General features: G+C 54.5%; 124 protein-coding genes and 1 riboswitch (1 of these 125 cut by a window edge). Of the genes, 111 read left to right on the top strand and 13 right to left on the bottom strand.

Going from position 1 to position 113,344, the window contains the following annotated elements; genetic code table 11:
- The first annotated feature begins 31 nt into the window (after positions 1-31).
- The 20 genes from RB620_RS02445 (at position 32) to RB620_RS02350 (ending at position 19,450) form a co-directional block, all read left to right on the top strand.
- Positions 32-1,711: a spore germination protein gene (locus RB620_RS02445; protein WP_308091916.1), complete on the top strand. Its 1,680-nt coding sequence runs from the start codon at positions 32-34 to the stop codon at positions 1,709-1,711.
- A 135-nt stretch (positions 1,712-1,846) separates the two neighbouring features.
- Positions 1,847-3,178, top strand: a complete 1,332-nt coding sequence (gene lysA / locus RB620_RS02440; RefSeq protein ID WP_308091914.1) for a diaminopimelate decarboxylase — start codon at positions 1,847-1,849, stop codon at positions 3,176-3,178.
- A gap of 53 nt (positions 3,179-3,231) precedes the next feature.
- Complete coding sequence (locus RB620_RS02435; RefSeq protein WP_308091913.1) at positions 3,232-3,663, top strand: peptidylprolyl isomerase; 432 nt, start codon at positions 3,232-3,234, stop codon at positions 3,661-3,663.
- A 31-nt stretch (positions 3,664-3,694) separates the two neighbouring features.
- A riboswitch (FMN riboswitch) is annotated at positions 3,695-3,888 on the top strand.
- Positions 3,889-4,114: 226 nt separating this feature from the next.
- Positions 4,115-5,221, top strand: coding sequence for a bifunctional diaminohydroxyphosphoribosylaminopyrimidine deaminase/5-amino-6-(5-phosphoribosylamino)uracil reductase RibD (gene ribD / locus RB620_RS02430; protein WP_308091912.1), 1,107 nt, complete (start codon positions 4,115-4,117; stop codon positions 5,219-5,221).
- Between the two features lie 17 nt (positions 5,222-5,238).
- Positions 5,239-5,904, top strand: coding sequence for a riboflavin synthase (locus tag RB620_RS02425; protein ID WP_308091911.1), 666 nt, complete (start codon positions 5,239-5,241; stop codon positions 5,902-5,904).
- A gap of 29 nt (positions 5,905-5,933) precedes the next feature.
- Positions 5,934-7,196, top strand: coding sequence for a bifunctional 3,4-dihydroxy-2-butanone-4-phosphate synthase/GTP cyclohydrolase II (locus RB620_RS02420; protein ID WP_308091910.1), 1,263 nt, complete (start codon positions 5,934-5,936; stop codon positions 7,194-7,196).
- A gap of 48 nt (positions 7,197-7,244) precedes the next feature.
- The gene (gene ribH, locus RB620_RS02415) at positions 7,245-7,715 is read left to right on the top strand and encodes a 6,7-dimethyl-8-ribityllumazine synthase (RefSeq protein WP_308091909.1); all 471 of its coding nucleotides are present in this window, start codon (positions 7,245-7,247) and stop codon (positions 7,713-7,715) included.
- A gap of 30 nt (positions 7,716-7,745) precedes the next feature.
- Positions 7,746-8,528, top strand: a complete 783-nt coding sequence (locus RB620_RS02410) for a segregation and condensation protein A (protein WP_308091908.1) — start codon at positions 7,746-7,748, stop codon at positions 8,526-8,528.
- Positions 8,497-9,099 (top strand): SMC-Scp complex subunit ScpB, encoded by a 603-nt coding sequence (gene scpB / locus RB620_RS02405; protein ID WP_308091907.1) that lies wholly within the window; start codon positions 8,497-8,499, stop codon positions 9,097-9,099. Before RB620_RS02410 ends, scpB begins: the two co-directional genes overlap by 32 nt.
- Positions 9,100-9,163: 64 nt before the next feature.
- Positions 9,164-9,853 (top strand): DUF2953 domain-containing protein, encoded by a 690-nt coding sequence (locus RB620_RS02400; RefSeq protein WP_308091906.1) that lies wholly within the window; start codon positions 9,164-9,166, stop codon positions 9,851-9,853.
- Complete coding sequence (gene ytfJ / locus RB620_RS02395; RefSeq protein ID WP_308091905.1) at positions 9,826-10,329, top strand: GerW family sporulation protein; 504 nt, start codon at positions 9,826-9,828, stop codon at positions 10,327-10,329. Before RB620_RS02400 ends, ytfJ begins: the two co-directional genes overlap by 28 nt.
- Before the next feature lie 155 nt (positions 10,330-10,484).
- Positions 10,485-11,567 carry a D-alanyl-D-alanine carboxypeptidase family protein gene (locus tag RB620_RS02390; RefSeq protein ID WP_308091904.1) on the top strand — a complete coding sequence of 361 codons (1,083 nt, stop codon included), beginning with the start codon at positions 10,485-10,487 and terminating at the stop codon, positions 11,565-11,567.
- Between the two features lie 86 nt (positions 11,568-11,653).
- The gene (locus RB620_RS02385; protein WP_308091903.1) at positions 11,654-12,325 is read left to right on the top strand and encodes a nucleoside recognition domain-containing protein; all 672 of its coding nucleotides are present in this window, start codon (positions 11,654-11,656) and stop codon (positions 12,323-12,325) included.
- 25 nt (positions 12,326-12,350) lie between these two features.
- Complete coding sequence (locus RB620_RS02380) at positions 12,351-12,854, top strand: spore maturation protein (protein WP_374121351.1); 504 nt, start codon at positions 12,351-12,353, stop codon at positions 12,852-12,854.
- 55 nt (positions 12,855-12,909) lie between these two features.
- Positions 12,910-13,653: a pseudouridine synthase gene (locus tag RB620_RS02375; RefSeq protein ID WP_308091902.1), complete on the top strand. Its 744-nt coding sequence runs from the start codon at positions 12,910-12,912 to the stop codon at positions 13,651-13,653.
- Between the two features lie 88 nt (positions 13,654-13,741).
- Positions 13,742-14,281 (top strand): redoxin domain-containing protein, encoded by a 540-nt coding sequence (locus tag RB620_RS02370; RefSeq protein WP_308091901.1) that lies wholly within the window; start codon positions 13,742-13,744, stop codon positions 14,279-14,281.
- 12 nt (positions 14,282-14,293) lie between these two features.
- Positions 14,294-15,967 carry a cytochrome c biogenesis protein ResB gene (resB, locus tag RB620_RS02365; RefSeq protein WP_308091900.1) on the top strand — a complete coding sequence of 558 codons (1,674 nt, stop codon included), beginning with the start codon at positions 14,294-14,296 and terminating at the stop codon, positions 15,965-15,967.
- Positions 15,964-17,223 (top strand): cytochrome c biogenesis protein CcsA, encoded by a 1,260-nt coding sequence (ccsA, locus tag RB620_RS02360; RefSeq protein ID WP_308091899.1) that lies wholly within the window; start codon positions 15,964-15,966, stop codon positions 17,221-17,223. The genes resB and ccsA overlap by 4 nt, the downstream gene beginning before the upstream one ends.
- A gap of 17 nt (positions 17,224-17,240) precedes the next feature.
- Positions 17,241-17,957, top strand: coding sequence for a response regulator transcription factor (locus RB620_RS02355; RefSeq protein ID WP_308091898.1), 717 nt, complete (start codon positions 17,241-17,243; stop codon positions 17,955-17,957).
- On the top strand, positions 17,957-19,450 hold the full coding sequence (locus RB620_RS02350; RefSeq protein ID WP_308091897.1) for a HAMP domain-containing sensor histidine kinase: 1,494 nt from the start codon (positions 17,957-17,959) through the stop codon (positions 19,448-19,450). Before RB620_RS02355 ends, RB620_RS02350 begins: the two co-directional genes overlap by 1 nt.
- Positions 19,451-19,532: 82 nt before the next feature.
- Here RB620_RS02350 and serA read toward each other — a convergent pair whose 3' ends face one another.
- The gene (gene serA / locus RB620_RS02345; protein WP_308091896.1) at positions 19,533-21,125 is read right to left on the bottom strand and encodes a phosphoglycerate dehydrogenase; all 1,593 of its coding nucleotides are present in this window, start codon (positions 21,123-21,125) and stop codon (positions 19,533-19,535) included.
- 220 nt (positions 21,126-21,345) lie between these two features.
- Positions 21,346-22,269, bottom strand: a complete 924-nt coding sequence (locus tag RB620_RS02340) for a hypothetical protein (RefSeq protein WP_308091895.1) — start codon at positions 22,267-22,269, stop codon at positions 21,346-21,348.
- A 64-nt stretch (positions 22,270-22,333) separates the two neighbouring features.
- On the opposite strand from RB620_RS02340, the gene RB620_RS02335 reads away from it, so the two are divergent.
- Together RB620_RS02335 and RB620_RS02330 are read left to right on the top strand one after the other, a co-directional pair.
- Complete coding sequence (locus RB620_RS02335) at positions 22,334-22,927, top strand: CPBP family intramembrane glutamic endopeptidase (RefSeq protein ID WP_308091894.1); 594 nt, start codon at positions 22,334-22,336, stop codon at positions 22,925-22,927.
- Entirely contained in the window at positions 22,924-23,160 is a 237-nt protein-coding gene (locus RB620_RS02330; protein WP_308091893.1) for a hypothetical protein, read from the top strand. Before RB620_RS02335 ends, RB620_RS02330 begins: the two co-directional genes overlap by 4 nt.
- Here RB620_RS02330 and RB620_RS02325 read toward each other — a convergent pair.
- Positions 23,150-24,040 carry a polysaccharide deacetylase family protein gene (locus tag RB620_RS02325; RefSeq protein WP_308091892.1) on the bottom strand — a complete coding sequence of 297 codons (891 nt, stop codon included), beginning with the start codon at positions 24,038-24,040 and terminating at the stop codon, positions 23,150-23,152. The genes RB620_RS02330 and RB620_RS02325 overlap by 11 nt on opposite strands.
- 162 nt (positions 24,041-24,202) lie before the next feature.
- Between RB620_RS02325 and RB620_RS02320 the strand changes: the two genes are divergently transcribed.
- The 59 genes from RB620_RS02320 (at position 24,203) to RB620_RS02030 (ending at position 72,429) form a co-directional block, all read left to right on the top strand.
- Positions 24,203-24,529, top strand: coding sequence for a hypothetical protein (locus tag RB620_RS02320; protein ID WP_308091891.1), 327 nt, complete (start codon positions 24,203-24,205; stop codon positions 24,527-24,529).
- A 385-nt stretch (positions 24,530-24,914) separates the two neighbouring features.
- Positions 24,915-25,529 carry a genetic competence negative regulator gene (locus tag RB620_RS02315; RefSeq protein WP_308091890.1) on the top strand — a complete coding sequence of 205 codons (615 nt, stop codon included), beginning with the start codon at positions 24,915-24,917 and terminating at the stop codon, positions 25,527-25,529.
- Between the two features lie 152 nt (positions 25,530-25,681).
- On the top strand, positions 25,682-26,923 hold the full coding sequence (locus tag RB620_RS02310) for a Glu/Leu/Phe/Val family dehydrogenase (RefSeq protein ID WP_308091889.1): 1,242 nt from the start codon (positions 25,682-25,684) through the stop codon (positions 26,921-26,923).
- A 16-nt stretch (positions 26,924-26,939) separates the two neighbouring features.
- Complete coding sequence (gene prsW / locus RB620_RS02305; protein ID WP_308091888.1) at positions 26,940-27,638, top strand: glutamic-type intramembrane protease PrsW; 699 nt, start codon at positions 26,940-26,942, stop codon at positions 27,636-27,638.
- A gap of 48 nt (positions 27,639-27,686) precedes the next feature.
- Entirely contained in the window at positions 27,687-27,848 is a 162-nt protein-coding gene (locus RB620_RS02300) for a hypothetical protein (RefSeq protein ID WP_308091887.1), read from the top strand.
- Positions 27,849-27,947: 99 nt separating this feature from the next.
- Entirely contained in the window at positions 27,948-29,303 is a 1,356-nt protein-coding gene (gene ypeB / locus RB620_RS02295; protein WP_308091886.1) for a germination protein YpeB, read from the top strand.
- Positions 29,304-29,417: 114 nt separating this feature from the next.
- A complete protein-coding gene (locus tag RB620_RS02290; protein WP_308091885.1) occupies positions 29,418-30,074 on the top strand; it encodes a flagellar brake protein in 657 nt (218 codons plus the stop codon).
- Between the two features lie 67 nt (positions 30,075-30,141).
- Positions 30,142-30,339 (top strand): hypothetical protein, encoded by a 198-nt coding sequence (locus tag RB620_RS02285; RefSeq protein WP_308091884.1) that lies wholly within the window; start codon positions 30,142-30,144, stop codon positions 30,337-30,339.
- 140 nt (positions 30,340-30,479) lie between these two features.
- Positions 30,480-31,178 carry a (d)CMP kinase gene (cmk, locus tag RB620_RS02280; RefSeq protein WP_308091883.1) on the top strand — a complete coding sequence of 233 codons (699 nt, stop codon included), beginning with the start codon at positions 30,480-30,482 and terminating at the stop codon, positions 31,176-31,178.
- Positions 31,179-31,181: 3 nt separating this feature from the next.
- The gene (locus RB620_RS02275; protein ID WP_308091882.1) at positions 31,182-31,757 is read left to right on the top strand and encodes a lysophospholipid acyltransferase family protein; all 576 of its coding nucleotides are present in this window, start codon (positions 31,182-31,184) and stop codon (positions 31,755-31,757) included.
- Positions 31,758-31,832: 75 nt separating this feature from the next.
- Complete coding sequence (rpsA, locus tag RB620_RS02270; RefSeq protein ID WP_308091881.1) at positions 31,833-33,089, top strand: 30S ribosomal protein S1; 1,257 nt, start codon at positions 31,833-31,835, stop codon at positions 33,087-33,089.
- Positions 33,090-33,203: 114 nt separating this feature from the next.
- Positions 33,204-33,845, top strand: a complete 642-nt coding sequence (locus RB620_RS02265) for a YphA family membrane protein (RefSeq protein ID WP_308091880.1) — start codon at positions 33,204-33,206, stop codon at positions 33,843-33,845.
- Between the two features lies 1 nt (position 33,846).
- Positions 33,847-34,764, top strand: coding sequence for a YIEGIA family protein (locus tag RB620_RS02260; protein ID WP_308091879.1), 918 nt, complete (start codon positions 33,847-33,849; stop codon positions 34,762-34,764).
- A complete protein-coding gene (locus RB620_RS02255; RefSeq protein WP_308091878.1) occupies positions 34,757-34,936 on the top strand; it encodes a capping complex subunit for YIEGIA in 180 nt (59 codons plus the stop codon). Before RB620_RS02260 ends, RB620_RS02255 begins: the two co-directional genes overlap by 8 nt.
- A 112-nt stretch (positions 34,937-35,048) precedes the next feature.
- Positions 35,049-36,371, top strand: coding sequence for a ribosome biogenesis GTPase Der (gene der, locus RB620_RS02250; RefSeq protein ID WP_308091877.1), 1,323 nt, complete (start codon positions 35,049-35,051; stop codon positions 36,369-36,371).
- 14 nt (positions 36,372-36,385) lie between these two features.
- Positions 36,386-36,982 carry a glycerol-3-phosphate 1-O-acyltransferase PlsY gene (plsY, locus tag RB620_RS02245; RefSeq protein WP_308091876.1) on the top strand — a complete coding sequence of 199 codons (597 nt, stop codon included), beginning with the start codon at positions 36,386-36,388 and terminating at the stop codon, positions 36,980-36,982.
- Positions 36,982-38,025 carry an NAD(P)H-dependent glycerol-3-phosphate dehydrogenase gene (locus RB620_RS02240; protein WP_308091875.1) on the top strand — a complete coding sequence of 348 codons (1,044 nt, stop codon included), beginning with the start codon at positions 36,982-36,984 and terminating at the stop codon, positions 38,023-38,025. The genes plsY and RB620_RS02240 overlap by 1 nt, the downstream gene beginning before the upstream one ends.
- Positions 38,026-38,107: 82 nt before the next feature.
- Positions 38,108-38,383, top strand: coding sequence for a stage VI sporulation protein F (locus RB620_RS02235; RefSeq protein WP_187100628.1), 276 nt, complete (start codon positions 38,108-38,110; stop codon positions 38,381-38,383).
- Between the two features lie 235 nt (positions 38,384-38,618).
- Positions 38,619-38,798: a DUF2768 family protein gene (locus tag RB620_RS02230; protein ID WP_308091874.1), complete on the top strand. Its 180-nt coding sequence runs from the start codon at positions 38,619-38,621 to the stop codon at positions 38,796-38,798.
- Positions 38,799-38,848: 50 nt separating this feature from the next.
- The gene (locus RB620_RS02225) at positions 38,849-39,145 is read left to right on the top strand and encodes a 2Fe-2S iron-sulfur cluster-binding protein (protein ID WP_308091873.1); all 297 of its coding nucleotides are present in this window, start codon (positions 38,849-38,851) and stop codon (positions 39,143-39,145) included.
- Between the two features lie 48 nt (positions 39,146-39,193).
- Positions 39,194-39,838, top strand: a complete 645-nt coding sequence (locus RB620_RS02220; protein ID WP_308091872.1) for a nucleotidyltransferase family protein — start codon at positions 39,194-39,196, stop codon at positions 39,836-39,838.
- A complete protein-coding gene (locus RB620_RS02215) occupies positions 39,790-40,137 on the top strand; it encodes a 2Fe-2S iron-sulfur cluster-binding protein (protein ID WP_308091871.1) in 348 nt (115 codons plus the stop codon). Before RB620_RS02220 ends, RB620_RS02215 begins: the two co-directional genes overlap by 49 nt.
- A 20-nt stretch (positions 40,138-40,157) precedes the next feature.
- A complete protein-coding gene (locus RB620_RS02210; RefSeq protein ID WP_308091870.1) occupies positions 40,158-40,919 on the top strand; it encodes a hypothetical protein in 762 nt (253 codons plus the stop codon).
- A 370-nt stretch (positions 40,920-41,289) separates the two neighbouring features.
- Complete coding sequence (spoIVA, locus tag RB620_RS02205; protein WP_308091869.1) at positions 41,290-42,768, top strand: stage IV sporulation protein A; 1,479 nt, start codon at positions 41,290-41,292, stop codon at positions 42,766-42,768.
- 266 nt (positions 42,769-43,034) lie between these two features.
- Positions 43,035-43,310 carry an HU family DNA-binding protein gene (locus RB620_RS02200; RefSeq protein ID WP_087567006.1) on the top strand — a complete coding sequence of 92 codons (276 nt, stop codon included), beginning with the start codon at positions 43,035-43,037 and terminating at the stop codon, positions 43,308-43,310.
- Positions 43,311-43,423: 113 nt separating this feature from the next.
- Positions 43,424-43,672: a trp RNA-binding attenuation protein MtrB gene (mtrB, locus tag RB620_RS02195; protein WP_308091868.1), complete on the top strand. Its 249-nt coding sequence runs from the start codon at positions 43,424-43,426 to the stop codon at positions 43,670-43,672.
- A gap of 243 nt (positions 43,673-43,915) precedes the next feature.
- Positions 43,916-44,518, top strand: coding sequence for a hypothetical protein (locus RB620_RS02190; protein WP_308091867.1), 603 nt, complete (start codon positions 43,916-43,918; stop codon positions 44,516-44,518).
- A gap of 326 nt (positions 44,519-44,844) precedes the next feature.
- Positions 44,845-45,714, top strand: a complete 870-nt coding sequence (locus RB620_RS02185; RefSeq protein ID WP_308091866.1) for a heptaprenyl diphosphate synthase component 1 — start codon at positions 44,845-44,847, stop codon at positions 45,712-45,714.
- Positions 45,715-45,718: 4 nt separating this feature from the next.
- Positions 45,719-46,441 carry a demethylmenaquinone methyltransferase gene (locus RB620_RS02180; protein WP_308091865.1) on the top strand — a complete coding sequence of 241 codons (723 nt, stop codon included), beginning with the start codon at positions 45,719-45,721 and terminating at the stop codon, positions 46,439-46,441.
- Positions 46,438-47,307: a UbiA-like polyprenyltransferase gene (locus RB620_RS02175; protein WP_308091864.1), complete on the top strand. Its 870-nt coding sequence runs from the start codon at positions 46,438-46,440 to the stop codon at positions 47,305-47,307. The genes RB620_RS02180 and RB620_RS02175 overlap by 4 nt, the downstream gene beginning before the upstream one ends.
- Positions 47,307-47,981 (top strand): UbiX family flavin prenyltransferase, encoded by a 675-nt coding sequence (locus RB620_RS02170; RefSeq protein WP_308091863.1) that lies wholly within the window; start codon positions 47,307-47,309, stop codon positions 47,979-47,981. The genes RB620_RS02175 and RB620_RS02170 overlap by 1 nt, the downstream gene beginning before the upstream one ends.
- A complete protein-coding gene (locus RB620_RS02165) occupies positions 47,944-48,804 on the top strand; it encodes a menaquinone biosynthetic enzyme MqnA/MqnD family protein (RefSeq protein WP_308091862.1) in 861 nt (286 codons plus the stop codon). Before RB620_RS02170 ends, RB620_RS02165 begins: the two co-directional genes overlap by 38 nt.
- On the top strand, positions 48,801-49,775 hold the full coding sequence (locus RB620_RS02160) for a polyprenyl synthetase family protein (protein ID WP_308091861.1): 975 nt from the start codon (positions 48,801-48,803) through the stop codon (positions 49,773-49,775). The genes RB620_RS02165 and RB620_RS02160 overlap by 4 nt, the downstream gene beginning before the upstream one ends.
- Positions 49,776-49,825: 50 nt before the next feature.
- The gene (gene ndk / locus RB620_RS02155) at positions 49,826-50,269 is read left to right on the top strand and encodes a nucleoside-diphosphate kinase (protein ID WP_308091860.1); all 444 of its coding nucleotides are present in this window, start codon (positions 49,826-49,828) and stop codon (positions 50,267-50,269) included.
- 30 nt (positions 50,270-50,299) lie between these two features.
- Positions 50,300-51,079, top strand: coding sequence for a CheR family methyltransferase (locus RB620_RS02150; protein ID WP_308091859.1), 780 nt, complete (start codon positions 50,300-50,302; stop codon positions 51,077-51,079).
- 378 nt (positions 51,080-51,457) lie between these two features.
- Positions 51,458-51,619, top strand: a complete 162-nt coding sequence (locus RB620_RS02145; protein WP_308091858.1) for a hypothetical protein — start codon at positions 51,458-51,460, stop codon at positions 51,617-51,619.
- Between the two features lie 275 nt (positions 51,620-51,894).
- Complete coding sequence (gene aroC, locus RB620_RS02140) at positions 51,895-53,064, top strand: chorismate synthase (RefSeq protein ID WP_308091857.1); 1,170 nt, start codon at positions 51,895-51,897, stop codon at positions 53,062-53,064.
- A gap of 1 nt (position 53,065) precedes the next feature.
- Positions 53,066-54,166, top strand: coding sequence for a 3-dehydroquinate synthase (gene aroB / locus RB620_RS02135; protein ID WP_308091856.1), 1,101 nt, complete (start codon positions 53,066-53,068; stop codon positions 54,164-54,166).
- Positions 54,163-54,537: a chorismate mutase gene (gene aroH, locus RB620_RS02130; RefSeq protein ID WP_308091855.1), complete on the top strand. Its 375-nt coding sequence runs from the start codon at positions 54,163-54,165 to the stop codon at positions 54,535-54,537. Before aroB ends, aroH begins: the two co-directional genes overlap by 4 nt.
- Before the next feature lie 354 nt (positions 54,538-54,891).
- Complete coding sequence (gene trpE / locus RB620_RS02125; RefSeq protein WP_374121346.1) at positions 54,892-56,472, top strand: anthranilate synthase component I; 1,581 nt, start codon at positions 54,892-54,894, stop codon at positions 56,470-56,472.
- A gap of 1 nt (position 56,473) precedes the next feature.
- Positions 56,474-57,520, top strand: a complete 1,047-nt coding sequence (gene trpD / locus RB620_RS02120; protein WP_308091854.1) for an anthranilate phosphoribosyltransferase — start codon at positions 56,474-56,476, stop codon at positions 57,518-57,520.
- Positions 57,510-58,307, top strand: coding sequence for an indole-3-glycerol phosphate synthase TrpC (gene trpC, locus RB620_RS02115; protein WP_308091853.1), 798 nt, complete (start codon positions 57,510-57,512; stop codon positions 58,305-58,307). Before trpD ends, trpC begins: the two co-directional genes overlap by 11 nt.
- The gene (locus tag RB620_RS02110) at positions 58,304-58,999 is read left to right on the top strand and encodes a phosphoribosylanthranilate isomerase (RefSeq protein ID WP_308091852.1); all 696 of its coding nucleotides are present in this window, start codon (positions 58,304-58,306) and stop codon (positions 58,997-58,999) included. The genes trpC and RB620_RS02110 overlap by 4 nt, the downstream gene beginning before the upstream one ends.
- Positions 58,996-60,201: a tryptophan synthase subunit beta gene (gene trpB, locus RB620_RS02105; RefSeq protein ID WP_308091851.1), complete on the top strand. Its 1,206-nt coding sequence runs from the start codon at positions 58,996-58,998 to the stop codon at positions 60,199-60,201. Before RB620_RS02110 ends, trpB begins: the two co-directional genes overlap by 4 nt.
- Complete coding sequence (gene trpA, locus RB620_RS02100; RefSeq protein WP_308091850.1) at positions 60,188-60,994, top strand: tryptophan synthase subunit alpha; 807 nt, start codon at positions 60,188-60,190, stop codon at positions 60,992-60,994. Before trpB ends, trpA begins: the two co-directional genes overlap by 14 nt.
- A 177-nt stretch (positions 60,995-61,171) precedes the next feature.
- On the top strand, positions 61,172-62,263 hold the full coding sequence (gene hisC, locus RB620_RS02095; protein ID WP_308091849.1) for a histidinol-phosphate transaminase: 1,092 nt from the start codon (positions 61,172-61,174) through the stop codon (positions 62,261-62,263).
- A gap of 10 nt (positions 62,264-62,273) precedes the next feature.
- Entirely contained in the window at positions 62,274-63,365 is a 1,092-nt protein-coding gene (locus tag RB620_RS02090) for a prephenate dehydrogenase (RefSeq protein ID WP_308091848.1), read from the top strand.
- 529 nt (positions 63,366-63,894) lie between these two features.
- Complete coding sequence (locus RB620_RS02085; RefSeq protein ID WP_308091847.1) at positions 63,895-64,491, top strand: RNA polymerase sigma factor; 597 nt, start codon at positions 63,895-63,897, stop codon at positions 64,489-64,491.
- On the top strand, positions 64,488-65,093 hold the full coding sequence (locus RB620_RS02080; RefSeq protein WP_308091846.1) for an anti-sigma factor family protein: 606 nt from the start codon (positions 64,488-64,490) through the stop codon (positions 65,091-65,093). Before RB620_RS02085 ends, RB620_RS02080 begins: the two co-directional genes overlap by 4 nt.
- Before the next feature lie 91 nt (positions 65,094-65,184).
- A complete protein-coding gene (locus tag RB620_RS02075; RefSeq protein ID WP_308091845.1) occupies positions 65,185-65,772 on the top strand; it encodes a histidine phosphatase family protein in 588 nt (195 codons plus the stop codon).
- 193 nt (positions 65,773-65,965) lie between these two features.
- Positions 65,966-67,126 carry a hypothetical protein gene (locus RB620_RS02070; RefSeq protein ID WP_308091844.1) on the top strand — a complete coding sequence of 387 codons (1,161 nt, stop codon included), beginning with the start codon at positions 65,966-65,968 and terminating at the stop codon, positions 67,124-67,126.
- Positions 67,127-67,184: 58 nt separating this feature from the next.
- A complete protein-coding gene (locus RB620_RS02065; protein WP_308091843.1) occupies positions 67,185-67,691 on the top strand; it encodes a gamma carbonic anhydrase family protein in 507 nt (168 codons plus the stop codon).
- A gap of 22 nt (positions 67,692-67,713) precedes the next feature.
- Positions 67,714-67,896, top strand: a complete 183-nt coding sequence (locus RB620_RS02060) for an IDEAL domain-containing protein (protein WP_308091842.1) — start codon at positions 67,714-67,716, stop codon at positions 67,894-67,896.
- Between the two features lie 146 nt (positions 67,897-68,042).
- A complete protein-coding gene (locus RB620_RS02055; protein WP_308091841.1) occupies positions 68,043-68,468 on the top strand; it encodes a DUF2487 family protein in 426 nt (141 codons plus the stop codon).
- 240 nt (positions 68,469-68,708) lie between these two features.
- A complete protein-coding gene (locus tag RB620_RS02050) occupies positions 68,709-69,239 on the top strand; it encodes a QcrA and Rieske domain-containing protein (protein WP_308091840.1) in 531 nt (176 codons plus the stop codon).
- A 16-nt stretch (positions 69,240-69,255) separates the two neighbouring features.
- Entirely contained in the window at positions 69,256-69,927 is a 672-nt protein-coding gene (gene qcrB / locus RB620_RS02045; protein ID WP_087566978.1) for a menaquinol-cytochrome c reductase cytochrome b subunit, read from the top strand.
- An 18-nt stretch (positions 69,928-69,945) separates the two neighbouring features.
- Complete coding sequence (locus RB620_RS02040; protein WP_308091839.1) at positions 69,946-70,797, top strand: menaquinol-cytochrome c reductase cytochrome b/c subunit; 852 nt, start codon at positions 69,946-69,948, stop codon at positions 70,795-70,797.
- 63 nt (positions 70,798-70,860) lie between these two features.
- On the top strand, positions 70,861-71,493 hold the full coding sequence (locus RB620_RS02035) for a DUF1405 domain-containing protein (protein ID WP_308091838.1): 633 nt from the start codon (positions 70,861-70,863) through the stop codon (positions 71,491-71,493).
- 42 nt (positions 71,494-71,535) lie between these two features.
- Positions 71,536-72,429, top strand: coding sequence for a sporulation protein YpjB (locus tag RB620_RS02030; protein ID WP_308091837.1), 894 nt, complete (start codon positions 71,536-71,538; stop codon positions 72,427-72,429).
- A 26-nt stretch (positions 72,430-72,455) separates the two neighbouring features.
- On the opposite strand, the gene RB620_RS02025 is transcribed toward RB620_RS02030, so the two are convergent.
- Entirely contained in the window at positions 72,456-73,316 is an 861-nt protein-coding gene (locus tag RB620_RS02025) for a YitT family protein (protein WP_308091836.1), read from the bottom strand.
- Positions 73,317-73,455: 139 nt separating this feature from the next.
- On the opposite strand from RB620_RS02025, the gene RB620_RS02020 reads away from it, so the two are divergent.
- From RB620_RS02020 to RB620_RS01920, 21 genes are all read left to right on the top strand, one after another.
- On the top strand, positions 73,456-73,791 hold the full coding sequence (locus RB620_RS02020) for a nucleotide pyrophosphohydrolase (RefSeq protein ID WP_308091835.1): 336 nt from the start codon (positions 73,456-73,458) through the stop codon (positions 73,789-73,791).
- 54 nt (positions 73,792-73,845) lie between these two features.
- The gene (locus tag RB620_RS02015; RefSeq protein WP_308091834.1) at positions 73,846-74,385 is read left to right on the top strand and encodes a tetratricopeptide repeat protein; all 540 of its coding nucleotides are present in this window, start codon (positions 73,846-73,848) and stop codon (positions 74,383-74,385) included.
- A gap of 10 nt (positions 74,386-74,395) precedes the next feature.
- A complete protein-coding gene (gene dapB / locus RB620_RS02010) occupies positions 74,396-75,202 on the top strand; it encodes a 4-hydroxy-tetrahydrodipicolinate reductase (protein ID WP_308091833.1) in 807 nt (268 codons plus the stop codon).
- Positions 75,203-75,247: 45 nt separating this feature from the next.
- Positions 75,248-75,670 carry a methylglyoxal synthase gene (locus tag RB620_RS02005; protein WP_308091832.1) on the top strand — a complete coding sequence of 141 codons (423 nt, stop codon included), beginning with the start codon at positions 75,248-75,250 and terminating at the stop codon, positions 75,668-75,670.
- Positions 75,670-76,362, top strand: coding sequence for a bacillithiol biosynthesis deacetylase BshB1 (gene bshB1 / locus RB620_RS02000; protein ID WP_308091831.1), 693 nt, complete (start codon positions 75,670-75,672; stop codon positions 76,360-76,362). The genes RB620_RS02005 and bshB1 overlap by 1 nt, the downstream gene beginning before the upstream one ends.
- Before the next feature lie 75 nt (positions 76,363-76,437).
- The gene (gene bshA, locus RB620_RS01995; RefSeq protein WP_308091830.1) at positions 76,438-77,598 is read left to right on the top strand and encodes an N-acetyl-alpha-D-glucosaminyl L-malate synthase BshA; all 1,161 of its coding nucleotides are present in this window, start codon (positions 76,438-76,440) and stop codon (positions 77,596-77,598) included.
- Between the two features lie 2 nt (positions 77,599-77,600).
- Positions 77,601-78,878 (top strand): CCA tRNA nucleotidyltransferase, encoded by a 1,278-nt coding sequence (locus RB620_RS01990; protein WP_308091829.1) that lies wholly within the window; start codon positions 77,601-77,603, stop codon positions 78,876-78,878.
- On the top strand, positions 78,871-79,866 hold the full coding sequence (locus RB620_RS01985) for a biotin--[acetyl-CoA-carboxylase] ligase (RefSeq protein ID WP_308091828.1): 996 nt from the start codon (positions 78,871-78,873) through the stop codon (positions 79,864-79,866). The genes RB620_RS01990 and RB620_RS01985 overlap by 8 nt, the downstream gene beginning before the upstream one ends.
- Before the next feature lie 285 nt (positions 79,867-80,151).
- Positions 80,152-81,090, top strand: coding sequence for a 3-methyl-2-oxobutanoate hydroxymethyltransferase (gene panB / locus RB620_RS01980; RefSeq protein ID WP_308091827.1), 939 nt, complete (start codon positions 80,152-80,154; stop codon positions 81,088-81,090).
- Entirely contained in the window at positions 81,087-81,950 is an 864-nt protein-coding gene (gene panC / locus RB620_RS01975; protein ID WP_308091826.1) for a pantoate--beta-alanine ligase, read from the top strand. Before panB ends, panC begins: the two co-directional genes overlap by 4 nt.
- Positions 81,951-81,980: 30 nt before the next feature.
- Positions 81,981-82,364 carry an aspartate 1-decarboxylase gene (gene panD / locus RB620_RS01970; protein ID WP_308091825.1) on the top strand — a complete coding sequence of 128 codons (384 nt, stop codon included), beginning with the start codon at positions 81,981-81,983 and terminating at the stop codon, positions 82,362-82,364.
- 138 nt (positions 82,365-82,502) lie between these two features.
- The gene (locus RB620_RS01965; RefSeq protein ID WP_308091824.1) at positions 82,503-83,273 is read left to right on the top strand and encodes a tetratricopeptide repeat protein; all 771 of its coding nucleotides are present in this window, start codon (positions 82,503-82,505) and stop codon (positions 83,271-83,273) included.
- A gap of 16 nt (positions 83,274-83,289) precedes the next feature.
- The gene (gene dinG / locus RB620_RS01960; protein WP_308091823.1) at positions 83,290-86,187 is read left to right on the top strand and encodes an ATP-dependent DNA helicase DinG; all 2,898 of its coding nucleotides are present in this window, start codon (positions 83,290-83,292) and stop codon (positions 86,185-86,187) included.
- Positions 86,184-86,840 carry a redox-sensing transcriptional repressor Rex gene (locus RB620_RS01955; protein WP_308091822.1) on the top strand — a complete coding sequence of 219 codons (657 nt, stop codon included), beginning with the start codon at positions 86,184-86,186 and terminating at the stop codon, positions 86,838-86,840. The genes dinG and RB620_RS01955 overlap by 4 nt, the downstream gene beginning before the upstream one ends.
- Positions 86,821-88,122 (top strand): amidohydrolase, encoded by a 1,302-nt coding sequence (locus RB620_RS01950; protein ID WP_308091821.1) that lies wholly within the window; start codon positions 86,821-86,823, stop codon positions 88,120-88,122. Before RB620_RS01955 ends, RB620_RS01950 begins: the two co-directional genes overlap by 20 nt.
- A gap of 32 nt (positions 88,123-88,154) precedes the next feature.
- Positions 88,155-88,655 carry a hypothetical protein gene (locus RB620_RS01945; RefSeq protein WP_308091820.1) on the top strand — a complete coding sequence of 167 codons (501 nt, stop codon included), beginning with the start codon at positions 88,155-88,157 and terminating at the stop codon, positions 88,653-88,655.
- A 151-nt stretch (positions 88,656-88,806) separates the two neighbouring features.
- On the top strand, positions 88,807-89,337 hold the full coding sequence (locus RB620_RS01940; RefSeq protein WP_308091819.1) for a hypothetical protein: 531 nt from the start codon (positions 88,807-88,809) through the stop codon (positions 89,335-89,337).
- Positions 89,337-90,830: an AAA family ATPase gene (locus RB620_RS01935; protein WP_308091818.1), complete on the top strand. Its 1,494-nt coding sequence runs from the start codon at positions 89,337-89,339 to the stop codon at positions 90,828-90,830. Before RB620_RS01940 ends, RB620_RS01935 begins: the two co-directional genes overlap by 1 nt.
- A 111-nt stretch (positions 90,831-90,941) precedes the next feature.
- Positions 90,942-91,814 carry a 3-hydroxyacyl-CoA dehydrogenase family protein gene (locus tag RB620_RS01930; RefSeq protein ID WP_308091817.1) on the top strand — a complete coding sequence of 291 codons (873 nt, stop codon included), beginning with the start codon at positions 90,942-90,944 and terminating at the stop codon, positions 91,812-91,814.
- Positions 91,811-93,010 (top strand): acetate/propionate family kinase, encoded by a 1,200-nt coding sequence (locus RB620_RS01925; protein ID WP_308091816.1) that lies wholly within the window; start codon positions 91,811-91,813, stop codon positions 93,008-93,010. Before RB620_RS01930 ends, RB620_RS01925 begins: the two co-directional genes overlap by 4 nt.
- A gap of 25 nt (positions 93,011-93,035) precedes the next feature.
- The gene (locus RB620_RS01920; RefSeq protein WP_308091815.1) at positions 93,036-93,722 is read left to right on the top strand and encodes a DnaD domain protein; all 687 of its coding nucleotides are present in this window, start codon (positions 93,036-93,038) and stop codon (positions 93,720-93,722) included.
- Positions 93,723-93,846: 124 nt separating this feature from the next.
- Here the strand turns inward: RB620_RS01920 and mtnB are convergent, their stop codons facing one another.
- The 8 genes from mtnB to RB620_RS01880 all read right to left on the bottom strand — a co-directional run bounded on the left by mtnB (position 93,847) and on the right by RB620_RS01880 (position 102,057).
- Complete coding sequence (mtnB, locus tag RB620_RS01915; protein WP_308091814.1) at positions 93,847-94,503, bottom strand: methylthioribulose 1-phosphate dehydratase; 657 nt, start codon at positions 94,501-94,503, stop codon at positions 93,847-93,849.
- A complete protein-coding gene (locus tag RB620_RS01910; protein ID WP_308091813.1) occupies positions 94,500-95,189 on the bottom strand; it encodes a 2-hydroxy-3-keto-5-methylthiopentenyl-1-phosphate phosphatase in 690 nt (229 codons plus the stop codon). The genes mtnB and RB620_RS01910 overlap by 4 nt, the downstream gene beginning before the upstream one ends.
- Complete coding sequence (locus RB620_RS01905; RefSeq protein WP_308091812.1) at positions 95,186-96,418, bottom strand: 2,3-diketo-5-methylthiopentyl-1-phosphate enolase; 1,233 nt, start codon at positions 96,416-96,418, stop codon at positions 95,186-95,188. The genes RB620_RS01910 and RB620_RS01905 overlap by 4 nt, the downstream gene beginning before the upstream one ends.
- Positions 96,415-97,284 (bottom strand): pyrroline-5-carboxylate reductase, encoded by an 870-nt coding sequence (gene proC / locus RB620_RS01900; RefSeq protein WP_308091811.1) that lies wholly within the window; start codon positions 97,282-97,284, stop codon positions 96,415-96,417. The genes RB620_RS01905 and proC overlap by 4 nt, the downstream gene beginning before the upstream one ends.
- Before the next feature lie 27 nt (positions 97,285-97,311).
- Positions 97,312-98,562 (bottom strand): glutamate-5-semialdehyde dehydrogenase, encoded by a 1,251-nt coding sequence (locus RB620_RS01895; protein WP_308091810.1) that lies wholly within the window; start codon positions 98,560-98,562, stop codon positions 97,312-97,314.
- Between the two features lie 26 nt (positions 98,563-98,588).
- Positions 98,589-99,695, bottom strand: coding sequence for a glutamate 5-kinase (proB, locus tag RB620_RS01890; protein WP_308091809.1), 1,107 nt, complete (start codon positions 99,693-99,695; stop codon positions 98,589-98,591).
- A 468-nt stretch (positions 99,696-100,163) separates the two neighbouring features.
- Positions 100,164-101,363, bottom strand: a complete 1,200-nt coding sequence (locus RB620_RS01885; RefSeq protein ID WP_308091808.1) for a pyridoxal phosphate-dependent aminotransferase — start codon at positions 101,361-101,363, stop codon at positions 100,164-100,166.
- Between the two features lie 190 nt (positions 101,364-101,553).
- Positions 101,554-102,057: a hypothetical protein gene (locus RB620_RS01880; RefSeq protein WP_308091807.1), complete on the bottom strand. Its 504-nt coding sequence runs from the start codon at positions 102,055-102,057 to the stop codon at positions 101,554-101,556.
- A gap of 124 nt (positions 102,058-102,181) precedes the next feature.
- Between RB620_RS01880 and RB620_RS01875 the strand changes: the two genes are divergently transcribed.
- On the top strand, positions 102,182-102,976 hold the full coding sequence (locus RB620_RS01875; RefSeq protein ID WP_308091806.1) for a carbon-nitrogen family hydrolase: 795 nt from the start codon (positions 102,182-102,184) through the stop codon (positions 102,974-102,976).
- Between the two features lie 38 nt (positions 102,977-103,014).
- On the opposite strand, the gene RB620_RS01870 is transcribed toward RB620_RS01875, so the two are convergent.
- On the bottom strand, positions 103,015-103,920 hold the full coding sequence (locus tag RB620_RS01870) for a LysR family transcriptional regulator (protein ID WP_308091805.1): 906 nt from the start codon (positions 103,918-103,920) through the stop codon (positions 103,015-103,017).
- Between the two features lie 415 nt (positions 103,921-104,335).
- Here RB620_RS01870 and leuC point away from each other — a divergent pair, with 415 nt between their 5' ends.
- From leuC to RB620_RS01830, 8 genes are all read left to right on the top strand, one after another.
- Positions 104,336-105,751, top strand: a complete 1,416-nt coding sequence (gene leuC / locus RB620_RS01865) for a 3-isopropylmalate dehydratase large subunit (protein WP_308091804.1) — start codon at positions 104,336-104,338, stop codon at positions 105,749-105,751.
- 31 nt (positions 105,752-105,782) lie between these two features.
- Positions 105,783-106,382, top strand: coding sequence for a 3-isopropylmalate dehydratase small subunit (gene leuD / locus RB620_RS01860; RefSeq protein WP_308091803.1), 600 nt, complete (start codon positions 105,783-105,785; stop codon positions 106,380-106,382).
- Between the two features lie 157 nt (positions 106,383-106,539).
- Positions 106,540-107,952 (top strand): N-acetylmuramoyl-L-alanine amidase, encoded by a 1,413-nt coding sequence (locus RB620_RS01855; protein WP_308091802.1) that lies wholly within the window; start codon positions 106,540-106,542, stop codon positions 107,950-107,952.
- A gap of 16 nt (positions 107,953-107,968) precedes the next feature.
- On the top strand, positions 107,969-108,547 hold the full coding sequence (locus RB620_RS01850; protein ID WP_308091801.1) for a GerMN domain-containing protein: 579 nt from the start codon (positions 107,969-107,971) through the stop codon (positions 108,545-108,547).
- A gap of 95 nt (positions 108,548-108,642) precedes the next feature.
- Positions 108,643-110,745, top strand: coding sequence for an S-layer homology domain-containing protein (locus RB620_RS01845; protein WP_308091800.1), 2,103 nt, complete (start codon positions 108,643-108,645; stop codon positions 110,743-110,745).
- Between the two features lie 161 nt (positions 110,746-110,906).
- Complete coding sequence (gene nth, locus RB620_RS01840) at positions 110,907-111,602, top strand: endonuclease III (protein WP_308091799.1); 696 nt, start codon at positions 110,907-110,909, stop codon at positions 111,600-111,602.
- 5 nt (positions 111,603-111,607) lie between these two features.
- Entirely contained in the window at positions 111,608-111,880 is a 273-nt protein-coding gene (locus tag RB620_RS01835) for an NAD/NADP transhydrogenase alpha subunit (protein WP_308091798.1), read from the top strand.
- A gap of 78 nt (positions 111,881-111,958) precedes the next feature.
- A protein-coding gene (locus RB620_RS01830; RefSeq protein ID WP_308091797.1) for a dynamin family protein crosses the window boundary here: on the top strand, positions 111,959-113,344 show its beginning. 2,316 nt of this gene lie beyond the right edge of the window; the window shows 1,386 of its 3,702 coding nt (coding positions 1-1,386); its start codon is at positions 111,959-111,961; the stop codon falls past the right edge of the window.

Below are 113,344 nucleotides of genomic sequence, written 5' to 3'. Positions count from 1 at the left end.
GTAATAAAAGGACGATGAGGTGAAGGGATCGATGGCGGATATGGATAACGAAAACGAAAGAAGGTTGCCGGATTCGAAAGAAGCCGGATACGAGATCTTGTTAGGGAAAGAAGAACGCTTGCCGCATGATCGGCAACGAGAAGAGTCGAATTCGCGGCTGCACGACGGCTTCTCCGGCTCAGGCGGAGAGGTTAGGGGAGCAGGCAAAGGCGCCGGAGAAGGAAAAAAGTGGAACGAGAAAGAGACGTCCAATCAACCGATTCCGGCTGATCTGGACGACGTACTCAAAAAGCTTGAGGAAGACGTAGGCTATAAAACAAGCTTCGATATCGTCGTAAGAGAAATGACTTTCGGCGAGAAACGAACGGCGCTCTTCTGCTTGAACGGGCTCGTGAAGGACACTCTCCTGACGGAAGTGCTGAAACGGCTCACTTATTTGCATCCCGAAGACCTTAGCAGCGACGCCGTGCACGCTTTCGTCGATCTGTACGTGCCGGCAGCGCAGGTTGACAAAGAAGAGGATTGGGACAAGCTCATCAACAGCGTGTTGACCGGCGGTTCCGCGCTATTCATCGACGGAGAGTCGGTTGCACTGAAGATCGATGCCAAAAACTTGCCGGCGCGCGGACCCGAGGAGCCGTCTCTGGAGAAGGTCGTCCGGGGCAGCCGCGACGGCTTCATCGAGACGTTGATGGTCAATATTTCTCTTGTGCGCCGGAGGCTGCGCGATCCGAAGCTTCGCTACGAGCTCATCCAGATCGGCGAGCGGACCAAAACCGACGTGTGTATCGCTTATATCGACGACATCGTGGACAAGGAACTGTTGGAGTCGATTAAGGAGAAGGTGTCGATGGTCAAGGTCGACGGCCTGCCTCTGGCGGACAAGCAGCTGGAGGAAGCGACGATCAAGCGGGGCTGGAGCCCGTTCCCGCTCGTCCGATATTCGGAGCGTCCGGACACCGTGGCCGCCCATCTGCTCGAGGGCGCCGTAGCCATCTTCGTCGACACGTCCCCCAGCGTCATAACGCTCCCGACGACGTATGCCGATCTAATGCAGCACGCCGAAGAAAACAGGCAGACTCCCTTCATCGGCACGTATCTGCGCTGGGTCCGCTTCGCGGGCGTATTTGCTTCCCTGTTCATGCTGCCCCTCTGGCTCTTGTTCGTCATGCACCCCGAATTCAAGCCCATGATGCTAGAGTTCCTAGGTCCGAACAAGACGGGCAAAATCCCGCTTTACGTCCAGTTCCTGCTTGCGGAAATCGGGATCGACCTCATGCGGATGGCGTCGGTCCATACGCCTTCGTCGCTGGCGACCGCGATGTCTCTCGTCGCGGCGATCCTAATCGGCGATATCGCGGTTCAGACAGGCGTGTTCGTGAACGAAGTCATCCTGTACATGGCGATCGCGGCGATCGGCATGTTCGCCACGCCAAGCTACGAGCTGGGGCTCGCGAACCGGATCGTCCGGCTCGTGCTGCTGACGGCGGTGGCCGCATTCAGCGTTTCTGGACTTGTCGTCAGCACGACGGTCATTTTGATCTTACTGGTGGCCGAACGTTCCATGAACCGCCCGTATATGTGGCCGATCATTCCGTTCGACGCCAAAGCGCTTTGGGGAATTATTATCCGCCAGCCGCTCTTGTACAACCGCAAACGCCCGAACGTTCTTAAGCCGCAGCAGGTGGACAAGATGCCGCAAACGGAATGAGACGTGCAAAAATACAAATGAAATGCGAATTTATCCATTTCGGATGCGGACGTTTTGCGTTATACTGATGCCATAAGATGCAAATCGAATCCGTTCGCCCGTCATGGGCACGGAAGAAAGCCGAGGGGAAATTATATGTATCTGCATGGTACCAGTACAATTAATGCAAAAGGTCATCTCGAAATTGGCGGGCGTGACGTCGCCGATCTGGCGAAGGAATTCGGCACGCCGTTATATATCGTTGACGAGGCGCTTGTCCGTCAGCGCGCAAGGGAATACGTCGAGGCGTTCAAGGCTTCGGGACTGAAGTTCCAAGTCGCTTACGCGAGCAAGGCGTTCAGCGTGATGGCGATGTGCGCGATCGCCGAGCAGGAAGGTCTGTCGCTCGACGTCGTATCGGACGGCGAGCTGTACACGGCGCTTCAAGCGGGCTTCCCGGTAGAGCGCATCCACTTCCACGGCAACAACAAAACGCCAGACGAAATCAATATGGCGCTCGACGCGGGCATCGGCTGCTTCGTCGTGGACAACTTCCACGAGCTTGCTTTGCTGAACGCGCTGGCCGGCGACAAAGGCAAAAAAGTGAACATACTGCTCCGCATCACGCCGGGCGTCGAGGCTCATACGCATGATTATATCTCGACAGGCCAACAAGATTCCAAGTTCGGCTTCGACCTCGGCAACGGCGCCGCGAAACAAGCGATCGAAGAAGCGATCAAGCTTCCTCACCTGGAAGTGCTCGGCGTTCATTCGCATATCGGCTCCCAAATCTTCGAGGTCGAAGGTTTCCGCATGGCGGTGGACAAGGTAGCCGGGTTCGCGGTTGCGATTCGCGACGAGCTAGGCCTGACATTCAATGTCATTAACCTTGGCGGCGGCTTCGGCATCCGTTACGTGGAAGGCGACACGCCGCTTCCGATTCGCGAATACGTAGGTGCGATTACGGACGCCATCAAATCCAACTTCTCCGCCGCGGGCTTCCCTCTGCCGGAAATTTGGGTCGAGCCGGGCCGCAGCATGGTCGGCGACGCGGGTACGACGCTGTACACGATCGGGACAAGCAAACATATTCCGGGCGTGCGCAAGTACATTGCGGTCGACGGCGGCATGACCGACAATCCTCGTCCGGCGCTCTACCAGTCCCGTTACGAAGCGATTCTGGCGAATCGCGCGAACGAAGCGGCGGAAGAGACGGTTTCCGTAGCGGGCAAATGCTGCGAGAGCGGCGATATGCTCATCTGGGATCTCGAATTGCCGAAGGCGGAGAGCGGCGACCTGCTGGCCGTATTCTGCACGGGCGCTTACAACTACGCGATGGCGAGCAACTACAACCGGATTCGCCGTCCGGCGGTCGTATTCGTGAAGGACGGCGAAGCGGATCTTGCCGTTAAGCGTGAATCGCTCGACGATATCGTATGCAATGACGTCATTCCGGCAAGACTGCAGAAATCCCCCCTTGCGAAATAAGGACGGAATTGGTAACGTAGTTTTATCCGGATAAAAGAAAGGTAGATGCAAACATGGCTAAACAAGCAAAAATTACACTGGCAGGCGGCGGAGAAGTCCATCTGGACCTGTTCGACCAAGATGCTCCCAATACGGTTGCGAACTTCGAGAAACTCGTAAACGAAGGATTCTATAACGGTCTTACGTTCCATCGCGTTATTCCCGGTTTCGTAGCGCAAGGCGGATGCCCGGTCGGGAACGGCACTGGCGGCCCAGGCTACAAAATCAATTGCGAAATCAACCCGAACAAACACGAGCGCGGCACGCTTGCGATGGCGCATGCGGGACGCAATACGGGCGGCAGCCAGTTCTATATCTGCTACCAGCCGCAGCCGCATCTTGACGGCGGTCATACGGTATTCGGCAAGGTGACCAAAGGCATGGAGCATGTCGACGCGCTTAAGGGCGGAGACAAAATGGAAAAGGTTGAAGTTTCGACGGTTTAGTGCTAAGATAGTCACTAACAAATAGTAATCAGCTTTCCTTCGGGGCAGGGTGAAATTCCCAACCGGCGGTGATCGGAAGCAGAAGAGGAACGTGCCGTTAATCGGCTGTGTTCCTTGCTTTCCGTTAGTCCGTGACCCGGGCTGGACTCTCTATCGAGAGACCGGAACGGTGGACCTGGTGCGAATCCGGGACCGACAGTATAGTCTGGATGGGAGAAGGAGAAGCTTCGGCAGCCGCTGTCTATTCGCGTCTGCTCCTTTGTGTAACATTTCACAAGGGAGTCGGTTTGTTTGTCAGCGCAGCTATAAGGATGCGGGAATCGTTCGTTTCTTCTTCAGCATGTTTAAATCATGCCGAACGAAACGCCTACCGTAGCCTTGTTTCGTCGTAGTCTCTCACATCTCTCATCCCCCTGTCGGCAAGCATGCCGGAAAGGGGGATTTTTTATTTATGCAAGACATGCTGAACGACGAATATTACATGAGGCTGGCGCTCGACTTGGCCGTGAAGGCTTCCGGCCAGACCGATATCAATCCCGTCGTCGGCTGCGTAGTCGTGAAGGGCGGACGCATCGTGGGGCTTGGCGCACATCTGCGCCGGGGCGAAGGCCATGCCGAGGTGCATGCGCTGCGAATGGCAGGAGACGAAGCGGAAGGCTCGACCGTCTATGTAACGCTTGAGCCCTGCAGTCATTATGGCAAGACGCCGCCGTGCTGTGACCGGATTATCGCGTCCAAGGCGGCACGCGTCGTCGTCGCGGCGACCGATCCGAATCCGCAGGTAGCCGGAAGAGGCATCGCTAGGCTAAGGGAAAGCGGCATTCACGTGGATGTCGGTTTGCTCGAAGAAGAGTCGCTGCTCATGAACGAGAAGTTTAATGCTTTTATTACGACCGGGATGCCATTCGTGACGCTAAAGACGGCGAGTACGCTGGATGGACGCGTGGCGAGCAGAACTGGCCATAGCCAGTGGGTTACGGGAGCCGTTGCCAGAGAGCAAGTCCACCTGCTCAGGCATCAGCACCAAGGCATTATGGTCGGAATCGGCACGGTCTTGGCGGATGATCCGCTGCTTACGACCCGGACGGCGGTGACCGGTCTTCACCCGGTACGTATTGTCGTCGATTCCAAGCTGGCGATTCCGCTTGACGCGCGAGTTGTGGTGGATTCGACCGCGAAAACGATCGTGCTGACGACCGAAGGCGCGAACCGCGAGAAGCAAAGTCAGCTGGAAGCAGCCGGCGTGGAAGTCATACCCTGCGGAGCTGGGCATGTAGTCGATTTGAAAGAGGGAATGAAGCAGCTGGCAAAACGAGAGATCAGCTCCGTGCTGCTGGAAGGCGGCGGCAAGCTGAACGGCGCCATGCTGGAAGCAGAATTGATCCACAAAATCATTTTGTATATGGCGCCGAAGATTATCGGAGGCGGCGACGAAGCTCCTCAAAGCTTTAGCTTCCCAGGGCGAGAGCACATGAGCGACGCGATCGTGCTTGATCGGATGCGGGTCGAGATGGCCGGGACCGATATTCGGATTACGGGTTATCCCGTGTATAGGTAAGGGAGGGGAGGAGCTTTATGTTTACCGGACTAGTAGAGGAAGTCGGTCGCATGAGAAGCATATCCCGCCAGGGAGAAGCGATGAAATTGACTATCGGCGCAGAAGTCGTGACGCGGGGCGTTGCCCTTGGCGACAGCATATCCGTGAACGGCGTATGTTTGACGGTGACGTCTTACGATGCCGCATCGTTCACGGCCGATGTCATGCCGGAGACTTACCGCAAGTCGTCGCTGCATTTGCTGAAGCCCGGCGACTCGGTCAATCTCGAACGCGCTATGCAGGCCGGGGCCAGATTCGGCGGTCATATCGTGCAGGGACATGTGGACGGAACGGGCAAGGTCATCGCCCGTTATGTCGATGCGAACGCGATCGTTTTCCGGATCGAGCCCGACACGCAAGAGCAGCTTCGATACATCATTCCGAAGGGCTCGATTACGATCGACGGGATCAGCTTGACGGTCGTGGAAGCGTCCAACGATCATTTTACAGTATCTATTATTCCGCATACGCTGGCAGGAACGGCGCTCCGGCTACGGCAGCCGGGCGACACCGTCAATCTGGAGAGCGATATTATCGGCAAGTACGTCGATCATCTGCTGCATTTCCGCAGCGGGACCCAACCTGCCGAAAAACCGCAATCCAAGCTGACGGCCGACTATTTGACCCAGCATGGATTTATGTAACGGCCTTATTCGAAGAAGGAGGGAAACCGATGAATAGAGAGAACGATTTATTCGATACGATCGAGGATGCCATAGTGGACTTGAAGCAAGGACGTCCGGTCATCGTCGTGGACGACGAGGATCGGGAGAATGAAGGGGATTTGATCGCGCTGGCCGACAGAGCCACGCCGGAAGTCATTAACTTCATGATTACGGAGGCGCGAGGGCTTGTATGCGTGCCGATTACTAAAGAACGCGCGGAGGAGCTTGATCTTCCGCCGATGGTCGCCCATAATACGGATTATCACGGAACGGCGTTTACCGTCTCCATTGACCATATTTCGACAACGACCGGCATTTCGGCGTACGAACGTTCATTGTCCGTTAAAGCCTTGATCGACCCGAACGCCCAAGCGACGGATTTCCGCAGGCCGGGCCATATTTTCCCGCTGATCGCGAAGGCAGGCGGCGTGCTTCGCCGCGCGGGTCACACGGAAGCCGCCATCGATCTGGCCGCGCTTAGCGGAGCGAGCCCGGCAGCGGTCATTTGCGAAATCATCAAAGAAGACGGGACGATGGCGCGCCTGCCCGATCTGGAAGAGTTCAAACGGAAGCATGGCCTTAAGCTCATTACGATCCAAGAGCTGATCCGCTACCGGAACGAAAAGGATAAGCTGGTCGATCGGGTCGTCGACGTTCGCATGCCGACGGATTTCGGCGAATTCCGCGCCATTGCCTACACGAACCAAGTGGATGACAAAGAACATGTCGCGCTCGTGAAAGGGGACATCAAGCCGGGCGAGCCGCTGCTCGTACGGGTCCATTCGGAATGCTTGACCGGCGACGTATTCCATTCCCATCGCTGCGATTGCGGTCCTCAGCTGGAAGCGGCCCTGAGACAAATCGACGAAGCCGGAAGCGGCGTGCTGCTTTATATGAGGCAAGAGGGCAGAGGGATCGGGCTTATTAATAAATTAAAAGCCTATGCCCTGCAAGAGCAGGGATTCGACACGGTCGAAGCGAATATTAAGCTAGGTTTTGCTCCGGATCTGCGCGAATATGGTATTGGCGCACAAATTTTGAAAGATTTAGGCATCGCGAAGATGAGGCTGTTGACCAACAATCCCCGCAAGATCAGAGGCCTTGAAGGATACGGCATCGAGGTTGTCGAGCGTGTGCCTATTCAGATGGAAGCGAACGAAAGCAACCGCAATTACCTGCGGACGAAGAAGACGAAGCTAGGCCATCTGTTGCGCTCGGAAGGTTTGGAGCAGCATGCCGCGCAGGTGGCGGAAGCCACGCCCGAGCAATAATCTGAGAATCGATCATAATAATGTGATACAGAGAGGGAGTATTATATAATGGCAAAGGTATACGAAGGACATTTAGTCTCTACAGGTTTGAAATACGGAGTCGTCGTCGGACGGTTTAACGAGTTTATTTCCGGCAAGCTGCTGGGCGGAGCGCTCGACGCGTTCAAACGACATGGCGCAAACGACGACGACGTGGAGGTCGCTTGGGTTCCCGGCGCGTTCGAAATTCCGCTGATCGCCCAGAAGATGGCCGAAAGCGGCAAGTACGACGCGGTCATTACATTAGGAGCGGTCATTCGCGGGTCTACGCCTCACTTCGACTACGTCTGCAACGAAGCGGCCAAAGGCGTGGCGTCCATCGCTTTGAAAACCGGCGTGCCGACGATCTTCGGCGTACTTACGGTCGATTCGATCGAGCAAGCGATCGAGCGCGCGGGCACCAAAGCCGGCAACAAAGGGTACGAAGCGGCGGTTAGCGCCGTCGAAATGGCGAATTTGACAAGACAGCTGCAAGGATAACAACGCTGGACGACGCGGGAGGTCACGGAAGTGTCTGTGCTTTACAAGCTTGAATCGTTCGAAGGGCCGCTGGATCTGCTTCTCCATCTCATCGACAAATCGGAAATCGATATCCATGAAATTTCGATAAGCGAGATTACGGTTCAATACATGGAATATCTGGACGCCATGAAGGAGCTGGAGCTCGAGGTAACGAGCGAATTTCTGGTCATGGCGGCGACGCTGCTTGCCATCAAAAGCAAGCAGCTTCTGCCGAAACCGCCTGTGTTCGAGGACGAATTCGAAGATTGGTACGACGACGATGGCATCGATTCGAGGGATGAATTGATCCAGAAGCTGATCGAATACCGGAAGTTCAAGCAAATTGCGGAGCAGCTGCGCGAGAAGGAGTTCGAACGCAGCCTAGTGTTTTCCCGCGAACCGGAAGACATGACTCCGTTCCTGTCCGAGGTGAAGGTGAACCCGCTCGAAGGTCTACACGTCTCCGATCTTGTCGCTGCGTTCCAGAAGGCGCTTCGCAAAGCCGCGAGGCGCAACGTGATCGCGACCGTGCAGCGGGACGAAATTTCCGTCAAGGATCGGATCCGCGACATTGTGGACGTGCTGAAGCAATTCGAAACGGTGCGGTTCTCCAAGCTGATCAGGGAAAATATGGACAAACACGAAATCGTCGTTACCTTCCTGGCGATTCTGGAGCTCATGAAGATGAAGCATATCCGCTGCTTCCAGCATGGACTCTTCGACGACATTGTCATTCATTGGAAAGGAGAAGCAAGCGGCGATGGAATTTCAGAAATTGAAGTCGATTATTGAAGGTTTATTGTTTATGGCAGGAGACGAGGGTTTAACGAAACGTCAGCTTGCCGATATTATGGAGCTTGACGCGGACTTCGCTGCGGATCTTGTCTACGATTTGCAGAGAGATCTCGAGCGCGAGGAACGCGGCGTGCAAATTACGGAGGTCGCTTCGGCTTACCGGATGACGACTCATCAGGAGCATGCGCCTTACTTCGAGCGGATGGCTTACACGCCTACCCGTTCCCAGCTGTCGCAAGCGGCTCTGGAGACGTTATCCATCGTTGCGTACCGCCAGCCGATTACCCGGATCGACATCGAGGAAATCCGCGGCGTGAAGAGCGATCGCGCTATTCAGTCGCTCGTCTCGAAGGATTTGATCGAAGAAGTGGGAAGGGCGGAAGCGATCGGACGTCCGATTCTATACGGAACAACGAAATCATTTCTCGATTATTTCGGATTGCCATCGATTCGCGAGCTGCCCGAGCCGAAACACGTCGATATCGAAGACGCGCTGGACGAACAGACCCAGATGCTCTTCGAGCGACTGGACGGGCGTCAGATGACGATCGAGGAATTAAAAGATTAAAGAATGAAGATTCGCCGCTGGGCAATACTATTTTCAGCCTATATTTGGGAACGGAGGTTGCGTCATGCTTTCTCACCCGTATGGCTTAATAGTAGCCGGCGGTTTTTTTTTGGTGATGCTGTTTATCGCGGCATGCACTTCTCAGGTCGTTATTAACGGATATATCAAGCGGATCGGAAGCGACGACGATGCGGAAATCCGAATCAAGGCGCTGTTCGGCTTGATTAAGTTCCAGTACAAAATGCCAATCGCCCGAATAGACGGGTTATCGATTAAAGTGCAGGAAGAAGTGAGCTCGAAAAACGCGGGAATCAATACATGGAAGGAATATAACGACGAAATCGATCCGGAGCGGGTCGTCAGCATGTTAGATAAATTCAAACAAGTGCTTCATCTTACAAGGGATTTGACCGGCTGGATGAAAAAGACGTTAACCAAAGTCCGGCTCGTCGAATGGAACTGGTCTACCTCCGTGGGCACGGGAGATGCCATGTGGACGGCTATGGCAACGGGAATGGTATGGTCGGTACAATCATCCGTGTTAGGCGTGTTGTCGCAGATTGTTCATTTGAAGGCGGAGCCGGACATGAAAGTGAATCCAGTATTCGAGCGTCCCGTGTTCGCGACCGAATGGTCGTGCATAGCTCAAATCCGGTTCGGTTATGCTATCCTTGCCGGACTGCAGTTACTGCTCCGCATGAAGAAAACGAAAGGAGGCGTCAAAGCATGGCAGAACATCCTATCCAAGGCCTAATGCAAACCGCAATGGAAAATATCAAGGAAATGGTTGACGTCAATACGATTGTAGGGGACCCGGTTCAGACGCCGGACGGCAGCATCATCATGCCGATATCCAAGGTTGGCTTCGGCTTCGTTGCCGGAGGCAGCGACATCCGTCTAGACACTGCCGACCAACAGCACCACAACGGAGGCGGAAACGGCAAAGACGCGCACAACGCCCAAGTGGCGATGCCGTTCGGCGGCGGCAGCGGCGGCGGCGTATCGATTACGCCGATCGCGTTTCTCGTTGTCGGCACGCATGGTGTAAAGATCGTTCCGCTCGACAATCAGACCCACCTGATGGAACGGATTATCGATTCCGCGCCCGGCGTATTCGATAAAATTCAGACGATGATGAAGAAAAACAGCTCCTCGTCGACCGTGGATTTTATGGAATCGCCCGCCACGATTTTAGATGACGTGAAAGACACGACGACCTATCAAGGCTGATGATAAATGATCGGCGAACGACTGCCCGAAAGGGCAGTTTTTCTATTTTTAACGCGATGTGGCTCGTCTACCCGGGCGGGTACAAGCATATACTATGCCGAGGAAGGATCAATTCCGGCATCTTAGCGACCGCAACGAGAGGAGTCAATACGAACATGATACGTAATCTACGGAGGTCATTGCGATACGCTGCCGTCATTATCGCAATTGCGCTCATCGGAATCGCGGCTGCTCCGGCTGGTACGGCGAACGCGGCTCCGGTTATCGGAACGAATGCGAGGGCGGCTGCTCTCATCGACGTTACCTCTGGACGGCTGTTGTATAGCAGCAATGGAGATACCCCGATGCGCATAGCAAGCTTGACGAAAATTATGACCGCGATCGTCGCGATCGAAAACGGCAATTTAAGTGATGTCGTGAAAACGCCGAAGCGGGCAGTCGGCAGGGAAGGGTCGTCGATTTATTTGCAGCTTGGAGAAGAGATGACCTTGCACAATATGCTGTACGGGCTCATGCTTCGCTCGGGCAACGACGCGGCAACCGCTATCGCGGAACATGTCGGCGGCTCGGAAGCGGGCTTCGTCCATCTCATGAACGATAAAGCGGCTTTCATCGGGCTTGCGAATAGTTCGTTTCGAAATCCGCATGGACTTGACGAGGATGATCATTACTCATCGGCTAACGACTTGGCCAAGCTATCCGCATACGCGCTCAAAAACGAGGCATTCGCGGAGATCGTCCGCACGAAAATGAAGCAGGTGCCGAATCCACATGACGGTTGGAATTACGCTTGGAAAAACAAAAACAAAATGCTGACGATGTATGAGGGTGCCGACGGCGTGAAAACCGGTTATACGAAAAAATCGTTCAGATGCCTCGTCAGCTCCGCTACTCGGGGCGGTCAGCAGCTGGCCGCGGTTACGATCAACGACGGCGACGATTGGGCGGATCATCGCAATTTGCTCGATTGGGGTTTTCGCCATTATCCGTTGCAAACAATCGCGGAGCAGGGCGAAATGATCGCAGGGTATCCGTACGCGTTAGGCCGGGATTTCCGTTATCCGCTCGAAGAGAGCGAGCAAGGGATCATTCATACGAAGCTGACTTTGGTCGATCCGTCGAGCACGGATTACGCGCTTGGCGAACGAGGAACTTTGGCATTCCAGATCGACGGGAATACCGTTGGCAGCGTACCGATATACGAACCGGAAAGTGTCCGTATGAAACTGCTGCGATAACCGAGAGCAAACATGACTAGAACGGTTGACCGGCCGGGAGACGGATCATGCCGAACATAATGCGAAGGCTAGGGGAGGCCGAACGTATGGTGAATTGGATTTGGTTGTTTTTTATTGTGGCGAGCGTCGCCGTTGCTGCATTCAATGGCAGGATGGACGAGGTGACGGGCGCTGCGTTCGAAGGCGCGAAGTCGGGCGTGACCATCAGCTTCGGCTTGATCAGCATCATGGTTTTCTGGCTAGGCATGATGCGGATCGCGGAGGATGCGGGTTTGCTGAAGAAGCTTGCCCGCATGCTCGGGCCGATCGTTCGATGGCTGTTCCCGGATGTGCCGAAGGATCATCCGGCGATGGGGTATATCATGAGCAACTTAAGCGCGAACATATTTGGGCTCGGCAATGCGGCAACGCCGATGGGAATCAAGGCAATGCAAGAGCTGCAGAAACTGAACCCCGATAAGGAAACCGCTACGCCCGCCATGTGTACGCTACTCGCGCTCAATACGTCAAGCATTACGCTTGTGCCAACAACGCTGATCGCGATCCGAATGAATTACGGCTCGGCGAATCCGGCGGAGATCATTGGCACTACGCTGCTTGCGACGGCGATTGCAACCGCTGCCGCCATTGCCGCGGACCGATGGTACCGAAGCCGGTCATCCTCCCCGCCTGCGAATCCTGCGATACATAAGAAACCTATAAGCAGTAGTCCACCCAATACCTCGTCCGGAGGAATCGGGGGTGGCGATCTTGTATGAGTTGTTCTCCAAGCTGTCGATTTGGATGATTCCGGCCATTATCGTGTTCATTCCGCTTTATGCCGCGCTGCGAAGGCGCGTCCCGGTCTACGAAACATTCGTCGAAGGAGCCAAGGACGGCTTCGGAACCGCAATCGCCATCATCCCGCATTTAGTCGGCATGATGGTGGCGATTAGCATGTTCCGTGCCTCGGGCGCCATGGAAATCATGCTTTCGGCCGTTCGGCCGCTGTTCGATTGGGCGGGCATTCCTAGCGAGGTGCTTCCGCTCGGGGTCCTCCGGCCTTTGACAGGCGCGGGTTCTTTGGCATTCACGGCCGACTTGATCGCAACGCATGGACCGGATTCCATGATCGGCAGAATCGCTTCCACGATACAAGGCAGCACGGATACGACCCTGTATGTGCTTACCGTCTACTTCGGCGCGGTAGCCGTACGCCGTTCCAAATACGCGCTGAAGGTCGGATTGTTCTCCGACGCGGTAGGTTTTTTTGCTGCGATTCTCATCTGCCTTTATCTATTCGGCTGAACTTAGCTTGTACTTTACTCTTGTAATCGTTATGATGGAGAGTGAGGTGAAAGCATTGGAACGTTTACAGAAAATTTTGGCCCAAGCCGGCATCGCTTCACGGCGCAAATGCGAGGAGCTTATTCTCTCCGGCGCGGTAGAGGTGAATGGGGAGAAGGTAACGACGCTAGGCGTGAAAGCCGATCCGGCCGTGGATACGATCGCCGTGAACGGAAAGCCGATCAAAGGCGAGAAAAAGCTTTATTTGATGATGAACAAGTTGAAGGGCGTCATTACGAGCGCCAAGGATCCGCAAGGACGCAAGACGGTAACCGATTTCCTGCCGGGCATCAAGGAGCGAGTCTATCCGGTCGGCCGGCTGGATTACGATACAGAAGGATTGCTGCTGCTTACCAACGACGGTGAATTCGCGAACCTGCTTACGCATCCTAAACATCATGTGCCGAAGACGTATCACGCGACAGTGAAGGGAGTTCCCCACGGCTCGGCGCTGGAGCAGCTGCAGAAAGGCATTAAGCTTGAGGACGGCATGACAGCTCCCGCGGAAGTGGAATATCATGACGTGGATACGGAGAAGAACGAAGCGACCATTACGATCACAATTTACGAGGGGCGCAACCGGCAAGTCAGGCGAATGTTCGAAGCGATCAACCATAAGGTCATCCGATTGAAACGGGTGAGATTCGGCGAGCTGACCCTGCAGACGCTTGCTCGCGGAAAGTATCGCCACTTGACTCCGAAAGAGGTCGAAGAGCTTAGAGCGGCGGCGCTTAAGACACATAAAGTTCATAAAAAGTGATCGGCGGCGGCAGTTATTGCCGTCGACTTTTCGTTATAATGAGTGTAGTCCTAGACTTTCGAACTAGTAACTGGCGGTGATATACATAATGGCAACCTCAAACAAATCGCGCAAAGCGATGCAAATCATGATCTTGATTGCCGTTCTTGTTGTAGGCGGCTATGCGATCGGGACGACCCTGTTCGCGGAGAGAGGCAGCGGAATTATCAAACCCGGGGACGAGCCTCCTGCGTTCACGCTCGCGAATTTGGAAGGCGGCGTCACTTCGTTGTCGGATTATGCCGGCAAGCCGATCGTCATCAACTTCTGGGGTACGTTCTGCGAGCCATGCGTCAAGGAAATGCCCGAATTCGAGAGGCAATACGTGAAGTGGCAGGAGAAGGGCCTTACGATTCTGGCAATTAATCTGAGCGAAGATACGCTCACGGTTAATAATTTCGTGAAGCGCTTTAATTTGACATATCCGATCCTGAGGGACGAAGCCCGCAAGACGGAACGCAGCTACGCGCTGCGCCAATACCCCACGACTTTCTTCGTCAAAGCGGATGGGACGCTCATGGAGGCCGTGGTCGGCGGAATGACCGAAGAAGATATCGACAAGCGAATCGAGCGCTTGCTGCAACTGTAGGAGGTCATCTTAGTGTTAGTACCCGAGAATACCAAATGCGAATGCGGACACCAGAACGCGGTGGGAACGGTGCTGTGCGAGTCCTGCGGCAAACCGCTTTTGCCGGATATCCAGCAATCCGACGAACCGCTCGAGATGCGCTACGACGGCGTCGCGCGCCGCTCGCAGAAGAGCAATCAGTCGTATATCGACCGGATTTGGAGCTTTTTCTCTTCGGTCAAGATTGCCATTTATTTAATTATATTCACCTTCCTGACGGCCATGCTCGGCACGATCTACCCGCAGGAAGGCACGTTCATCAACAACTTTGATCCGTCTACCTATTATCAAGAGACGTACGGGACGTTGGGACATCTCTATTACTTGCTTGGCCTGTCCCACACGTATGAGAGCTGGTGGTTCATCGGCTTGCTCGTCATGATCGGAACATCGCTCGTCATTTGCAGCCTGGACCGCGTCCTTCCGTTGTACCGGGCGCTTAAGAAGCAGCAAATTCGCAAGCATCATCAATTTCTGCTTCGCCAGAAGGCGGTATACAAAGGATCGCTGGAAGGTGACGCGGTGAACTGGGTTCAGCAGTTCGGGGCCGCTTTGAAGAAAAAAGGCTACAAGATCCACAAGGACGAATCCGGCACCGCCCTGCTCGCGGAGAAAAACCGGTTCAGCCGATGGGGACCTTATATCAATCACATCGGTCTCATCTTGTTCCTCCTGGCGATTCTGGCCAGAAGCATCCCGGGCTGGCAAATGGACAGCTACGTGACGATTCCCGACGGGGATACGGTTCAGATCAAGGACACGAACTACTACGTGAAGAACGAGAAGTTCACCGTCGAGTTCTATACGGATGATGAGCTGCCCGACAAGCTGCAGGGAAAAGCCCGGGCGAAGATGTACGAAACCAAAGCCGTGATGTACGAATGCGTATCCGATTGCGGGGATCCGCTGAAGGAGCCCGTGCTCGAAGAAGTGAAGCGGCATAACATCATCGTGAACTCGCCGCTCGAGTTCGACGGGATCAAGCTGTACCAGTTCGACTTTAACCTGACGCCAAGGCTGAACGCCGTTCATCCGGTGCTGGAGGACAAGTCGACCGGCGAGATCTACGGCCCGTTCGACTTGCCGATGAAAGACGCCGAGCTTCATCACGAGCTTGGGCCGTTCACGCTCGATATGTACGCGAACTATATGGAATTCGCGCTCAATAGCGAAGGGAAGCCGACGACATTGTCCAGGGATCCTAACGCACCCGCGTTTGTGTTCACGGTCAAAGGCCCCGGTTTGAAGCCCGAAGGCGAACCTTATATTTATTTCCCGATGCAAAAGGATAAGGTTCGATTCGCCCAAGATACGATTAACCGGGAACTCGCTGACAAAATCGAGATTCGCGTGGACGGAATGGAAAACGTCGATTTCTCCGAAGCGACGACGGTCCTGAATGTACGAGTGGACAGGGCATTGCCGTATCTCTGGGTTGGCGCGGTGTTCTCCATGATCGGTCTCATTATGGGATCCTATTGGCAGCATCGCAGAATATGGCTTCGCGTGGACGATGGCGAGCTTGCGCTCGGAGCCCATACGAACAAAAACTGGTTCGGCATGCGCTCGGACGTCGCGTACGCGCTGAAGAAGACAGGGATTGCGGCAGATCCCAAGTCGCTAGATAACGGAGGGAATAACGCGTGAGTTTATTGGATTTCAGCAGTGATGCTTTTATTGCAGCCTTTTTCTTGTATTGTTTCGCCTTCATGTTTTACGTGATCGCCATCGCGGGCAAAAAGTGGAGCAACCGTGATCCGATCGCGCACGAAAAAAAATGGGGGCGTATCGCGTTTTTCGTATCCAGCGCGGGCCTCGCGGCCCACTTGGCGTTTTTCTTCACGCGCTGGATCGGCAGCGGGCAAATTCCAACTAGCAACATGTATGAATTCATGTCGTTTTTGGCCATGGCGATCATGATTGCCTATACGATCGTATATGCCATATACCGCAAACCGTTACTCGGAATGTTCGCGCTTCCGCTTACGGTCATCATCGTCGCTTATGCATCGGTATTCCCGCAGGAAGTGCAGCCGCTTATTCCCGCGCTGAACTCCATCTGGCTAAAGGTGCATGTGACGACGGCGGCGCTTGGCGAAGCTTTCTTCGCGGTAGGTTTTGCGGCCGGTCTGATGTATTTGCTTCGCGTCATCGATTTCAGCGACAAGTCTAAAGCCGGGCGCAAAGCGCAGTTCTGGGTCGAGTTTACGCTTTATTCCATCATCGTTATCATTGGATTCATCGTAGCGGTGTTCGCGTTCCGCGGGGCTGGCTACGAAGCCGTATTCACGCAAGAAAAAGTGATAATCGACAGCAAAGGCGCGCAGCAGTCCGTGACCGAGACAGTGAACTACTCGCTTCCTCCGATCGTGCAGCCATACAATAGCGAGAAAGTGTCGATGCAGCCATTCCTCGGAATGGAAGAGTCGCTCTTCGAAGCGCCGTCCTGGATGAACGGCATTAATGCAGGCCGCAAGCTGAACACGGTCATTTGGTCCATCATTGCCGGCACGCTGATCTACGGGTTGTTGCGGCTCGCGTTCCGCAAGCCGCTCGGCGCCGTCATCCATCCGGTCATGGAAGGCGTAGATCCCGACGATCTCGACGAGATCAGCTACCGCGCCATCGCGATCGGCTTCCCGATCTTCACGCTCGGCGCGTTAATCTTCGCCATGATTTGGGCGGAGATTGCTTGGGGCAGATTTTGGGGTTGGGATCCGAAAGAAGTCTGGGCGCTCATTACTTGGTTATTTTATAGTGCTTACTTGCACTTCCGGTTATCGCGAGGTTGGCAAGGGCTGCGTTCGTCGTGGCTCGCGGTTATCGGATTCGTAATCGTCTTGTTCACGCTGATCGGGGTTAACTTGATTATTGCGGGCTTGCATTCGTATTCCGGCGTTTAAGAAAGGAGCTGTACCCGATGTCCGATTACGGCAACCGAATTTTAGTGGTGGATGACGAAGAAAGAATTCGCAGGCTTCTGAAGATGTACCTGGAGAAGGAAGGGTATTCGATCGATGAAGCGGAAGACGGGGAGACGGCGCTGCGCCTCGCTTCGAATACCGATTACGCGCTTATTCTGCTTGATGTGATGCTGCCGGGGATCGATGGAGTGGAAGTATGCTCCCGTCTCCGGCAGATCAAAGCGACGCCGGTTATCATGCTGACCGCGAAGGGCGAGGAGATGAACCGGGTTCAAGGCTTCGAGGTCGGAGCCGACGATTACGTCGTGAAGCCGTTCAGTCCTCGCGAGGTCATCTACCGGGTGAAGGCGATTCTGCGACGTTCCTCGGCAACGGCATTTTTGACGAAGGAGCTGAATACGAGCAACAACATCGTATTCCCGAATCTCGTCATCGAACATGACGCGCATCGCGTAACGGCCGGCGGGCAAGAAGTCAGCTTGACGCCCAAGGAGTACGAGCTGCTCCATTATTTGGCTGTTTCGCCCGATAAGGTGTTCTCGCGCGAGGAGCTGCTCAAGGATGTTTGGAACTATGAGTTCTTTGGCGACCTGCGCACGGTCGATACGCATGTGAAGCGGCTGCGCGAGAAGCTGAACAAGGTTTCGCCGGATGCCGCTGCGATGATTACGACCGTATGGGGCGTCGGGTATAAGCTTGAGGTTCCCAAATAATGAGGCTGTGGCGTCGACTGGCCCCGTTGTTATGGCATAGCGTCGTAGGGAAGTTATGGGCGACCATCATGCTGCTCGTGGCGGTCGTTCTGCTTATCCTCGGCGTTTTTCTGCTTCAATACATCGACATTTGGTTCGATAAAGACGCGCACGACATTAAAGTGCTGTTCATCATAACGGCGATTATCGGTTTTTTATTGTCGACGTTTTTTGCTTTTTTCTTATCGTCAAAAATCCAACAGCCGCTGCTTCAGCTGAAACATGCCGCGGATTCCGTCTCGCAAGGCGATTATGGCACGAGGGTCAATATTCAATCCTCCGATGAAATCGGGCAGCTGGCGAATACGTTTAACCATATGACCGAACAGCTTGACAAGCTGATTCGCGACTTGAACCATGAGAAGAACCACTTGACGAGCATTCTGCGAAGCATGGGCGATTCCGTTATCACGTTCGATGCGGAAGGAAATGTCATACTGACGAATCCGAGCGGCCATCTGCTCTTAAGCCAATGGTCGGGTCTCGACCTTGGCTGGGATGACGACGGCAGTCCGGAGCCCGTTCCTTCGAGAGGTGTTCCTGCACCGCTGCGTCATCTCTTTCACGAAGTGGTGAAGGAAGGACGCGATGCCACGGACAATATCCACGTCCACAGCTCCGTTTGGTCAGTCGTGATGGCGCCGCTGCAATCCAGCGGCATCGTGCGCGGTGCGGTTGCGGTTATCCGCAACGTGACGGAAGAGCATAAGCTCGATAAGCTTCGCCGGGATTTCGTCGCGAATATATCGCATGAGATTCGTACCCCGCTCTCCATGCTTCAAGGCTATAGCGAAGCTCTGCTCGACGATATTGTCGTGGAGCCCGAGGAGCGCAAGGAATTGGTGCAAGTCATCTATGACGAATCGCTTCGAATGGGCAGGCTTGTCAACGACTTCCTGGATATTGCGAGGATGGAAGCAGGCTATGTCGATATGAATTACCAGGAAATCGATTTGCGCCATATTCTCCGGAGAGTGCATCGCAAGTTTCTCGTCTATGCCAAGGAGCGCGAAGTAGCGCTTCATGCCGAAATGACGGATGAGCCGCTTGTCATCAAGCAAGGGGATGAGGATCGCTTGGAGCAGGTGCTTACAAACCTGCTCGACAACGCGCTGCGGCATACGCCAGCAGGGAAGTCGATTACGATATCCGGGGAACATCAGAGCGTGAACGGCAAGGCGTTCATTGGGCTGAAGATCAAAGATGAAGGGCAAGGCATCCCGCAAGAGGATGTTCCGTACATTTTCGAACGGTTCTATAAGGCCGACAAGGCGAGGAAGAGGGGATCCTCCGGAGGGACGGGGCTTGGGCTTGCGATCGTAAAGAATCTGATCGATCTTCACCATGGCCAGATCGTCGTCGACAGTTTCACGGGAGCGGGAACGACCTTTATGCTTCTGCTTCCTGTCGAACAACATGACGGTTCTCCCGCAATCCGCCAAACTACGCAATAAAACAACAAAACGCTCCCGCGAGGGAGCGCTTTTTTTGTTGAAGGGAACCGATTAATCTTGTTGTTCGTGGAACAACGCGACATTATGGCAAAATAATTTCTTTGGCCGTGTTAAGTTCCGGCATGTTCGTCAATTGAACCAATACGTCCTTCGGCGTGCCTTTGTCTACGCGGAGAACCATGATAGCGGATCCGCCGACGAGCTGACGTCCTACCTGCATCGTCGCGATGTTCACGTCGTTATTGCCGAGAAGCGTGCCTACGCGGCCGATAATGCCCGGTTTGTCGTTATGCGAGATCAGAATCAGATTGCCTTCCGGCGTTACGTCGACCGGGTATTTGTCGATTTGGACAATGCGAGGGCCGTAGCCGGTTAGCAGCGTGCCCGCTACGACATGCTCTTCTTTCTTCGTGCGAAGCGCAACAGTCACCAGGTTCGTAAAATCTTTCGCCGTATGCGATTTCTGTACAACGATGTTCACGTCGCGTTGCTTCGCCAGATGCATGGAGTTAACGACATTGACATTCTCGGCGCCCAGATGGTGGGCAAGCACTCCGCGCACGATATAACGGGTCAATGGTTGCGTGTCGAGCTCCGCCAATTCGCCGGAATAGCTGACCGCGATTTCTTGAACGCCGCCTTCCGTCGATTGCGCGATGAAGCTGCCGAGCTTCTCGCCAAGCTCGAAGTAAGGCTGCAATTTGCTTTGAAGGTTAGCTGGGATCGGAGGCATGTTCACGGCGTTCATGAACGGCTCGTCTCTCAAAATATGAAGGACCTGCTCGGACACGTCGATGGCGACATTCTCTTGCGCTTCGACTGTGGACGCGCCAAGGTGAGGCGTTACGATAATTTTCGGGTGTTTCAGGAACGGATGATCTTCTGTCGGAGGCTCGACCTCGAATACGTCGAAGGCAGCTCCCGCAACGATGCCTGCGTCGATGGCGTCTACAAGAGCGATCTCGTCGATGATGCCGCCGCGCGCGCAGTTTACGATGCGCATGCCGGGTTTCATAACGGCGAACTGCGCTTTGCCGATCATATGGCGAGTCTCGGCCGTAAGCGGTGTATGGACCGTCATGAAGTCCGCTTGGCGTACGATCTCATCTACGCTGGCGAGCTTGATGCCAAGTTTCTCCGCACGTTCTTCCGTCATGAACGGGTCATAACCCATAATGTCCATGCCGAACGCTTTGGCGCGCTTCGCGACTTCGCTGCCGATCCGGCCCATGCCGAGAACGCCAAGCGTCTTACTGCGCAGCTCGACGCCGAGGAACGACTTGCGGTCCCATGTGCCGTTAACGGTTTTCATGTAGGCTTGCGGAATGTGGCGGGCAACGGCCATCATCATGGCGAAAGTATGCTCGCATGTCGTAATCGTGTTGCCGTCCGGCGCATTGATGACGATGATGCCGCGTTGCGTAGCGGCTTCCAGGTCAATATTGTCGACGCCTACGCCCGCGCGGCCGACGACCTTCAGTTTCTTGCCGGCTTCCATAACTTTTGCCGTGACGCGCGTTTGGCTTCTTACGAGCAAAGCATCGTAATCGCCGATGATTGCCGATAATTCGTCTTCACTTAAACCAGGATTCTTGTCGACGATGACGTCTTGCGCCTCGACAAGCTGTTGGATACCCAAATCGCTGATGGGATCGGATACGAGCACTTTGTACATGTGAAACAGGCCTCCTAGAATTTGCGAAGCAAGAGGCTCCGCAGTTTTATGAACAGAAAAACCCTCTTCCCGCTTCGTTGCGTCAGCGAGTCGAGAGTTCAATCTACGAACGAATTAGACTTTACTATTTTATAGCATTACAGTGGACAAAATCAATCCTCAAACTTGCTCATTTACGAAAATTTCGATATGATTCAAGCAAAGTCCGCGGCATTCGACATTATTGGTCGGCAGGCAGGAAGAACGGCAGCTGCGGCATCAGCTCGGATTGGTAGAATCGGTTCAAGCTGCCGAGGAAGTCTCCGCTGCGCACGGCATCCGTGTTCAGCAATAGGTCGATAACGGCAGAAGCCGTCTGCAGCTTCATCTTGGCGGCTTGTCCCGAAGCGATAAAGTCGTCAACTCTTGCCGTCAAGTCTTGCGGATAGAACGGCTTTAGCACGTTATATTCTTTCAAATATTGAACGACGATTCCATTCTTGACCGTAAGCGGCATCGAGGACCAATTCTTCAGGCCAAGTACCTTGGGAACGGATAACTCGCCGGGAATATCGGGATCGATCGTCGCCGCCCATAACTGCATGGCCGCGTAGTAGTGTGCCTGTGCGTCCAGCGTTTCCTTGACCGCGCCGAGGTAATTTTTATCTTCTTTGATCGCCGCTTGGAGTTTGTCGGCGGTTAATTTTTTCGCTTTGTCGGCGCCGGCGTCAGCGACCTTGGCGAATAATTTGAGACTGCGGATATATGCGACTTGAGCGTCGCCGAGACGAGCCGACTTGCCCATGTCGTAGGAGCTGGCTTCCTCGGAATTGCGAAGAGCGAGCTTGGACAGGTTGCTCATCACGTCGCCGAAATCGCCGCTTTGGCCCTGAGACAGCTTGTCCATCGCGATAAGCCATTCGTTCTGAAATTCACGGTATGGCGAAAATACGGTATGATAAAAAGAAACCAAATCTTGTTGTTGGTACGGACTGCCGTCCGTCTTCGTAGCAGCGGCTTCTTCCTGGCGCTTCGCCTCGTAGCCGGCTTCGACCTTGTCCATGCCGATCTGCACGCCGTAAAAAAACGCGCCGACCGCGCATACAAGCATGAATACAAATCCTACGCTAAATAACATTGCCGAGTTCGTTAATCGTTTCTCCATGATAAATCTCCTTCTATGTATGTAAGTAAGTACAAACGATATGAATTGGACAGGCGGGTTATGAATGAAAAAATTCGATATTCGGAACATCAAGGTGCGCAAGGTCAATGTTGACGAAATCGATGACCGTATGCTACTTATTAACTTGTATGCCACACAAGCGCTTACTCTTATTATCGGAATCATATGGCTTTTATTTCAGCGCCAAAATGTATTAAACATCTTCGCGTTGCAGGGCGGATGGGATCCGCTCTGGTGGGGGCTTGGATTTGCCGCTGCGGTCATCGCGGTAGACCTGCTCATCTCGCGCTGGGTGCCGGAGGACGCTGCGGACGACGGTGGCGTCAACGAGCGGATCTTCAGAACCCGTGCCGTCTGGCATATCGCGGTTATCTCGCTTGTCGTCGCGATCTGCGAGGAGCTGTTGTTTCGCGGCGCGATCCAGCACGCGATCGGGCCTTACTGGACCAGCATCGTGTTCGCCACGATCCATGTGCGGTATCTTCGGCACTGGATCCCAACCGGCCTTGTATTCTCGATCAGCTATGGCCTTGGATGGGTCTACGAACAAAGCGGTACGTTATGGGCGCCGATCATCGCGCATTTTGCCATCGATTTCGTCATGGGCCTAATCATTCGCTTCAGGAGGGAATCATGACCAGGAAAGAAAGACATAGCCGGTCTTCCGGCGCAAGGAAAAGGAGTCTCGGCGGCAATGCCGGCAACGAACCCCGCAGCGGGGACGACAACGGCGCGAAGCTGCCTCCGCGCCGCAAGAAGTTTCCTTCCAGCATTCATAACGTCTACAAATGGTATTACAATTTATTGTTCATTCTGTTCCTCGGCCTTGTCGCGTTCCTGTTCTGGTATGGGAACAAGTTCAGTTCGTAACTCGGTTCGCGAGCTCGATCGAGCCCGGATCGATGAACGTATAGCCTTCTTTCTCAAGCTTGCTCAGCAGCTCGTCAAGCGCATCCGCGGTCCATTGCAGCTCATGCATAAGAATATTGGCGCCGGGATGCAATTGATCAAGCACGTTCCGGATCACGACATCCGGCTTATCCTTCGCGGATTTGTCCCAATCGAGAGAACCGTTCGACCACGTCATGTACAGCATGCCGTGGTTTTTTGCCGTTTGCCTGACGACTTCGCTGCCCGAGCCGTACGGCGGCCGGAAGAACCTGGGAATGACGCCGGTTAGACGTTCCACGTCTTCCTGCACTTTGGCCAGCTGCTCTTCGACTACGGCGTCAGTTTCCTTCTTGAGGTCGATGTGGTCGTACGAGTGATTGCCGATCGTCTGTCCTCGTGCATGAATCTCCTTCAGCAGCTCCGGATTTTGTTTCACCCGGTACCCGTTTACGAAAAATATCGCTTTGGCGCCATGCCGGTCGAGCGTGTCCAGCAAGCTGGCAAGCACACCCTCATCCTTGGGACCGTCGTCAAACGTAAGAAGAACGGCTTTGTCCGTCGCCTTGTCGCTGATCGGCTCGAACCGGAATGTTTTGGCGTTCATTCGATATTTAGGCGCATTCACGCCGCTTTCGCCGGGCTTGGATGCAGCGGAAGGCATTGGAGTTGCCGTTGCATCGGACGATGGGATTGCCGGGTTCGGCGACGGCTGCTGCGTTTCTTTCGCGATTGTCGTGGATGTCGTTATTTGCGGTTCCGCGGACGCAGGCAATGATTCGCTGCCCGAGCCGCAGCCCGTCAATTGAATCGAGAGAAGCAGGACAAACGCCAATTGCCATGTTTTTTGAGGTTTTTTCATCCTATTTCCCTCCGTATCATCATTCGCGTTTATTCGACAACATTGTATCACAATTCGAACGGACCGGAAGATCACATTTCCTTTATTTATATCGAATGAGGGAATGCGGCCGCGGTCACACTAAGATTGAAATCACGAGCATGAAAGAGGTGTCCTGCCTTTATGAGAATAAGCGGATTATTGTTTGGCGGACTGCTTGGGGCAGCCGCAACGTTATATGTGTCGCGCAAGAAACCCGGCGCGGTAGTGTGGGCATCCCATGCGATGTCCGATGTTTGTGCATCCGTTGCCGGCAAGGCGTTTTCGATGATGAGAGGCGGCTCGCAGTGGAAGGCGGAGGCGATGAAATCAGCCCCAAAGTCATCAGACGATACCGCCGCAGTCTCCGCCGCCGCATGGGAGCGCATTGAATCGTTTATCCAAAGCGATCCTTCGGTTAAACGGGAAGTAGACAAAATCAAAGCGGAATCGTCGGCAATCACTCATTGAGCATGCGGTGCGTGCACGGAGTCGGAACAGCCGTTCCCTAGGGGACGATAGGCTGAGCCGGCTCTTTTTTTCGTCCATTATTAGTGCAAACGACTTGCAGACATGATAAAGTAAAGGCATAGCTTTAAGTTCATGTTCAAAAAGCCCGGTTTTCAGCACCGAGAAGCTTGAAAGAAGCTAGGGACTGAGGAGCGGAGCGTAGTGGGAGCTACGCGAGCACCGGAAGTCCCGGCTGAATTCAAGATTCGATGACGAAAATGCATCTAGATATACTTCGTGATCAAAAGCGGGCTTTTTGAACAACCTCTTATGAGTCCATTTTATTCACCCTTGACAAATTGATTCATAAGCTATTACGACAGACGTTGCAGAGGAGGATCCTGTCATGAAAATCGAACGGCTTAGTCAGGACAAGATACGGATTTTCTTGACGTTCGACGACTTGCTTGAACGGGGGATCCATAAGGATGACATGTGGCGCGAACCTCCGAAGCTGCACGAGCTTTTCCTGGAAATGATGGAGCAGGCGTATACCGAATTAGGCTTTGATGCCAGCGGCCCGCTTGCGGTCGAAGTGCTGGCGATGCCCGCGCAAGGCATGGTCATTATCATTACCCGCGGGAAAGTGAACGAAGCGGAAGACGCAAGCGCGGAAGATGAAGATGAGCTCGAAGAAGACATTTACGATATGGAAGTGACGATGGAACAGAGCGACGTGATGATGTATTCGTTCAGGGACTTCGAAGATGTCATTGCGGCAGCGGGCCAACTCCAATCCTCTCAGTTGACGGAAGGCGGCAGATTGTATGCCTATAAGGGCAAATATATACTGGCGATCGAGCCGACCCATGTGGAGCAGGCCAAATACAACGCGGTTATCGCCCTGCTCGCGGAATACGGGGACGCAACCTCCGTTACATTCGCCGTGCTTGAGGAATATGGCAAGGTCATCATGCCGGAGAACGCCGTTCGCGAAATTTGCAGTCATTTTCAATTATGATTTTATAGGTTTCGATCCGTGAAGAGCATCCGCTTTCGATTTCGGCGGGATGTTCTTTTTTCGTCTTTCGTCCAGCCAGGCAGCATACGATGCAGAATAGGCAAGCGCACGCGGGCTCATATTAGAAGTAGACTAAGTCGGAGATTGGATGGATGAAAATGAACGATGTATTGCACGCGACGCAGGTCGTAATCGAGCAAGCGCTTCGCAGGCTGGGCTTTGGCGATGATATGATTGAGCTGCTTAAGGAACCGATCCGCCTGCTGACGGTTCGTATTCCGGTACGCATGGACGACGGCACCACAAAAGTATTCACCGGTTACCGCTCGCAGCACAACGACGCGGTCGGCCCAACCAAGGGGGGCGTCCGATTCCATCCCGACGTCACCGAAAAAGAAGTGAAGGCGCTGTCGATCTGGATGAGTCTCAAATGCGGCATCGCGGACTTGCCTTACGGCGGGGGCAAAGGCGGCGTCATTTGCGATCCGCGCAAAATGTCCTTCCGCGAGCTCGAACGGCTTAGCCGCGGATATGTCCGGGCTGTCAGCCAGCTCGTCGGCCCGACGAAGGATATTCCGGCCCCGGACGTAATGACCAATTCGCAAATCATGGCTTGGATGATGGACGAGTACAGCCGGATCCGGGAGTTTGATTCGCCGGGCTTCATTACGGGCAAGCCGATCGTCCTTGGCGGCTCCAAGGGAAGAGAAACGGCAACGGCGCGCGGCGTCGTCATTATGATTCACGAGGCGCTACGATTGAAGGGGATTCCGCTACAAGGCGCTCGAATCGTCATTCAAGGCTTTGGCAACGCGGGCAGTTACTTGGCCAAATTCATGCACGAGAGCGGCGCGACAGTAATTGGTATTTCCGATGTCAATGGCGCGTTGTATAATAAAGAGGGGCTCGATATTCCCCATCTGCTGGACCGAAGGGATTCATTCGGCAACGTAACGAATTTATTCCCGAAGACGATATCCAACGAAGAACTGCTCGAATTGGAATGCGACGTGCTCGTCCCTGCCGCGATTGAGAATCAGATCACGGAACAAAACGCGACGCGAATCAAAGCTTCGATAATCGTCGAGGCGGCGAACGGACCTACTACGCTCGAAGCAACGCGTATCGTAACGGAGCGGGGCATCTTGCTCATCCCGGACGTGCTCGCGAGCGCCGGAGGCGTCATCGTTTCCTACTTCGAATGGGTGCAGAATAATCAAGGTTACTATTGGGACGAGAACGAAATCGACAACAAACTTCGGCACATGATGATCCGGGGTTTCGAGAACGTATATGAAATCCACCAGACGCGCAAGGTCGATATGAGGCTTGCCGCCTATATGGCCGGCGTCCGGAAGATGGCGGAAGCCGTACGGTTCCGCGGGTGGGTGTAAAGAAAGCAGGGAAGCAATGCTGTTGTTCTCCATATTGACCGCTGCGGCGGCGCCGGGCGTCTCGCTGCTGACCTATTTATATTTGAGGGACAGATACGAGGCGGAACCAATCCATATGGTCGTCCGAATGTTCGTGCTCGGCATCCTCGTTGTCGTGCCGATTATGGTCATTCAGCGAGGGCTGCAGATATGGCTCGGCGATTCGAATATCGTCGTTTCATTCGTGAATTCGGCGGCGGTAGAAGAATTTTTAAAGTGGTTCGTGCTTTATCACGTGATTTACAACCATACCGAGTTCGACGAGCCTTACGACGGCATTCTGTATGCGGCATCCATCTCGCTTGGCTTCGCTACGCTGGAGAACGTGCTGTACGCGATCTATACGCCGTCCTCGTTCGGCTCGTTGCTGGCGAGAGCGCTGCTGCCCGTATCAGGCCATGCGTTGTTCGGCGTGATGATGGGTTATTATTTGGGCAAAGCCAAATTCGCGAGTTCGAAACGGAAGTCGAATATTTTCCTTGCGATTTCGCTCGTATTACCCCTCGCGCTGCATGGCATGTACGACTGGATTCTCGTGACGGTGAAGCAGAACTGGATGTGGATCATCGTGCCGTTTATGCTCGGGCTATGGGTATGGGGTCTGCACAAAATGAATTCCGCGAACGCAAGGTCGCCCTTCCGTCTGGTCGCGCGAGAGGAAGAGATTAAACTTTGAACGAACCGTCTATACTGTCTATATATTGGCAAGCAAGAGGAGGCAGGGATGGAACCGGCTCGTATTAAAGTGACGATTCGCTGCAATGTATGCGGCGAGAAATTCGTGCTGCGCGGCAGGCGCGAGAAGGGCTCGATCGACACGGGATTCAAACAATGCATTTGCAATAATAGCGACGATCTCGATATCGAAGAGCATCCTGGATTTTGACGTTTGTTCCTTCGAAGACAAAAGCATACAGCGATGCATAAAGCTCCCTTCCGAAATCCAAACTATGCTCAGGTTTGGTACCAGAAAGGAGCTTTTTGCATGTATCGTAGACTCAGTTCAATCATGTTCCCCCTCGTCACGATTCTTCTGATCGGCGCGATCTATTGGGGATACCAAGAGCATCAAGAAAAAAACTCCATCCTGATCAAAGCGGAGAACCAATACCAGCGCGCGTTCCACGACCTGGCCTTCCACGTCGACAAGCTTCACGAACAGCTCGGCAATACGCTAGCCGTCAATTCCACGTCCATGGGTTACCATCGCAAGGGTCTTGTTAACGTTTGGCGTCTGACGAGCCAAGCGCAAAACGAGATTAGCCAGCTGCCGCTCAGCTATTTGCCGTTCACCGAGGCGGAGGATTTCCTGTCCCATATTTCCAACTTCGCCTATAAGACGGCCGTTCGGGATTTGACGAAGCAGCCGCTTTCGGACGACGAGTTCAAGACGCTTAAGGCGTTGTACGAGAAGTCCGATGAAATTTCGAAGGAGCTTCATCATATGCAATCCGACGTACTGGCGAACAATTTGCGTTGGATGGACGTAGAAGTCGCGATCGCGTCGGATCAGTCCAAGAGCGGCAATATCATCGTGGACGGTCTTCGCACCATGAACGAGAAGGTTGGCGCTTACCCGGAACTGAACTGGGGACCTTCCGTCAGCAGCATGTACGAGAAACGTACCGTCAAAATGCTCGGCGGCGAGTTCGTGAAACCGGAGGATGTGAGGAAAAAAGCTGCGAAATACATGAACGTCGACGAGTCCGTGGTTCAGGTCGCCGAGAACGGGCAAGGCTCCGAGTACGCTTCCTTCTCCGCGGTAGCGAACGGGAACGACCCGAATCTCAAGACGCAAATGGACTTCACTCAAAAAGGCGGGCAACTCATTTGGTTCATGAAGAGCAGAGAGCTCGGCGCGAAGAAGATCGGCTTCGATCAAGCCAAGGCTTCCGCCGATAAGTTCCTGAACGATTTCGGCTTCAAGGACATGAAGGCGGTCAGCTTCGACATGTACGACAATTCCGGCAGCTTCACGTACGTAGGTCTTCAGAACGGCGTTCTGATCTACCCGGACAAGCTCACCGTAAAGGTCGCGCTCGATAACGGCGAAGCCGTCGGTCTCCAGGCAAGCGACTACGTCTACGAGCATCACAAACGCGAGCTTCCAAGCCCGATCATGACGAAGGCCGATGCCAAAAAAGCGATCAACCCGAATATGGAAGTGAATAACGAGCAGCTAGCCTTGATCGAAAACGAAATGGGCGAGGAAGTGTTATGCTACGAGTATACGGGACGCATTAACGGCTCCATGTATCGGATTTATATCAACGCGCTGAACGGAATCGAGGAAACGATCGAGGAGATGACCCTCGAGGACGAGAAAACGGCACAAAAATAGCTCGCGTTAATGAACGCCAAACAAGGCAAGATTCCTCGCTTCCGCTTGTAAATCTCGATATAGCCCCCCATAAATCGACATGCTATAATGTCTGATATATGGGGGGGAACCAATTTGCTGCCTAAAGTCAATGGTATGCTTTATTATCAAATCGCTTCTTCCGACGAATCGGAAGCAGCCCTGGAGTACCGCTCCAGAATCGCCGACGAAGAAGAGGGTGCCTTGCTGATCGAGTATCCTCTGAACGAGAAGACCGGCAGGATGAAGCGGTTGTTTCTAGGGGACGAGCTGTCCGTATACTTCCTTTCTTCCGACGGGGTGAAGCATTACTTCGATTCGCATGTCGTCGGCTTCAAGGAAGACGGCGTCATCCGGCTCGTCAAGCTGCTAAGGCCCGATCCGGAACGAATGACGAAGGTGCAGCGCAGAAGCTTCCTGCGCGTTCCGGCAGAGCTGGAGCTTGCGGTGAAGATCGGCAGTCACGAGCGGTTCCTATGCAAGACGGACGACGTTGGAGGAGGAGGCATCTCCTTCATCTGCGACGGCAAGTGGGGAATAAGAAGCGAAACTCAATTGGAATGCTGGCTGCTTGTGCCGTACAAGAACGGCACGATCGAGCATGTCACGTTCACGGGCGAGGTCATCCGGGTCAATACGCTGGAGACGGGACGCAAGCAAGCGATGATCAAGTTTTTGAGCATCAGCGATACCGAAAGGCAGAAGATTATACGGTTCTGTTTCGAGAGGCAGCTGGAATATCGGAATCGATGAATAATTCCGTTCCAGGGAGGGAACATATCCTTAGGTTGACATTCGGTTGACGCATGGAGGTGTTCCTATGCCCAAGAAACCGCAGCGATTGCCAGAGCAAAGAGATCATTTCGTGGAATGGTCCGATAGGTTCAGCCGGTGGCTACTAAGAGCAGTCATCATTTTAATCGCGCTCATTGCGCTATCCCAACTGGCGATACAAAATGACGCGATTCGACACTTCCTGACAAGCGCGGATCGGTGGGAGGGAACCCGCCTGAGCTAGCGCTTCTCTTTTGCATCTCGGGGCGTTGTGTGGTATAATTTTCACGTTCGCAGGCAATGCCTGCTTTTTCTTTGAACACCGGCATCACCCCGGAGCTTAGAGAGAAGAGGCCGTCCTGATTCAAAGGAGGTAGACCGCAAGTGGCGCAGCTAGATGGCGACAGCGACCGCATCAATATCGCGATTGACGGGCCGGCAGGCGCCGGCAAGAGCACGGTTGCAAGGTTGGTCGCCGGACAATTAGGGTATGTGTACATCGATACCGGAGCGATGTATCGAGCCGTAACGTTTAGCGCGCAGCGCTTATCGATATCGGCAGAGCAGCACGAACCGCTATCGCAGCTGATGCAATCGATACGGATCGAGCTGGAGCCGGGCGAACGCGGGCAATCCGTATTCGTGAACGGCGAAGACGTGACGGACAAGATTCGTTCGCGGGAAGTTACCGTCCAAGTTTCTTATTTCGCGGCTAGCGGCGTCGTTAGAAGCGTGCTAAGCCGGATGCAGCGGGATCTCGCGGTGCGCAAGGGCGTCGTCATGGACGGACGAGACATAGGCACGCACGTGCTTCCGAACGCGGAATTGAAGATTTTCCTTACGGCATCCGTTCGCGATCGCGCGCTGCGCAGGTTCAATGAGCTTGGCGATAACGCGGCCATCACGCTAGATCAGCTGGAATCCGAGATCGCGGAGCGGGACAGGCTGGATGAAGGACGAGAAATTTCTCCCCTTATCCGGGCGACTGACGCGATCGAGCTGGACAGCAGCGGAATGACGATCGAAGAAGTCGTTTCTTCAATCGTGCAATTAAGCCGAACCAAATTGGCGGAGGCGAAGTAAACTATGTTATACGTCATTTTCCGCTTCCTGCTTAGAGTCTTGTACCGGCTATTGTTCCGATTGGAAGCGAGAGGTCTGCATCACATTCCGGCAAGCGGACCCGTGGTACTCGCATCCAACCATATCAGCAATCTGGATCCGCCAACGATTGGCGTGCTCGTACCGCGCAAGGTGAACTTCATGGCCAAGGAAGAATTGTTTAAAGTACCGGTGCTCGGTCCTTTGATCAGCGCTTTCGGCGCATTCCCGGTCAAGCGCGGAGGCGTCAGCAAGGAAGCCATCAAGTCCGCGATCACATTGCTGAAAGCCGGCAACGTTCTCGGGATATTCCCGGAAGGTTCACGCAATAATGCCGGCGCCGCGAAGAAAGGCACCGCAATGATCGCGATCCGAAGCGGGGCGACTATCGTTCCGGTAGCCATTGTGGGCGAGTATAAACTATTTCGCAAGACGTTAGTCTGTTACGGAGAGCCGCTCGATCTTACAGCACTCATTGATGAATCATCGCCGGATATGCTCGAGCAAGTAACGGAAGCCGTCATGACCCGGATCCAAGAGGTTGCAGCGCAGTATCATTAAGTTGTTTTAAATGCCGCCCGAGCGATCGGTGCGGGTTTAAATAAAGTTGGGGTTAGAATTGAGGAGGTTATTTCAATGTCAGAAGAGATCAATGTGCAAGAAACCGTTGCGGAGGAAGTGAGCCAGGACGCAATGGACAATTTCGTTTCTTTGAAGAAAGGCGACTCCGTTAAGGGTACAATCGTCAAAATCGAAGATAACCAAGCTTACGTAAGCCTTGGATATAAATATGACGGTGTTATTCCGCTTCGCGAACTTTCTTCCGTACAACTCGAGAACGCGAACGACGCAGTTCAAGTCGGCCAAGAGGTTGAGTTGAAGGTCGTTAGCATCGACGACAACAAAGAAAGCCTCGTGCTTTCGAAGAAGCTCGTTGATTCCGAGAAGGGCTGGGAAGAGCTTCAAAGCCGTTTCGAGAGCGGCGAAGTATTCGAAGTAACGGTTGCCGACGTGGTAAAAGGCGGACTTGTGGCGGACGTAGGCGTTCGCGGATTTATTCCTGCATCCATGGTTGAGCGTCACTTCGTAGAAGACTTCAGCAACTACAAAGGACGCACGCTTCGCGTGAAAGTAAAAGAACTGGATCTGGAGAACAAAAAAGTGATCCTGTCCCAGAAAGAAGTTTTGGACGCTGAATTCGAACAAAACAAACAACAAATCATGAACAACCTTGTAGCGGGCCAAGAGCTTGAAGGTACGGTTCAACGCCTGACTCCGTTCGGCGCGTTCGTGGATATCGGCGGAATCGACGGTCTGGTTCACGTATCCGAGCTGTCGTGGCAGCATGTCGCTCATCCTAAGGATGTTGTGTCCGAAGGCCAAGCGGTACGCGTGAAAGTACTTAAAGTCGATCCGGCTGCAGGCAAAATCAGCCTCAGTATCAAAGCGGCTCAACCTGGTCCATGGGATTCCGCTGCCGGCCAATTCAACATCGGCGATATCGTGACGGGTACGGTTCGCCGCATCGTGACATTCGGAGCATTCGTCGAGATCGCTCCTGGCGTAGAGGGATTGGTTCATATTTCCCAGATCGCTCACCGCCACGTTGCGACACCGTTCGAAGTGCTGAAGGAAGGTCAAGAAGTGAAAGCCAAGGTTCTTGACTTCAACCCGGCCGAGAAACGCGTATCCCTGAGCATCAAAGAAACGGAAGAAGCGCCTGAGCAAACGGAAGCCGCTCCTAGACAAGAACGTGATCGGGATCGTGCGCCTCGCGCGCCTCGCGCTCCAAAAATGGAAGAAATCAACAACCCGAACGTTAGCTTGAACAGCTCCAGCATGAGCTATTCCTTGGGCGAGCGCTTCGGCGACAAACTCAGCAAGCTGAAATAGGATTATAACCTTAATTCGTTCATTAGGGTGACAAGAAGGCTATTCCCGCGTTTCGACGCAGGAATAGCCTTTTTCCATTGGCGCATAATAGGGGATACGAGAGGTGAAGGATTAATGATTCCCGGTTATTTGTCGGTTTGGTTAGCTTTGGTCATCACAATCTTGTTCGCGACGGGCTGGAAGCCTTATATCGCACCGAAGCTGCGGTCGGCTACTGCGGTTGTCATGACCTGCGCGATGGCGGCCGCGGCGCTTTATCGATTTTGGTGGATGCCTTTCCCCCGTTACCCGTTCGTGAATCTTCATGGCGCGGTATTAGTCCTTTTGGCCGCCAGCTTGATTGCGCTTGCGTTCAAAGACAATAAGGGACATCGCGGTTATTTGGTATTGTGTATCTTCATGCTCGCGATCATCTGGGGCAGCATCCGGAGCCTGTATACCCATGACCCGGTCTTATATTGGCTGGAACCGTGCTGGGACGCGCCGCTCTTATGCGGTTTGTTATGCTGTATCTTTACGATGAACATCCGATATCAAGCAGGCGCTTTGTTATGGTGCGCCGTCTTCGGCGATGCAATCAGCGCATGGCTGGAGAATGGGGCTTATACGGCGCTGATCGGTTCGCTGAATTGGTGGGATTCGTACAGTCTGGCGTTATCGGCCGCTTGTTGCAGTACGCTGGCGATTCGTTGCGTCCGTTACGCGGGAGCGATCGTCGGCCGGACCTGGGTCGGGATAAGGGGAGGAAGGGAATAACATGCTCGGCTACTTGGAACAAAACCGCCATCTTGTAGGCGTGCTTATTGGCATCGTATTCGGCCTGATCGCCAGATTGCTTCTGCTAAAGACGGACTACAGGCAATATCCAACCTATCCGCACGGAAGGATCATTCACGTCTCGCTCGGCGTGATCGCCGCCGCTCTGGGTGCGGTAGCCGTGCCGGCGCTGTTCAACAAGGATTATACGGCCATCACGTTCCTGAGTTTGGCCGCTCAGCAATTCAGGGACGTTCGCAAAATGGAGAGGGAGACGCTTACGAAGATTGACGATATGGAGCTGGTGAGCCGCGGTTCTACATATATAGAAGGAATAGCAATGGTTTTCGAAGGGCGCAATTATTTGGTCATTATGTCGGCGCTCGTCACCAGCCTGTTTGCGATCCTCCTGAACGTCTGGTTCGGACTAGGCGCTGGAGTCCTAACGCTTCTTGTCGTCATGAAGCTGAAGTCGGGGCATTCGATAGACCATATTGCAGGGGTACATGCGGCGAATGTCCGGGTCGACGGTCCGGACTTGTTCGTTGACGACATTTATATCATGAACGTGGGTCTGAAGAACAATCAGGCCATCATCGCGGAGCGTGGAATCGGTTTCGTGCTGACGCCGCGCAATCCGAATGCGAAGGTGACGCTGACGAACTTGGGGCAAAGGCAGGCGATCTTGTATGATTTGGCCACGATCCTTGGGGTTTATCGCGACGACGGGGAGCCGGCCCTTATTCCGATGGCGAAGCTCGACATGAACGACGGCAGGCTGGCCGTATTCCTTATTCCGCAAGACCGGGAGAGCGGGAAAGGAATCGAGGTTATCAAACGCGTTCCTATACTGGAATCCGCCGTCCGCATGCCGACGGAAGCACAGGTCAACAAGAAGGAGGCGGATTCTCATGGCTAAGATCTTGGCGGTCGTATCGCTCCATCGGGAAGCCGTCGGCGGGGGCGCGCCGATATTTATTGCTCCGAACGAAAAAAACTTGCAGGATACGGCCTTCCTTCTGGAGAAAATATTGGATGCCAGCGCACATGATTTGAAGAACGGTTCAATTATTCTCGTCAATCACCGATAATATGAAAAGTTAGCCAAGCGCGATCTTTTTTGCTATGATGAGTATCGTGAGAATTAGTCGATGCTTTCGAAGTAGTTTGTTTCACAAACTTTTAAGGAGTGAAAAACCAATTATGGCAAGACCCGTTATTGCCATCGTCGGGCGCCCGAACGTGGGGAAATCCACCATTTTCAATAGGGTAATCGGCGATCGGCTAGCAATCGTAGAGGATAAGCCTGGGGTTACCCGGGACCGTTTGTACGGTACTGGCGAGTGGAACGGAAAGCCGTTCAGCATCGTGGATACCGGCGGTATCGAGATAGATGGGGAAGACGAAATTATGAAATCCGTCCGCATGCAGGCCGAACTGGCGATCGAGGAAGCGGACGTCATTGTTTTTATGGTCGACGCGAAGACCGGCCTCACCCATTCCGACGAAGAGGTTGCGCAAATGTTGTTCCGTTCTCGCAAACCCGTCGTCGTTGCGGTGAACAAGGTCGACAACGAGAATCGGATGGACGAGGTATACGAGTTTTACGGTCTCGGCTTTGGTCAACCAATCGCGATCTCCGGGTCGCACGGGATCGGCATCGGCGATTTGCTGGATGCGGCCACCGATTTGCTGCCTGAGCTGGAGGATGACGGCTATGACGAAGATATCATTCGCGTAGCTCTGATCGGTCGGCCGAATGTCGGCAAGTCGTCGCTCGTGAACGCGCTGCTTGGCGAAGACCGGGTTATCGTGAGCAACGTGGCGGGAACGACGCGCGACGCGATTGATACGCCGTTCGAGCATGACGGCCAGCGTTACGTGCTCATTGATACGGCCGGAATGCGCAAACGCGGCAAAGTATACGAATCGACCGAGAAGTACAGCGTCATGCGGGCGATGAAAGCGATCGAGCGAGCGGATGTCGTGCTTGTGCTCATCAACGGCGAGGAAGGTATCATCGAACAGGACAAACATATCGCGGGTTACGCGCACGAGGCGGGCAAAGCTTCGATCTTCGTCGTGAACAAGTGGGATATCGTCGACAAGGACGACAAGACGATGCAGCATTTTACCCAAAGCATCCGCGACCACTTCCTGTTCATGACCTACGCGCCGGTCGTGTTCTTGTCCGCCCTGACGAAACAGCGTTTACATAAGCTGCTGCCCGTCGTCAACCATGTCTCCGAGCAGCATGCGCTTCGGATTCAAACCCATCTGCTCAACGACGTCGTCTCCGATGCCGTGGCGATCAATCCGCCTCCGTCGGACAAAGGCAAACGTCTGAGGATCAATTATGTTACGCAAGTCTCGACGAAGCCGCCTACGATCGTCTGTTTCGTCAACGACCCGGAGCTGATGCATTTCTCCTACGAACGTTATTTGGAGAACAAGATCCGAGCGGCATTCGATTTCGAAGGAACGCCGGTGCGCATTTTCACGCGCCGCAAATCCGACGAGGACTAGGGAGAATAGAACCGGTGTTAGAGACAATTGCGGTTGTGCTTAGTTATTTGTTAGGTTCGGTATCATTCAGCATCGTTATTGCCAAATGGGTGAAGGGCATCGACATCCGGCAGCATGGCAGCGGCAACGCCGGAGCAACCAATACGCTTCGCGTGCTCGGCAAAGGTCCGGGCATCCTTGTTTTCCTGCTCGATATCGCCAAAGGGATCGGGGCCATCGGCTTCGGCTACGCGCTTGGCGATGATGAATGGACGCCTGTGTTATGCGGTCTCGCGGCAATCGTCGGCCATAACTGGCCGGTCTGGTTCCGATTCAAAGGCGGCAAGGGCATCGCGACAACCGTCGGCGTCATTGCGACGTTGGCGTTTTTCCCGGCTTTGTACGCTGGCATCGCGGCGATTGTCGTCATCGCGATTACGCGTTACGTATCGCTTGGCTCGTTAATCTTTGCGGCGCTAACGCCGCTGTTCATTATTTGGCTGGACTTTTCCTGGCCGCTGTTAGCTGGCGCGCTGACGATTTGCGCATTCGCTTTCTTGCGCCATCGTACCAATATCGTGAAGCTGGCGCAAGGAACGGAGAATAAGCTGGGCGCCAAGAAGGGAGCATGATGATGATGACCGATAACGGAATCTCTTCTGAGGAACGCAAAGCGGCCGTGCTCGTAGCCGGCAGCTGGGGCACCGCTCTGGCATCCGTGCTTGCAAATAACGGATTTCGCGTGAGTTTATGGACAAGAAACCCGGAACAAGCGGACGAGATCAATAAAACGCGGCATAACGCAAAATTTCTTCCAGGGAGCGAGCTGCCGGCAAACTTGACCGCAACGACGGATATGGCATCCGCTCTTGAAGGCGCAGAGCTTGCCCTGTTCGTTGCTCCTTCTGGCGCGATGCGCCAAGTGGCCCGCCAAGCGGCGCCCCATCTATCCAAAGGGACGTTATGCGTCCATGCGACGAAGGGCTTCGAAACGGATACGCTGAAAAGAATGTCCGACGTCCTGTCCGAGGAGCTGAGCAGACCGCGGTCGTCGATCGTCGTTTTGTCCGGTCCGAGCCATGCCGAAGAAGTGATCCGGAAGCAGCCGACAACGGTCGTCGTGGCGGCTGAGGAATCCGAAAAGGCAGAGCAAGCGCAGGACGCTTTCATGAACAACGCCTTCCGGGTGTACACGAACGTCGATGTCGTCGGCGTGGAGGTTGCCGGCGCCATCAAAAACATTATCGCACTCGGCGCGGGATTATCCGACGGCCTTCAATTCGGGGACAACGCCAAGGCTGCGCTTTTGACGCGCGGCCTCGCGGAAATCGGCCGGCTTGGGGCGGCGATGGGCGCTAATCCGCTGACATTCGCCGGACTCGCCGGCGTCGGCGACCTCGTCGTGACATGCACGAGCAAACATAGCCGCAACTGGCGGGCGGGATCGATGCTCGCCGACGGCACTCCGCTTGAGGAAGTGCTGCAGCGGATGGGCATGGTCGTCGAAGGAGTGCGAACCACTCGAGCCGCGTACGAGCTATCCAAACAATACGACGTGGAAATGCCCATTACGGCGCAGCTCTACGAAGTCTTGTTCCAAGGGAAGTCGCCGAAAGATGCGGTCGGCCAGCTCATGGGCCGGCTGAAGACGCACGAAATCGAACCGCTGGTCTAGTCGCCCGCCTACGCCCGCCTACACCGATGGAATTCCCCCCTCATATGATGTCTAGAGCCATACATCGAGGAGGGTGGACGAATTGTCGAAAGGGATTCCCAAAGATGTGCTCGGCGCCATTAACAAAAAAGCGGGCAAAAACATCTCGGAGAACGCGGTCAAAAAACTGGCGAGCGGCGTGGACGCGAGCACGCTTCAGAACGAAGCGGAGCTCCGCAAGCTCGTTAAGCAAGTAGCGGACATGGCGAAGATCAAAGTGCCGGAATCTACCGTGAACGATATCGTGAAAGCTGTGAAAGCGAGCGGAATGAATCCGTCGAGCATGGAATCGTTAGTGAAGATGATGCTCAAAAAGTAATGCGATCGGGCAAGAGCCATGGACGCTCCTGGCAGGAGCGGGCCCCGCGAGGGGCCGCGTCTTGGCTTTTGCCCTTTTTTTGAAGGGGGAAAACGTACAAGTTTGGATTGTCCCCGTTGCCGTACGCCTCGTACGGCTGGACGACGCCATCCGCGGCGCCGTGTGCGTTTCTGCTTGCCCGGTGCTATAATGGATGAGTATTTATAACGATGCAGATTAGGAGAATGGACTTAGTATGGACGCAATGACGAAGATGTGGGTGTCGTTCATCGGCATCGGCCTGATGGCGCTTGCGGCATTCCTGATTACGTTTGCCCGAGTGAAAACCAAAGGCGCGGTAAAGCTGGTATTATCGATTATCGCCTTTATTTTATTAGTATTCGGATTCATCTACGGATTCTTCTCTATTCTCTAGGAACGCATACATAAGAGATTACGGCATTTGGAGAAAGGGAGCATGGCGAAATGATTGAGCTTAAAGGACGAACGATAACGAAGGAAGTCGAGCCGGAGGGCGGCTTATCGCTGCTCGATCATGCGATCAAGCACGGGGTCGACTTCAGCTTCTCCTGCACGCGTGGCACTTGCGCGAGATGCCGCTGCCTGGTGACGGAAGGGGCGGAATATCTGGAAGAAGTGACCGACGAGGAATGGGATCGGCTCGAACCGGAAGAATTCGGGGAGGGCTATAGGCTCGGCTGCCAAGCGATCGTGAAGGATGGCGCCGGACGGATCACCGCGGTTAACAAAACGTATTTTTAAACTTAAAGTGAGAGTTCAAAAAGAACTTCTGCAAAGGATGTGCCGGCAATGACTAACGAAGCAGGGATCACCAAAGCGCTGGCTGCCATCATAACAGCTGCTGGATGCGGGGATTGGATCGTTGGAGGGAGCGCGGGACTGCTGCTAAGGGGCTTAAAGCTTCCCGCGGAGCCGCGTGACCTCGATTTGTATTGCGACGAGACGGACATGCGGAAGCTGCATGATCGGCTGCAGAAGTATGCGATCGACGATCCCGCGTACAGCGAAACCGACATTTACCGTTCCTGGCTCAGTCATTATCAGATCGAGGGGATTCGTCTGGAGTTGGTTGGCGGATTCCGGGTAACGGCGCATGGCTGCTCGTACCGCACGGAAGTGAAGGAGGCATTGCTGCCGCTCGGATCACCCGTCTCCGTGGACAATCGGATGGCGGACGCGGTCATCGTTCCGCTTGCGCATGAGCTATGGTTTAACGCGCTTCGCGGTCGGGCTGACCGCGTGCAGTTGATCGCCGAAGCTTTCGCCGCGAGTCCTGCCGTCCATCTAGAGGCGTTAAGGATAATCGAAAGCAGGAACGAATTCAATTCTTGCGCGATTAGCCAGGTCCATCGTTGGATACGGAATGCGGAAGCGGGTGATGAAGAATGGACGCTGAAGTCGTTTTCTGGCCAAGCGGCAAAACTGTCCGTGTAAGGCGCGGGACAACGGTGCTTGACGCATCGAGGAGGGCCGGCGTATCGATTGCGACGCGTTGCGGCGGGAAAGCCGCATGTTTTATGTGCAAAGTGACGGTCAAACCGGGCAGCGAGCTGCAGCCGATCAGCGATGAGGAGCGCCGCAAGCTGGCCGGTCTTGACGAGAAGGGGATACGGCTGTCGTGCCAGATGCGGGTGACGGGACGCGTCGAGGTCGAGCTGCCTCCCGATCCGCTCCGGGCGGCCATCGCGAGGCAGCTGGCAAGACAGAAGGAGCAGGATGACGAGTTGTGGTAGCAGGGAGGAAGAGTAGAGCAATGAATACGGTTTCGAGTATCGAGCTGCTCCTGCGCGGCAAGCCATTGCTGCGCGCGGTGTCCGTAATGCTGACGATAGCGCTTGTCGCGCTACCGCTCGGCGGATGCATGTATCCAAAGCAGAATTTGAAGCAAAACGCGGCACCCAAGGAAGCAATACGGAACGTGCAGGGTGCGATTGACCAATATTTCGAGGAAACGCAGCTATTGCCGATAAAAAACAGCTCTCAGGACGTTCCGAGGTACGAAAAGTATTTGATCGACTTCGACAAGCTGCTAGCGAAGGGTTACATGAGCGCCGTTCCTGTCGCGGCCTTCGAAGGCGGAGGTCATTATTATTTTCTCGTTATCGATGAAGACACGGATCCGCGCGTGAAGCTGATGGACATCGTGACGGCGCAAAAAATAAACGATATCCAGAACCTCGTTAACGGGTACATGCAAGAGAGCGGTACCGTGCCCAAGGGCAATGCCGTTTACCCGGGCTTCTATGAGATCGACTACCAGCTGATGGACAAAAAAGCTGTGACCGTAACGAGCGTATTCTCCGGAGGCACGCAGCGCGCCATCGTCGACGAAGACGGCACGGTGTTCGCCGATTACGGCGTCGATCTGATGCAGCTGCTGGAGCGCGGCGGCGAATCCTCCTATGAGGAAAACATAGATTTGAGAACGCTGCTCGTCGATTCGTCCGATTACGTGCCCGTGAAATCTCCGGCTTACAAGCTGATAGACGGAGAGCCGGTTGCCGTGCAGCCCTAGAATGGAATGCGTATCTCCGCCATATATTGCAACAATGCTGTCCCCTTGCAGGCCCAAGCCTGCGAGGGGACTTTTTTTTCGCGGACCGCCGCCGCCGCCGTCATAGTTTTCTACTCCGGTTCATATATTTCAATCTTGGAAGGGAAGCTGAAGCAACCGGAGGGAAACGCACTCCGCCGCCAAAGGACGGCAACAGCCGTTTCACCTTGACCGGAGGGAAAAAAGTTTTCGTAGAAGGAATCGGCATAATTGGACAGTCTGGACATAAGATGTTACTAGTCCACAAAGCATGTACGAGTTGCGTCGCTGGCCTGCCCTCTTGTCCGGTGGATGGCGGCGAACCGGAAATTCAATTGGGAGGGGATATTCAGTGGAGAAAGTAGACATTTTCAAGGACATAGCCGAACGTACCGGCGGGGATATTTACCTCGGCGTGGTAGGCGCGGTCCGGACGGGCAAATCAACGTTTATCAAACGGTTCATGGAGACTGTAGTGCTTCCCAACATCGTGAACGAGTCGGACCGGATAAGAGCCGTGGACGAACTGCCGCAAAGCGCCGCAGGCAAAACGATTATGACAACCGAGCCAAAGTTCGTGCCGAATCAAGCGGTACAGCTCAAAGTAGCGGAAGGGCTGGACGTCAATGTCAGGCTCGTCGATTGCGTCGGCTACGCCGTCGAAGGCGCCAAAGGATACGAGGACGAGAACGGCCCTCGCATGATTACGACGCCATGGTTCGACGAACCGATTCCGTTCCAGGAAGCGGCCGAGATCGGCACTCGCAAAGTGATTCAGGAGCATTCCACGCTTGGCGTCGTCGTCACGACAGACGGCACGATCGCGGAAATTCCGAGAAATTCTTACGTCGTCGCCGAGGAGCGCGTCATCGAGGAGCTGAAGGAAGTCGGCAAGCCGTTTGTGCTGATCATCAACTCCACCCGGCCGAAGTCGGAGGAGACGCAGCAGCTGAGGAGCGAGCTTCAAGCCAAATACGATATTCCCGTCATGGCGCTGAGCGTCGCGACGATGGGCGAGGAAGAAGGCATGGCCGTCCTGCGCGAGGTGCTCTACGAGTTCCCCGTGCATGAAGTGAACGTCAATCTTCCTAGCTGGGTCATGGTACTGAACGATAACCACTGGCTCCGCAGCAACTACGAGAATTCCGTCCGTGATACGGTGAAGGACATCCGGCGTCTTAGAGACGTGGAGCGCGTCGTCGCCCAGTTCATGGATTACGACTTTATCGCGCGCGCCGGCCTCAGCGGCATGAACATGGGCCAAGGCGTTGCGGAAATCGACCTGTACGCGCCCGACGAGCTGTACGATCGCATCCTGATGGAGGTCGTCGGCGTCGAGATTCGCGGCAAGGATCATCTGCTCCAGCTCATGCAGGACTTCTCGCACGCGAAGCGGGAGTACGATCGATTCGCCGAAGCGCTCGAAATGGTGAAGACGACGGGTTACGGCATCGCCGCACCGTCGCTGGCCGAGATGGCGCTGGACGAACCGGAGCTGATCAGGCAAGGATCAAGGTTCGGCGTACGCCTGAAAGCAACGGCGCCGTCGATCCACATGATCCGCGTGGACGTCGAATCCGAGTTCGCGCCGATCATCGGAACCGAGAAACAAAGCGAGGAGCTAGTGCGCTACCTGATGCAAGACTTCGAGAACGACCCGATCAAAATTTGGGAGTCCGACATTTTCGGCCGCTCGCTGCACTCCATCGTAAGAGAAGGCATCCAAGGCAAAATCGCGCTCATGCCGGACAACGCTCGCTACAAGCTGCAGGAAACGCTCGGCCGCATTATCAACGAAGGATCGGGCGGTTTGATTGCAATCATTTTATAACCGGAACGTGACGCATGACGGAGCTCTCTCCTAAGCTGAAAAAGCTTAAGAGAGAGCTTTGTTTTTTCGTTTTCGATCCATTCATGGCCGTTTCGTGCATGAGGAAGATGAGAATTCGCTCCGAAAGCCCGCCAAATGGGCTTCCCCACTTGAAATTGTGTTTCCGCTGTATTACTATAGGTTTGTTCGGTCAAAAGGTATATATTTGAAGTTTTCGGTGAATAAGAGGGATAAGATGTTTTTTACATACCTAAGGAGGTGAAAGGATGAATAAAACAGATTTGATCGCTAAAGTAGCTGAACTGTCCGACTTGTCCAAGAAGGATGCGACGAAAGCGGTTGACGCCGTGTTCGAGGCGATCTCCGATGCGCTGCAAAGCGGAGACAAGGTACAACTGGTAGGCTTCGGCAACTTCGAGGTTCGCGAACGCCAGGCCCGCAAAGGCCGCAACCCGCAAACGGGCGAAGAGATCGATATCGCCGCTAGCAAGATGCCGGCATTCAAACCAGGCAAATCGCTTAAGGACCTTGTATCCAATTAACGTATACGCAAGTCAGAACGCTCGAACGGAACGTTTGAGCGTTTTTCTATTTGTTTCTAAGAATTCATAAGTTTCGCATTTCATATTGAGCTTAGAATTCTCGGAGAGTAGCCATGACGAAGGCGGAGGAGATCACCATGGAGCAACCGACTGTAGGGGAGTACATCGTCATAAAGGCGAAGGATCAAGGCGTGCAAGTCATCGGGCTCACGCGCGGTCAGGATACGAAGTTTCATCATACGGAGAAGTTGGACCGGAACGAAGTGTTGATTTGTCAGTTTACCGATCATACCTCGGCGATCAAAATCCGGGGGAGAGCGACCGTCTTGACCAAATACGGGACGGTGGAAACCGATCAATAAGCAGCAAGCCACGAGAATCGATAAGATTCGGGTAACGGAAGACGAAGGATCGCGGAGAGGGAGTTGCGCCGCGAGCCTTTTTTTTTGCCCGTTTCTTCGATGAGACATCTATGTTCGGCCTTGCTCTCGAATATTCATTCTCGCTATTTCGTACAATGGTTGTAAGGGCTTGGACGGTATGGCCGATTCCAGGAATGAACAAACTGGAATTAGAAATAAGATTCCCGGAAGGTGGATTCGTATATGCGGCTAATGACTTCATGGCTGGCTGCCGGCATGGTGACGCTGGCGATTACGATAGGCATGACTTTGCTGCCGGGGTGGCTGGACGACGCAGGACGGGGCAAACCGGATATGACGGTCATGCGTCCCGGTCTTGCGAGCGCGTTAACGAACTCGAACCTGGTAGACGTTCTCTCCGGCGTAACGCTGAGGGAGAAGCTCGAACATGCAGAGTGGAACGGTAATGTTCTTTCTTTGGAGCTGTCCGTTACACCTGCCAAAGGAAGGCCGCAAGCTTTGTTCTCTGACGTGGAGAAGCTGACCGAGCTGGCGTTCAGACAATTGGACAATGTCGATCGGCTGCTCGTCCGGATCACGGAGAGAGCGGACGACCGCAGAACGTTGCTTGCAGCTGTTGACGTTCGTCGTTCGGACGAATGGCTGCAGAGGGAGTTGAAGTCGCTGACGTACGCCGATCCGGTACATGACGAGCTGTGGCGGCACAGGCTTCGCCTTAGCTTTACGAGGGCATGGGAAACCCGTTTCGGACCGGTATCCGGCTTTTCCGCCAAAGTGCTCCCGGCTCCCGCTGCGGAAGCGGGCAGCGAGGATGTTGCAAATTGATGAACACTAATAGTGCAAGTTCAAAAAGTCCAGTTTTCAGCACCAAGAAGATTGAAAGAAGCTAGGAAATGAGGAGCGGAGCGTAGCTGGAGGCTACGTGAGCACCTGAAATGTTTCCGGAGGAAACATACTTCGTAAGCAGACGCTTGTTCCGGCTGAATTCAAGATTCGATGTCGAAAAAGCTTCATGAGCTGCTTCGTGATCAAAATTGGACTTTTTGAACAACCTCTAATAGGCGAGCATGTGATCTTTGAATGAAGTTGTGCTATAATAGCCTGAGATTATTGAGCGGCAATCCTGCTACACTTGTCCGGAGGCTTCTACCATGGCGAAATACCGCATGACCGAAATCGCGTCTAATTACGCGAACTACGATATGATACAGGCGCATACGGAGCTCCCGCCGCCCGCCGAACCAAGGCTGCGGCTTCTTTATGCGGTTTTGAACGAGCAAGGCCCCCTTAGCGAGCACAGCGAATTGTACACGGCCGTCGTGTCGCTCGTCCAACTCGGCATGGATACCCATGATCTGATCGACACGGATACGCGCAGGCGTTCGGAGAAAGAGATGCGTTCGCGGCAGCTGAAGGTGCTGGCTGGCGATTATTTCAGCGCGCGCTTCTACCAGATGTTAGCCGGGGCGGGTCAGATCGAAATGATTTCGAAGCTCAGCGACGCGGTATGCGAAGTAAACCGCATGAAAGTGAATTTATACTCCCGTATGAGAGGGATGAAGATGACCGCGGACGATTATTTCGGTTACGCGGCACAATTGAAGAGCGAGCTGTTCGGCCATTTTGCCGGGATGCTCGAAGGAACGCTTTCCAGGCTATGGCCGGAACTTCTCGGCGGCATTACGCGATGCGAGGTAGCCATCGAGGAAATGGAACGATGCAACGACGCAAGCCGGTTCGAAAGAAGCTGGGCTTATTGGCATTTGCTCCAGGTCGGAACGGAAGACGAACGCCGCCGATTGACGGACGGTCAGCCGGAATCCGCATTCATTCAATCTCTTGTGCACAAATACGAGATCACCAAGCAGCTTGCGGCAAGGCTGAAGCAAAGCATGAACGCGCTGAAAACCGCGGTCGGAAAGCTGGAATCGGACAAGCTGGCGAGCGAGCTTACGGCCATTACGAACCAATTGACGAACAATAAGGGCGGCTTCATGCCCGCACTCAACGAGATGAGGTGAAAGCGTGGAAACGAATTCTTCCAAGAATCATGTTCATGCCTTATTCGAGACCATCGCTCCGCAATACGATTTCATGAATGACGTCATCAGCTTCCGCAGACATAAGGCTTGGCGGAAGTTTACGATGAAGAAGATGAACGTGCAGAAGGGACAGACCGCGCTGGATATTTGCTGCGGCACTTGCGATTGGACGATCGATCTGGCGCTCGCAGGCGGGCAAGGCGGGATCGTCGGTCTTGATTTCAGCCAGAACATGCTGGACGTAGGGACCGAGAAAATCAAGAAGCTGGATCTGCAGAAAGAAATTACGCTGGTGCAAGGCAATGCCATGAGCTTGCCGTTCCCGGACGATTCCTTCGATTACGTGACGGTTGGTTTCGGCCTTCGTAACGTGCCGGATTTCTTGCAGGTGCTCCGCGAGATGCGCCGCGTCGTCAAGCCGGGCGGCAAGGTCGTCTGCCTGGAGCTGTCGAAGCCGACTTGGCAACCGTTCAAGGGCATTTATTACGTCTATTTCGAAAAAATTATGCCTTTGTTCGGCAAGCTGTTCGCCGGCAGGCTGAAAGAGTATCAATGGCTTCCCGATTCGCTGAAGCAATTCCCGGATTCCAAAGGGCTGACCGAGCTGTACCGGCAAGCCGGATTGCAGGGAACGGACGTCCATCTCTTCTTCGGCGGGATCGCCGCGCTGCACATAGGGACGAAGGGAACTGATTCGGGAGCATGATTCGCAAATTACGCATTATCTTAGAAATGATCAAATTCGAACATACCATTTTCGCGCTGCCATTCGCATTTTTGGGCGCGATTTTGGGATCGGTTGCCATGGAGGGCATGCTTCCTTCGTGGAGCGAAATCGGCTGGGTGACGCTCGCAATGTTCGGCGCCAGAAGCGCGGCGATGAGTCTCAATCGACTCATCGACAGCGCGATCGATCGCAACAATCCACGTACGAGCAATCGCGCTATTCCGGCAGGACTACTGAAGTCGGCCGAAGTTTTGTTGTTTATTCTCGTTTCGTTTGCGCTCTTGTTTATTGCGGCTTACAATTTGGAGCCGATCGCGATGAAGCTGATGCCAATCGCCGTCTTTTTCCTCGTTATTTACTCGTACACCAAACGATTTACTTGGCTGTGCCATATCGTGCTTGGCCTTACGATTGCATTGGCGCCGCTTGGCGGGTGGGTTGCGGTGACCGGCGAATTTTCTCTGTCCGCTTGGCTGTTGTACGGAACGGTAGCGCTTTGGATTGCCGGCTTCGACATTATTTATGCGACGCAGGATTACGAATATGATCGCGGCGCCGGTCTTCATTCCATTCCGGCCAGGTTCGGCATCGCGGGCGCGCTGTGGATCGCGCGCGGACTCCATGCCGTGACGGCCGTCGGATTTATTCTGCTGTTCGTCAGCACGCAGCTCGGCTGGCTGTATTTGGTGGGCGCGTTGTTGTCCGTCGGAATGCTGTTCTATCAACATTATTTGGTACGGCCAACGGACTTGTCCCGCGTCCAGACGGCTTTCTTCGGCATGAACGGCACGCTGAGCGTTGTTCTGTTCGTGTTCGCTTTCGTAGATTTGGCGGTGTTGCGTTAATGGCGGGTCATGAAAGCTTGTACCGGCGTTCGGCAGGGCGAAGACGTTGGGTCGTCGGCATTACGGGAGCTAGCGGAGCCATCTACGGTATCCGGCTGATCGAGGAGCTGCTCAAGCAAGATTTCGAAGTTCATCTCGTCATAACGGAAGCGGGCTGGCGAGTATTGAAGGAAGAATTGGGCTGGGAGGCCAGCAGGCGCGCGGCTGCGCTAGAGCGCAGGTTCGGCGATCGCCTGTCGGCCGGCCAGCTCATCCATCATCCGAACGCAGACATCGGAGCTTCGATCGCAAGCGGTTCGTTCCGCGTCGAAGGTATGCTGATCATGCCCTGCTCCATGGGGACACTGTCATCCATCGCGCATGGCATCTCGGACGACTTGATGACGCGAGCGGCGGACGTCATGCTGAAGGAAGGACGCAGGCTGCTGCTTGTGCCTCGCGAAACGCCACTGCACGCGATACATCTTGAGAACATGCTCACGCTTGCGAGACTAGGCGTTCGAATCGTGCCGGCTATGCCGGCCTTTTATTACAAGCCCCAATCCATGGACGAGATGATCGATTTCCTCGTGGGCAAAGTATTGGACAGCATAGAAATAGATCATGATTTGTACAGAAGATGGGGAGATGAACAGCATGGCACAGGGACGCCGGATCACGGTCGGGAGGATTGATTACGCGAACGCGTGGCCATTGTTTCACGGCTTGGAGGATCACGCCCGCGGCATGTCATACGAGCTCGTCTCGCGCGTCCCGTCGGCCTTAAACGCGCTTCTGCAGCAAGGGAAGCTGGACGTATCGGCCATCTCTTCGTTCTCTTATGGCCGTTATGCCGAAGATTACGTCCTGCTGCCGAAGTTATCCGTCGGTTCGGTGGGTAGAGTCTATTCGATTCTATTGTTCCTGAAGCAGCCGATCGAAGAGAGTCGTCCGGCAAAGATCGCGGTTACAACAGCCTCGGAGACATCCATCAATTTGCTCAAAATCATCATGTCCATGCGTTACGGTTTTGAGCCCGAATACATACCGGCGGAGCCGGATCTGGACCGCATGCTCGAGACGGCGGACGCGGCGCTGCTCATCGGCGATCCCGCGATCCGCGCGTCATGGAGCAATCATAACCTGCATGTGCTCGATTTGGGCGAGCAATGGAACGAGTGGACGGGGCTAGGCATGACATATGCGGTCGTCGCGGCGAGAAGAGAGTGGGTCCGCTCCGCCGGGGAAGATGTCCACGCGCTCTACGATGCAATGACGGCCGCAAGGCTGGCCAACGTGGCGCATCCGGACCTGCTCGTGGATCAAGCGTGCCGGCAGCTTGGCGGCGACGAGAATTATTGGCGCGTATACTTTCAAGCGCTTAGATACGATTTCGACGAGAAGCTGCAGCGGGGGCTCGGCTTGTATTTCCAATATGCGGCAGCACTCGGTTTGCTGAAGGAAGGGGTAAGCTTGAGTTTCCTGGAAGAACAATTTCCCCTAAAGGTGAATGAATGAAACTACTAGACTTGTATGCAAAGATGAAAGGCGATCTGAATCAGATCGAGCTGGAGCTGGAACGCAGCGTCTCGGACGACCATGCGCTGCTAAGCGAATCTTCCACGCATCTGCTTAAGGCGGGCGGCAAGCGGATCCGGCCGGTCTTCGTGCTGCTGTCGGGCAAGTTTGGAGATTACCAGCTGGATGTCATGAAACAGATCGCTGTGCCGCTTGAGCTGATCCATATGGCATCGCTCGTGCATGACGACGTCATCGACGACGCGGAGACTCGCAGAGGACAGCTGACCGTCAAAGCCAAATGGGATAACCGCATTGCGATGTACACGGGCGATTACATCCACGGCAAAGCGCTGGCCATCGCGACGAAACTGCCCAATCCAATCATTCACCAAGTATTGTCGAAGGCGCTTGTTGAGATGTGCATCGGCGAGATGGAGCAAATTCGGGACTTCTTCAATACCGAGCAGTCGATTCGAAATTACCTGCTGCGCATTCGGCGCAAAACGGCCCTGTTGATCGCGATCAGCTGCCAGCTCGGTGCGATTGCCGCAGGCGCCGAGCAGTCTGTATCAAACGCGCTGTACCGGTTCGGATATAACGTCGGAATGGCGTTCCAGATCCGGGACGACCTGCTCGATCTGTACGGTACGGAGAAACAAATCGGCAAACCGCCGGGCTCCGACATGAGGCAAGGCAATATTACGCTGCCCGTCATTCTAGCGCTTCGCGACGAACGGATCCGCGGCACGCTGCTGGACGAGATCACGTTGATCCGGTCACGGGAAGGCAGAGGCGATGCCAAACGCGCCATCGATCTGATCCGCGGCAGCAAAGGCGGCGATCTCGCGGATGTCATGGCCACACGCTATATCGCAAAAGCTTTGCAGGCGTTAGAAGGATTGCCGAACATTACGGCGAAAAAGAACTTAATCGACATTGCCCATTTTGTCGGGAAGCGCAACTATTAGTTTCGAACAAGCTCTACTAAACTTAAGGTGCAGGAAGGAATGGTATGCAGATGGAACAAACATTTCTCATGATTAAACCCGATGGCGTACAGCGTGGCTTAATCGGCGAAATCGTAGGGCGCTTCGAGAGAAAAGGGCTGCAGCTGTCGGCGGCCAAGTTCATGCAGGTGTCGCGCGAGCTTGCCGAGCTGCATTATGCGGAGCATAAGGGCAAGTCTTTCTACGAGCCGCTCCTCGCCTTTATTACATCCGGACCGGTATTCGCCATGGTGTGGAGCGGCGACAACGCGGTCGCATTGACCCGCGCCATGATCGGCAAGACCGACGCGATCGATGCGGCGCCGGGCACGATTCGTTCTGATTTTGCGGTACATACCAATTATAATCTGATCCACGGCTCCGATTCGCCGGAGAGCGCCAAACGGGAAATCGCGAATTTCTTCGCGCCCGAAGAGGTTGTCGCCTTCGAGCATACGATACAAGCCTGGATTTAACCGCTCAACATACATCCCATGGAGGCTCCCATGTCCGAAGATCAAGACTTCTCTCAATTCATCGTCCAAATCAAGCGGAAGACCGACATCGACCTGTCCCAGTACAAGGAAGCGCAGATGAAACGCCGGCTCACGACGCTTCGGACGAAACATGGATTCTCTACGTTTGACCTTTATTATCAAGCGCTGGAACAGAGCCGGGCGCTTCTGAACGAGTTTCTGGACCGGATGACGATTAACGTATCCGAATTTTGGCGAAACCCGCAGCGATGGGAAGTGCTTCAGAATCGGTTCTTGCCCGAAATCGCGAAGGCGGGCGCAAAGCCGCGCATTTGGAGCGCGGCTTGCTCGACCGGCGAGGAGCCGTACACGATCGCGATGATTTTGTCGGAGATGGGTTTGCTCGAACGGTCGTCGCTGCTTGCGACGGACCTAGACTTGGGCGTTTTGCAGAAAGCGCAGGAGGGCATTTACCTGGAGCGTTCGCTTCGCGATATGCCGAAGACGTGCAGAAGCAAATATTTTAAGGAATCGGAAGGCGCTTATGCGGTATCCGAAACCCTGAAGCGAGCCGTGACGTTCAGGCAAGGAAATCTTCTCTACGACAAGTTCGAATCCGGCTTCGATTTGATCGTTTGCCGGAATGTCATGATTTATTTTACGGATGAAGCCAAACATAACCTGTATCATAAATTCGCCGCCGCGCTGAAGCCGGGCGGACTGCTGTTCGTGGGCAGCACTGAACAAATTTTTAATCCATCGCAATACGTCTTCGAAACGGCCGACACCTTTTTCTACCGCCGCTTATAATGCGTGTTCAAAAAGATTCGATGTCGAGTACGCTGCTTGCTATGCTTCGTGATCAAAAGTGGACTTTTTGAACTTCCTCCTATTACAGGTTCAAAAAGTTCGCTTTTCAGCACATGGGATTATGCTTCCGATGCTGCGTTTTTCAAAAACGCTGTAGAAGGTTGAAAGAAGCTAGGAAATGAGGAGCGGAGCGTAGCTGTAAGCTACGTGAGCACCGGAAGTTCCGGCTGAATTCAAGATTCGATGTCGAGTACGCTGCTTGCTATGCTTCGTGATCAAAAGTGGACTTTTTGAACTTCCTATGTCGAGGGCAGGTATACGTCTTTCCATCTTCTCCTATACTAGTGCTATGGAATTCCGCTTGGAGGGTGACAGAAGATGGACAAACTTAAAGTAATAGCCGCGTATAGACGCGGGTTTATTACGATACAGGAATGCGCGCAAATTATCGGCGTCGACAGCAAACAAATCAATCGGCTGGTGAACGACCCGAAGCTTGCGGCTCCCGAGATGACGAGGCTCGAGGGGCAATCCGTATAGAAGTTGGATGATCGGCTGTCTAGAAAACCGTGAATGACCCTGACGGGTATCACGGTTTTTTTGTTTCCGCTAACGGTTGATGGACGATAAACGATTACTCAATTTAACAGGTTTTGGTCGAAAATGTAATTTGACTCATAAACGCTTCGACGCGTCGAAGCAAAAGGCTGTGATTTCTTGTCAAACCTGCACCTCTGTACTATAATGAGCAAAGATGTTTAGGGAGAGATGACAGCGGGCGCAGTCAGGCCTAGCGCTGAAGGAGGAGCTTTAGCTTGAGTTTACGTTACTTGACAGCGGGAGAAACCCACGGTCCCCAATTGACCGCCATTATAGAGGGTTTGCCAAGCAATCTTACGATCGATTTCGAAGAATTGAATTTCCAATTGCATCGGCGCCAGAAGGGACACGGCCGAGGACGCAGAATGCAAATCGAGAAAGACACGGCCGACATCGTCGGAGGCGTGCGTCATGGCAGAACAACGGGAGCGCCGGTTGCGCTGATCGTCAAAAACAACGACTGGAAACATTGGACATCGGTCATGAACATTGAGCCGATCGAAGGCAGCGACGAAGAGAAACGCAGAGTGCACCGTCCGCGTCCGGGTCATGCCGACCTGAACGGGGGTCTCAAATACAATTTAAAGGATCTTCGCAACGTACTCGAGCGCTCCAGCGCGCGGGAGACTGCCGTGCGCGTCGGCGTTGGGGCGATCGCCCGCCAGCTGCTGGCCGAATTCGGCATTAAGGTAGCCGGTCAGGTGATCCGCATCGGGGAGATCGAAGCTCCTCCGAACCAACTGTCGGTGGACGAATTGATCCGCCTGACGGAAGAATCCTCCGTTCGCGTTGTCGACAAGGAAACCGAGGAAAAGATGACCGCTCACATCGACCAGATCAAAGCGGAAGGCGATTCCATCGGCGGCATCGTGGAATGTATCATCGAAGGCGCGCCGATCGGACTCGGCAGCCATGTGCAATGGGACCGCAAGCTGGACGGACGCATCGCGCAAGCGGTGATGTCGATCAACGCTTTCAAGGGCTGCGAGATCGGCATTGGCTTCGAAGCGGCGAAGCTGCGCGGTTCACAGGTGCACGACGAAATTTTATACGACGCGGAGAAGGGATACCATCGAGCGACGAACCGTCTAGGCGGCTTCGAAGGCGGCATGACCAACGGCGAGCAAATCGTCGTTCGCGGCGTTATGAAGCCGATTCCGACCCTATACAAACCGCTCCGCAGCGTCGATATCGATACGAAGGAACCGTTCACGGCACAAGTCGAGCGATCGGATAGCTGCGCGGTGCCTGCGGCAAGCGTCGTCATGGAGCATGTCGTCGCTTGGGAAGTTGCGAAGGCGTTCCTGGAGAAGTTCGGCGGCGATTCCATCGAGGAAATCCGCGCGAACCTGAAGAACTACCAGGAACAATTGGAGAGCTACTAATATGCGCGAGCTGACGGTCGAATTAGGCGAACGCTCCTACCCGATTTATATTGGGGAAGGTCTGCTGGACGACGCGGCTTCCTATTTCAAGAAACACGGCATTAGCTCGAAGTCGCCCATCCTAGTCATAACCGACGAACACGTGGCGCCGCATTATCTGGACAAATTGATCGGTCAATTAACCGCGGGCGGCTTCAAAGCCGTCCCGGCTGTCGTGCCTGCCGGCGAAAGCTCCAAGTCGCTTGCCAAGCTGGAGCAGCTCGTCACGAAAGCGTTGGAAGCCGGTCTCGACCGCAAATCCGCGATCGTGGCGCTTGGCGGCGGCGTCGTAGGCGACCTCGCCGGCTACGCTGCTGCATCCTATATGAGGGGCATTAAGTTCGTTCAGATTCCAACGACGATTCTTGCTCACGACAGCAGCGTCGGAGGCAAGGTAGCCGTTAATCATCCGCTCGCCAAAAACATCATTGGAGCGTTTCATCAACCGGAATTCGTACTCTACGATTTGAAGACGCTGCAATCGCTGCCGCCGCGCGAGGTTTGCTCCGGTTTGGCGGAAGTCGTGAAGCATGGCTTGATTTGGGATTCCGAATTTGTCGACTGGTGCGACGTTAACGCGGAGAAGCTGCTCGCTCTTGATCCGGAAGCGCTGGGCTATGCGCTTTATAAGGGCTGCGGCGTGAAGGCGAACGTCGTCTCCCAGGATGAGCGGGAGAACGGGTTGCGCGCGATTTTGAATCTCGGCCATACGATCGGTCACGCCCTAGAGGCTGTCGCGGGTTACAACGAGCTTCAGCACGGGGAAGCGATCTCGATCGGCATGATCGGATCCGCTAAGCTCGGCGTACGCTACGGGGCGCCTGACGAAGTTTATACGGTCACGAAGCGCGCGCTGGAGCGCTGCGGACTGCCCGTCGTATTGCCGCAGCATTTCGACGTTGACGCGGTCATGGCGGCAATGATGCATGATAAGAAATTCGCTGAAGGAACGATGGTATTCGTCGTGCCAACAGCAATCGGGAAAGTCGAGATCAAATCGGACGTACCGGTGGAATGGGTAAGGGAAATCGTGGAGGAATTGAAACGGGAGGCGCAGCAATGAGTGTAAGAGGAATACGGGGAGCCATAACGGTAGAAGCGAACGAAGCGAAGCTCATCTCCGCAGCCACGCTGGAGACGGTGAATGCCATCATGGCGTCGAACGATATCGAGCCCGCCGACATTTGCAGCGTACTGATTACCGTCACGCAGGATTTGGACGATTCGTTCCCGGCGCAAGCCGTAAGGCAACTGCCGGGCTGGGAGCTCGTCCCGCTGATGTGCGCGCTCGAGGTACCGGTGAAAGGCAGTCTGGAACGATGCGTGAGATTGATGGTGCTTGTTAACACCGAAAAAAGCCAAGCCGAGATTCAGCACATTTATTTGGGCGGCGCGCAGGCGCTCCGGCCGGATTTGGCTAAGGCGAAAGCCTAACTTACGAAAGTTCGGGTTGACGCTTGGTTAACCATGCTTTATATTTATACCCATAGGTGAGTTTAGAGAAGCAGTTAGTTAGCCGAGATGAGACGAGTAGAGATGAGCAGAGAAGAGCTTAGCTGAGTTGCGATGCAAGACGGTTATGTTGGCATAGCCAATCCCACAGGGGGGAGGTATGCCGCGCGGAAAGTTTTTCCGAGCCAAGCGCGTTTTGGCTTTACCGTGGTGCAGCATTGCTAGGTTTCCGATCACCTTCGTTATCATTTAATCAGGCGCTCCTGCTTCCGGCAGGAGTTTTTTTAATTTCTATGCGCTCGAGAAATAAATGATATTTAACGGAGGTCGATCATCGTGACGAATGAACTAAAGAAAATTATCCAATTGGCTGGCACGTATAATTTGATTCCGATCGTTCGATATATTTTGGCGGATACGGAAACGCCGATTCGGCTGTTCCAGCATTTCGCGAAGGAAGAGCATGCCTTCCTCCTGGAGAGCGTGGAAGGAGGCGCCAAGTGGGCTCGATATTCCTTTATCGGCACCGATCCTTTCCTGAAGCTATATGGCAAACACGGGGAGATGGTGCTGGAACACGGCGATTCAAGAACGGTGCTCAAGGATAAGCCGATCGAGCTGCTGAAAGCGAAGCTTCGCTCGTTCCGAAGCCCTTCATTGCCGGAAATCCCGCCGTTCACGGGAGGCGCGATCGGATTTTTTGGATACGATCTTCTGCAATATTACGAGAAGCTGCCCGCTCATCGTATCGACGACTTGCAGATGAACGATATGCAATTCATGTTCTGCGATCAAGTCGTCGTATTCGACCACTTAAAGCAGCAGCTGCAGATGATCGGCAACGTTCATATTCCCGAAGGAGCGACAGACGGCGAAATCGCCGAAGCCTATGCCAAGGCGGTCGATAAACTGGATGCGCTTGTCGCCAGACTTCAGCAGCCTCCAGCCTATCCCGCGATGGCGCCGGCGATGGCGTATCCATCCGATCCGGACCTCGGCGACGTTGAATCCAATCTGACGAAGGAACAATTTATCGGCAACGTGGAGCACGCCAAGGAATATATCCGTTCGGGCGACATATTCCAGGTCGTGTTGTCCCAGCGGTTCAGCATCGACACGGATATCGATCCGCTGCATGTATACCGCGTTCTGCGGACGATGAACCCTTCGCCGTATATGTATTATTTGAAGATGGGCGAGGAGGTCATCGTCGGCACATCCCCGGAAGCGCTCGTGAAAGTATCCGGCGGTCGCGTCGAGACGCGGCCGATTGCCGGCACCAGACCGCGCGGGGCGACGCCCGAAGAGGACCTGGCGCTGGAGCGCGAGCTGCTGGCGGACGAGAAGGAGAGGGCCGAACATCTGATGCTCGTCGATCTAGGCCGCAACGATATCGGCCGCGTGTCGGAGTTCGGCAGCGTCCGCTGCGATTCGTTCATGGAGATCGAACGTTACTCCCATGTCATGCATATCGTCTCCAACGTATCCGGCAAGCTGCATCCGGACAAAGACTTTTTCGATGCTTTTATTTCCTGCCTGCCTGCGGGCACGGTATCCGGCGCGCCGAAGCTTCGGGCGATGGAAATCATCGCGGAGCTCGAGAACGAAGCGCGCGGCGCCTATGCGGGAGCGATCGGTTACTTAGGCTTCGGCGGCACGATGGACACCTGCATTACGATCCGCACGATCATTTTCAAGCACGGCAAGGCTTACGTGCAGAGCGGGGCCGGCATCGTATGGGACTCCGTGCCGGAGAACGAATACATGGAGACGGTGAACAAAGCGAAAGGCATGCTCAAATCGATTCGCGCCGCGGAAGCGAGCTTCGGCAAGGCCAAGCGGTCGCCGCAGCAAGAGTCGGTCTCGGTATCGGTCAACTCGGATTACGAAGTTGCAACGAGAGAGGGGCGGGGTTAGGATGGAAACGATGGTCATGACGATGCAGCAAGCGTTGAACAAGGTGATCGGCGGCGAGAATCTATCCCGCTCGGAAGCGGGGCACGTGATGGGCACCATTATGAACGGCGAGGCGACTCCCGCCCAGATCGGCGCGATCGCGACGGCGCTGCGCATGAAAGGCGAGACGAAAGACGAAATTACCGGCTTCGCGGAAGTGATGCGAAATCACGCGAGCCAAGTCCAATCCGGATACGGCGAGCTGCTGGATACTTGCGGAACGGGCGGCTCCGGCATTCATAAATTCAATATTTCGACGGCATCGTCCATTATCGCGGCGGCCGCGGGGATTCGAGTGGCGAAACACGGCAACCGCGCCATGTCGGGCAAGACGGGAAGCGCGGACGTTCTTGAAGCGCTGGGAGTCCAGATCAGCCTTACGCCCGAGCAAGCAGCTTCCTGCTTGAAGGAAATCGGCATCTGTTTTATGTTCGCCCAGCTGTATCATCCGTCCTTGAGACATGCGGCCGCGCCTCGGCGCGAGCTAGGCATTCGCACGATATTCAACATGCTCGGTCCGCTGACGAATCCGGCGGGCGCCGACAGGCAACTGCTCGGCTTGTATGACCGGACTAGAACGGCGACGATCGCCGAAGTGCTCGGCGAGCTTGGGTTGGACCGGGCGATGGTCGTAAGCAGCCATGACGGACTCGACGAGATTAGCATTTCGGCCCCGACGCAAATCTCCGAGCTTCGAAGCGGCGCGGTTACGACATACGATTTGGTGCCGGAAGAGCTTGGTCTTCGCCGGCATCCGATAGGCGACGTGAAGGGCGGAGAACCGGCGGTTAACGCGAACATCATCCGCTCGATCTTCGGCGGGGAAGAGCGCGGAGCTTATCGCGATATCGTGCTTGCGAATGCCGGCGCTTGCATCTATGTGGGCGGCCTCGCGTCAACGCTGAAGGAAGGGGTAGCCCTGGCGGCGGAAGTCATTGATTCCGGCAAGGCCAAGGTTAAGCTGCAAGAGCTTATTCAAACGACAGGAGAGTTGACACATGTTTCTTGATCGAATCGTAGCAACCAAACATGCGGAGGTCGAAGAGCTGGCGGGCCGGTTCTGGTTATCCGACGTCGAAAGGCGAATCGCGGAGATGGAAGCGTGCCGGGGCTTCGAACGCGCGCTTCAAGCGGGCAACCGCAACCGGAATATGGGACTGATCGCGGAGGTAAAAAAAGCTTCGCCGTCGAAGGGGCTTATTCGGGCCGACTTTGAACCGGCGGGCCTTGCCTCATCATATGAAGTGGCCGGCACGGACTGCATCTCCGTACTGACGGATCGCGATTATTTCCAAGGGCATAACGACTTTTTGACGCTTGTGAAGCACACGGTTAACGTACCGCTTCTTCGCAAAGACTTTATTATCGATTATCGACAAATTTATGAAGCGCGACTTATCGGGGCGGACGCCATTCTGCTGATAGCCGCGATTCTGACAACCGAGCAGCTGGCGGAGTTTTACGAGCTTGCGCGCGCGCTCGGCATGGACGTACTGGTCGAGGTCCACGACTCGGAAGAGCTCGAGCGGGTGCTCTCCCTTGGTAAAGCCACGCTAATCGGCATCAATAACCGAAATTTAAAGACGTTCGTTACCGATCTGCGCACGACCGAGCAGTTGATCGGCATGATGCCGAAGGATGTAACGGTCATTAGCGAGAGCGGCATCGCGGGCCGCGACGATATGGGGTATCTGCAATCGGTCGGGGCGCATGGCGTATTGATTGGGGAACATTTCATGCGGCAAGGCGATGTGAAGGAAGCCGTTGATCAATTGATGGGACCGGTGCAAGGATGAAACCATCGCAACCGCGCATCAAAATATGCGGCTTAAAGGACGCATCGACGATCGCGTCCATGAACGGTCTGCCGTTTCACGAGATCGGCTTTGTTTTCGCACCTAGCAAACGCCAAGTAAGCAAGGAAGAAGCGGCGATTCTTCTCCAAGCGGCCGAGCGCATCACCGGTGCGAACGGCAAGCCGCCATTGACGGTCGGAGTATTCGTCGACGCCACCATGGAGGAAATGGACGAGCTGCTCGCCGTTGTTCCGCTCCATGTCGTACAGCTTCATGGATCCGAGTCGCCGGGCTACTGCTCGGAGCTTAGACGAAGACATCCCGGCATCGCCGTCTGGCGGGTGTTCTCCGTCGGGAAGGGAACCGGGAGCGGCGCGGCGAATGTACAGTCAGAGGATGCCGCCATTCGATTGGAACCTTACCGGGGCGCGATTGACGCCGTCCTTATCGATGCGCCGGGCGGCGGAACGGGAGAGCCGTTCGCGTGGTCGGCCATCGAGTCGTACAAGCTGGCGGCATTGGCGATGGAGCTGCCTTTGTACGTAGCCGGGGGACTAAATGCCGATAACGTTCAACAACTTTTGCGCTCGCATGCTCCGAACGGAGTTGACGTATCGAGCGGCGTAGAAACGGAAGGGCGCAAGGATATCGACAAAATCAGATTATTCGTGAGAAAGGTGACTGAAGCATGATACAAATACCTGATGCAAGCGGCAGGTTCGGGAAGTTCGGCGGCCGCTACGTACCGGAGACGTTAATGAACGCGTTGCTCGAACTCGAAGAAGCTTACGTTCATTACGCCAAGGATCCGGAATTCCAGCAGGAGGTCCGCGATTTGCTCCATAAATATTCGGGTCGGCCTACCTCGCTATACTACGCGAAGCGGTTAAGCGAGCAGCTCGGCGGCGCGAAGGTTTACTTGAAGCGGGAGGATCTTAACCATACCGGCGCTCACAAAATCAACAATACGATCGGGCAAGGCGTGCTTGCCAAACGCATGGGCAAAACCAAAATCATTGCGGAGACCGGCGCCGGTCAACACGGCGTCGCTTCTGCGACGATCGCCGCGCTCCTAGGGCTCGAATGCAAAGTGTTCATGGGGGAAGAAGACATGAAGCGCCAGCAGCTCAACGTCTTCCGCATGAATTTGCTCGGCTCCGAGGTCGTGCCCGTTACTTCCGGCACGCGCACGCTCAAGGACGCTTGCAACGAAACGCTGCGTTATTGGGTCAGCCATGTGACCGATACGTATTATATCCTCGGTTCCGTAACGGGTCCTCATCCTTACCCGATGATGGTTCGCGACTTCCAGCGCATCATCGGCGACGAAGCCCGCGAGCAAATCCTGAAAGAAGAAGGCCGTCTGCCGGATTACGTCGTTGCGGCCGTAGGCGGCGGGAGCAACGCGATGGGAATTTTCCATCCGTTCGTGAATGATGACGGCGTGCGTCTGCTCGGCGTAGAAGCGGCTGGCAGAGGCGTGCACACGGAAGAGCATGCGGCGACCATGACGAAGGGGCGCCATGGCGTATTCCAAGGCTCTCTGAGCTACGTGCTTCAGGATGATCACGGTCAAGTGCTGCCGGCCCACTCCATTTCTGCCGGGCTCGACTATCCGGGCATTGGTCCGGAGCATGCGTATCTCAAAGATTCGGGGCGCGCGGAGTACGTGCCGATTACGGACGCAGAGGCGCTTGAGGCGCTGCAGCTGCTTTCCCGCACGGAAGGAATCATCCCCGCGCTGGAATCCGCGCATGCGATCGCGCAGACGCTTAAGCTTGCGCCGACGCTGGACAAGGACAAAGTCATCGTCGTCAGCTTATCCGGTCGCGGCGACAAGGACGTCGAGGCGATCATGGGTTATTTGGGAGGCAAGAGCGATGAATCTCATTGATCAAAAGTTTGCGAGCCTTAAGGCCGAAGGCCGTTCGGCTCTTATTCCGTTCATTACCGTTGGCGACCCCGATGCGGATACGACGCTCGCCCTGATTCAGGAGCTGGAGCGTTCGGGAGCGGACATGATCGAGCTCGGCGTGCCGTACTCCGATCCGCTGGCGGACGGCCCCGTCATCCAGCGCGCCTCCGAGAGGGCGCTTCGGGGCACGGTTACGCTCGCGGATTGTATCGGCATGGCGGAACGTGCGCGCGAGGCAGGGGTTACGATTCCTCTGATCCTGTTTACCTACTTCAATCCGGTCCTCCAATTCGGACTCGATTCGTTCTTCTCCCTCGTGAAGAGCAAAGGCATTAGCGGTCTCATTATTCCGGATCTGCCGATCGAAGAGGATGAAGAGGTCCGCGAGCGGGCCGAGCAGGCGGATATCCATCTCATCCCCCTGGTTGCTCCGACTTCGAAGGACCGCGTGACGCGAATTGCCAGCAAAGCGAAAGGTTTCGTTTATTGCGTCTCGTCGCTCGGCGTAACGGGCGTGCGCTCCGAATTCCACAGCGACATCGATCAATTCCTGGCTACGGTCCGGGAAGCGACCGATCAGCCGATCTGCATCGGCTTCGGCATCTCCAGCCGCGAGCAGGTCGAAAGGTTCGAACGAGTTTGCGACGGCGTCGTCGTAGGCAGCGCCATCGTCCGCAAGATCGAAGAACAGCTGCCTCTACTGCGCGACATGGATACGAGAGGACAGGGGCTCCGGCTAGTCGGGGAATTCGTTGCCTCGCTGAAAGGTTAACGTACTGCTGCGCGTCCGACATCCGTGCCATTGCAGGTTGCGGAGTCGATGGATAAGTGCCTTCCCGCTTGGGAGGGCTCTTTCATTTTGCAAAACTACTTTAAATCGGTAAAGAGATATGAGACAATACAGATTAGTTATTGTTTACATGACCAAATAGAAGGGGTGAATGGCGCAATGCAGCCCAAAAGCAATATCGTCCATCTTCCCGTTTATCAACCGGGCAAACCGATTGAAGACGTGAAGAGAGAATTAGGCCTGACAGAGGTCATCAAGCTTGCTTCGAACGAAAATCCGAACGGCTGCTCCGAGAAAGCCAAGGCGGCTGTCATCGAGAGCTTGTCGAATACTCACATATACCCAGACGGAGCGAGCGTTGAATTGACGGCTGATCTGGCCGTCAAATTAGGCGTACAGCCGAATCAAATCATCTTCGGCGCGGGGTCGAGCGAAGTGATCCTCATGATCGCACGAGCCTTCCTCGCCCCCGGCGACGAAACGATCATGGCCGACGAGACGTTCTCCCAGTACAAACATAATGCCGAGGTCGAAAACGCGAGAATCATCGAAGTGCCGCTTAAGGACGGACGTCACGACTTGCCTGCGATGCTGGCCAAAGTGACGAGCCGAACCAAAGTGTTATGGATCTGCAATCCGAATAATCCGACGGGAACGATCGTTTCCCATGACGAGCTAACGGCGTTCATGAAGTCGGTGCCGACGGACGTGCTTGTCGTGCTCGACGAAGCGTACGGCGAGTTCGTCTACGACGGGACGTACAGCAACGGCGTCGACATGCTGAAGGAATATCGTAATTTAGTCGTACTGCGAACCTTCTCCAAAATATACGGGTTAGCATCCTTCCGAATTGGCTACGGAGTCGGCCATCCGGATGTGATCCGGTTCGTCAATCAAGTCCGCGAGCCGTTTAATACGAGCCGCGCCGCGCAGGCAGCCGCAAAGGCGTCTCTGGCTGACGATGCATTCCTGGAAGCGTGCCGGGAATCCAATGCGGCGGGGGTTCGTTACTTGTACGAGCAGTTCGACCGTCTGGGGTTGACGTATTTCCCGGCGTTCGGCAATTTCGTCATGGTCGACGCGAAGCGCCCGTCGCCCGAGATGTTCGATGCTTTGCTCCGCCGAGGAATCATCGTCAGAGCCCGCTGGACTTATTATCCGAACCATATTCGGGTCAGCGTCGGCACGCCTGAGGAGAACAAGAAGTTTATCGCGGCGCTCGAACAAGTATTGCAGGAAGTGACGGTGTAGACAAAAGAGGATGATAACAGTTTCCATATTCGGTGTCGGACTGATCGGAGGATCGATCGCCTTATGCCTAAAGGGCAAACCGGGCATTAAAGTGATCGGATACTCCAACCGTCCGGCTTCCGTCCAGAAATATATTCAGCGAGGCGTTGTCGACGAAGGCACAACCTCCGTGCAAGAAGCCGCGGAAGCGGCGGATTTTATTTTCCTGTGCGTGCCGGTCGGCAATTTGCAGGAGTACTTGGATCAAATCAGCACTTTTAACTTGAAGCCCGGCTGCATTGTAACGGATGTAGGCAGCACGAAATCGTCCGTCACTTCGTTCGCCGAATCGCTGAAGCTGACGAACGCCGTTTTTGTCGGCGGACATCCGATGGCGGGTTCGGAGCGTTCGGGCGTAGAAGCGGCTTCGTACCATTTGCTCGAGAACGCGTTCTACGTGCTGACGCCGGGCGAGTCGACTCCGCCGGAAGCGGTAGAACGGCTGACGGAGCTCTTGTCGCATACGAGAGCGAACATCGTGAAGGTGGATGCCGATTCCCATGATGACATCGTCGGCGCGATCAGCCATCTTCCGCATATGATCGCGGTTGCCCTCGTCAATCAGGTTCGGGGGTACAACGAGCGCAACGGCTTATACGAATCGCTTGCAGCCGGCGGTTTTAGAGATATTACGCGCATCGCTTCCGGAGATCCTGCATTATGGCGCGACATTTTATTGGACAACCGTCATGTGCTGCTCAGACTGCTTCGCGATTGGAACGCCGGCATGGAAGGGTTTGCCCGGATGCTGGAGGAGAGGAATGGCGAAGCGATCGAGCAGTCGTTCCGCGATGCCGGCGAATTCCGCAGCAGGATGCCCGAGAGGCGCAAAGGCATGATACATTCCGTATACGATTGTTACGTAGATGTCCCCGATCATCCCGGCATCATCGGCAAAATCGCAAGCGAGCTTGGCAACAACCGGATCAACTTAAGCAATCTCCAAATCATAGAAAGCAGGGAAGACGTACCGGGCATTCTTCGGTTATCGTTCCGTACGCAGGAGTATTTGGACCAAGCGATCGCGCTGCTGGACAGCAGCGGTTATGCCGTCCATCAATAACATGTCAAAAGCAATGCTCTCCATCGTCGATGCCGATTCGCGGTTCGTCGGTGGTGAGCATTTTTTGTCCGGAGATGGTCGTACAGTGCTTACAAATAACCTCGAAGAAAAATGAAAACGCTTATTGACAATTTGGAAGCGTATACATATAATAAAAGTACAGTATGGTTTCTCTCCACTCCTATCCAATAACTCGGGCGCTCGGCATGAGCGCTGACCACTCTTCGGAGTGGTTTTTTTTTGCCGATTTTCAGTAACGTTTTTTTGCGTTCAAATTTTTGGGTAATTAGGGTAATGGAGGTTTAATATCCTTTTTGTCGAAACAAGCAGGAATTTGCTTGCGGAACTCGAATAGTTTACTACCTGATTATTTTCGGTTTTTAAGATAACGACCGCAACTTTTTGTTCCCGGGCAGGTACAATGTATAATATCGTGTTCAAAAATCCAGTTGATCAAAATTGGAATTTTGAACTACCATTATACGAGATGGTCCGGGGATAACTTGCAGGTGGAGGAGGTTCGCCTGTCATGACTGATTCCCAGCTCATACGCGAGATAAAGGATGGCAATGTCGAGCTATACTCCGAGCTTATGCGGCGGTATCAGCGCAAGATCATGGCCTTTATCTTTCATATGCTGAAGAGCTCGAAGCTTGAATTGCTCGCCGAAGACTTATGTTCGGAGACGTTTTACAAAGCCTATCGGAGCTTGCATTCTTTCAGGGAGATGGACGCTTCCTTCTCGACATGGCTATATACGATTGCCCGCAATACGGTCCTAAGCGAACTTCGCAAAGGAAAAACGGCAAACGTGTCGTTGGACGATGCGGGGTTCGAGCCGCTCGCTTCGCCGGAATCGGCGCCGGAGCAGCAGCTTCTTCGCAACGAGCGGATGGCCATGGTGAGGGACGCAATCAACAACTTGCCGGAGAAACAACGCTCTGCGCTCATTCTGCGAGAATATGACCAACTCGATTACCAAGAGATCGCCAACATTTTGGGACAATCGGTCAGTTCCGTCAAGTCGTTGCTGTTCCGGGCCAGAGCAAGCGTAAAATCGCAGCTCGAGCCGTATTTCGGAGGCATGTCGGCGATGGAACCATTCGAGGGGATGAATATAAGATGAGATGTGCGGAAGTTCAGGATAAATTCGCGATCTATTGGGACTTGTCCGAGAACGATCAGGATCGAATAGAGATGGAAGCACATTTGCTGGATTGCGCGGAATGCTCCGCACAGTTCGGCATATGGGAGGAGAGCGAGAATCTCATCCGGGAATACTCGGAGGAGCCTATGCTGATTGGCCCGTCCGAACACATAACCCGGAACGTGATGGAACGGATTTATGCCGAACAATCCTGGTTCATGCCGGTGCCGAGCAAAAGCTATCAATTCTCGAAGTCGTTCCGTCGCAACATCGCGATATTGATCGCCGGTTGTATGGCGATGTTCGCTTGCGCGTTTTTCGTGTTCGTATTCGATTATCGGGATGCGCCGACCAAAGCCGAGATGGAAGCGATGACGGGATTAATCGATACGGTGAACGTATCGGGGGACAATGTATTCAGCGACGCCGGCTATTACGCGGAAGTGCCCGTAGCCAGCATTAGCGATCCGTTCGTGCTCAAGGTCGTTCCGACATTTCCGCAATATTACGTAGCTTTGTCGCTGCTCGGGCTCGTCATGGCGTTGCTCATCTTGAATTGGTTGTCTCGAACGCGTCATTGAACTCGTTCCCGTTACAACGTCATATACATATTGGGCCGTGACTGTCGAAGCAGGGCATGCGCGGTGACAGCGGATCGAGGGAGTGAACGTTTTGTTCATCGGATTGGTTAGACACGGAGAAACAAATTGGAACGCAGGCGGGATCCTGCAAGGCCAAACGGATATTCCGCTTAACGAAACAGGCATGAGGCAAGCGGAGGCGCTTGCAGGGCGATTAAGCTCGGAAGAGAACCTATGGGATGCAGTCATGTCCAGCGATCTATTACGTGCCAGAGTTACAGCCGAGGTCATTGCGAAAAAACTCGATTTGCCGCTGCTCGATCCCGATATTAGGTTAAGGGAACGTTCGTTCGGAAAGCTGGAAGGCACTACTGAAGCGCAGCGTGTGGCCAAGTGGGGCGCCGATTGGCGTACGTTGCAGCTGGGAGCCGAATCGGACGACGATATGCGCGCGAGGGGCATGAGTGTCATATCGGAGCTGGCGGAGCGGGATGCAGACCGTAACATCCTGATCGTCTCGCACGGAAGTTTCATCGCTCAGCTGCTTCAAGCGATGTGTTCGGTTATTCCCGACCAGCGGCTTGGCAATTTATCCTATTCGATCCTGTCGTTAAACGATGGTCAATGGGTGCCCGTGCTTCACAATTGCACCAAACATCTGGATACCGTCCAACGTTGAACCATCTCGCATGCACGTCAGCCACAGGCTCGGAAAGCCGTCCCGTTCGTCAGTTCGACGAATTGGACGGCTTTTTTCATTTTTGCCTCGATTTTCGGTTAGGTATTAAATTTCGGAATTGTCCAATAATGGTAATAAAACCTTTGAGCTGTCGCCTGGTTTGCAAACAGGGCTGCGAAGAAAGGGGTGAGCCATGAATTTATCGGATATGCTCGGTTACGCGGATATCGGCCAGCTTAGCCGAATCGCGAATGTCTATCGTTGCGAGTGCAACGGCAATTCGAAAAACGAATTGATTCAGTCGATTCTTGCCAGGGTCAGCCGCCACGATGTATTCGAAGAACAGATCAGCGTTATGAAGCTGGAAGAGATTCGGTTCTTGAATTCGTTGCTGTTCGAGTCCCGGGAGTCGTACAGCTTGGAAGACTTGATCGCGCGCGTGCAACAGTCGCGATTCGGTATCGAACAAATAGCCGCGGAGGAGCCCGATCCGAAAAAGCCGAAGCGGGGAAAGAAGAAGCCTGCCGCCGTAGCGCCGCCGCCAAGCCCGAGAGATGTTATCGCGAGATTCAAGCATCAAGGCTGGTTATTCAACGGCTTTAGCGGTCCTAACCGCTATCTGTTTCAAGTCCCGCGCGATTTGAAGACGCGATTCCGGGATACGCTCAAGAGACGATTCTCGGAAGAGCTCACGCAATCGGAAGACCCGCCGCTTTATAGGGACGAGCAAGAGCTCATGAAGGATGATGTCAAGCAACTGCTTCATTACGTCTACCACAATGAAATCCAGTTGACGGCGGACGGCTCCATGTACAAGCGATTCCTGCTTCAGTTGCTCGACCGGATGAGCGTTCAGGAAGAACCTCCGGCGAAGGGCGGCTGGCGTTTCGGATACGGCCGTCATTTCAACGTGTATCCCGATCGTTTCTCATTTCTTTACGACTTCTGCTGCAGCGCAGGGTACATCAGCGAGAAAGATGAGTTTTTGACCGTGACCGACAAAGGGTTGGAGCGTCTGAAGCAAGCGCCGCCTCAAGAGACGGAAGCTATGTTCGCTTATTGGCTTAAGCTTTACAAGGGACCCGTCGCCAATCTGCTGTCGCTTGTGCACTGGATTCAAGCACTCGCAGGCGAGTGGGTGACGGTCGATTCGCTCAAGCAAGTACTTAATCCTTTCGTCAAACCTTATTATTACGACGACGCTACCGCGATTATGGAAGTCAGGATCATGACGATGATGATGCATCTCGGGCTGCTGCGAATCGGGGAACATCCCGATCATGGCACGGTCGTCCGTATGACCAAGGCCGGAAGCGCGGTCGTGACGGGATTAGGCCTGAAGCTTGCTCATTGACTTTGGCCACGTCGATTGGTAGAATCTCTCCTACCATGGAAAAGGGAGAGGATCAAACATGTTATTGCCTTACAAAGGAATCATGCCTGCCCTCGGCAAAGATTGTTACGTAGCGGAGGGGGCGAAGCTCGTCGGCGACGTCACGCTCGGCGATGCGAGCACGATATGGTTTAACGCGGTGCTGCGGGGCGACTTGGCGCCAATCCGCATCGGGCACAGCTGCAATATCCAGGACAATGTGGTAGGACACGTGAATACGGATCAGCCGCTTATCATTGAGGATGAAGTTTCTGTCGGGCACAGCGCGATCGTACATGGATGCAAGCTGGGCAGAGGCACATTAATCGGAATGGGGGCAATCGTACTTAACGGCGCCGACATCGGTGAATATGCTTTAATAGGAGCCGGTTCGATTGTTACGGAGAATAAGAAAATACCTTCCTATACGCTTTCTCTCGGAACACCCGCCAAAGTCGTTAGAGAATTGACAGAGGACGATTTGCAGCGCATGAGAAGGACGATGGAGAGCTACGTGACGAAAGGAATCGAATATAGGATCCATTAACGCCGGTGTGGAGGTGTATCCTATGGACAAAATGAAAGTAACGTATGAAGCGATGCTTGGCTTGGTCGCGGAGCTGGTGCTTGATGAAGCAGTGCTCAAATTTCAGACCCACCAATTGAACGACGCCATCGACAAGGCGCTTGCCGAAGGCGACGAGGATACGTTCTACCGTCTTGTCAAGCAGCTGAATGGGCTTAAACAATGAGTTACCTTTATCGCCAATAAAAATCGACAGGAGCTTCCTTGCTAAGCCGACGGCACATCGGCACTAGCATATGGAGGCTTTCTTTTGTAGAATGGTAAAGTTGGAGATTCGGATGAAGGAAACTAGCGGGAAACGGGGAGAAGCGGATGAAATTTAGCGAAATCGAGAAGGAACGATGGGACGAGCTGGCGCCATACTTGGACACCTGTCTGCTGCCCGTAACGGGTTTGACGGGGAAGGAATCCCCGTATGAAGCGACCGAACAGCTGGAGCGGCTAAGGGATATGCTGGATCTGGTCGAAATTCCGTTCAAAGGCAGGGTCGTGACATACCCCGCATGCCATTATGTCGCGGACGGGCCAGAGAAGGATGATTCGATCGCGCGACTGGTCGAAGGGCTAAGGCAATCGGGCTTTACCTACATTATAGTAGCAACCGCGAAGCAGGAACTGGATTTTTCTCGCGCGGGCGCGGATATCGTGCTTCGTCCCGGCGACAACGGCGTGCTTCCGGGCCAGGAGTTTGTCGGCACGTTGGTGAGAAATACATGGAGCGGCAATTCTGCTTCATAATGGGTAGCGTTTTCGTATAAGATGACCGAAAAATGGGGAAAACAAATGCCATAGCAGGTCAAATGTGACAAATTGACAACAAATTATTGAACGCCATTTCCAGATTGACGCAAATATCGGGCCATATTCTTGACGCTCCCAAGTACCTAGGCTATTATAAGTAATGTCCTAGTTCGTCATGTGTTTTTGCCGTGCGGCAAGACGCGAGATATGGTTGGCAAAGGGGGGTTAGAACAGAAGATGAGTAATCATGAACAACACGAGACGGCGCATCGTCCGGTTCAGCGCAAAGAAATGTCCCGGCGTCAATTTTTGTCATATACGCTTGGCGGCACGACGGCCTTCATGATGGGTGGCGCGGTACTGCCGATGGTTCGGTTTGCGGTTGACCCTCTTCTTAAGAAGAAGGGCGAGGGCACATTCGTAAAGGTTGTCGAAGAGAGCAAAATTACGAACGAACCGCAAGAATTCAAATTCAAAATTCATCAGGTCGATGGATGGTACGAAAGCGAGCCGGAGCTGGTTGCCTGGATCTCCAAGAATGACAAAGGAGAGGTCTTCGCGCTGTCGCCGGTCTGTAAGCATCTTGGCTGTACGATCGCTTGGAACGCGAAGGGCCAGAACGAGTACGATTGCCCGTGTCACGACGCGCGCTACACGAAAGATGGCAAGAACCTGGCTGTCGCCAATACGCCGCTCGACGAGTACGAAGTCAATATCGATCAAGGATTCATTTACCTTGGAGCCATTAAACCGAACAGCAGATTCTAAGGAGGGCGGATGACAGATGTTTAAGAATGTATACAACTGGATAGACGAACGTCTTGACATTACGCCGCTTTGGAGAGACGTGGCAGACCATGAGGTGCCGGAGCACGTTAACCCCGCGCATCACTTCTCCGCGTTCGTGTATTGTTTCGGCGGCTTGACGTTTTTCATCACGGTTATTCAAATCCTGTCGGGCATGTTCCTGACGATGTATTACGTGCCGGATATCATCAACGCATATGCAAGCGTTGACTTCCTGCAGCATCAGGTCGCTTTCGGACAAATCGTCCGCGGCATGCACCACTTCGGCGCAAGCTTGGTTATCGTAATGATGTTCCTACATACGCTCCGCGTGTTCTTCACCGGCTCCTACAAGGCGCCGCGCGAGATGAACTGGGTTGTCGGAATGTTGATATTCTTCATCATGCTGGGCCTGGGTTTCACGGGCTACCTGCTTCCATGGGACAACAAGGCTTACTACGCAACTAAAGTAGGGGTTGAAATCGCGGCATCCGTACCGTACATCGGATCGTATATTGCTGACTTCCTGTATGGCGGCGACATCGTAGGCGCGCAGACGCTGACTCGCTTCTTCGCGATTCACGTATTCTTCCTGCCTGGCGCATTGATCGCCATGCTGGCGGCGCATTTCCTGATGATCCGGAAGCAAGGCATTTCAGGACCACTTTAAGCGAAGGAGGGCTTACTTATGGCGCATGGTCATAAATCGAACGAGAAGGTCGTTTATGTCGGCGACTCCCGTGTCAAGAAAGGCGCAGGCATCCAAACGCCGCCCGACTACACCTCGTTCCCGGGCAAGTCGGAAGCCTTCATCCCGAACTTCCTGCTTAAGGAATGGATGGTTGGCTGCGTCGTGCTTGTCGGGTTCCTGGCATGGACGATCGCAGAGCCTGCTCCGCTCGGTTATCCCGCGGATCCAACGAATACCGCGTTTATTCCGATGCCGGACTGGTACTTCTTGTTCCTGTATCAATTTTTGAAATATCCATACGTTTCGCAAGAATATGTCTTGCTTGGCACAATGGGCATACCTGCCATCATGTTCGGAGCTTTGCTGCTTGCGCCGTTCCTGGATACGGGCAAAGAACGCCGTTTCTACCGTCGTCCGATCGCATCCTCGCTTATGCTACTTACGCTGGCGGCATGCGTCTATCTGACGGTCGTATCATGGGATCACTACCAGCACATGCTGGAGCAGAACGGTCAGACTCCTGAACATCACGTTCGCGAAGAGAAGGCCCGCGAAGCGATCGAACGCGGCGAACCTAGACCGAATCCGCTTAAGAAAGCAGCGGCGATCATCGAGCCTGATGATCCTGCTATGGAGATTATCCAAGCGCAATGTATCGGCTGCCACGCAACCGATCTGAACGGCTCGGTCGGTCCAGCGCTTCTGGGCATCGGCAACCGTCTGAGCAAGGAAGAGATCGCGGAGACCATCACGAAGGGTCGAAACGCGATGCCTGCTTACGAAGGCAACCTGACTGCTGAAGAGATCGATTCTCTAGCGGTTTGGCTGTCCAAGCAAACCCAAGAATAAAACCAAGAACGAAAAACCTGATCGTATTCTACGGTCAGGTTTTTTTTGAAAGGAAGGCCTGTTATGCAAGTCTCTTTCTTCTGGAGCAAAAGCTTCTTATTGAATCGCCCGTTCCTGTGGCTGCTGTTCATCGTGAATTTGGCGGGGACCGTGTACGGGTACATTTGGTACGACAGTCAGCTGGAATGGACGGCCGTCCATAAGCCGGTTTGGATGATTCCTTTTGTTCCAGATTCGCCGACATCCAGCTTATTTTTTACGATGGCATTACTCTATCTCATGTTCCCGCTCGGCAATCCGTCCGGTTTCGCGAAGGCGGGGAGAGTACTGATCGAAGCTTTGGCCGTCGTATGTTCGGTGAAGTATGGCATTTGGGCAGTTGCCATGATCATCGCAGGCGCTTCGCAAGGCGACGTGCTTAATTGGACTCATTACATGCTGATGGCATCGCATCTCGCGATGGCCGTGGAGGCGCTGCTTTATTACCGTTTTATGAAAGCAGGGCCCATCGCGCTGGTTATCGCGTTAGGATGGCTGCTGCTTAACGATACGATCGACTATACATATGGCGTGAATCCATGGCTTCCCGATGAATTGGAGGATGATCGCTCGGCTGTAGAGCTGTTCACCTACATCTTGTCGCTATTCAGCTTTGCCGCGGCATGGCTGGTCTACCGGTACAGAAATCAGGTATAAGCTTGGACAATTCCTCATAAAGTGGTCTATGGGGTGATGTTCGTGAAAACGCGGTTTGTAGTTCCGTTTATCCTATGTGTCTTCATGACGATCGGATCGGCCGGCGCCGTATGGGGCGGCACGGGACCCGAATCGAAAGTGATGTTTTTGTTCACCGATAGTCCGTACGAATCGCTGTACCGAATGGATGAAATGGCTACGGCGCTGTACGGCGCCGCGAATGATAATAATCGGCAATATGCCTATGTACAGATTCAGAAGCTTCAGAAGGGCATTGCAAGCGAGATGCTGCGCTATTACGGTCATGAAGAAGGTTGGGACGCGATCGCAGCCGACCTTAAGGCGATCGAATTAGTGCTTGCTAGGGGCTCTTCCAATACGGAATGGCGAGAATATGCCGCCCGGGTCAGATTGGCTTTCGATGCCGTGATCGGCGGCAGCGGATCTTTATGGTACCAGTACGAGCGGTTGCTGAGGGAAGATGTCCGGTTGGTCGGACAAGCGCTCAAACGAAGCACGGACGATCGTTTGGCAGCAGCCGATGCGGCCGACGCGCTGCTTACCACGATGCAAGCGCATGTCAATCGCATGGAAACTGCCGCTATCATGACCGGCCACTCGCTCCGCGTGGAAGAGCTAAGACAACGAATGGCTTATTCGGTGAAGATGATCGACTCGCTGAAGAAGGAGGAAGGAAACGCCTCCAAAAAAGGCATTCGATTGGTTGAAGAGTCGCTGGACGGTACGGCGCTGGCGCTGGACCATATTTTCCGATCGGAAGAAAACGCCGACCCTGTTCCAGTGCTTGCTCCTCCTTCGGCATCGCATCCGCTGCAATGGACCTTCTTCCTCGGTACGATGATCTCCGCCGTATTGACTTATGTAGGATGGCGAAAGTACAAGCAAACGCCTTACGGAATCAAATCCATCAAATAACTTTTTTAGCAGGTCCGCGGAGGCCGTTATTCCTCCTTGAAGCCTTCTCCGAGAACGTCATGGACGTCGGCGATCACGATGAACGCCCTAGGGTCGATATTGCGTATGATGCTTTTGAGGCGTCTGGTTTCGTACCGGCCCACTACGCAATAAACGACCTCTTTGTCATGCCCGGAGAACGCGCCCTTGGCCGGCATTAAGGTTACCCCTCGCTCTAGCTCTATCGTGATTCTCTGCGCGATGGCGGCGCTATGATCCGAGATGATGGAGAAGGCTTTGGCGGAATAGGCGCCGTCTTGGATGAAGTCGATGATTTTTGTAGCAATGAAGACAACGACCAGGGTATAGAGAACCTTCTCCAGCGATATGTAGATTAACGAAACTCCGATAATGAGCGCGTCAAACAACAAGATGATCTGGCCCATGCTGAAGCCTCGTCTCGACAGTATTCTGGCTACGATGTCGATACCACCGGTCGTGCCCCCGAACCGGAAGACGATGCCAAGACCCGCGCCAAGAGTAGCGCCGGCGTAAAGCGCCACAAGCATATTATCGTTGGTGCTATGGAAGGGGACAATCCAATCGTTGCGTATCATTTCTTCGATGAGCGCAAGGAATATCGATAACGATACCGTCCCGATGATCGTATAAAGCATTTGCCATTTGCCAAGCGCTTTCCAGCCTAAGAGAAACAACGGAATATTGAGCAGCAGAGTCGTGACGGACAAGGGCCATCCCGCCGCGTAATTAAGCAAGACCCCGATCCCCGTCACGCCGCCTTCCATCAATTGGTTAGGAAGCAGGAAATATTGCAGGCCGAATGCATAAATGGCGGCGCCGACGAGGATTGGCACGATGATGCGAACTTGGCTAATAATGCGATTCATAAAACTAAAAAACTCCCTTCGGAATATGGGCTGCTGCCCTTAGTATGTCTAAGTTGCGTACTTCAAAAAACATTGATTTTCGGCAGAGCAATACGGTAACATAGAAAAGAATAGCGATTGTTGGAAAGGAAGCGCGGTTATGCCCGAAAAATCATTGTCAGAAATCCAGCGAGAAGTAGACGCTTATATCTCGCAATTCAAAGAAGGATACTTCAGCCCGCTAGCGCTCATGGCTCGTATGTCGGAAGAAGTCGGCGAATTGGCCAGGGAAATTAACCATAAGTACGGCGAGAAACCGAAAAAAGCGGACGAGGCGGAAAATAGCATCGAGATGGAGCTTGGCGACATCTTGTTTATCTTATCTTGCTTCGCGAATTCGCTCGACATCGATTTAACAGAAGCCCACAACAAAGTGATGCACAAGTTTAATACACGCGACGCGAACCGCTGGACGAAGAAAATGAACGAACTGTAAGCAAGCTCCCGACATATGCTGTACCATCAATCCTGTACAAGGAGGATGGCACGGATGGATGGGGAAAGCTGCATCAGGAAGGCGTACGACTATATATTCCGCGGCGATTTCGAAGGCGCGATCCACTGGTTCGAGCTTGCGATCGAGGCCGATCCTGGCAATGCGGGATATTATCATAAATGCGCGGTATCCTGCGCCAGAAGCAACAAATGGGCCAAGGCCAAGGAATACGCGGGCGCAGCCGAAAAGTTGGAGCCGGATAACGACGAATACCGCTATCATTCGCAGTTCATTCAAGCCAAGCTGCTGCTGGCGGAAGCGAACGGCTTGCTTGCGGAATCGCCGCCCAGGCTGCTGGAGGCGGGCGATCGGCTCGGCGCAGCGATCGCGCTGGATCCGCTCAGCTTCGACGGTTATTATACGCTCGCGATGGTCCGGTTTACCGAAGGTGAGCTTATGCAAGCCCATGATCTTGCGCGGGAAGCGCTCCGCCTGGATCCGCAGCATTCCGTCGCGAAGCGGCTGTTCGCGGATATTAACCGCAAGCTTCGCATGAAGCGCATTCGCTCCACATTGAATAGAGACAAAGGATAAGGTGATCGCAATGTCAACTAAACCGATTAGAGTAGCCGTAACCGGCGCGGGCGGCAGAATGGGCCGCGAGGTCGTGAAGATGGTTCTGGAGGACGAAGCGCTCCAGCTCGTCGCGGCGGTCAATCCGTCTTCCGGGCCGATCGACGCAGGCATGCTGGCGGGCAAGCCGGCCTGCGGCGTTACGGTAAGCAAGACGTTAGACGAGGCATTAAGTTCGGCCAAGGCCGACGTTCTTGTCGATTTCACGGTACCTCATGCGGTTTACGGCCATACGAAAACCGCAATTGAGTACGGGGTTCGTCCCGTTATCGGGACTACCGGTTTTACCCCGGAACAGATTGAAGAGCTGGACGAGCTGTGCAAAGAGAAAGGTATCGGCGGTTTGATTGCTCCGAACTTTTCGATCGGCGCGATTTTGATGATGAAGTTCGCCGCGCAAGCTTCCAAATATATGCCCCATGTCGAAATTATCGAATATCACGGCGACCAGAAGCTGGACGCGCCGTCGGGCACTTCGATCAAGACGGCCGAGCTGATCTCGCAAGTTCGCGAAGAGCTTCGCCAAGGCAATCCGAAGGAAGAAGAAACGATCGAAGGGGCTCGCGGCGGTTACTACAACGGCTTCCGTATACATAGCGTCAGGCTGCCAGGCGTATTTGCGCAGCAAGAAGTTATATTCGGCGGTTATGGGCAAACGCTCAAAATCCGCCATGACTCGTACGAGCGTGCCGGTTATATGCCGGGCGTCAACGTCGCCGTCAAGAAAGTGATGGGTTACACCGGACTTATTTACGGCTTCGAACATTTGATGGACTAATTTCGATCCAAACACATCCTTGTTTCATCTAGAGAGGGGAACGTCATGCTTAATATCGCCTTTATCGCCCACGATCGCAAGAAAGATGAAATCGTCAACTTTGTGACGGCCTACGAACATGTATTCGTACCGCATAAGCTTTTCTCTACTGGAACGACCGGTACGCGCATCATGGAGCAAACGAAGCTGTCGATCTATCGTTTCATGTCCGGACCGCTAGGCGGAGACCAGCAAATTGGAGCTATGGTTGCGGAGAACGCAATGGATTTGATCATATTTTTAAGGGATCCGCTTATGGCTCAGCCTCATGAACCTGATATTATTGCTTTGCTCAGACTATGCGACGTTCAAGGCATTCCGGTCGCGACGAACATCGCAACGGCGGAAGTGCTTGTGAAAGCCGTGGAACGCGGCGATTTCGCCTGGAGAGAGCTTGTGCACAAGTACAAGCCTGGAGCGGCCGAATAATGCAAAACATCGATATTCTCGTATTCGGCGCCCATGCGGACGATGCGGAGATCGGAATGGGCGGCACGATCGCTAAGCACGCAAGCGCCGGCCGTAGCATCGTCATCTGCGATTTGACTGAAGCGGAAATGTCATCCAACGGCACCGTGGAGCTGCGTCGGCAAGAAGCCGACGCGGCATCCGCGGTGCTTGGTTTATACGCGCGCGAGAATCTCGGACTTCCGGATCGGGGGCTTGAGCTGTCCCGCGGCCATATCGAACGCGTCGTGCAAGCGATTAGGAGATGGAGGCCGCGACTCGTGTTTGCGCCGTATTGGGTGGATCGCCATCCCGATCACGTGCAGGCGAGCAAGCTGATCGAGGAAGCTGTTTTTAATGCGAAGCTGCGAAACTACTTGCCGTCGCTGCCTGCTGTTCAAGTCGAACAATTGATCTATTACTTCATAAACGATATGGAACATGCGTCGCTTGCCGTGGACGTATCCGAGCACTACGAAACGAAGCGCCAAGCGCTAAGGGCATATCGCTCGCAGTTCGAGCTATCCGCTAGCGCGAATGCGGTAGAGACGCCGCTGACGAGCGGTTACTTGGAACGGGTGGAAGCGCGGGATTCCTTGCTGGCCCAAGGCAGGGGTTGGGCCTATGCCGAAGGATTCGCGATTAAGCGACCGTACGGAATTTCATTCTTTTGACCAGTAGGGAATACATATAATACGTGTTCAAAAAGTCCATATAGTTAGGGTTTATTAGCGGGAGGTGCATCAGACATGGCCAGAAAACTGAAAATCGGTATCACATGTTATCCTACGCTTGGCGGTTCTGGTGTCGTAGCGACGGAGCTCGGCAAACTTCTTGCGGAGCGGGGACATGAAATTCATTTTATAACGCATAGCATTCCTTTCCGGTTAGGCAAGTTTAATAAAAACATTTTTTTCCACGAAGTCGAAGTCAACGATTATTATGTGTTCAAATATCCGCCTTACGACTTGTCGCTCGCGAGCAAAATGGCGCAAGTGGCCAAAATGCAAAAGCTGGATGTGCTCCATGTCCATTATGCGATCCCTCACGCGGTATGCGCTTACCTGGCCAAGCAGATGAGCTGCGATGGGCTGAAGACGGTAACGACGCTGCACGGAACCGACATTACGGTGCTCGCGCAGGACGAATCGCTTAAGGACTTGATCCGGTTAGCCATTCATCAAAGCGATGCCGTCACGGCCGTTTCGAACGATCTGATCCAAGAAACGCGCAAGCTGCTGGACATTACGACTCCGATCGACTTAACCTACAATTTTGTCGACAAACGCGTTTATTACCCGCGCGACGTGGAAACGCTTCGCCGTGACTTCGCCGAGCCCGACGAGAAAATTTTGATGCATATTTCCAACTTCCGTCCCGTGAAACGAGTCGGGGATGTCGTGGATATTTTCGAGCGCGTGGCAAGCAAGGTGAAGTCCAAGCTGCTGCTGGTGGGCGAAGGACCCGAGTTGTCCAAGATCCAATGTAAGATCCGAAACCTGGGATTGGAAGATCGGGTACAGTTTCTGGGCAAGCAGGAGGATGTCGCCCAAGTGATCTCGCTTGCGGATGTGCTTCTGCTGCCATCGGAGAAGGAGAGCTTCGGTCTAGTTGCGCTTGAAGCGATGGCTTGCGGCGTTCCGACGATCGGATCGAACGCGGGCGGCATACCTGAGCTCGTTACGCACGGCGAGACGGGGTTCTTATCCGATATCGGCAACGTGGAAGAGATGGCCGCCAATGCGGAACTGCTACTTAACGACGAACGCCTGGCTGCGCAATTCAGGGAGGCTTGCCTCCATCGGGCTCGTTTCGTATTCTGCAACGACGTGATCACGACGCAATACGAGGAAATCTACTACCGCGTTTTAGGCATCGAAGCGAATCTGCCCGTGCCGGTGTGCGAATGACGATGATCCGACTGACCGCCGCCATGGCGGCTGCCCTGCCGATCATCGAACGATTGGACGGGGCCGGGCATGAAGCCGTATTCGTAGGCGGCGCTGTGCGTGATGCCGTGCTCGGCATTCCGGTAAAGGATGTCGATATCGCCACTTCGGCGAAACCCGAGCAGGTACTGGAGATGTTCCCGCGCTGCATTCCGACCGGATTGCAGCACGGGACAGTCACGGTCATTCATGGCGGAACGCCTTACGAAGTGACGACGTACCGCAAAGAATCCACTTACGAGTCGCATCGTAAACCGAGCGCCGTGTCCTTTCTTACCGATCTGGATGGCGACTTGCTTAGACGCGACTTCACGGTGAACGCCATGGCCGTTCGGCTTGATGGCCGCGTTTACGATCCCTACGGCGGACTAGAAGACCTCAAACGGGGATTGCTGCGCTGCGTAGGCAACGCAAATGAACGATTCCAAGAGGACGCGCTTCGCATGGTTCGCGCGGTTCGCTTTATCGGCATGTATGGGCTCCGTCCGGCCACGTCGGCGTGGCGAGCGCTGCTTGCCCATCGCGAGTTGCTCCGGCATGTCGCAATGGAGCGGATTCAAGCCGAGCTCGACAAGATGTTGGCCAGCGTTCAGCCGGCTCGCTGCATGGCTTGGCTGTATGCCAGCGGCCTACTGTGGCATACGAAAATCCCGATTGAGGCTCCCGCAACGGCGATCGACTTAAGTGGGTTGGATACCATCGAGCAATTGGAGGATCGATGGGCGTTCTTGGCCATCGCTTCCGGCGTTGGAGCGGATAAAGCGCAGCAAATTTTAGAGGCGCTGCGCCTATCCAACAAACGAATGCAAACCATTTTGTCCATTGTTCGCGTACAAGATGAACTATCGGACGGTTGGACCAATAAGTTGGAAGATCGGGAACAAGATATCCGGTGGACAAGCTTATTCCTTCGACTTGGGGTGTCTGCCTCATCCAGCTGGCTTCGAATCGCGCGAGCGCTCGGTGCCGACTCCGAAGCTGAAGATATTTTGCGAGAACGCCTCCTTAGGTTCGAGAGACTGATGAACGAGTCTCCGATTTACTCCGTAAAGGAGCTTGACCTGAATGGCGCACAGCTTGCTACCGCGCTGCAGAGGGAGGCTGGGCCGTGGTTGAAGGACTATTTGGAACGGATGCTGCTCGAGGTTGCTTTGGGCCGATTGGCGAACACGAAAGAAGCTTTGGCCCTACAAGCGGCTGCATGGAATGCGGAAGAGAGAGGAAGCAAAAAAAATGAGTAACGAAACGCTCGTGCAATTGTTCCGCGACCATCCGGGACAATTCGTCTCCGGCGCCAAGATGAGCGAAGCGCTTAACGTTAGCCGGACGGCGATCTGGAAATCGATCAAAAAGCTCGAAGCGGCCGGCTACGAATTCGAAGCGTCGACCAAGCTCGGTTACAAGCTGCTCTTCGAGCCCGACAAGCTGGATTCAAACGTGCTCGACAGTGCCTTAAAGACAAGCAGATTCGGACGTTTGGTGACGATTGCGGGCGAAGTGCCCTCTACGCAAGACCTAGCAAGGAAGGCTGCGGAAGATGGCGTATCCGAAGGAATGCTCGTCATCGCGGAGCAGCAGGTGAGCGGGCGCGGCCGCATGGGGCGGAGCTGGGTTTCGCCATATGGGAAGGGGATATGGATGAGCATGGTGCTCAGGCCTTCCGTCCCGATCCATTGCGCGCCGCAGCTTACGCTTCTTGCCGCTGTAGCCTTATGCCGAAGCCTCAGGCGAGTCACGCGGCTTCCGATCGGCATCAAGTGGCCGAACGACCTGTTGGTCGATGGTCGCAAAATCAGCGGCATTTTGCTGGAATCCGCCGCGGAAGACGAGCGGCTCAAATATATCGTCGCGGGTATCGGAATCAGCGTAAATCTGGCTGAAGGAGACTATCCGGAAGAGGTGCTGGGCAAAGCGACTTCGCTTCGGGTCGCTTCGGGCAGAACGTACGACCGGACCGAGCTGATCGCCGACTTTCTAGCCGAATGGGAGCAGCTGTACGATTTGTTCCTGCAGGAAGGTTTCCGTTCGATCGCATCCTTGTGGGAGTCGCTTGCGGTGTCGCTGGGCAAGCAAGTCAAGCTGGTCACGCCGCAAGGCGAAATTACCGGCATTCCCGAATCGCTTGACGAAAGCGGCGCGATTCGGGTTCGCCGTGAAGACGGCACGCTTGTGACGATTTTCTCAGCGGAGATGGGCGAGCCGCTCGATTCGCCGGTTAACCGGGCATAAATGCGCGAAGAATCCGGGAGCGCCGTTTACGGCTAACCGAATTTTTGGTAAACTAAATGCATCAGGCGGTATTCCTTGCGAAACTGCACTGATGCGTAGGTGGCCAGCATTTGTCCAAGAACTTGATATTGTCAATGATTGGGATGCGCACTCTGCTCAGAGCCGTTGGGACCGAGACAGAAGGAAGCACGACAAGCAAAAATTTCCTTTTCTCTTTGGTAACCTTTTTAGCAACGGCTAAAAGGTTTTTTTGTGTTCAAAATAGCCATAAAGGGGATGAAGCTGATGAGGAAACGACTGACAATTTCCGGCCTTCAGAAGATGAAGCGGGAGCGCAATGCGATTTCCATGGTGACAGCTTACGATTATCCGTCGGCCAAGCTGGCGGAAGAAGCAGGCATCGATACGATTCTGGTAGGCGATTCTCTCGGAAATGTGGTTCTCGGCTACGAGACGACAATTCCGGTGACGATCGACGACATTGTATACCATACGAGAGCTGTCGCGCGCGCGGCAACGAATACGTTTATTATATCGGATATGCCGTTCATGACGTACGGCGCAAGCCGTGAGGCGACATTAATGAACGCAGCGAAAATTATGCAGCAAGGCGGCGCGCAGGCTGTGAAGCTTGAAGGCGGCACTGAAATCGCCGGTGACGTCGAAGCGTTGGTGAAGGCGGGCATACCTGTCATGGGCCATATCGGCCTCACGCCGCAATCCGTGCATCAGCTTAGCGGCTACAAAGTACAAGGGAAACTCGACAAAGATGCGGAGCGGCTCATGGAGGACGCATTGGCGCTGGAGAAGGCGGGAGCGTTCGCCATCGTGCTCGAGCTGCTGACCGAGCCGCTCGCCGCCGCGATAACCGAAGCTATATCTATACCGACGATCGGAATCGGCGCAGGCAGAGCCTGCGACGGACAGGTGCTCGTGTATCATGATTTGCTGCAATATGCTTCTCCTTACTTCGAGAAACGATTCGTCAAAACGTATGCGGACATCGGAACGACGGTTCGCGAAGCGATCGAATCGTTTGTGGGCGACGTGAAAAGCGGCGCTTTCCCGGCGGAGGAGCATGTGTTCCAGCCGCAGACGGCGAGTACGGCGACGGATTCGTTATACGGAGCGCCCAAAGCCCAAGGTAATGCCAATACGAGACTTGCTTCCAAAACCGAAGCTCCGGCGGAGCTGCAAGCCGAGAAGGGAGTCCAGTATACATGATCGTATGCCGCACCATCCAAGAGCTCAAAGCGAGCCTAAGCGAGCTGCGAACGGATCGGAAGTCGCTCGGCTTCGTGCCGACGATGGGTTACTTGCACGAGGGCCATGCGAGCCTGTTAAGGAGGGCTGAAGAGGAGAACGACGTGACCGTGTTAAGCATCTTCGTTAATCCTCTCCAATTCGGCCCGAACGAAGATCTGGACCGTTATCCGAGGGACGAGGAGAGGGATTTGGCTATCGCTGCTGAGTGCGGCACGGATATCGTCTTCCTCCCTTCGGTGAAGGAGATGTATCCAAAGCGGCCGCTGACGACCGTATTGGTAAGCGGAATTACCAGCCGTTTATGCGGCGCGTCCCGTCCTGGACACTTCGACGGGGTCGGCACTGTCGTCAGCAAGCTGTTCCATCTCGTAATTCCGACTCGCGCCTACTTCGGGATGAAAGATGCGCAGCAGGTAGCCGTCATCGAGCAGATGGTGCATGACTTGAACTTCGAAGTCGAGATCGTACGCTGCGAAACCGTAAGGGAACCTGATGGCCTTGCGTTAAGCTCCAGGAACGTCTATTTATCCGCGGAGCAGCGCGAGCAAGCCGTTAGGCTCTCGCAATCACTTCAGATGGCTGGAGATTGGCTTTACGCGCCGGGCATGACTGCCGGGCAATTAAAGCGCAACATCGTCTCGCACATTACGGAATCGGAGCTTGCGGAGATCGATTACGCAGAGTTTCTGACCTATCCATCGCTCGAGCCGATCGATGAACAAACATCGACGGCAACGCTCGAAGAACAAACGATTGTTGCTTTGGCCGTGAAATTCGGGACGACCCGATTGATCGACAACCGTTTATTTGATATTTGATCCAGTTAACCTGCCGGAGGTGATTTAACTATGTTTAGAACGATGATGAAATCCAAGCTGCACCGCGCAACGGTAACGGAAGCGAACCTCAACTACGTCGGCAGCATCACGATCGACGAGGATTTGATGGACGCGGCTGATCTGCTGGAAAATGAAAAAGTCCAAATCGTCAACAATAATAACGGAGCGCGGTTCGAGACGTACGTCATTACGGGGCAGCGCGGGTCTGGCGTCATCTGCTTGAACGGAGCTGCGGCGAGACAAGTACAGCCAGGAGACAAGGTCATTATTATTTCTTATGCGACGATGACGACGGAAGAAGCGCGAGTTCATAAGCCGATTGTGACGATTCTGAACGAAGAAAACAAGCCGGTCAAAGTGCTTACCGAAGAGCTTCATGCCACAATTCTGTAAACTTGCCGGATAATCGCAGTGGTCGCAATCCGCGAAAATGACTTACTTATGTAACGACTGGCATGCCGTATGAAAAAGCCCGATCAAACAAAAAATGACCGTATCACTCCTTAATCCAAAGCGAAGGCGGGATGCGGTATGATACAGCATATGTTCTCCTCGATGAATGAATGGCTTGACGGGATCAAAGAGCATTACAAAACGGCCACCGATCAGGAGCGGAGCGTGTATCACGATCAGCTGTGCGAGCTGAAGAAGGTAAGCGACGCGTTCATCGAGCAATGGCTTCAGTTCGAAGAAAAGTTCGCCGACTTTCAGGACGAATGCGGGCCGTTCGACTTCGGCGAAGGGTCAAGCATCCTTAGTACGCAAGCTTGCGAACAGACGTCCTCCATTGAGCCGCAGGCTGGCGATACGACGGTTAAGGGGGTCAGCGTCAGCTATCCGATCACGGTAAGCGCGAAGGCCCCATGCAGCTACGGCGATTTGGAAATTCCCGAAGCGGCCGAGGCGCTAATTAATAAAGGGCAAGGTTATTATAAATTATTTATGTTCGCCGAAGCCGCCCGATTGTTCCAGTCCGCGATCGCCGCTGCGCCCGAATGCAATCTGGCCAGGCTGTTCCTCGGGATGAGCCAGATGCACTTGCAGAACTGGAACGAGGCGCAGAGACAGTTCCAGCTGCTCATTGTATTGTCGGACTTTCCGAAGTGGCTCGCTTTAGGATATAATGCCCTTGGGTGCATTCATGCGGTCCAGATGAACATGGCGCATGCCGAGAAGCTGTTTCAGAAAGCCTACGAGGTGTATCCGAGCTTTACGGACTCATTAAACAATTTAAGATCATGCCAAGAAACGCCAGGGCAATTATCGTTATATTTCGGAAGCACGGAGCTGTGCTGTTTGTGAGAGGGTCGGGGAATGTATGAATTACGCAGTGCTGGATTTGGAGACAACTGGACATAGCGCGGAGGACGAAATCTTGCAGGTTGGCGTCGTGATTGTATCGGACGACCTGCAAATCATCGATACCTTCAGTTCGTTCGTGAAGCCGACGATTCCTATTCCGGCTTTCATCACGCAATTGACCGGGATCGAGGAACAGACGGTAGCGGACGCCCCGGAGCTCGACGACGTGCTGCTCAAGCTGATCCCGCTGCTCGATGACGCCGTGCTCGTCGCGCATAACGTAGGGTTCGATTCCGGTTTCCTGAATCAAGCGCTGGAAAAATGCGGTTATTTCCCATTCACGGGCCGCAGGCTGGATACCATCGAACTATTGCGTATCTTATATCCAAGTATAACCACTTATCAGTTAGGCGCGGTCGCTGAGCAGTTCGGCATTACGCACGACCATCATCACCGTGCGGACAGCGACGCGCTCGCGACCGCGCATATTTTCATCGAGGCCGTCAAGAAGCTTCGCTCGTTGCCGCTGCTCGCCGTGCAGCGGCTCGTTGCGTTAATCGACGGTTCGAAGGATTTGCACTGGTTCTTGAACAACAATCAAACCTTTATGGAACAGAACACGGTATTCGAATCGAACGAATACGATTATTACCGGCAATTCGCGCTTCGAGCGCGAGAGTGGAACGAGGAACAGCCGGCGCGTCAGGATAAGGAAGAAGAGGCCATCCCGGCGGATATGACGTTCGCAGCATATCTGGACATGGTCCGCTCGAAGTTTCAAGAGCGCTTTCAAGATTACGAGGAGCGGGAGCCGCAGACGAAAATGTTCCATCATGTATTCGAGGCGCTGACGGCTGACCGGCATCTTCTCATCGAAGCGGGCACCGGTACGGGGAAGTCGCTCGGCTATCTCATCCCGGCGCTGTATTACGGCGTGCAAAGCGGGAGCAAAATCGTCGTCAGCACGCATACGATCAACCTGCAGGAACAGCTGCGCAACCGGGACTTGCCATTGCTTGGCGAAGTGCTGCCTTTCCCGGTGAAAGCTTCGATCTTCAAAGGAAGAGGAAATTACTTGTGCCTGCGCAAGTTTGAAGGCAAAGTGAACGTGCAGGATCTGCTGTCGCCAACGGAAGACGCCATTACCGCGGCGCAAATGGTCGTATGGCTAAGCGAAACTGAGACGGGCGATCAGGAGGAACTGAACTTCGGCAGCCGGGGAGCCGACTTCTGGTCAACCGTGTCCAGCGACGCGGATTCCTGCTTGAACCGTGCATGTCCGTGGTTCAAGCGCTGTTATTACCATCGCGCGAAACATGAAGCGAACGTGGCGGATGTTTGCATTACGAATCATTCGCTTCTGTTCACCGATGTGCAAGCGGATCATCGTTTGCTGCCGTCCTATTCGCATCTAATTATCGACGAAGCCCATCATGTCGAAGAAGTAGCCGGCAAACATTTGGGCATGAATGTGAATTATTTCTCGCTCGTACATACGGTTACGAGGTTGTTCAAAGACAGCCGTTCCGGGCTGCTACCCGCTTTGCGAATGAAGCTTCAGAATGAAGGGGACGAGCATGTCCAGTCATGGGTGGAGACGATCGATACGGTCATTCCGGTGTTCCAGGAAATTAAGGAGCATTGGGACAAGCTGTACGAGATGTTATACGAGCTGGCTGCCGATCGTTCCGACAGCTTAAGCGATAACGGCGCCATGGTGCGGAGGCTGCATCGCGGAGGCATTCCTGCAGGGTGGGAAGAAGCTTCCCAGGTCGAGAACAACATCCACGTCGAGCTTACCCGGGTCGTCAAGACCGTCGAGAAGCTGATGAACGACGTCAAGGACCGCGTCGACGAGCTGCCCGTGCAAGCGACATTAACCGATTTGAACGGCGCCGTACGGGATTTGACCCGCATGAAGGACGAGCTGCGCATCTTCATGAAGCTGGAGCAGCCAAGCTTCGTCTTCTGGATCGAGGCAAGCACGGCGTATCGGTACCGTTCGGTGCAGCTATACGCGGCGCCCGTCGACGTAAGCGAGCAGCTGCAAAAGTATTTTTTTGACGCGAAAGACAGCATTATTATGACTTCCGCTACTCTTACGGTGCAGAAATCGTTCCAATACGCGGAAGAGCAGCTCGGATTGACCGGGTACGAAGCACAAGGCAAGTTAAGCACGGTCCAGCTCCCATCGCCGTTCCGCTACAGGGAGCAAGCGCTTGTGATGGTGCCGCGCGACTTTCCCGTTGTGAAGGGCGCTTCGGTCGACGATGCTTACCTCGACAAGCTAGCCGGATCGCTGGCCGAAGCGGCTATTGAAACGAGGGGCCGTATGCTCGTGCTTTTCACTTCCTATAAAATGCTGAAGCAAGTATACGAGCTTATGAAAGACAGGTTATCCGCCGGAGGCATCGGTCTGCTAGGACAAGGCATCGACAGCAGCAACCGTACGAAGCTGACGAGGCGGTTTCTGCAGCAGCCGGAATCCGTGCTGCTCGGCACGAGCAGCTTCTGGGAGGGCGTCGATATTCCCGGCGAAGCCTTAACTTGCCTCGCCATCGTACGGCTGCCATTTCAACCGCCGAATCATCCGCTTCAAGAAGCGAAGGCGGAGCTTCTGCAGAGGCAGAAACAAAACCCGTTCATGAAGCTGTCCATCCCACAGGCCGTCATTCGGTTTAAGCAAGGTTTCGGCCGGCTGGTGCGCACCTCGCAGGACAAAGGCATCGTCATTATTTATGACACGCGAGTCATTGATGCGTATTACGGCAAACATTTCCTCTACTCGTTGCCAGGGCCGAAGATCGAAACGATGTTCACGGACCAGATGGTGACCAGAATGAGAGAATGGTTAAACGAGGAAAATCCCGAGGACGCATTCGAAGGAACGAAGGGGAAGGGGGCATCATCATGAAACACGCCAAAATATCCGAAGCGGTCGTCAGACGGCTTCCGATTTACCTGCAGGTGCTTAACGAGCTGAACAGTCGCGAAATCCAAACGGTATCTTCGCAGGAGCTGGGCGTAAAGCTCGATTTGAACCCGGCGCAGATCCGCAAGGATCTCGCGTATTTCGGCGAATTCGGGCGCAAGGGAATCGGCTACGACGTTGTTTATCTTATCGAGATCATTCGTCAAATTTTAAAGGTGAACCAGACGATCAAGGTCGCGCTCGTAGGCGCCGGCAATCTCGGTCATGCCTTATGCAATTACAATAAGTATTCGAAGGACAATATGAAAATCACGGCCGTATTCGACGATCACGCCAGCAAGATCGGAACGAGCATCAACAATCTCATCGTAAAGCCGATGAGCGAGCTTGCCGCAACGATCGCGGAGCAGAACATTCGGATCGGCATCATTACCGTGCCGGCATTCGAAGCGCAGAACGTGGCGAATCAATTCGTGGCGGCAGGTGTTGAAGGCATTTTGAACTTTGCTCCCGCCATTCTGCGCGTTCCCGACGAGGTGCGAATCCATCATGCCGATTTTACACGGGAATTGCTCAGCCTGGCCTATTATTTGAACCATGAAGGAGAAGAGTCGGATGAAACAGCTATGGATTAGGAACGGTCTGTTCGTGACGATGGACGATGCCGCCCCGGTAATCAAGGGTCATATGGTCATTACCGAAGACCGCATTACTTATATTGGAGAACAAGAGCCTAAAGACGTCTCTGAGCAAGCCGAGAAAATGGACGGAAAAGGGCTTGTTTTCCTGCCCGGGCTAGTCAATACGCACGGCCATGCCGCCATGTCGCTTCTTCGAGGTTTTTCGGACGATCAGAATCTGCAAGTATGGCTCGAGCAGAAAATGTGGCCGATGGAGGGCAGGTACGTGGCCGCCGACACGAGGGCAGGAACGGCGCTTGCGATCGTCGAGATGCTGCGGACCGGCACAACGACGTTCGTGGACATGTACGACCGGATGGACGAAGTCGCGAAGGTAACCGAGCAGTCGGGCATTCGTGGCGTTTTGATGCGCGGCGCAATTGGTTTATGCTCCGAGCAGGAGCAGAAAGCGAAGCTGGAAGAAGCGGTCGCTTTCGCCCTCGAATGGAACGGCAAAGCGAACGGCCGTATTACGACGATGCTATCCCCGCACGCGCCGTATACATGTCCGCCAGCTTTTATCGAGAAGTTCGTGCAAGCCGCCCATGACCATTCGTTTGCCCTGCATACACATATGTCGGAGTCGATAAGGGAAGTCGAGCAGAACGTGCAGGATTACGGCGTACGGCCGGTGGAGCATCTGGACCGTTTAGGTTTCTTCTCGCGTCCCGCGCTCGTGGCTCACGCGGTACATCTGACTGATGAAGAGATCACGCTGCTCGCGGAGCGAGGCGTCTCCGTCTCCCATAATCCGGTGAGCAACCTGAAGCTGGCAAGCGGCGTGGCGCGATTGCCGGAGCTACTGCGCGCTGGCGTGAAAGTATCGCTGGGCACGGATAGCGCAGCAAGCAACAACAATCTGGACCTGTTCCAGGAAATAACGATGGCGGCTTTGCTCCACAAAGGCATCTCCGGTGATCCGACAGTCATTCCGGCTTCCGAAGCGTTGAAGTTAGGCACCTCGCTTGGCGCGGCCGCCATCTGGAAGTCGGATGAGATCGGCAAGCTGAAGACGGGCATGAAAGCGGACATCGCCGCGATCGACATCGATCAGCCGCATTTTTATCCGATGACAGACATTGTCTCCCACCTGGTGTATGCGGGCTCCGGACGGGATGTGCGCCATGTCTGGGTCGACGGGCGGCAAGTCGTGAAAAACGGGCAATGCACCACGCTCGATGAAGAGAAAATTCGCCGGGAAGCGCAGGACAGCTTCGACCGGCTGCTTAACGGCTAATGCGAGCGGCCCCAAAAAAACGTCGATCGTTCATGACGCCCGTCAAGTGGCTGTGGATCGCGATTGCCGCCATCGTGACGTTTTTGATCTGGTTCGGCTTGTATTACCGGGATATTCAAATTCCTCATTGGTCGGCTGAAGGCGGCGCCAAGGAGCGAATCGTGCAAACCGGCGAGCTAGCCAAAGTAGAGCGTATCTATAAACATATATGGGACGAGACGACATGGGTTGGCTACGGCGTCAATTCGAACGAAGAACAAGCCTATGTGTATCTTCGGAGCGACGAGTCGACGTTAACCGTGAAAGCGGCGGATGCTATTGCCGAAGACGAGCTTAAATCCCGGTTCCGCTCGGACAAACCGGATGCGGAGCTGATCCGAATCGCGCCGGGATTATTCCGGAGCTCGCCCGCATGGGAAATCTATTACGAATTATCGGTAAGCGGCGAACGCCATCATTATTACGATTTCTACAGTTTCGATCAGGAAGGCAAGCTGCTGGATTCGTATCGCTTGCCGTCTAAAAGCGAGTAAAAGTCGATAAAATCATCCGAACGGGACCGTAAATGGTCCCGTTTCCTGTTTTTACACCCCGAAATTTACTGCAAAATATGATATACTATCGTATAGCAGAGTTGATAGATCACTTATATATAGTAAATATATAAATTGGAGGGGTTAGAGAATGAGAAAACCGCGCGTATTGCCTTTGGCTATTACCGTTGTCGCGACTGCCGTGCTGTTGTTCGGCGGGTTCGCCATGTATAAGCAGTTTGCCGTCGCCGCTCCGCTCACGGAGAAGCTGGAGGCGATGCCTGGCGTACTCGAAGCCTCGAAACCCGAAATCGGACAAAAAGAAATGAACGTCAAGCTTCAGTTATCCAATGACGCGAACTTAAGGGAGCTGTACGGAGAAGCATCCAAGGAAGCGTCGAATGCCGCCGGCAGCCGCAAGGTGACGCTGGAGGTGGCAGGAGACTCGGACAAGGCGCTCGAGCAGCTGTGGTATAGCGCGATGTTCGATGTTGCCGAAGCCATGGAAACTAAAGCATATTCCGATATTCCCGAAGCGATGAATAAAGCCGTTGCGGGCAGCGAAGGCGTTACGGCCGTTACCGAGATGGACGAAAGCAACGTTTACATTACGATCAGATCGGAGCAAGCATCTAAATATATCGTGCTGCCGCGCATCGCGAACAAACTGGAGGTGTGGTAATGCGCAAATATACGATGGAAATCGGGATTGGCGTTACTGTCGTGCTGCTCGTCTTCCTTCAGACCGCTGGTTATAACGTGCTGCCGTTCGTCATCCTCGCCGCGATCGCGGGAGCACTCTATTATACGTCGCGCGGCAAAGGCAAGCTGACCGCTTTCACGAGCGGCGGCGGACGCAAGGAAGTGAAGCGGGAATCGTTCACGTTCGATCAGATCGGCGGGCAAGAACGAGCGAAGCAAGAGCTGGTCGAAGCGCTGGACTTTCTTGTGAAAAGAGAGCAGATCGAGAAGCTGGGCATCCGCCCGCTTAAGGGGATTTTGCTCGCCGGCCCTCCGGGAACGGGAAAGACGCTGCTTGCAAAGGCGGCGGCCCATTATACCGATTCGATATACTTGGCGGCATCAGGCAGCGAGTTCGTCGAGATGTATGTTGGCGTCGGGGCCGGTCGGATCCGCGATTTGTTTAAGGAAGCGCGGACCAAAGCCAAAAAAGCCGGCAAGTCCAGCGCCGTCATCTTCATCGACGAGATCGAAGTGATCGGCGGCAAACGCGATGGCGGGCAGCATCGCGAATACGACCAGACGCTGAACCAGCTGCTCACGGAGATGGACGGCATTCATGCGAACGAGTCGCCGCGTATTCTGCTTATTGCCGCGACGAACCGCAAAGAAATGCTGGACGGCGCTTTGCTCCGTCCGGGCCGCTTCGACCGGCATATCGGAGTCGAGCTTCCGGACAAGAAGGGAAGGCTTCATATTTTGCGGATTCACGCGAATAACAAGCCGATCGATGCAGCCGTCGATTTGGCGGACATCGCGGAGCAAACCTACAGCTTCTCCGGCGCGCAGCTGGAGTCGGTTATGAACGAAGCGGCGATCTATGCGCTCAGAGAGAACGCCGCGTTGATTCAGCCCGCACATTTGAACATGGCTATCGATAAAGTTATGCTGGGCGAAAAGACGGATAAAGAGACTTCCCAAGAGGAAAGAAAACGGGTTGCGCTGCATGAGCTCGGCCATGCGATTATGGCGGAGCTGATCCGTCCCGGCAGCGTCTCGCAGGTGGCTTTATCCCCGCGCGGCGGCGCACTCGGGTACGTCCGCCATCAGCCGCAGCAGGATCAATATTTGTATACGACGAAATTTCTCCATGGCCAAATCATGATCACGTTAGGCGGCGCCGCGGCGGAGGAAATGTTCTACGGCGAGCGCAGCACCGGCTCTCGCGGAGATTTCGATCAGGCGGTCAGCATCGTGCGAACGCTGGTCGAATCCGGATTAACGGAGCTTGGCATTATCGATTCGTCCATGATGACGCCGGATAAGTGGTCTGCCATCACAAAAGACATTTTGGATTCGCTAATGGCGAAGACCAAGGAAATGCTGGAGATGAGGCGGGGCGTGTTCGAACATGCGCTTCAGACATTGCTTCAAGAAGAAAATGTAAACGGAGATGCGTTCAGAACGCTTCTGAACAGCTACGACGCTGCATAAACCGTTTTCAATATTACAATTTCAAGGCGAACCTTGCGTTCGCCTTCTATTTTGGCCAAAATTCGTTATAATAAGATTGAACTATCAACCTAGAGGGAGCAATTGCATCGCATGATTAAGAAAGTTGGCGTTATAGGGATAGGCACGATGGGTCAAGGCATTGCGGAGATGCTCGCCGCGAAAGGTCTTGACGTATTTGTCGTGGAGCGTTCGGAGGAACGCCTGTCCTACGGATTGCAAATGATTGAAATCAGCTTGGACAAACAGATCGAGAAATGGGCATTGACCGGCGCCGAGAAAAAGCTGATCCTGTCCAGAATCCAAGCGGTTAGAGAGTACGACGAGCTGGCAGGCTGCGAGCTAGTCATCGAGACGATTACGGAAGACCTTGAAGCGAAAAAAGAAGTGTTCCGCAAGCTGGACGGCATATGCGGCGAGCATACGATCCTGGCAAGCAACACGTCCACGCTCAGCTTGACCGAGCTTGCGAGCGTGACGGGGAAGCCAGAGCGCGTAATCGGCCTGCATTTCATATACCCGGTATTCAAGATCGATCTCGTGGAGATCGTACGCGGCCTGAAGACGTCGGAGGAGACGTTCACGCAGACCAAACATTTTGTCGAAGAAATTATTTTGAAAAAAAGCGTCATGGTATTCGAATCCCCAGGCTTCGTTACCACACGTCTGATTTGCCTGTTCATTAACGAGGCGCTTCACGTATTGGAGGAAGGCGTCGCATCGGCCACCGATATCGACAACGCGATGCGGATCGGCTACTCCTTCCAGCACGGCCCGTTCGAGATGGCCGACCGGTTCGGCCTTGACTCCGTGCTTGCCGCGCTCGAGCGGATGTTCCGGGAATACGGCGAGCTGAAGTACCGTCCGTCGATCGTGCTGAAGAAGATGGTGCGCGGGGGACATCTCGGCGTGAAATCAGGGGTCGGATTTTTCCAATACGATAAGGACGGAGATCGCATTTCATGAAAGTACTCGTAATTAACGCCGGCAGCTCTTCGCTGAAGTACCAGCTCTACAATATGACGGACGAATCGGTACTGGCAAGCGGCCGCGTCGAGCGGATCGGCATGGATTCCTCGATCGTCACCCATGAGCCCGCAGGCAAGCCGGAAACGCGTGACGTAAGCGAAATTCTGGATCATGTGACAGCGGTCAAACGCGTCATCGACATGCTCGTCCATTCGGCGCATGGCGTACTAAAATCGATGGACGAGATCGACGCCGTCGGCCACCGCATCGTGCACGGGGGCGAAGCGTTCAAAAGCTCGGTCATCGTTACGCCGGAAGTGAAGCTGGAGATCAAACGTCTGTTCGACCTCGCGCCGCTTCACAATCCCGCGCATATGATGGGCATCAATGCCGTCGAGGCGAATATGCCGGGCGTCCCGCAAGTGGTTGTGTTCGATACGGCGTTCCATCAGTCGATGCCGGAAACCTCGTATTTGTACCCGATTCCGAAAGTGCTGTACCGCAGGCACAAAATCCGCAGATACGGCTTCCACGGGACATCCCACTCCTACGTGAGCGATAAGGCTGCCCGGTTCCTGAACAAGCCGCTCCAGTCGCTCAAGATGGTCACCTGCCACATCGGCAACGGCGCGAGCTGCGCCGCGATCATGGACGGCAAGTCATTCGATACGAGCATGGGCATGACCCCGCTCGAAGGTCTCATGATGGGAACGCGAAGCGGAGACATCGATCCCGCGATCGTGCCGTTCGTCATGAACAAGGAAGAGCTGACGCTGAACGAAGTAAACTCCATGCTGAACAAACATAGCGGCATGCAGGCCATATCCGGCATCAGCAGCGACATGCGCGAAGTGGAAGACGCGATGGCCGCGGGCGACTCGAACGCGAAGCTGGCGTTCGACATGTATATTTACCGGCTCAAAAAATATATCGGCGCATACGCCGCGGCGATGAACGGCATCGATGTGCTCATCTTCACCGCCGGAGTCGGCGAAAACTCGTCCGAGCTGCGAAAAGCGGTATGCGACGGCATTACATTTCTCGGCATCGAGCTCGATGAAGCGCTCAACGCGGAACGCAAGAAAACAGCGCGCGACATATCGACTCCGCAGTCCCGCGTAAAGGTGCTCGTCGTACCGACAAACGAGGAACTGCTGATAGCCAGGGATACATTTAAACTCGTTAACGTTTAAGCGCAAGCGAAGGGAGAGGTCGGTCATGAGCGATGAGCTGTGGAAGGCGTACGCCCACGGATGGTCGGCAGCGATGGGGGAAGGCGGCGTATTCCTGCCGAATGTGCTGCTGCGTACGGCAGGCAGCTTAGGTTTGACGGATTCGGACGTGCTGCTGATGCTTCAGCTCATGTCGTACGCGCAAGCAGAGTATACGGACTTTCCAACCATGGAGCAGCTGGCGGAACGGATGGGGACGACGCCTCGCACTGTCGGGGAGCGGATTAGCCGGCTGATCAAAGGCGGGTTCTTGTCGATCGACGATTACGTCGACGGCTCGTCCGGGATGCAGTCGGAGCGTTACAATTGGAGCGGCTGGTTCATGAAAGCGGCCGAACAGGCAGCGGAAGAACGGCGGGAAGCCAAGCGGTCGGAGCGGCAAGCACCGTCTGAAGCACGCGCAAGGAAACCCGCATCGGATCTGTTCTCCGTATTCGAGCAGGAGTTCGGCAGACTGTTGTCGCCGATGGAATGCGAGACGATCAGCGCATGGATCGATCAGGACCGATATACCGAGGAAATCATCCTGTTCGCGCTTAAGGAAGCCGTATTCGCGGGCAAGCTTAGCTTGCGTTACATCGATCGGATATTGATAGAGTGGGCCCGCAATCGGGTGACGAACGCCGATGAAGCGAGAGCGCATTCGGAGAAATTTTACGGCGGACGAGCTTGACGGCAATCGGATCATAAGTGCAATCTTTCTGCAATTGCGACAAAAAATAACCCGGGAGACCGTGAAGGATTCAAATCCTTTACGGTTTCCCGGGTTTTCGTTTAGGCTGGGGAAACGATAGCCGCTAGTCGCGGCGGCCGTTCTTCAGCAGCTCCCAACGATAGACGTATTCGAAAATAAACTCAAACGCCTCCAGATGGCGTTTCGCTTCGAACGCGTTGGCGCCCCATGCATAGATACCGTGTTTGCGCAGCAGAATGCCCGGAATGCGGGCCTCGAGCCGCTCCGTTACTTCCGGCACGATGGACGGGATATGGGCGAAGTTGGACACGATCGGAATGTCGATATGCGCTTCCTCGTCCCAAATATTGAAGCCCTTGATCAATTCGACGCCGTCTACCGGAACGGATTTGCGATCCCAGAAATATTCGGAGATAACGTTATTGAATACCGTATGCACGTGGAAGATCGCGCCCGCTCCGGTCAGCCGGTAGATCTCGCAGTGGATGAGCGTCTCCGCGGACGGTCTGAGAGCCGTTTCCTCGCAAGGTTTGCCGTCTTGATCGACGAACAAATAGTCTTCCGGTGTATGTACCGTCTTGTCCTTGCCGCTTGCCGTAATCGCGAATTGGAATTGGTCGGGCGAGTAGTCGCCGACCCGGACGGATAGGTTGCCGCTCGTACCCGGGAACCAGCCTCGCGACGCGAACAGCTCCTTTACCTCGCGAAGCTCCGTTAAGGCGCTTTGTTTTTGCTCCGTTTTAATTGATTGGAAGCTCATGGCGTCGTTGTCCTTTCCTGCTCTGCCTGCATGGCCGAGATAATATCGTGGAATGTCTCGAATTCCGTATGAGCGAGACCCAGCTCTGCGCACTTAGTGGTCAAATGGGAGCGGGAATACACCTTGTCGGCCAGCTTCGCGCCTTCGAAATCGGTCACGCTGTCCCCGATGATAATCCGTTCGTACTGCTCGGATGAGAAGCGGCGCATGATCGTCGTTTTGCACATGCCGCAGTCGTTCGAGCAGTTGCCGTCGCACGGATTCGGCCATAAAATTTCGATTCGTTCTCCGCTAAAGTCGCTGCCGTTGCAATAAATATGGTCGCGAGGGATATCGAACGGCTCGAGAATCGGATAAACAAAAAAGTCGATGCCGCCGCTCGTTACGTAAAAATCGATATCGTTCGCCTTGCAATATGCGAGAAATTCACTGAAGCCGTCACGGATGCGCGCGTTCGAAATGCCGAATTCGACGACTTCGCGCTCGAGAGCGGCAGGGAGGAGGCGGAACATGCGGCCCACGCCTTCCTTCACGGAAATTTCCGTCGCGATCGTCCGCGTGGCAATATCCTCCCAGCCCTCGGGATTAAAATGTTTGATGATCGCCACGATATTGTCATTCACGGTGATCGTGCCGTCAAAGTCGCAAAACACGATGCGTTTCTTGGCTGATTGTTCCTTTGTCATGCTTCTCTGATCCCCCAAGCTTTAATCGCGGCCGCAAGCGCTTCGCGGCCCGGTTCGTTCGCCGCTTCCGAGAGCGGCTTGCCCGCCAGCGTCGCGTCGATCGCCTGGCGGAATGCTTGTCCGCCAGCGGCGGTTCCCATTGCGTGTCCGTGAATGCCTCCCCCAGCGTTGACGACGACATCCGTTCCGAAGTCTCGCAAAATAAGAGGAACGAGTCCCGGATGAATGCCCGCGGAAGGAACAGGGAACGACGGCTTCAGTCCATGGAGCGGCTGCAGCAGCGCGTCCTTCACCGCCAGGTTCTCCGCCTTCGGCATAACGACTGAACCGTACGGTGACGGGAACAATGCAAGATCGGCGCCCGCGAGCCGCATGAGCTTGCCGAGCAGCAGGGAAGCCGAGATGCCGTAATGCGGCGACGGATACATAGCGCCGGCAAGCGCCGGGTGGGCGGCGATCGGTACGTTAATGGCCGGGTCGCTGCTCAGCTCGTGCAAGACGTCGTAGCCGTAAGAGAGCACGTTGAAGAGCAGGGCGTTCGCGCCCGCGGCGATCGCCTTGCGCGCGTTCGAAGCCAGCTGCGACGTCGGCCCCGTCAGATTGACGGCATACAGGAGCTTCTGTCCCGTCTCCTCCGACGCCTTGCGCGCGGCTTCCATGCAAGTCTCCACGCGTTTCTCTAGCGGCGTAAGCGGATTCTCGAACAAGATTTCGTCGTCCTTGATCAAATCGACGCCGCCTAGCGCCTGCTTGTAAAATTGCTCACGCAGTCCAGCTAGATCATGTCCGACGACCGATTTGAAGATGCTCATCAAGAGCGGCCGGTCATGGACGCCAAGCAGACCGCGAACGCCCTCCAACCCGAACTTGGGTCCCGGGAAAGCCGATGCGAACGTTTCGGATACGTCGAGATCGATCAGCTTGATCCGGCCGTCCATGGACAGCTTGCCGAATACCGTGACGAGCAGGGCAGGAATGTCGCGGCTGAAGTTGATGTCTGGATACGCGATGCGGATGTCGGCGTAACGTTCCCCCGGTGCAGCGTTGTCCGGTTCGTGGACATGTACGGAGAGCACTTTGCCGAGATGTTTCTCCATTTCCGCCTTCTGCGCTTCGGGCAGTTCCGTCCAGCTGCCGACCGTAAGGCCGACCGCGATGGATAACGCTTTTTTATGAAAATCGGCCTTGTCGTCGAAGGAGCGGTAAGTTGCGATACACATGCCCGTCATTCCGTTATGCTCCTCTCGATTGCGGCGCCGATCTCGCCTGCCCGTTCCGCGGAACGTTTGGCGCCCCTGATGACCGTCTCCGAGAAGCCGTTCTGAGCCATCAACTCGATCGCCGCTTGCGTCGTCCCGTTCGGAGATGTGACTTTGCGCCGGAGCGTTTCCGGATCTTCTCCCGTTGTCTTCACCATCTCCGCCGCGCCAAGCACGGTCTGAACGACGAGCTCGCGCGCCATGCCGGCTTCGAGGCCCATCTCTTCCGCCGCCTTCATCATGGCTTCCATGAAGTAGTAGACGTAGGCGGGTCCGCTGCCGGAAATGCCCGTAACCGATTCTTGGAGCGGCTCATCTACGACGGCGTTGATGCCGATGGATCTGAACATAGCCTCCGCGATGGCGCGCTGCTGTGGCGTAACGGTCTGCGAGTAGCTGATGCCTGTCGCGCCGAGTCCGATCGTGCTCGACGTATTCGGCATCGTGCGGACGATCGGGAAATGGCCTCCGAGCAGCAGCTCCATGGAATGAATCGATATTCCGGCAATGACGGAGACGATCAGTTGTTTGGGCGAAACGAGAGGACGGATCGCTGCGATCGCTTCGGCCGCGTCCTTCGGTTTCATCGCCAAGAAGATGATATCGGCTTTGCGCAAATAATCTTCGTTCGTTTCGCCTTGCAGGACGGTTTGAATGCCGTATTTGTCGTTTAATTCCTCGAGACGCTCCGCATTGCTGCGATTAAGCATCGAGATTCGGTCTGGCGTTACTAGCTGTTGATGAATAAGGCCGCGCGCGATCGCTTCGGCCATGGACCCCGCGCCGTAGAAGCAGATGCTCATGGCCGCGATGCCGGTTTGCGTTGCGGTAGACATAGTGGTTACCTCCAATAATTCTTGATTTTAACCTCGGATTTGGCCGCTGCCACTGATCCGGTACTTCGTCGAAGTCAGCGCCGGCAAGCCCATCGGACCGCGGGCGTGAAGTTTCTGCGTGCTGATGCCGATCTCCGCGCCGAAGCCGAATTCGAAGCCGTCCGTGAAACGGGTGGAGGCATTGTGGTAAACGGCGGCCGCGTCGACTTCATTCAAGAATCGATCGGCGTTCGATTGTTCATGCGTGACGATACATTCCGAATGTTTGGTCCCGAATTTGCGAATATGGGCCAGCGCTTCGTCCAAACCGTCGACGATGCGGATATTCATGACGTAGTCGTTGTATTCCGTAGCAAAATCTGCGTCCGTGGCGGGGATTACGCCTGAAAGCAGGCTGACGGTCCTCTCGCATCCCCTGAATTCGACGTTTGCTTCGGCCATCGGCGCTAGAAGCGCGCGAAGCTGGTCGCTCGTGAACGATTCGTGGACGAGCAGCGTCTCCATGGAATTGCAGACGGAGGGCCGCTGCACTTTGGCGTTGAACGCGATGGAGGAGGCCATGGCGAGATCGGCCGATTCGTCGACGAATACGTGACAAATGCCGGCGCCCGTCTCGATGACCGGAACGGTCGCGTTCTCCACCACGTTGCGGATGAGCGCCGCCCCGCCTCTCGGAATGACGACGTCGAGCAGGCCGTTCAGCTTCAGCATTTCGTTCACGGACGCTCGGTCAGAATCTTCGATTAGCTGGACGGCATCCTCCGGCAACGCCGTGCCGCGAAGGGCGGAACGCATTACCTCGACGATTTTGCGATTCGACTCTAGCGCGGCCGAGCCGCCGCGAAGCACGACGCAATTACCCGTCTTCAGGCACAAGCCCGCCGCATCGACCGTTACGTTCGGACGCGCCTCGTAGATCATGCCGATGACGCCGAGCGGGACGCGGATATGTTCAATCTTGAGGCCGTTCGGACGGGCGATCGACTGCAGCTGTTCGCCTACGGGATCCGGGAGCCCGACGATTTGGCGAAGCCCTTCCGCGATGCCTTCGATTCGATCGTAGTTCAGCGCAAGACGGTCCAATAGGGAAGGGGAGGTACCGTTGTCCCGGCCCCGGGACAAATCGATCGCGTTGGCAGCGATAATTTCCTCATGCCGTTCGAGCAGCGCGTTCGCGATGGCCAGAAGCGCTTCGTCCTTTTGCTCCGTCGACAGCCGGCCCGCGGCGACCGCCGCTTCCTGCGCGCGGGCCGCTTTGGTTCTAACTTCACTTATCATGCCTGTCATCCTCCTCTGTCATGCTATTATTTCAACGATACCCATTCATCGCGATGGATGACTTCTATGCGGCTTACGTCGACTCTGCGCGACACTTCTTCGCTGCTAAGCCCGGCCGATGCCTGAAGCTGCCAAGGCGTATAGTTGACGACGCCGCGTCCGAGCGTCTCTCCTTGCCGGTTCACGACTTCAACGACGTCGCCAGGATGGTAATCGCCGAAGCTCTCCGTTACGCCGGCAGGCAGAAGGCTCTTGCCGCCAACGAGCAGTGCATGCACGGCTCCATCGTCGACCGTAATGCGGCCTTGCGGCATCGAGTGGAACCCCAGCCATTGTTTCTTCATGGACAGGCTGTGGAGATTGGTATCGAAGTAAGTTCCTCTTCCGTTGCCGTTCACGGCGGCGGCGAGGTCGCCATCGTGCGCAACCTTGCCGATAAACGCTCCGACTCCGCCGCGCATGGCGATGCGGGCCGCCTCGATCTTGGAGCGCATGCCGCCCGTCCCGACCGATGATCCTGCGCCGCCAGCTACCCGGAGAATATCATCCGAAATTTGTTCGACGCGGCCGATCTTGACCGCTTCCGGATTTTTGCGCGGATCTTCGGTGTACAATCCGTCCATGTCGGTGATGATGATCAGCTTGGATGCTTTGGTCATCGCGGCGACCAGCGCCGAAAGATTGTCGTTGTCGCCGAATTTAGGCACAAGCTCGTCGGTCGAGACCGTATCGTTTTCATTGATGATCGGGATGATCCGCTGCTTCAACAGCTCTTCGATCGTCATGAGCGCGTTCTGGATGCGCCTGCGATTGGAGAAGTCCGCTCGCGTGAGCAAAATTTGGGCAACGACGATATCGTATTTCCCAAGCTCTTCCTGGTAGGCTTGCATAAGGAGCGCTTGGCCGACCGCGGCCGCGGCCTGTTTCTCGTGCACGACTTTGGGTCTGGCCGCATAGCCGATCCGGCGGAAGCCTGCGGCAACCGCTCCGGAAGTGACCAGCATCACGGCATGCCCCGCGGCGTGCTGGGCAGCCAGCTCTCCGGCGAAATAGCCGATCCGTTCCTTGTTCAGTCCGCCTTCTTCCGACGTTAATGAGCTGCTTCCGATTTTCACTACGATTCTCTCCGGCATGCGCGTCACATCCTTTCCCCTTCTTCCATGAATCCAACAAAAAAAGACCTTCATCCCGTAAAAAGGACGAAAGTCTTGACTTCCGCGGTACCACCTTCATTGACGGCCGGCTTCGAAATCGAAGCAAGGCGCATCCATCTTAAATGCCTCGTAACAGGAGGCGCTGTCCGGCTTGTCGCCGGCCGTTCGGAGGTAGGTTCTGCAAGTGGCCTACGGTAAATTCTTGCAGCCTTCGGAATTTACTCTCTGGGCGCGGCCTGGCCTGCGTACTGGTCCCGTCATCACGTTTCATGTTCAATTACTCTAAGAATAGCACGTTAATCGGGTAGCTGTAAAGCAAGGCAAACCACTATACAAGTCAAGGTGAAACGGCTGTCGCAGTCCTTTGGCGGCGCGGCGCGTTTCATTCCGAGAAATATAAGCCCAGTATAGAGAAAACGAATACTTTCTTATACTTGGTCAGCCCGCTTAGCCGCGCGCGAACAATCCGAGTTTTCCGATCCGGGCGACGGCTTCCTTCAGACGCGCTTCGTCCGTTAGCAAGCCCAAGCGGACGTATCCTTCGCCATGCGTGCCGAACCCGATGCCGGGAGCGACGACGACATCCGCTTCGAACAGCACTTTGTCCGCGAATTGCTCGGAGGTGTAGCCTTCGGGCACCGGCAGCCAGCAGAAAAACGAACCGCCCGGCTTCTCGGCCTTCCAGCCGATGCCGTCCAGCGCTTCGAACAAAGCGTCGCGGCGACGTTCGTACATGGCGGCGAGATCGGCAACGCATTGCTGAGGACCCGTCAAGGCGAGCGCCGCCGCTTCTTGGATACCTCCGAAGAGACTGCAGTAATAATGATCCTGGATCAAATTGATCAGCGATACGATCCGGGCATTGCCGAGCGCGAAGCCAACGCGCCAGCCCGCCATATTGTAGGTTTTGGACAAGGTGTAAAACTCGATGCCGACTTCCTTCGCCCCTGGCGTTTGGAGGAAGCTGACCGGCTTCCGCTCGTCGAAGCCAATCGCGCCGTAAGCAAAGTCGCTTGCCGCGACGATGCCGTGCTTCTTGGCGAACTCGACCGCCTTGGCGTAAAACGCGCCGTCCGCGACCGCGCCCGTCGGGTTGTTCGGGTAATTCATGAACATTAGTTTCGTTTTGCCCGCGATCTCGTCGCTGACGGCAGAGAAGTCCGGCAAAAAGCCGTTCGCTTGTGTAAGCGGCATAAACGACATCTCGGCGCCCGCTAGCGCGACGCCGGACCAATAATCCGGGTAGCCGGGATCCGGAACGAGGCAGACATCGCCAGGATTAAGCAGGCATTGGCTAATTTCGACCAAACCCGTTTTCCCGCCGAACAGAATCGCTACCTCCGTGGCAGGGTCCAGCTCGACGCAGTAGTCTTCCTTATACCGAGCGGCGACCGCTTCCTTCAGAAATCCGTAGCCGCTGAAAGGCGGGTACTTATGATAAAGGGGATTCGCTGCGGAATCCTGCAATCGCTTTACGATATGGGGCGGCGTCGGTTGATCCGGGTTGCCTTGTCCCAAATTAATAACATCGCGTCCCTTGGCGATCTGGGCGTTCGCCTTGCCAACCAGCTTGGCGAAAAATTGCGTCGGCAGCGCCGACATGCGATCCGCGGGCTGGATCCGCGATTCGTTAAGCTCCATCTTCATCCTTATCACTCTCCACATTGCTTGCTGCTGCCTTATTTTCTCGGAATGAAACGCGCTTCGCCCTCATAGGAAGGCGATAGCCGTTTCACCTTGAACATTAGCAATAATGTAGCACGAATAGAAGGAGAATAGAAGACGGCATCATCCAGTTCCTTCGGCCAAGCGCGATAAACCGCGCATGACTTGCATTTTACTCGGCAAGCGCCGGGACACCGACTTTCTTAATAAACGGCTTTAGGTCCTCCTTGAAAAGCAGTAGATATGGCTTGCGATCCCCATCGAATACGAGGAGAAGCGGCGGGTTGTCCTGGCAATAGAAAATGAAAAGATCTTGTGTCGTAACGGTAATCGAATCGACCTTTATTGTTGCGGGCTTCGCGAGCGGAACGCGGTAAACGAAGGTGCAGCTGTTGTCGTTCGTCAGCTGAGGCGACAGCCCGCTGACCGATTTCAGCCAAGATTTCGCCATCTTCTGGAATTGCTTGTCGTTCGGAACGGCTTTTACGACTTTTCCTTGCGCGACGTCGAATACTTGGACCGGTTTGAGCCCGTTCTCGGACGGAGCGTTCGAGACTTTCTCCCCGGCTTCAGGGGCTCGAGCGGAGCGAGCGGCGGCAGGCTGCGCGGCAGCGGCCCCGAATAACAGGCATAAAGCCGCGACGAGCGAGAACAAACGCGTTAAACTTATGGGCATGATCGTCATAATCTCCTTTGATGTTGTGCCTTGGTAGTTGCTTCCCTGCTTAAGTTGCCCATCTTGACAGAGAACCATGAGACGGTATCATTAGGGAAAAACGGATTCGAAAGGACTGGCGCATATGGCAACGAAGCTGCGGCTCGCGCTGCTGCAAATGAACATAAACGCGGGCAACCCGGAACGGAATTTCGAAAAGCTTCAAGAGATGGCGGAGAAAGCGATGGGAGGCGCGGAGAAACCCGATGTCCTTCTGTTCCCCGAAATGTGGAATACCGGTTATGCGCTGGAAGAGATCGATCGGCTGGCGGATCCGAACGGGGAGCGGACGGAGGAGCTGCTGTCGGCGCTGAGCCGAAAACATCGGGTAAATATCGTTGGCGGATCCATTGCGGAGAAGAGGACGGACGGCGTATACAATACGATACTGGCTTATGATCGGGATGGTGGACGAATCGCCGATTATTCGAAGATCCATTTGTTTCGGCTAATGGCAGAAGAAAAACATTTAAAAGCGGGGGAGAAGCCGGGCAGACTAACGATCGAAGGCGAGGAAGCCGGCATGATGATCTGCTACGACATCCGGTTCCCGGAGCTGGCGAGGAAGCTTGCTCTGGGAGGCGCCAAGCTGCTATTCGTGCCGGCAGAATGGCCGAATCCGAGGCTTCACCACTGGCGGACGCTGCTCACTGCGCGCGCGATCGAGAACCAGATGTACGTGGTCGCTTGCAACAGGATGGGCCAGAGCGGGGAGACGACTTTCTTCGGGCATTCCATGGTCATCGATCCATGGGGGGAGATCATCGCGGAAGCCGGGGAGGACGAAACGATTCTACGCGCTGAGATCGACCTTGGCCTCGTGGACGAAGTTCGTTCCCGCATTCCGGTATTCGAGGACCGGAGACCTCAGCTATACTAAACTTGCGCGGAACTTGAAAGGAGCTAAAGCCGACCGGCTTAGCTCCTTTTGCTTCCATATTGGCCGATCGTTTCGTTAAGCGCGGTGATAAACGATTGGGCGGCCTTTGACAAATAACGTCCTTTGCGGCTTGCTATGACGAGCGTCCGCGTCGGCTTCGTGCTGAGAGGGAGATAGACAGGCGCAAAATCGGTGCCCTCCGGTCTGGTCAGCATCTGCGGAACGAAGGCGATGCCCATGCCGCCTGCGACGAGCGACTGGACCGTATCGATATTGCTGCTCTCGAAAACGATCTGAGGCGTAAAGCCGGCACCTTCGCATAGCTCGACCGTAATTTGCCTGAAGCCTTGTCCGCGCTTGAGGCCGATGAAAGGCTCATCCTTCAAGTCGGCTATGCGGACGGGAGAATCGCTTTTCGCTAGTGGATGCTGCCTCGGGACTGCAAGGCAGATTTCTTCTTCGAGATACGGCTCCCATGCGAGCGAGCTGTCGATGAGCGGGAGAGACAGCAAGCTGATGTCCGTGCCGCCGCTCGCGGTCAGCTGTTCGAGCTTTGCCGTCGTTTCTTCGACGAGTACGACTTCGATCTGCGGGTATAACGCGCCGAAAATAGGAAGCACGAGGGGAAGGACATGCGAGCCTGTGATCGGCAGCGTGCCGACGACGAGGCGGCCGCGGCGCATTTGAGCCATATCGTCCATCTCTTGCTTCAGCTGCTCGACGGCGTCGAGGATGGACTGCGACTTCTCGACGAATACTTGTCCGGCCTGCGTCAGCTCCACCGAGTTCGTCGTGCGTCTGAACAGCAGCAACCCGAGCTCTTGCTCCAGCTTCGACAGCTGCTGGCTTAGCGAAGGCTGGGCGATGTGCAGCTTATCCGCCGCGCGGGAGAAGTTTTTTTCATTGGCGATCTGGATGACGTAATTTAATTGCCTAAGCTCCATTGCGGAATTGCTCCTTTCGAAAGTATAAAATGAAAGTTCAAAAAGTCCAGTTTTCAGCACATGAGCTTATGCTTTCGATGCTGCGTTTTTTTCAAAAACGCTGTAGAAGGTTGAAAGAAGCTAGGAAATGAGGAGCGGAGCGTAGCTGGAAGCTACGTGAGCACCTGAAATGTTTCCGGAGGAAACATACTTCGTAAGCATACGCTTGTTCCGGCTGAATTCAAGATTCGATGTCGAATAGCTTCAAGAAATACTTCGTGATCAAAATTGGACTTTTTGAATTACCTATTATAGTCATTGCCTATAGATGTTATAGATATTATATCTTAGATCAATGAAGAAAGACATGTTATCATTACAGTAAATTAAAGATGCAATCGCGAGCAAGCAATTACGAACTCATGGGGTGAGCATAATGTCGAAAAAAACAATGTTCGAGAAAATTTGGGATAATCACGTCATTCACCAAGAAGAAGGCAAACCAAGCGTCATCTACATCGACTTGCAGCTGGTTCACGAAGTAACGTCGCCGCAAGCGTTCGAAGGATTGCGTATTTCGGGCCGCAAGGTTCGCCGTCCGGACCTGACGTTCGCTACGATGGACCACAACGTGCCGACGAAGGATCGTTTCAACATTACCGATCCGATCTCGAAACAGCAGATCGACACGCTGACGCAGAACTGCAAAGACTTTGGCGTCAAGCTGTTCGACCTGGACAACATCGACCAAGGCGTCGTGCACGTCATGGGTCCTGAGATCGGTCTTACGCATCCTGGCAAAACGATCGTCTGCGGCGACAGCCATACGTCCACGCACGGCGCGTTCGGAGCGCTGGCGTTCGGCATCGGCACGAGCGAAGTGGAACACGTGCTTGCTACGCAATGCTTGCAGCAGTCCAAAGCAAAAACGATGGAAGTCCGCTTCAATGGCTCGCGCAAACCCGGCGTAACGGCGAAGGACTTGATTCTGGGCGTGATCGCGCAATACGGCACCGACTTCGCGACGGGTTACGTTATCGAATATACGGGCGATGCCATCACGAGCCTGACGATGGAAGAGCGCATGACCGTCTGCAACATGTCCATCGAAGCTGGCGCGCGCGCCGGTCTGATCGCGCCGGACGAAACAACGTTCAATTACCTTCGCGGACGCGAATACGCGCCGAAAAACTTCGACGAAGCGGTAGCGGCATGGTCGCAGCTGACGACGGACGAAGGCGCGGAGTACGACACGGTCGTCGAATTCGACGTCGACGCGTTGATTCCGCAAGTAACTTGGGGAACAAGCCCGGGCATGGGCACCGACATTACGTCGAGCGTGCCGAACCCGGCCGACCTGCCGACGGAGAACGAACGTAAAGCTGCCGAGAAGGCGCTTGAATACATGGATCTTAAGCCTGGCACTCCGATGACGGAGATCGAGATCGACTACGTCTTCATCGGTTCCTGCACGAACGGACGGATCGAAGACCTTCGCGCCGCCGCCGAAATCGCAAGAGGCTACACCGTCAGCGAGAAGGTTACGGCAATCGTCGTTCCAGGCTCCGGTCGGGTGAAGCTGCAAGCGGAGAAGGAAGGGCTGGACAAAATTTTCGTCGATGCCGGTTTCGAATGGCGCGACGCAGGCTGCTCCATGTGCCTGGCGATGAACCCTGACGTGCTGAAGCCTGGTCAACGCTGCGCGTCGACCTCCAACCGTAACTTCGAAGGACGCCAAGGCCGCGGCGGCAGAACGCATCTAGTATCGCCGGCGATGGCGGTAGCGGCGGCGATCAATGGCCGCTTCACCGATGTTCGTGATTGGGAAGTCAAAGCGCCGGTATTGAACTAAGCAAAGGGAACGAGAGAGGGGATTAACCGACATGGAACCATTTAAACAGCTTACAGGAATCGTAGCTCCCGTTGACCGGGTTAACGTAGATACGGATGCCATCATCCCGAAACAATTTTTGAAACGCATCGAACGCAGCGGCTTCGGCCAGTTTCTGTTCTTCGAGTGGCGGTTCCACGAGAACGGCGAAGTGAACGCCGAATTCGAGCCGAACAAACCGCGCTACCAAGGCGCGTCCGTGCTGATCTCGCGCGCGAACTTCGGCTGCGGCTCCTCGCGGGAGCATGCTCCATGGGCGATTCTGGACTACGGCTTCCAAGTCGTGATCGCTCCGTCGTACGCGGACATTTTCTACAACAACTGCTTCAAAAACGGCATTCTGCCGATCAAGCTGAGCGAGGAGCAAGTCGAAGAGCTGTTCCAGCGTACGGCGAAGCACGACGGCTACAAGCTGAGCGTCGATCTGGAGAACAAGAAGCTTTCGGACGAATACGGTCTCGAGATCGCGTTCGAGCTTGACGAACATCGCCGCCAATTCCTGCTGCTAGGCCTCGACGACATCGGCTTAACCTTGCAGCACGAGGACAAAATTTCGGCTTACGAGCAGAAGCATGAAGCTCGTCTCGGCTAATACCAAAAGCTACCTGAAGAGGACATTCCGGCCACCTGTGCGGATGTCCTCTTTTTTCCTCCATGCGCAACTTTTTCTGTCGCTTTGCGTCTAATGGTTGTCCGAGCATGTCGAACTCCGGCATGCCTTTCGGGCAAATCAGTCATCGAGGTGGGAAATGAAAAAGTTTTTGTCCATTCTGCTGCTCATGTCATTATTGTTCACGATGTTCGCGTCCGTAGGACATGCTGCCGGCACTCCGCCCAAGCTGTTCCTGAACGGCAAGGAGCTGCATTCGGATGTCGAGCCCAAAATCGTAAACGGCTCCACGTTGGTGCCGCTCGCCATCTTGTCCGAAGGACTCGGGTACGAGGTCGAGTGGGAACCCGAAACGAAGAAGGTCACCGTCAAAAACGAAATGACCGTCATCGAGCTTGTCATCAATCAATCATCGGTGCGGGTTAACGGCGTCGTGATGGAGACGGATGCGAAGCCTCAGCTCATGAACTGGAGAACGATGGTGCCGGTTCGGCTGGTCGGCGAGCTGCTCGGACTGTCGTTCGAATGGAAGGAAGCCGCAAGAGAAGTACATATGTTTGAGAAGTCTACCGAGCCAGATCCGGAAACGCCCGTAGTCGGCTACATTACGGCCGTTACGATGGACGAGCAGTCCGTGATCCGGATTGCCCATGCCGGAGCGAGCGCGCCTGGAAAGCCGATGGTGCTCGACAATCCGCGCAGACTCGTATTCAATTTCCCGTACACGACTTTTATCCCGCAAATAGCCGATCAGTTCGTCGGCGGGCAAACCGAAACGTTAGTTGCGGACAATCCGCTGCTTACTGCGTACCGCTATTCGCAGTTCTCGACGCAGCCGTTAACCGCGAGACTTGTGATCGTGGTCGGGAACGACACGGGGTACGTAGTTACCTCGGGAGACAACGAAATCTCTATCGCGCTGATGCCGAAGGCCGAAGTGCCGACGGAGCCGGCAGAACCCGAGATGCCGGTTGATCCGAAGCCTACGCCGCCGCCGGTCGAGAATCCGGAAGTGTACGACATTGTCCTTGATGCCGGCCATGGCGCGAAGGACCCTGGGGCGTACAGCAAGCCGCTGAACAAGTGGGAGAAGGAATTTAATCTGAGCGCCGTGCTTAAGGTGAAGGCGGAGCTGGAGAAGGACCCGCGTTTCAAAGTCCATCTGACTCGCAAGGACGATACGTTCGTCGAATTGCTGGATCGGGTGAAATTCGCGGAGAGCGTCAAAGCGGACATCTTTATTTCCATTCATGCCAACAGCTATGACAATACGAGTGTAAGCGGCGTAGAAACATATTACGAACGCGCGAACAGCAAGCCTTTGGCCGATATCATTCACAAACATGTGCTCGCCGGAATGGGACTCAGGGACCGCGGCGTCAAGAAAGCCGCGTTTAAGGTCATCAAGGAAACAACGATGCCCGCGATTCTGATCGAGGCGGGATATTTGACCAACACGACAGACGCCAATGCCTTGTTTAACGCGAAGACGCAAGACAAGCTGGCCGTCGAAATCGTGAAAGGCATCAAAACATACTTGAAGCTGAAATAGAAAGGCGGGTCGTACCATGAACGCGAATTCCGGAAGCTTTCGAAGTTTGTTAGTCGCTGCGGCTTGCGCCATCCTCTTGGCTGGATGCGGAGCGGACAAGCCTGCCGAGGGAAATAACAGCAACGCTGGTGGGTCTGCCGTCTCTCCAACGGCCGAACCGACCGAGACACCCTCGCCGACATCAAGCCCGGTGGTTACTCCGGCGCTGCAGTCCCAAGAAGTGGCGGTTTATCTTGCGGATGAGGAGCTGACGCAGCTAGTCGAGAAGAAAGTTACGATTCAGTACGGCGGCGAAGAAGAATTGATTGAGAAAACGATTCAGGCGCTGCAACAGAACGAGGAACCGAATACCGCCTTGTGGCATGGCATCGAGATGATTTCCGGCGAGCTTGAAGACGGAACGTTGACGCTCGATATCGCGATACCGGACGAGGCCCGCTTAGGCGCTCCAGGCGAACAGATGTTGGTCGATTCCATGAAACAAACGTTATTCCAATTCCCATTCGTCGAGGAGATTGAGCTGCTAGTCCAAGGCGAAGCCTTGGAAAGCCTGATGGGTCATGTGGAGCTGGAGCATCCGATGCGCAGAGAGTAACCCTTCGGTCAGACAGGAACTGCGCTGCCGATGCCGAATTATTAAAACGATATCATTATTTTTTATACTGGTTCGATACGAAGGGGATATGGCTGATGTTGTTGCATGAAACATGGAAAAAAATCATGACGGGCGCGCTGGCGTTCACTTTGGTAACGGGCAGCGGCACGGTACTGCTGGCGACTTCGGTACCCGTGGCGGCAGAAGAAGCGCCCGGGGCAAAAGCGACGGCGTTCACGGACTTGCCGGGCGGTCATTGGGCGGAGAAGCATATCGCCAAGTTGTCACTACAAGGAATTATCACAGGTTATCAAAATTCCGTCGACGGAACCTTTACTTTCAAACCCGAGAAAAGCATTAGCCAGCAGGAAGCCGTGTTGCTTGCGCTGCGCTTCGCCGGTCTGGAAGACCAAGCGGATATGGATTCGCTCATCGTATTCGGCCAGAACTTTGCCGTCGGCGAGTTTTATAAGGCGTACGTCGAGCTCGCTTTCACGGAGGGGCTGCTGGACCGCGAGCAAGAATACGCGATTGCCGCCGCCGAACCGTCGGTAGAATGGGGATCCAAGCCGGCTAGCCGCGAATGGGTGACGAAGCTCATCGTGAAGGCGATCGGGCAAGAAGCGGCCGCCAAGCAGCTGCAAGACGCTCCGTCGCATTTCGAGGATGCGGATGGGATTCAGGATCGTTATTTGGGCTACGTGAACGCCGCCTATCAATTAGGATTGGTGAAAGGCAAGACGGAAACGGCGTTCGCGCCGACCGACGCAGTCAACAGGGCGAGTCTCGCCACGCTATTCAGCAGGGCGCAATCCAGCTTCCCCGTCGATTACGAGGGGCAGGTCAGCGGCATCATCTCGGAGCTGCAAGCCGACGCGATCACGGTGTTCGAAGTCGGAGAAGAACAAACGTTTACGCTGGACGAGAACACGCTCTATTATCATTTCAACTCGGAAAAGCCGATCACGAAGGATCAGCTTCTGGAATACGGCGACGTCACGGTCATCGGCAAGAACGGCAAAGCGTTATACGTCGAGATGCAAGGCGACGTACAGCATACGCAAACGGTCTCCGGAACCTTCGCGCGATACAATGCGACTTCCAAAACGTTTTATCTGTGGGTGAACGACAAACCGGTCGAAATCGCCTATTCGGATGAAATGACCATCGAAGATACCGAAGGCAACCCGCTTGCAATCGGCGATTTGAAGGCGAACGTCTCCGTGACGGTCGTGCAGGAGGCGTTCGGCGAATCGCCAGTCGCGATCAGCGTCATCGCGGAAGCGGAGGCGGCGGTCACGCTCATAAAAGGCGAGTTCTATTCGGGCGATACGAAGTCGGTTACCATCACGGAGAACGGTGAGCTTGTGTCCAAGTTTCTAGCACCAGGCGCTGTCGTCGAGATCAGCGGACTTGCGAACGCCTCCATCACCGACCTGATCTCGGAAGAGGACGAGGTTGAGTTGAGCCTGAATGCCGATGGCAAAGTGGAGAAGATCAAAGTGCTAAACCGCGATGTTAAGGTGCTGGCTGGAGCCAAGATCGTTTATTATGACAAGGCGGAGAAATTCATTACGGTACTGGATGCCGACAAGCAGCCGCTCTCCCTGAACCTGACGGACAAGTCGACTTTCCGTTACGTCGGCACGGACATGGAGCTGGACGCAGCAATGGCGCTTATCAACACAAACGTGAACGTCGTCATCAAACATACAGGCGCGAATATCGTGTCGGTTGAATTCGTATTGGAATATACAGGAACGATCACGGAGATCGATACGAAAACAAAGCAGGTCACACTTATTACGGTCGGCGGCTACAGCGTCAAATTGCCTTACACAAATAATGGCGTCGAATGGTATAGCCGTCCGACCGCCACGCATCTCGATCTGAAGACCGGCGATACGATCACGGTCGCGCTTAAGCTGGACAAGGTTGAAGCGAATGCGATCAAAGTACACCGGACCTCAGTATACGAGATCGTGTCCAGCGATTCCGTGAATAAGAAAATCGTCGTGAAAAACGCGATAAACGAATCGTTTACGATCGCTCTAACCAACGTCAAGTTGTTAAAGCCTGATGGAACGAACGCGCTCATTACCTCCTACAAAGCCGGCGACAAGGTCGAAGTCACGTATGTCGGCAATTCGGTCGTACAGGTGAAAGAAGTAAGCGCGAGCTCGGAATCGAACGGCTAATCGAGCGATTTGCGGGCGATTCCCGAAAATGAGGGAACGTTTTGTGAAAAAACTGCCCATAAGGGCAGTTTTTTTATGGAAATCTGCGGATTTGAGGTTGCGAACCGTGACAAATTTCGCTACACTTTGAACGATAGTGTTGTTACCATCGGAGGCATACGATGAATGCGAAACAGAAGATGCGTCATATATTGGATATTATCGCCGGCATGTTCCCCGACGCGCATTGCGAGCTGAATCACGACAATCCGTTTGAATTGACGATTGCCGTCCTGTTATCGGCGCAGTGCACGGACGAGACGGTGAACAAAGTGACGGCCGATCTGTTCCGTAAGTACAAGCGGCCGGAGGATTACTTAAGTGTCCCGCTCGAAGAGCTGGAGCAAGACATTAGACGGATCGGATTGTTCCGGAGCAAAGCTTCGAATATTCAGAAGCTAAGCCGTATTTTACTTGATAAATACGACGGCGAAGTGCCCGAGACGCATGAAGGTCTGACGGAGCTGCCAGGCGTCGGCAGGAAGACGGCCAACGTGGTTATGTCCAACGCGTTCGGCGTGCCGGCTATCGCGGTCGATACGCATGTGGAGCGGGTCTCGAAGCGGCTGGCCATCGCCAAACCGGACGATACCGTGCTTGAAGTCGAACATAAATTGATGAAGCTGGTGCCGAAGGATGAATGGACGATAACGCATCATCGGCTTATCTTCTTCGGCCGCTATCATTGCAAGGCGCAAAACCCGCAATGCCCGGTTTGCCCGTTGCTCGAACTGTGCAAGGAAGGCAAAGCGCGTATGAAGCCCGCTGCTAAGACCAAACATAATAAGAAGAATACTAAAATAAGAATCGAAGGATGATGAAAATGAAATGCATTTCCGTATACACGAACAGTTTTGAGCTGTTCTCGGATATTTACGAGCAAGTGTTGGAGGCTCCTCCCCAAGAAAACGAAGACATCGTGATCGAAGGCGTAACGGTAAGCGGATCGGGCGACGTGCCGGATCAATATATCGACCGCATGCGCGTGAAGCCGGAAGTCGTCGTAATGAAAGAAAAAGAGCGCAATATTATGATTCTTCAGCATGGCAACGTGTTCGAAATTTGTTTGCCGTCGACAGAAGAAGAAGCCGTTTAAGTTCGAGTTCAAAAAGACCGGTATCAAAATCGGTTGCTTTGAACCACCTTCATAGGAATAGATTCGGAGATGACAGTAATGAACGTGCAGAACATAGCTGAAGCGTTACGCAATATCGGCGCCGAGATGGACGCAGCAGGCGATCATCAAAGGGCCGTACAAGCGCAGGAGCTGAACAGTAAGCTGACCGAAGGTCGGCTTACTGTTGCTTTATGCGGACATTTCTCGGCGGGCAAGTCCACGCTCGTAAACGCGCTTTGCGGCGCGAAGCTGCTCCCGTCCAGCCCGATTCCGACGAGCGCGAACGTCGTCTCGATACGCGGCGGCGAACGCGCATATGCATCGGTGGAGACGGAATCGGACGGGATGCGCGCGCACGCGGAGGTCCCGATCGGGGAGCTTGATACTTATTGCAAGGACGGCGAGCGTTTTTTGTCCGTATCGATCCATTATCCTAGCGAGCTGCTAGGGAACGACCTGACGCTGCTGGATACGCCGGGAATCGATTCGACCGACGACGCCCATCGGCTGGCTACCGAATCCGCGCTGCACTTGGCGGATGTCGTTTTTTATGTCATGGACTACAATCATGTCCAGTCGGAGATTAATTTCGCGTTCGCGAAAAGCTTAAAGGATTGGGGCAAACCTCTCTATTTTATCGTAAACCAGATCGATAAACACCGGGATCGCGAGCTTAGCTTCGACGCGTACAAACGCAGCGTCGAGGAGGCGTTCCATGCTTGGCATTTGGAGCCGGCGGGCATCATGTATTTGTCCTTGCGCAAGCCTGAGCATCCGCAACACCAGTGGGATGTCCTCATGGCATTGATCGGGCAGCTCAAAATAAGCCGCGATGCTTTATGCGCCTACAGCGTAGATGCATCGCTTCGTCATTTGGCGGCGGAGCATGTCAAATGGGCGAAAGAACGGAGCGAGCCGGAGCGGGATCGCCTAATCGCGGAAGCGGGAGGCGAAGAGGCGCTGGCGGTCGTCAAGGCCGAAGCGGCACGACTGACGAGCCGTCTCGATACGCTTGCAGCCGAGAAGGAGACGTACCGGTCGAATTTGCGCAAGGAGCTTCAATCCATTCTGGATAATGCCAACATTACGCCGGCCGCTCTGCGCGATCTCGCTCATGCGTTTCTGGATAGCCGCCGCCCCGGCTTCAAGGCGGGGCTGCTGTTCTCCGGGGCGAAGACGGCTGCAGAGCAAGAGCGGCGTCTGGAATCGTTTCGAGGCGAGCTCGTCAGTTTAACGAACGCGTCGATCGATTGGCATGTGAAGCAGCTGCTCCGGCAAGCGGCTTCCGGCGCGGGATATGCGTCAGAAGAGCTTGAAGGCCGGTTGGCGGAGAAGCTCGGTTGGCAGCCGGATGGCGAATGGCTGGAGTCGCGCGTGAAACAAGGAGCCGTATTCGGCAACGAATATACGATGACGTTCAGCAAGGAGTTGTCCGCTGACGTG

Source organism: Paenibacillus sp. LHD-117 (assembly GCF_030929555.1).
Lineage (GTDB): Bacteria > Bacillota > Bacilli > Paenibacillales > Paenibacillaceae > Pristimantibacillus.
This window is presented reverse-complemented; position numbering and strand designations above follow the sequence as displayed.

What these genes read in the sequence shown, in the direction of transcription:
- ribH (WP_308091909.1), top strand. Translation starts at nt 7,245, where the DNA reads ATGGCAAAGGTATACGAAGGACATTTAGTCTCTACAGGTTTGAAATAC.
- prsW (WP_308091888.1), top strand. Translation starts at nt 26,940, where the DNA reads ATGCTGTTGTTCTCCATATTGACCGCTGCGGCGGCGCCGGGCGTCTCG.
- RB620_RS02260 (WP_308091879.1), top strand. Translation starts at nt 33,847, where the DNA reads ATGCTCGGCTACTTGGAACAAAACCGCCATCTTGTAGGCGTGCTTATT.
- RB620_RS02025 (WP_308091836.1), bottom strand. Translation starts at nt 73,316, where the DNA reads ATGAATCGCATTATTAGCCAAGTTCGCATCATCGTGCCAATCCTCGTC.
- RB620_RS02060 (WP_308091842.1), top strand. Translation starts at nt 67,714, where the DNA reads ATGGACAAAATGAAAGTAACGTATGAAGCGATGCTTGGCTTGGTCGCG.
- hisC (WP_308091849.1), top strand. Translation starts at nt 61,172, where the DNA reads ATGCAGCCCAAAAGCAATATCGTCCATCTTCCCGTTTATCAACCGGGC.
- serA (WP_308091896.1), bottom strand. Translation starts at nt 21,125, where the DNA reads ATGTACAAAGTGCTCGTATCCGATCCCATCAGCGATTTGGGTATCCAA.
- RB620_RS02320 (WP_308091891.1), top strand. Translation starts at nt 24,203, where the DNA reads ATGAGAATAAGCGGATTATTGTTTGGCGGACTGCTTGGGGCAGCCGCA.
- RB620_RS02350 (WP_308091897.1), top strand. Translation starts at nt 17,957, where the DNA reads ATGAGGCTGTGGCGTCGACTGGCCCCGTTGTTATGGCATAGCGTCGTA.
- RB620_RS02220 (WP_308091872.1), top strand. Translation starts at nt 39,194, where the DNA reads ATGACTAACGAAGCAGGGATCACCAAAGCGCTGGCTGCCATCATAACA.
- RB620_RS01935 (WP_308091818.1), top strand. Translation starts at nt 89,337, where the DNA reads ATGCGCAAATATACGATGGAAATCGGGATTGGCGTTACTGTCGTGCTG.
- RB620_RS01855 (WP_308091802.1), top strand. Translation starts at nt 106,540, where the DNA reads ATGAAAAAGTTTTTGTCCATTCTGCTGCTCATGTCATTATTGTTCACG.
- RB620_RS02315 (WP_308091890.1), top strand. Translation starts at nt 24,915, where the DNA reads ATGAAAATCGAACGGCTTAGTCAGGACAAGATACGGATTTTCTTGACG.
- RB620_RS02385 (WP_308091903.1), top strand. Translation starts at nt 11,654, where the DNA reads ATGGTGAATTGGATTTGGTTGTTTTTTATTGTGGCGAGCGTCGCCGTT.
- lysA (WP_308091914.1), top strand. Translation starts at nt 1,847, where the DNA reads ATGTATCTGCATGGTACCAGTACAATTAATGCAAAAGGTCATCTCGAA.
- RB620_RS01955 (WP_308091822.1), top strand. Translation starts at nt 86,184, where the DNA reads ATGAAACACGCCAAAATATCCGAAGCGGTCGTCAGACGGCTTCCGATT.
- RB620_RS02110 (WP_308091852.1), top strand. Translation starts at nt 58,304, where the DNA reads ATGAAACCATCGCAACCGCGCATCAAAATATGCGGCTTAAAGGACGCA.
- dinG (WP_308091823.1), top strand. Translation starts at nt 83,290, where the DNA reads ATGAATTACGCAGTGCTGGATTTGGAGACAACTGGACATAGCGCGGAG.
- proC (WP_308091811.1), bottom strand. Translation starts at nt 97,284, where the DNA reads ATGTCTACCGCAACGCAAACCGGCATCGCGGCCATGAGCATCTGCTTC.
- RB620_RS02285 (WP_308091884.1), top strand. Translation starts at nt 30,142, where the DNA reads ATGCCCAAGAAACCGCAGCGATTGCCAGAGCAAAGAGATCATTTCGTG.
- RB620_RS01835 (WP_308091798.1), top strand. Translation starts at nt 111,608, where the DNA reads ATGAAATGCATTTCCGTATACACGAACAGTTTTGAGCTGTTCTCGGAT.
- RB620_RS02055 (WP_308091841.1), top strand. Translation starts at nt 68,043, where the DNA reads ATGAAATTTAGCGAAATCGAGAAGGAACGATGGGACGAGCTGGCGCCA.
- qcrB (WP_087566978.1), top strand. Translation starts at nt 69,256, where the DNA reads ATGTTTAAGAATGTATACAACTGGATAGACGAACGTCTTGACATTACG.
- RB620_RS02175 (WP_308091864.1), top strand. Translation starts at nt 46,438, where the DNA reads ATGATTCGCAAATTACGCATTATCTTAGAAATGATCAAATTCGAACAT.
- RB620_RS01945 (WP_308091820.1), top strand. Translation starts at nt 88,155, where the DNA reads ATGACGCCCGTCAAGTGGCTGTGGATCGCGATTGCCGCCATCGTGACG.
- RB620_RS02380 (WP_374121351.1), top strand. Translation starts at nt 12,351, where the DNA reads ATGATTCCGGCCATTATCGTGTTCATTCCGCTTTATGCCGCGCTGCGA.
- RB620_RS02445 (WP_308091916.1), top strand. Translation starts at nt 32, where the DNA reads ATGGCGGATATGGATAACGAAAACGAAAGAAGGTTGCCGGATTCGAAA.
- proB (WP_308091809.1), bottom strand. Translation starts at nt 99,695, where the DNA reads ATGCCGGAGAGAATCGTAGTGAAAATCGGAAGCAGCTCATTAACGTCG.
- RB620_RS02240 (WP_308091875.1), top strand. Translation starts at nt 36,982, where the DNA reads ATGATGATGACCGATAACGGAATCTCTTCTGAGGAACGCAAAGCGGCC.
- RB620_RS01985 (WP_308091828.1), top strand. Translation starts at nt 78,871, where the DNA reads ATGAGTAACGAAACGCTCGTGCAATTGTTCCGCGACCATCCGGGACAA.
- trpB (WP_308091851.1), top strand. Translation starts at nt 58,996, where the DNA reads ATGATACAAATACCTGATGCAAGCGGCAGGTTCGGGAAGTTCGGCGGC.
- RB620_RS02200 (WP_087567006.1), top strand. Translation starts at nt 43,035, where the DNA reads ATGAATAAAACAGATTTGATCGCTAAAGTAGCTGAACTGTCCGACTTG.
- RB620_RS02355 (WP_308091898.1), top strand. Translation starts at nt 17,241, where the DNA reads ATGTCCGATTACGGCAACCGAATTTTAGTGGTGGATGACGAAGAAAGA.
- RB620_RS02090 (WP_308091848.1), top strand. Translation starts at nt 62,274, where the DNA reads ATGATAACAGTTTCCATATTCGGTGTCGGACTGATCGGAGGATCGATC.
- RB620_RS02215 (WP_308091871.1), top strand. Translation starts at nt 39,790, where the DNA reads ATGGACGCTGAAGTCGTTTTCTGGCCAAGCGGCAAAACTGTCCGTGTA.
- RB620_RS02015 (WP_308091834.1), top strand. Translation starts at nt 73,846, where the DNA reads ATGGATGGGGAAAGCTGCATCAGGAAGGCGTACGACTATATATTCCGC.
- RB620_RS02160 (WP_308091861.1), top strand. Translation starts at nt 48,801, where the DNA reads ATGAAACTACTAGACTTGTATGCAAAGATGAAAGGCGATCTGAATCAG.
- trpD (WP_308091854.1), top strand. Translation starts at nt 56,474, where the DNA reads ATGGAAACGATGGTCATGACGATGCAGCAAGCGTTGAACAAGGTGATC.
- RB620_RS02420 (WP_308091910.1), top strand. Translation starts at nt 5,934, where the DNA reads ATGAATAGAGAGAACGATTTATTCGATACGATCGAGGATGCCATAGTG.
- mtrB (WP_308091868.1), top strand. Translation starts at nt 43,424, where the DNA reads ATGACGAAGGCGGAGGAGATCACCATGGAGCAACCGACTGTAGGGGAG.
- ndk (WP_308091860.1), top strand. Translation starts at nt 49,826, where the DNA reads ATGGAACAAACATTTCTCATGATTAAACCCGATGGCGTACAGCGTGGC.
- RB620_RS02300 (WP_308091887.1), top strand. Translation starts at nt 27,687, where the DNA reads ATGGAACCGGCTCGTATTAAAGTGACGATTCGCTGCAATGTATGCGGC.
- RB620_RS01940 (WP_308091819.1), top strand. Translation starts at nt 88,807, where the DNA reads ATGAGAAAACCGCGCGTATTGCCTTTGGCTATTACCGTTGTCGCGACT.
- bshA (WP_308091830.1), top strand. Translation starts at nt 76,438, where the DNA reads ATGGCCAGAAAACTGAAAATCGGTATCACATGTTATCCTACGCTTGGC.
- bshB1 (WP_308091831.1), top strand. Translation starts at nt 75,670, where the DNA reads ATGCAAAACATCGATATTCTCGTATTCGGCGCCCATGCGGACGATGCG.
- dapB (WP_308091833.1), top strand. Translation starts at nt 74,396, where the DNA reads ATGTCAACTAAACCGATTAGAGTAGCCGTAACCGGCGCGGGCGGCAGA.
- RB620_RS02210 (WP_308091870.1), top strand. Translation starts at nt 40,158, where the DNA reads ATGAATACGGTTTCGAGTATCGAGCTGCTCCTGCGCGGCAAGCCATTG.
- RB620_RS01990 (WP_308091829.1), top strand. Translation starts at nt 77,601, where the DNA reads ATGATCCGACTGACCGCCGCCATGGCGGCTGCCCTGCCGATCATCGAA.
- trpA (WP_308091850.1), top strand. Translation starts at nt 60,188, where the DNA reads ATGAATCTCATTGATCAAAAGTTTGCGAGCCTTAAGGCCGAAGGCCGT.
- rpsA (WP_308091881.1), top strand. Translation starts at nt 31,833, where the DNA reads ATGTCAGAAGAGATCAATGTGCAAGAAACCGTTGCGGAGGAAGTGAGC.
- RB620_RS02400 (WP_308091906.1), top strand. Translation starts at nt 9,164, where the DNA reads ATGCTTTCTCACCCGTATGGCTTAATAGTAGCCGGCGGTTTTTTTTTG.
- ypeB (WP_308091886.1), top strand. Translation starts at nt 27,948, where the DNA reads ATGTATCGTAGACTCAGTTCAATCATGTTCCCCCTCGTCACGATTCTT.
- RB620_RS01905 (WP_308091812.1), bottom strand. Translation starts at nt 96,418, where the DNA reads ATGACGGGCATGTGTATCGCAACTTACCGCTCCTTCGACGACAAGGCC.
- RB620_RS02020 (WP_308091835.1), top strand. Translation starts at nt 73,456, where the DNA reads ATGCCCGAAAAATCATTGTCAGAAATCCAGCGAGAAGTAGACGCTTAT.
- RB620_RS01870 (WP_308091805.1), bottom strand. Translation starts at nt 103,920, where the DNA reads ATGGAGCTTAGGCAATTAAATTACGTCATCCAGATCGCCAATGAAAAA.
- RB620_RS02035 (WP_308091838.1), top strand. Translation starts at nt 70,861, where the DNA reads ATGCAAGTCTCTTTCTTCTGGAGCAAAAGCTTCTTATTGAATCGCCCG.
- RB620_RS02255 (WP_308091878.1), top strand. Translation starts at nt 34,757, where the DNA reads ATGGCTAAGATCTTGGCGGTCGTATCGCTCCATCGGGAAGCCGTCGGC.
- RB620_RS02370 (WP_308091901.1), top strand. Translation starts at nt 13,742, where the DNA reads ATGGCAACCTCAAACAAATCGCGCAAAGCGATGCAAATCATGATCTTG.
- RB620_RS02330 (WP_308091893.1), top strand. Translation starts at nt 22,924, where the DNA reads ATGACCAGGAAAGAAAGACATAGCCGGTCTTCCGGCGCAAGGAAAAGG.
- RB620_RS02325 (WP_308091892.1), bottom strand. Translation starts at nt 24,040, where the DNA reads ATGAAAAAACCTCAAAAAACATGGCAATTGGCGTTTGTCCTGCTTCTC.
- RB620_RS02390 (WP_308091904.1), top strand. Translation starts at nt 10,485, where the DNA reads ATGATACGTAATCTACGGAGGTCATTGCGATACGCTGCCGTCATTATC.
- trpC (WP_308091853.1), top strand. Translation starts at nt 57,510, where the DNA reads ATGTTTCTTGATCGAATCGTAGCAACCAAACATGCGGAGGTCGAAGAG.
- RB620_RS02230 (WP_308091874.1), top strand. Translation starts at nt 38,619, where the DNA reads ATGGACGCAATGACGAAGATGTGGGTGTCGTTCATCGGCATCGGCCTG.
- panD (WP_308091825.1), top strand. Translation starts at nt 81,981, where the DNA reads ATGTTTAGAACGATGATGAAATCCAAGCTGCACCGCGCAACGGTAACG.
- RB620_RS01850 (WP_308091801.1), top strand. Translation starts at nt 107,969, where the DNA reads ATGAACGCGAATTCCGGAAGCTTTCGAAGTTTGTTAGTCGCTGCGGCT.
- RB620_RS02435 (WP_308091913.1), top strand. Translation starts at nt 3,232, where the DNA reads ATGGCTAAACAAGCAAAAATTACACTGGCAGGCGGCGGAGAAGTCCAT.
- RB620_RS02085 (WP_308091847.1), top strand. Translation starts at nt 63,895, where the DNA reads ATGACTGATTCCCAGCTCATACGCGAGATAAAGGATGGCAATGTCGAG.
- RB620_RS02040 (WP_308091839.1), top strand. Translation starts at nt 69,946, where the DNA reads ATGGCGCATGGTCATAAATCGAACGAGAAGGTCGTTTATGTCGGCGAC.
- nth (WP_308091799.1), top strand. Translation starts at nt 110,907, where the DNA reads ATGAATGCGAAACAGAAGATGCGTCATATATTGGATATTATCGCCGGC.
- RB620_RS02170 (WP_308091863.1), top strand. Translation starts at nt 47,307, where the DNA reads ATGGCGGGTCATGAAAGCTTGTACCGGCGTTCGGCAGGGCGAAGACGT.
- der (WP_308091877.1), top strand. Translation starts at nt 35,049, where the DNA reads ATGGCAAGACCCGTTATTGCCATCGTCGGGCGCCCGAACGTGGGGAAA.
- RB620_RS01910 (WP_308091813.1), bottom strand. Translation starts at nt 95,189, where the DNA reads ATGACAAAGGAACAATCAGCCAAGAAACGCATCGTGTTTTGCGACTTT.
- RB620_RS02065 (WP_308091843.1), top strand. Translation starts at nt 67,185, where the DNA reads ATGTTATTGCCTTACAAAGGAATCATGCCTGCCCTCGGCAAAGATTGT.
- leuD (WP_308091803.1), top strand. Translation starts at nt 105,783, where the DNA reads ATGGAACCATTTAAACAGCTTACAGGAATCGTAGCTCCCGTTGACCGG.
- RB620_RS02265 (WP_308091880.1), top strand. Translation starts at nt 33,204, where the DNA reads ATGATTCCCGGTTATTTGTCGGTTTGGTTAGCTTTGGTCATCACAATC.
- RB620_RS02425 (WP_308091911.1), top strand. Translation starts at nt 5,239, where the DNA reads ATGTTTACCGGACTAGTAGAGGAAGTCGGTCGCATGAGAAGCATATCC.
- RB620_RS01875 (WP_308091806.1), top strand. Translation starts at nt 102,182, where the DNA reads ATGGCAACGAAGCTGCGGCTCGCGCTGCTGCAAATGAACATAAACGCG.
- RB620_RS02005 (WP_308091832.1), top strand. Translation starts at nt 75,248, where the DNA reads ATGCTTAATATCGCCTTTATCGCCCACGATCGCAAGAAAGATGAAATC.
- RB620_RS01920 (WP_308091815.1), top strand. Translation starts at nt 93,036, where the DNA reads ATGAGCGATGAGCTGTGGAAGGCGTACGCCCACGGATGGTCGGCAGCG.
- RB620_RS02150 (WP_308091859.1), top strand. Translation starts at nt 50,300, where the DNA reads ATGTCCGAAGATCAAGACTTCTCTCAATTCATCGTCCAAATCAAGCGG.
- scpB (WP_308091907.1), top strand. Translation starts at nt 8,497, where the DNA reads ATGGAATTTCAGAAATTGAAGTCGATTATTGAAGGTTTATTGTTTATG.
- RB620_RS01895 (WP_308091810.1), bottom strand. Translation starts at nt 98,562, where the DNA reads ATGATAAGTGAAGTTAGAACCAAAGCGGCCCGCGCGCAGGAAGCGGCG.
- ribD (WP_308091912.1), top strand. Translation starts at nt 4,115, where the DNA reads ATGCAAGACATGCTGAACGACGAATATTACATGAGGCTGGCGCTCGAC.
- RB620_RS02145 (WP_308091858.1), top strand. Translation starts at nt 51,458, where the DNA reads ATGGACAAACTTAAAGTAATAGCCGCGTATAGACGCGGGTTTATTACG.
- RB620_RS02185 (WP_308091866.1), top strand. Translation starts at nt 44,845, where the DNA reads ATGGCGAAATACCGCATGACCGAAATCGCGTCTAATTACGCGAACTAC.
- RB620_RS02165 (WP_308091862.1), top strand. Translation starts at nt 47,944, where the DNA reads ATGGCACAGGGACGCCGGATCACGGTCGGGAGGATTGATTACGCGAAC.
- RB620_RS01930 (WP_308091817.1), top strand. Translation starts at nt 90,942, where the DNA reads ATGATTAAGAAAGTTGGCGTTATAGGGATAGGCACGATGGGTCAAGGC.
- RB620_RS02080 (WP_308091846.1), top strand. Translation starts at nt 64,488, where the DNA reads ATGAGATGTGCGGAAGTTCAGGATAAATTCGCGATCTATTGGGACTTG.
- panB (WP_308091827.1), top strand. Translation starts at nt 80,152, where the DNA reads ATGAGGAAACGACTGACAATTTCCGGCCTTCAGAAGATGAAGCGGGAG.
- RB620_RS01925 (WP_308091816.1), top strand. Translation starts at nt 91,811, where the DNA reads ATGAAAGTACTCGTAATTAACGCCGGCAGCTCTTCGCTGAAGTACCAG.
- leuC (WP_308091804.1), top strand. Translation starts at nt 104,336, where the DNA reads ATGTCGAAAAAAACAATGTTCGAGAAAATTTGGGATAATCACGTCATT.
- RB620_RS01845 (WP_308091800.1), top strand. Translation starts at nt 108,643, where the DNA reads ATGTTGTTGCATGAAACATGGAAAAAAATCATGACGGGCGCGCTGGCG.
- RB620_RS02070 (WP_308091844.1), top strand. Translation starts at nt 65,966, where the DNA reads ATGAATTTATCGGATATGCTCGGTTACGCGGATATCGGCCAGCTTAGC.
- aroH (WP_308091855.1), top strand. Translation starts at nt 54,163, where the DNA reads ATGAGTGTAAGAGGAATACGGGGAGCCATAACGGTAGAAGCGAACGAA.
- RB620_RS02310 (WP_308091889.1), top strand. Translation starts at nt 25,682, where the DNA reads ATGAAAATGAACGATGTATTGCACGCGACGCAGGTCGTAATCGAGCAA.
- RB620_RS02340 (WP_308091895.1), bottom strand. Translation starts at nt 22,269, where the DNA reads ATGGAGAAACGATTAACGAACTCGGCAATGTTATTTAGCGTAGGATTT.
- RB620_RS02275 (WP_308091882.1), top strand. Translation starts at nt 31,182, where the DNA reads ATGTTATACGTCATTTTCCGCTTCCTGCTTAGAGTCTTGTACCGGCTA.
- aroB (WP_308091856.1), top strand. Translation starts at nt 53,066, where the DNA reads ATGCGCGAGCTGACGGTCGAATTAGGCGAACGCTCCTACCCGATTTAT.
- RB620_RS02190 (WP_308091867.1), top strand. Translation starts at nt 43,916, where the DNA reads ATGCGGCTAATGACTTCATGGCTGGCTGCCGGCATGGTGACGCTGGCG.
- RB620_RS01965 (WP_308091824.1), top strand. Translation starts at nt 82,503, where the DNA reads ATGATACAGCATATGTTCTCCTCGATGAATGAATGGCTTGACGGGATC.
- panC (WP_308091826.1), top strand. Translation starts at nt 81,087, where the DNA reads ATGATCGTATGCCGCACCATCCAAGAGCTCAAAGCGAGCCTAAGCGAG.
- mtnB (WP_308091814.1), bottom strand. Translation starts at nt 94,503, where the DNA reads ATGAGCTTCCAATCAATTAAAACGGAGCAAAAACAAAGCGCCTTAACG.
- ytfJ (WP_308091905.1), top strand. Translation starts at nt 9,826, where the DNA reads ATGGCAGAACATCCTATCCAAGGCCTAATGCAAACCGCAATGGAAAAT.
- RB620_RS01880 (WP_308091807.1), bottom strand. Translation starts at nt 102,057, where the DNA reads ATGCCCATAAGTTTAACGCGTTTGTTCTCGCTCGTCGCGGCTTTATGC.
- RB620_RS02335 (WP_308091894.1), top strand. Translation starts at nt 22,334, where the DNA reads ATGAAAAAATTCGATATTCGGAACATCAAGGTGCGCAAGGTCAATGTT.
- RB620_RS02050 (WP_308091840.1), top strand. Translation starts at nt 68,709, where the DNA reads ATGAGTAATCATGAACAACACGAGACGGCGCATCGTCCGGTTCAGCGC.
- RB620_RS01885 (WP_308091808.1), bottom strand. Translation starts at nt 101,363, where the DNA reads ATGAAGATGGAGCTTAACGAATCGCGGATCCAGCCCGCGGATCGCATG.
- RB620_RS01950 (WP_308091821.1), top strand. Translation starts at nt 86,821, where the DNA reads ATGAAACAGCTATGGATTAGGAACGGTCTGTTCGTGACGATGGACGAT.
- RB620_RS02225 (WP_308091873.1), top strand. Translation starts at nt 38,849, where the DNA reads ATGATTGAGCTTAAAGGACGAACGATAACGAAGGAAGTCGAGCCGGAG.